This window comes from Pseudomonas serbiensis (assembly GCF_030580745.1).
GTDB lineage: Bacteria > Pseudomonadota > Gammaproteobacteria > Pseudomonadales > Pseudomonadaceae > Aquipseudomonas > Aquipseudomonas serbiensis.
In genome coordinates this window covers 1-81,837 of the sequence record NZ_JAUQOO010000023.1, presented here as the reverse complement: position 1 = coordinate 81,837, position 81,837 = coordinate 1, and the positions used below count along the sequence as shown (strand labels likewise).

The window sequence follows — 81,837 nt, the reverse complement described above, 5'->3', positions numbered from 1 at the left end:
CCCCCCCCCCACCCCCCCCCCCCCCCCCCCCCCCCCCCCCCCCCCCCCCCCCCCCCCCCCCCCCCCCCCCCCCCCCCCCCCCCCCCCCCCCCCCCCCCCCCCCCCCCCCCCCCCCGCATGGTTTTGAAGTAGCGGCTGTCTATCAGTGCCCCATATCCTGGCGCGCAAACATCTTGACCGCATCGACCGCATTGCTGGTGCCTTCGCTGATCTGGACGATCACCGAGCCTGCCTGATCTGCCAGGTCGACACCCTTGACGGCGTTGTTGCGGGTGTTGTCCATGCTGTCAATGGCCTGGCGGGTTTCGTTCTGGATCACGCCGATCATCTCCGAGATTTCGGCTGTGGAGCGGCTGGTGCGTCCTGCCAGTTGGCGAACCTCATCGGCCACCACCGCAAAACCACGACCCTGATCGCCCGCACGAGCCGCTTCGATTGCAGCGTTCAGTGCCAGCAGATTGGTCTGTTCGGCAATGCTGCGGATGGTGTTGACGATGGTGGTGATCTGCTCTGAGCGTTCGCCCAGTTGCGTGATGATGCGCGACGAGTCCTCGATGTTCACCGAGATCTGGCGCATTTCGGTAGCGGCCTGCTGAATCACCTGGGTTCCCTGCTCGGTGACTTTCTGGGTCTGTACCGATATGTGATAGGCCTGTGCCGCGCTGTTGGCATCGCGTTCATGCTGCTCGACCCGTGAGGTGATGTCCGAGGCGAACTTGATGATCTTCCAGAGCTTCCCGTCGGTGTCGTAAACCGGGTTGTAACTGGCCTCCAGCCAAAGAACATGACCGTGGCGGTTGACGCGCTTGAATTGTCCGCTGAAAAACTCGCCTTTGTTAAGGCGCTTCCAGAAGTCGACATATTCGCTGCTGCTACTGATTTCCTGAGGGCACAACAGGCGGTGATTCTTGCCGATCAGTTCTTTCTCGCTGTAGCCCATCAGGTTGGTCAGGTTGCTGTTGGCGCACAGAATCCGGCCTTCCAGATCGAATTCGATCACGGCCATGGCGCGATCAAGGGCCTGAAGCTTGTTTTTCGCCTCGCTGTCCGCCTGGACCTTGGCCGTGATATCCATCGCGTACTTGACGATTTTCACTGTCTTGCCTGACTCGTCCTTGACAGGGTTATAACTGGCTTCCAGCCATACGGTCTGACCATTACCTGCTACCCGACGGAAAGTTGCGGATACAAATTCTCCGGCGCGCAGGCGTGACCACAACTGACTGTATTCCGCACTGCGCGCGTATTCGGGCAGGCAGAATATCCGGTGCTCTTTACCTACGACATCTTCGCGTCGGTAATGCATGGTTTTCAGGAAGTTGTCATTGGCACTGAGCACGATGCCATTCAGGTCGAATTCGATGGTTGCCATAGAGCGATCAATTGCTTTTAACAGCCAGGCTTGTTGCTCAATAGTCTGTTGGAGGGAGATCAGTTCTTTTTTGTTTGAGTTAAATAGCATGGTGGCTTGGCTCAGGAGGAAGTTGCAATGAAGTTTCCTGTCCTTCGGCCTTTGGTGCGTAGGGCACTCGTGCGTATCCTTCTGCGATGATGGCACTATAGGTGGCACTTCGGGGGTTTGTACAACGGATTATGAAAAAAACGTCCAGATGATAATGATGTTCAACTTTGTAGCTAATACGAGCATTGTTTTGTGTTGGATCACTGAAAAGTTTTATTCAAATGAATGTATTCATGTTTTTGACGCCAATCAAATAACTGGCAGCCTCTCTAATAAAGGCTGCGCCCTGAAATATTGCCTCAGTCCTCGAAACCTGCCTGTTCATGAATTTCGTCCACCTTCAATTCCAGGCGATAGGCCACGGCGATGAACAGCGCCTGACACAGGCAGAGTGTGGCGCTCAACGAGCGGAAGGCGAACGAGCTGCCTTCATTGACCAACAGCACCGAATTGGCCCGCTTGGCCAAAGGCGAGAGGTTGCTGTCAGTGATGATCAGCGTCTTGGCCTGATTGTGCTGGGCGATACGCAGGCAATGCTGGGTTTCCTTGCCGTAGGGCGTGAAGCTGATGGCGATGACCAGATCATTGGCGCGCACGCTGCGCATCTGTTCCCGGTAACTGCCGCCCAGCCCCGAGATCAGGTGAATGCGCTTGTTGGTGTGTTGCAGGTTGTAGACCAGATAATCGGCCACGGCGAACGAGCGTCGCACGCCCACCACGTAGATATTGTCGGCGTTGACCACCAGATCCACGGCCTTCTCGAATTCGTCGTCGTCCAGGTCCGCGCCCAGGCGCTCCAGGCCCGACAGGGTGGCATTCACACATTCACGGGCCAGATCGCCGCCGCGGGCTTTCTGCGACTTGTTGGCAATCATGTTGCGAATGCGTTGCTGGTAATTTTGTACCGGCGTGGTCTTGTGGGTGTAAGCCTCGCGGAACAGCGCCTGCATTTCGCTGAAGCCGCTGAAGCCGAAGCGCTGCGAGAAGCGCACGATGGCTGAAGGATGAACCTCACATTCACGGGCGATATCGCTGATGCGATCGACCATGATCCTGTCGCTCTGCTGGCTCATGTAGCTGGCAATACGTTTGAGCTGACGTGGCAGGCTGTCATATTCATTGGTGATCAGCCGCAGCAGACCTTCGGCACTGGTCGGTGGCGTATCGAGGCCTGTGTCGGGCAGGGAAGGCTGCTCGGTGCTGTTCATATTTCAATCCTTTTTGCTTGTTCTTTAGGGCGCCAGGCGTTGTACGAAAATTGCCGAGTGTCGTTGATTGCGCATTGATCTGGCTGCTTTCGTACAGAGCCTTGAACTATATCTCACCTGCTTGCCAAGTGTGCCAGCACTCCATGCATCCCGTCTTGGAAAAAATATTCCACTTTAAAAAATTATAGAATAATTATTGATTGATGCTGCCGGACGTTTTACGCTCTGTCTCACCAAAGGCATTTCACGCACCGGCTGCGTGACATGCAGGCTGATAAAAATAACAGGAGCCACCATGGGCCAGACTCGCTTTGTCAGTGGGCGTCAGTTGGATCTGATCTGCCTCGGACGCCTTGGCGTCGATCTCTACGCGCAGCAGGTTGGAGCGCGGCTGGAAGATGTCTCAAGCTTTGCCAAGTACCTGGGTGGTTCGTCGGCGAACATCGCCTTCGGCACGGCCCGTCTGGGTCTGAAGTCGGCCATGCTAAGCCGCGTTGGCGATGATCACATGGGGCGTTTTCTCGTTGAAGCACTGGCTCGTGAAGGTTGTGATGTCAGCGCGATCAAGCGTGATCCCGAGCGCCTGACGGCCATGGTGCTGCTGGGCCTGAAAGATCGTGAAACATTTCCGTTGGTGTTCTATCGCGAAAACTGCGCCGACATGGCCCTTCGCGCCGAGGATATCGACGAAGCACAGATTGCCTCCAGCAAGGCTCTGCTGATTACAGGCACGCATTTCTCGACTGAACAAGTCTTCAAGGCTAGCAGCCAGGCGCTGGATTACGCTGAAAAGCACAACGTCAAACGAGTTCTGGATATCGACTACCGGCCTGTCTTGTGGGGGTTGGCTGGCAAGGCCGATGGCGAAACCCGTTTTGTTGCCAACCAGCACGTCAGCCAGCATGTGCAGCGCATCCTGCCGCGTTTTGACCTGATCGTCGGCACGGAAGAAGAGTTTCTTATCGCGGGCGGAACCCAGGACCTGCTCGGTGCATTGCGGGTGGTGCGTGAGCTGACCGCTGCAACCCTGGTGGTCAAGCTCGGGCCGCAAGGCTGCACCGTGATTCACGGTGCTATCCCGGCCCGGCTCGAAGACGGCGCCATTTACCCTGGCGTTCGGGTCGAAGTGCTCAATGTGCTGGGGGCTGGAGACGCCTTCATGTCCGGCTACCTCAGTGGCTGGCTCAAGGACGCCAGCGACGAGCGTTGCTGCCAGTTGGCCAATGCCTGTGGCGGACTGGTGGTTTCGCGTCATGCCTGCGCTCCGGCCATGCCGACACCGGCGGAGCTGGATTACCTGTTCAACAGCCCGGTGCCGATCACCCGGCCGGATCGCGACGTTGCTCTGCAACGCCTGCATCAGGTCAGTGTGCCGCGCAAACAATGGAAGCAGCTCTTCATCTTTGCCTTCGATCATCGCGGGCAACTGGTGGAGCTTGCCCAGCAGGCCGGCCGCGATCCCGGCAGCATCAGTCAGCTCAAACAGCTCTTTATAACCGCTGTCGATCGTGTCGAAGCCGACCTGCGCAAGCGTGGTATCGACGCTGATGTCGGCCTGCTTGCCGACCAGCGATTCGGTCAGGACTCCCTCAATGCTGCCACCGGTCGCGACTGGTGGGTTGCCCGACCAGTGGAGGTGCAGGGTTCCAGGCCGTTGGCGTTCGAGCATGGCCGTTCCATTGGCAGCAATCTGCTGAGCTGGCCTCAGGAGCAGATCATCAAGTGTCTGGTTCAGTATCACCCTGACGATGAGCCGCTTCTGCGCCTGGAGCAGGAAGCCCAGATCAAGGGGCTGTACGAAGCGTCGCAAGTCAGTGGTCATGAGTTGCTGCTGGAAATCATCCCGCCCAAGGACCACCCGTCGACTCATCCGGATGTGATGTACCGCGCCCTGAAGCGTTTGTACAACCTGGGCATCTATCCTGCGTGGTGGAAGATCGAAGCGCAGAGTGCCGAAGTCTGGCAGCAACTGGATGCCTTGATTCAGGAACGTGACCCGTATTGCCGTGGCGTGGTGCTGCTGGGGCTCAATGCTCCGGTCGAACAGCTTGCCGTCGGTTTTGCCCAGGCGCGTCGCAGCACGACCTGCAAGGGATTTGCCGTTGGCCGGACGATTTTCAGAGAGCCGAGTCGTGCCTGGATGAACGGTGAAATCGACGACGCGACCCTGATAAATCAGGTGCAGGGTACGTTTATCTGGTTGATCGAGTCCTGGCGCGAAGCCCGCGCCTGACCCCATCGTCATTGACGCAGTGATAACAACAAGAAAAGGTGCAGCCATGTCTGTTTCCGCATCCAATATCCGCATCGGCATCAATCCGATTTCCTGGAGCAACGACGATTTGCCGGCGCTGGGCGGCGAAACGCCGTTGAGCACGGCCTTGAGCGAGGGCAAGGAGATCGGCTACGAAGGTTTCGAACTCAACGGCAAGTTTCCCAAGGACGCCAAGGGCGTGGGCGATGTGTTGCGCCCTTACGGTCTGGCGCTGGTGTCAGGCTGGTATTCCAGTCGTCTGGCGCGGCGCTCGGTGGCCGAGGAAATCGAAGCCATTACCTCCCATGTACAACTGCTGTCGCAAAACGGTGCTTCGGTGCTGGTGTATGGTGAAGTTGCCGATTCCATTCAGGGGCAGCGTATTCCCCTTGTCGAACGCCCTCGCTTTCACACTGATGCGGCCTGGCGCGAGTATGCCGACAAACTCACGGAGCTGGCGCGCTTCACGCTTTCCCAGGGTGTGCGTCTGGCTTATCACCATCACATGGGCGCCTACGTCGAGTCGCCTCAGGACATTGATCGCCTGATGGCATTGACCGGCCCTGAAGTTGGCCTGCTGTTCGATTCGGGCCATTGCTACATGGGCGGCGGCGAGCCTTTGCAGGTGCTGAGCAAACATATCGACCGCGTCTGTCATGTTCACTTCAAGGATGTACGCAAGCCGGTTGTGCAACTGGCGCGCAACAATCTCTGGAGTTTCCCGGACTGCATCGTCAACGGCACCTTTACGGTGCCTGGCGATGGCGACATCGATTTCTCGGCGCTGCTCAAGGTATTGCTGCAAGCCGATTACAACGGCTGGTTGGTCGTTGAAGCCGAGCAGGACCCTGCTGTTGCCCCCAGTTATGTCTACGCCAAAAAAGGCTATGACACGCTGCGCCAACTGTTGGTGGATGCTCGATAACGGAGGATTGGACAATGAATCTGTTGACTAAAAGCAAGGCCCAAGGACGCGACATCGTCGAATTGCAGGACGGTGCGCTGGAGTATGTAGGCTTCGCCGCTTACCGTCTGGAAACCGGTGAGCGCCTGTCCCTCAATGCCGAAGACAATGAGCTGTGTGTGGTGTTGCTCACCGGGCACGCAAGTGTGAGCGGTGAGGCATTGGGGCAGGGCGCTTTCAGTTGGGAAAACATTGGCGACCGGCACTCGGTCTTTGAAGAGAAGTCGCCTTTCGCCGTGTACCTGCCACCCCACAGTCAGGCACATTTCACCGCACTGGGGCCTGCGCAACTGGCGGTCTGCAAGGCGCCCGGTGACAGCTCCAGGCGAAGCTCGGCGCGCCTTATCACGCCGGACAGCATGAAACGCAGCGTTCGCGGCAAGGGTGCCAATACCCGTTATGTCTGCGACATCCTGCCGGATAATGAACAGGCCCATTCGCTTCTGGTGGTTGAAGTGCGCACGCCGTCCGGGCACTCCTCCAGCTATCCGCCTCACAAGCACGACATGGATAACCTGCCCCACGAGAGCTATCTCGAAGAAACCTATTACCACCTGGTCAACCCGCCTCAGGGTTTCGTCTTCCAGCGGGTGTACACCGACGATCGCAGCATCGATCAGGCCATGGCCGTGGAAAACAACGATCTGGTGACCGTGCCCAAAGGCTATCACCCGGTCAGCGTGCCGTACGGTTACGAGTCGTATTACCTGAACGTGATGGCAGGCCCGACGCGCGCCTGGCATTTCAATAACGACCCGCAGCACAGCTGGTTGCTGGATCTTTAAACCACTTTCGATTTGGAGTCAGTCAGATGAGCGAGTCCCCGGTTATCGGCCATTATATCAACGGCCAGTTGAATAACGGTGATGGCGAGCGTTACAGCGATGTGTTCAATCCGGTCAGCGGCAAGGTTCAGGCGCGGGTTGCCCTGGCCAGCCTCAAGACCATCGACGAAGCGGTCGCCTCGGCCCAGGCTGCTTTCCCCGCCTGGGCGGACCAGTCGTCCCTGCGCCGTGCGCGGGTGATGTTCAAGTTCAAGGAACTGCTGGATAAACATCACGAAGAGCTGGCGCAGATCATTTGTCGCGAGCACGGCAAGGTGCTGTCCGATGCCCGTGGCGAAGTCGTTCGCGGCATTGAAATCGTCGAGTTCGCCTGCGGTGCGCCGAGCCTGCTGAAAAGCGATTTCAGCGACAACATCGGCGGCGGTATCGACAACTGGAACCTGCGTCAGCCACTGGGCGTCTGTGCCGGTGTCACGCCGTTCAACTTTCCGGTGATGGTGCCACTGTGGATGATTCCTCTGGCCTTGGTCACGGGTAACTGTTTCATCCTCAAGCCTTCGGAACGTGACCCTTCGGCGAGCCTGCTGATGGCGCGTCTGCTGAAGGAAGCCGGTTTGCCGGACGGCGTATTCAGCGTCGTGCAGGGCGACAAGGTAGCTGTGGATGGCCTGCTGCAACATCCGGGCATCGAGGCCATTTCCTTTGTGGGGTCGACGCCGATTGCCGAGTACATCCACCAGCAAGGCACTGCCCACGGCAAGCGTGTTCAGGCATTGGGCGGGGCCAAGAACCATATGATCGTGATGCCCGATGCCGATCTGGATCAGGCCGCTGACGCTCTGATCGGCGCGGCCTATGGTTCGGCCGGTGAGCGCTGCATGGCGATCTCCATTGCCGTGGTGGTGGGCGATGTCGGCCAGCAATTGATCGAAAAACTGCTGCCGCGCATCGACCAGCTCAAGGTCGGTGATGGCATGCAGGCCGATTCTGACATGGGGCCGCTGGTCACTGCCGTACATAAAGCCAAGGTCGAGGGCTATATCGATCAGGGCGTCAAGGAAGGAGCGAAGCTGATTGTCGACGGTCGCAACTTCAAGGTGCCAGGTGCCGAGCAAGGGTTCTTCGTCGGTGCAACGTTGTTCGATAACGTCACGCCCCAGATGCAGATCTACAAGGAAGAAATCTTCGGTCCGGTGCTGGGTATCGTCCACGTACCGGATTTCGCCAGCGCCGTGGCGCTGATCAATGCCCATGAGTTCGGCAATGGTGTGTCGTGCTTCACCAGCGACGGCGGCGTGGCCCGTGCCTTTGCCCGCTCCATCAAGGTCGGTATGGTCGGCATCAACGTGCCGATTCCGGTGCCGATGGCCTGGCACTCTTTCGGTGGCTGGAAGCGTTCGCTGTTCGGCGATCACCATGCCTATGGCGAAGAAGGCCTGCGCTTCTACAGCCGCTACAAGAGTGTCATGCAACGCTGGCCGGACAGCATCGCCAAAGGCCCGGAATTCAGCATGCCAACCGCCAAGTAACCTTCAGACAATGGATTGTGGAGAACAATAACAATGAGCCACCCTCTGCGTTTTGCCCTGAATCGTATGGTCGCCCCACGCTTGTCACTGCCGGATTTCGTCGATCTGGCAGTGAAGCTGGGGGCCGATGCAATCGAGATCCGCAACGATCTCAAAGGCATCGAGATCGAAGACGGTACGTCGCCGCAGACCGTCCGCGAACTGTGCGCCTCCAGAGGCGTGCGTGTTTTGTCGATCAATGCCTTGTATCCGTTCGATGTGTGGAATGACGAACGCCGCGCCCAGGCCACGAAGCTGGCGCAATATGCCCGCGATTGTGGCGCCGAAGCCTTGGTGATGTGCCCGCTCAACGACCGCACCGATACGCGCAATGCCGTACAGCGTGCGACAGGCCTGCGCACGGCCTTGAGCGAGCTGGCGCCGATCCTGCGCGAACACGGGATCCTCGGTTTCGTCGAGCCTCTGGGCTTTGAGGAATGTGCGCTGCGCTTCAAGCGTCAGGCGGTGGATGCGATCAGGGCGATTGGCGGGCTGGATGTGTTCCGTCTGGTACATGACACCTTCCATCATCATCTGGCGGGTGAAGTGGAGCTGTTTCCCGAAATGACCGGCCTGGTGCATATCTCGGGTGTCGAAGATGCTCAGGCCCCCCTCAACAGCATTCGCGATGGCCATCGGGTTCTGGTGGGCGATGCGGACATCCTGGGCAACGCCGGGCAGATCGAGCGGCTATTGGCCGGTGGTTACAAGGGGCATCTGTCCTTCGAGCCGTTTGCCGAAAGTGTTCATGCCCTGGACAACATTCCCCAGGCAATCCAACAGAGCATGAGCCATCTGTCCCAATGCTGCCTTCGCGGATAAATCCGCTCCCACACAACCTGTAGGAGCGAATTCATTCGCGAAGAGACAACCACAAGAACAAAGGTGCGAGCATGAGTACAACCCGATTGACCATGGCCCAGGCCCTGGTGAAGTTTCTGGATAACCAGTACGTCGAAGTCGATGGCGTACAGAGCAAGTTCGTCGCCGGGGTTTTCACGATCTTCGGCCATGGCAACGTGCTGGGGATCGGACAGGCGCTGGAGCAGGACAGCGGTGATCTGGTTGTTCATCAAGGCCGTAACGAGCAGGGCATGTGCCATGCCGCCATCGGTTTTGCCAAACAGCATCTACGGCGCAAGATTTACGCCTGCACTTCTTCGGTCGGTCCGGGCGCTGCCAATATGCTGACCGCCGCCGCAACCGCTTCGGCCAACCGTATTCCTTTGCTGTTACTGCCGGGCGATGTCTATGCCAGTCGTCAGCCTGACCCGGTGCTGCAACAGATCGAACAATTCCACGACCTGAGCATTAGCACCAACGATGCCTTCAAGGCTGTCAGCAAATACTGGGATCGCATCAATCGCCCTGAGCAATTGATGAGTGCTGCGCTCAGCGCCATGCGGGTACTGACCGATCCGGCCGAGACCGGCGCCGTGACCCTGGCCTTGCCTCAGGATGTACAGGCCGAAGCCTACGATTACCCTGACAGCTTCCTGCAGAAACGTGTACACCGTATCGACCGCCGCCCGCCAAGCCGGGCCATGCTCGATGACGCGCTGGCATTGCTCAAGGGCAAGCGCAAGCCTTTGCTGATCTGTGGCGGCGGAGTGCGTTACTCCGGTGCTGCCCAGGCTTTGCAGGCATTTGCCGAACGTTTTGCAATTCCTTTTGCAGAAACCCAGGCAGGCAAGAGCGCGATTATTTCGGCGCACCCGCTGAACATGGGTGGCATCGGTGAAACCGGAACCCTGGCCGCCAACCAGTTGGCCAAGGAAGCGGATCTGATCATTGGCGTCGGCACGCGCTACAGCGACTTCACCACCGCGTCGAAATGGCTGTTCCAGAATCCGGACGTACAGTTTCTCAACCTCAATGTCGGTGCCTTCGACGTGCAGAAACTGGACGGTGTGCAGGTGCTGGCAGATGCCAGGGAAGCCTTGCAGGCCCTGCATCAGGATTTGCAGGCCAGCGACTACCACGCAGCCTGGGGCGACGCCCCCAAACGTGCCAGGGCCGAGCTGGATGCTGAAGTCGACCGCATTTATGCCGCCGAATACCAGACCCAGGATTTCACTCCTGAAATCAATGATCACATGGACCCGGCCGTACTGCGCGAATTCATCGAATTGACCGGTTCCTGCCTGACCCAGAGCGCTGTGCTGGGCGTGCTCAATCACAGCCTGCCCGAAGACGCGATCATCGTTGCAGCCGCAGGCAGCCTGCCGGGCGACTTGCAGCGGGCCTGGCGCAGTACCGGAGTCGATACCTATCACGTCGAGTACGGCTATTCCTGCATGGGCTACGAGGTCAATGCGGCACTGGGCGTCAAACTGGCCGCGCCGCAGCGGGAAGTCTTCGCACTGGTGGGAGACGGCTCCTACATGATGTTGCACTCGGAACTGGCGACCTCGGTTCAGGAGCGGCGCAAGATCAATATCGTGCTGCTGGACAACATGACCTTCGGTTGCATCAACAACCTGCAGATGGGCAACGGCATGAACAGCTTCGGCACCGAGTTCCGTTTCCGTAACCCGGAAACCGGTCTGCTCGATGGTGGCTTCGTGCCGGTGGACTTTGCCATGAGCGCAGCAGCCTATGGTTGCAAGACCTACAAGGTCAGCACCCTTGAGCAACTGCGCGAGGCCCTGGCGGATGCGCAACGGCAGACGGTTTCGACCCTGATCGATATCAAGGTTCTGCCCAAGACCATGATCCATAACTACCTGTCCTGGTGGCGAGTAGGCGTGGCCGAGGTATCCACTACCGGCACCACTGCGCAAGTGTACGAAAAGCTCAACAAGGAACTGGCCAAGGCCCGTCAATATTGATTGCGGTTATTCATTCGGAACACATTCAACAGGAGCACTGCAATGGCTTTGAAATTAGGCGTAATCGGTACTGGCGCAATCGGTCGTGATCACATCCGGCGTTGCAGCAAGACCCTGCTGGGCAGTCAGGTGGTGGCTGTCACCGATATCAATCTCGAACAGGCGGCAAATGTGGTTCGTGAACTGGATATCACAGCCGAGGTCTATGCCGACGGTCATGCGCTGATCGCTGCGCCCGATGTCGAGGCCATTCTGGTGACCTCATGGGGGCCGACCCATGAGGAATTCGTGCTGGCGGCGATTGCCGCAGGCAAGCCAGTGTTCTGCGAAAAGCCCCTTGCGGTTACCGCAGAAGGCTGCCGTCGTATCGTCGATGCTGAAATCGCGTTCGGTAAACGTCTGGTGCAAGTGGGCTTCATGCGTCCTTATGACGAAGGCTACCGTGCCCTGAAGTCGGTGATCGACAGCGGCCGGATCGGCGAGCCATTGATGTTGCACTGTGCCCACCGTAACCCGACCGTGGGCGAGAACTACAAGACCGACATGGCAATCACCGACACCCTGATCCACGAGATCGACGTGCTGCGCTGGTTGCTCGACGATGATTACGTTTCAGTGCAAGTGGTATTCCCGCGCAAGTCCTCCAAGGCGCTGGCGCACCTGAAGGACCCGCAGATCGTGCTGCTGGAAACCGCCAGGGGAACCCGCATCGACGTCGAGGTCTTCGTCAACTGCCAGTACGGTTATGACATCCAGTGTGAAGTGGTGGGCGAGAGAGGCATTGCCAGGCTGCCGGAGCCTTCGCAAGTGCAGTTGCGCAGCGAAGCCAAGCTGTCGAATGCCATCCTGATGGATTGGAAGGATCGTTTTATCGCGGCCTATGATGTCGAATTGCAGGCTTTCATCGATGGTGTAAATGCCGGTAAAGTCGGTGGGCCTTCAGCCTGGGATGGCTATGCCGCTGCCGTGACCGCCGACGCCTGCGTCGAGGCGCAGCGCAGTGGGGCAATCGTGCCGGTGACCCTGGCCGCTCGTCCCGAGTTCTACGGCTGAAAAAGTGTTGTTAGAGATAACAACAATAAAAGGAGAACTTCATGCGAATAGGATTGGTGGGCTACGGAAAGGGCGGGCGTTATTTTCATGCAACGCTGCTCTCGAGTTTGCCCGGTGCAACATTTGTGGGGGTCGTTACCCGCTCACCCGAGCGGCGGCAGGAAGTGACCAACGATCATCCCGATGTCGCGACCTTCGATACTCTGGCCGATCTGGTCGCAGCCGGTGTCGATGCTGTGGTGATATCCACGCCGCTGGCTTCCCGACGCGCCCTGATACTGGAAGCCATCGAGTTGGGCGTGAATGTCGTCAGTGACAAACCCTTTTCCGATGACGCTGCCCAGGCCCGTGAGTTTGTAGACGCGGCAAAGCGGCGGGGCGTGCAGCTCAGTGTCTATCAGAACCGGCGCTGGGACTCGGACTTTCTGACAGTGCGCAAGCTGATCGATAACGACGTGCTCGGCTCCATCAGTCTTTTTGAGTCCAGCATCGAACGCTATTCACCACGGTCCGTGGGCAAGACCAGCGGTGGTGGTCTGTTGCGTGACCTTGGCAGTCATCTGGTAGATCAGGCACTGGTGCTGTTCGGCCCGGCCAGCCGGGTATATGCCGAATTGCAGTTTTCCGCACCCGATGCACCGGACCACGCCTTTTTCATTTCCCTGATCCATGCCAGCGGTGTCGTTTCGCACCTGACCGGCAGTTGCCTGCAAAACACTCCGCGGCCGCGCTTCAGGGTCAGCGGTACGCAGGGTTGCTACAGCGTCGAAGGCCTGGACGGCCAGGAGGAGGCCGCGCTGGCGGGCCTGACGCCAAGTTCCGAAGGCGAGCGCTGGGGCGTCGAGGAGCATCGACGCTGGGGCTGGTTCGAGCAGGGTGATCACCGCGAGCGGGTTCCTTCGGAGCAGGGGTGCTGGCTTGAATTCTATCGACAGTTGCAGGATTCCATTGACGCAAACGGTCGCAATCCTGTGGATGCTGACGATGCAGTCGCTACGGCCGTTGTGCTGGACGCAGCACGCTTGAGTGCGAAGGAAGGGCGAGTGATTGCCTTGTAAGTAACCTGTTTTTGCGTGAACACATACAAGCCCTGGTTCTCTCTGGAGAGAGCCGGGGCTTGCTGCAATCGACATTTGGAGAGGTTGAAATAAAAAATAGAATAAAATTCTAAAATGAGTTGAATTGGAAAATATTTTCCAATAAAGTCGTTTTCAGGTTGCCGACTATCGAATCACCTGTGTTGTCAGATCCGTCTGAAGGTCACAGGGAACAAGCAAACAAAAACAAGACAAAGATAGGTACCGTCGATGAAAACCCCTACCCGAGGCCTAAAGGCCAAGCGTTCTGCCCCCTCGTCATTCTGGATCTCTGTCATGGAGCGATTTCTTACGCTCGTCGCACGCGGCATGTGCGTCCAGCACAAGGATGCGCAACTGTTCTGCATACCCGGTGCTACGGGTGTTCGTCTGCCGAAATAAACCGCTCTTCGCTACGTCGTTACCAAGTCTGAACAACAACAAGAATTTGGAGACAGACCTTTATGAAGACCAAGATTCGTTTCACTTCGCTGGCTTTGGCCTTGATGCTGGGCAGTGGCACTGCACTGGCCGATATCAAGATCGGCGTTGCCATGTCGCAGTTCGATGACACCTGGCTGACCTATCTGCGTGAAGACATGGGCGCCCACGCCAAGACCCTGCCTGATGATGTAAAGCTGCAGTTCGTCGATGCCCGTGCAGACGTAAACAAGCAGATCGATCAGGTTCAGGAGCTCATCGGCAAGAAAGTCGACGCTCTGATCGTAAACCCCGTGGATACGGCAGCTACCGCCCGCATCACAAAATCTGCCACGGCGGCCGGCATTCCACTGGTGTACGTCAATCGCCGTCCTGATGATCCCAAGTTGCCCGAAGGCGTCGCTACCGTGACCTCCGATGACATCGAGGCGGGCCGGATGCAAATGCAATACATCGCCGAAAAACTGGGCGGCAAGGGCAACGTCATGATCCTGCTGGGGGACCTGGCCAACAACTCGACCCAGAATCGCACCAAAGGCATCAAAGAGGTGCTGAGCAAGTATCCCGACATCAAGATCGATCAGGAGCAGACCGGCATCTGGTTGCGTCAGAAAGGTATGGACCTGACCAACGACTGGATCACCCAGGGAAGGGCATTCAACGCGGTGCTGGCCAATAACGACGAAATGGCGATTGGTGCCGCCATGGCCCTGAAACAGGCTGGCGTCAAATCAGGCAGTGTACTTGTCGCCGGTGTGGACGGTACGCCCGATGGCCTGAATGCCGTGAAACGGGGCGATCTGGCGGTATCTGTCTTTCAGGATGCCAAGGAGCAGGCCATTGGCGCGATCAATGCCTCTGTGAAGCTGGCCAAAAAGGAAAAGGTCGAGCCGCAGGCCATTTTGATTCCGTATCGCCTCATCACGCCTGAAAACGTCGATACCTTCAAATCAAAATAGTGAACATGCCAGGGAGGGCTTGCAGCGTACCCCTCCCACAGCTTGTTGCTTGAGGAGTTTGTGATCATGTTCGGTTCCGCTACTGCTACCCGCCATGTCCAGCGCGATACGCCGTCCGCTGCCCGTGTCGATGATCGTGTCGCCACTGACGTTCCATCCCCTTATCTGTTGGAAATCAGCAATATCAGCAAGGGCTTTCCGGGCGTCATCGCTCTCAATGATGTGCAGTTACGGGTACGTCCCGGCACTGTGCTGGCCTTGATGGGCGAGAATGGTGCCGGCAAGTCGACCCTGATGAAAATCATTGCCGGGATCTATCAGCCCGACGCCGGCGAGATACGCCTGCGGGGCAATCCTATCCGCTTCGATACACCTCTGGCCGCCTTGCAGGCGGGTATCGCGATGATCCATCAGGAATTGAACCTGATGCCATTCATGAGCATTGCCGAGAATATCTGGATCGGCCGCGAACAACTCAACAGCCTGCACATGGTCGATCACCGGGAAATGTACCGCTGCACCGCCGATCTGCTGGAGCGCTTGCGCATCAAGCTCGACCCGCAGGAGCTGGTCGGCAACCTGAGCATTGCCGAGCGGCAGATGGTGGAGATTGCCAAGGCGGTTTCCTATGACTCCGACATCCTCATCATGGACGAGCCGACGTCTGCCATTACCGAGACGGAAGTCGCCCACCTGTTTTCGATCATTGCCGACTTGCGGGCCCAGGGCAAAGGCATCATTTACATCACCCACAAGATGAGTGAGGTGTTTGAAATTGCCGATGAAGTGGCGGTGTTCCGGGACGGTGCCTATATCGGCCTGCAACGCGCCGAAAGCATGGACGGCGACAGCCTGATCTCGATGATGGTCGGGCGCGAACTGACCCAGCTCTTTCCCGAGCGTGAAAAGCCGATTGGCGACCTGCTGCTGTCGGTACGTGACCTGAGTCTGGACGGTGTATTCCAGGGCGTGTCCTTTGACCTGCATGCCGGCGAAATTCTCGGCATCGCCGGGCTGATGGGCTCCGGCAGGACCAATGTGGCCGAAACCCTGTTCGGTATCTCACCCAGCCAGGGCGGCGAAATACAGCTTGATGGTGTTCCGGTGCGTATTACCGATCCGCATCAGGCCATTGAAAAAGGCTTCGCGTTACTGACCGAGGATCGCAAGCTTACTGGTCTGTTTCCCTGCCTGTCGGTCATGGAAAACATGGAAATGGCCGTTCTGGCCAACTACGCCGGCAATGGTTTCGTCCAGCAGAAGGCTCTGCGAGCGCTGTGTGAAGACATGTGCAAGAAGCTGCGCGTCAAGACGCCTTCTCTGGAACAGTGCATCGATACGCTTTCAGGCGGCAATCAGCAGAAGGCATTGCTGGCGCGCTGGCTGATGACCAACCCCAGAATCCTGATTCTCGATGAGCCGACCCGTGGCATCGATGTGGGGGCCAAGGCAGAAATCTATCGCCTGATTTCTTTCCTGGCTGGCGAAGGCATGGCTGTCATCATGATTTCCTCCGAGTTGCCCGAAGTGCTGGGTATGAGTGACCGGGTCATGGTCATGCATGAAGGCGAAATGATGGGCATCCTCGACCGAAGTGAGGCTACCCAGGAAAAAGTCATGCATCTGGCTTCCGGCCATTTGGTTCACTGAGTTCGCCTGGCCGGGCTCGCGCAGAAGAAGAACAAGAGGGTAATCAAAATGAGCAACGCGATCTTGCAAAACAAACCGGCCCTGGCGCCGACCAAGAGCAAACGGCGGCTGCCTACCGAACTGAGTATTTTCCTGGTGCTGATCGGCATCGGGCTGATCTTCGAGTTGTTTGGCTGGATCGTTCGTGACCAGAGCTTCCTGCTCAACTCCCAGCGACTGGTCCTGATGATTCTGCAAGTCTCCATCATCGGTCTGCTGGCCATCGGCGTCACTCAGGTCATCATCACCACCGGTATCGATCTTTCGTCCGGCTCGGTGCTGGCCTTGTCGGCGATGATTGCTGCCAGTCTGGCGCAGACATCGGATTTTTCCCGCGCAGTCTTTCCCTCGCTCACTGACCTGCCGGTCTGGATACCGGTGGTCGTTGGGCTGGGTGTCGGATTGCTGGCCGGGGCGATCAACGGCAGCATCATTGCCATCACCGGGATCCCGCCCTTCATTGCCACGCTGGGCATGATGGTGTCTGCCCGCGGGCTGGCGCGTTTCTACACCGAAGGCCAGCCGGTCAGCATGCTTTCGGATTCCTATACCGCCATTGGCCAGGGAGCGATGCCGGTTATTATCTTCCTCGTCGTCGCGGTGATCTTTCACATAGCCTTGCGCTACACCAAGTACGGCAAGTACACCTATGCCATCGGCGGCAACATGCAGGCGGCACGCACCTCGGGTATCAACGTCAAGCGTCATCTGGTCATCGTCTACAGCATTGCCGGCCTGCTGGCGGGGCTTGCCGGTGTCGTGGCTTCGGCACGGGCGGCGACAGGGCAGGCGGGGATGGGCATGTCCTATGAACTGGATGCCATTGCCGCAGCCGTGATCGGCGGTACCAGCCTGGCCGGTGGCGTCGGGCGCATTACCGGCACCGTCATCGGTGCGCTGATCCTGGGCGTCATGGCCAGCGGGTTCACCTTTGTCGGCGTGGATGCCTATGTCCAGGACATCATCAAGGGCCTGATCATTGTGGTTGCGGTGGTAATCGATCAATATCGCAACAAGCGTAAAGCCAAGCGCTGATAGTGGATGTGTAGCGCAAAGGGCCTGTTGAGGCCCTTTTGTGCTTGAACTGAATCCTGAAAGCAGAGTCAGAGGCTCTCAGGCGGGTTTCAAGGCCGGATTTCAGGGGCAATCCATGCAGTTGTGGTACAAAAACCCTTCATTTGTATTGCCGACGGGCCAAGCCGGCCTTAGACTGCCGCCCCTCGTAAATTGAGTGCCTGGTGGCGCTTGGAGATCATGGCGCTTTTACGGCAACGTTGAGCCGCTCCTCAATGCACGTTTTTTTATAGAGAAATAAATGACAAAGGAAAAGTTGCTGGCCATGCCGGCCGATGACTACATGAATGCTGAACAGCATGCTTTCTTCGTCGAGCTGTTGCAGGCCATGAAGGTTGAAATCCATGAGCGTATCGAGCAAAGCCGCATTGCTATCGAGAGCCTGGACACCCCGGCCGACCCTGCCGATGCTGCTTCGGTAGAAGAAGAGCGTCATTGGCTGGTCAATGTCATCGACCGCGATCAGCGTATGCTGCCCCAGCTGGAAATGGCCTTGTCGCGCATTGCCGATGACACCTTTGGCTGGTGCGACGACAGCGGCGAGCCTATTGGCCTCAAGCGCCTGCTGATCAGCCCGACGACCAAATATTGCATCGAGGCGCAAGAGCGCCACGAGCAGATCGACAAGCACCAGCGCCAGGCCTGATTCACAGGCTGGAGTGAGGTGTCACCAGACCGGGAGGCTATTTTAGCCTCCCGGTTTTCTTGCGCCTGTAATTTATGAGGATCACGAAAGAGAGTTGATCAGTGGTTTAAAACTTCTATGTTTATTTTGTAGATTTTGTTTTTCTTGTTTGTTGCGGTATTTATTTATTGTTTATTTAGAGTAGTACTGATCCAGTTTGTAGGATCGCTCTGTAAATCTCTCCGTTGCTTGACTGTTTCGTGTTGCTGAGCAAGCTATTTAATCAATTGTATTGAAAATCATTAAATGGCAGTCATACGAAATGGTTGTTTTCTACGGATGGATGGAAGATGAAAAATACATGGACGGTTAATAAGGGGGCTGCGGTTTCTGACACGGCAGTGCTACGTGTTACGGTGCGTGCAGGCCTTTTCTTCGATGGTACAGGCAATAATCGCGTCAATAGCCAGATAGGGGCTGACTGTCGGGCCATGATGGAGGTCAATGCCCATAAACACATTGTCGAATGTTCGGGCAGGCACACCGACCCCAATAGCAGTTATAGCAACGATCTGAGTAATATCGCCCGCCTGGTTGCACTTTATCGCCATCAATATGTGGCCAGGAACGATGGGCAGGGGTTGAAAGCTTATTGGCCCGTTTATATCAGTGGCGCGGGAACAACTTCCGGAGCCGGTGATTCTCTTTGGCCGGGGCAAAGTTTTGGCCGTGGTACGACAGGCGTTACCGCCAAGGCCGAGCATGCAATCAAAAAGCTTGGTTCCCGTCTCAAGGCGTTTACGCTCGATAATCCCGGTTGTGTCATTGAAGCCCTTGAACTGGATATCTTCGGTTTCAGTCGCGGCGCGGCCTCGGCCCGGCATTTCATCAACGAGGTCCTGAAGCAGGCTCAGGGGGCGCTTGAGCCGGTCCTGGCAAGTCGCAAGGTCCCCTTGAGTGCGGATTTCGGCTGGGAGAGTGGCAGTGTGAGGCTCAAGGTTATCGGCCTGTTCGATACAGTGGCCGCCATTGGCAGCTTCCGGGATTTCTACAATGCCCGCGACTCTGCCAGCAACCGGGTCAATCTGTATTTGCCACCGGGCTGTGCCCAGCAGGTACTGCATCTGGTCGCGCGTGATGAGTCACGACGCAACTTTGCGCTCAACAGCATCGTCCCTGACTGGAGCCGGGAGATCGTGCTGCCGGGAGCCCATGCCGATATTGGCGGTGGTTATCATCCACAGATGGAAGAAAAACTGCTGTTGACCCGGCCTCGCATGAGCATGCTCTGCCAGGACACCTCCTGTGAGTCGAGCACTGCCTGGTTACAGGCGCAGCAAGACTTGCAGGCGCTGGATGCCGGACAGTGGATCGACCCTCTGGACCGCCAGGCCTCGTTGCAGGTGGAGTGTTGCGAAACCTATGGTCGTGCGCATACTGCCGCTTTCGGGCTCAAGACGGTGGTGGCTGCTGCCTGTTTACGTCGCCAGGTGTTCGGGCATTTGTCGCGGGTTTATCTGCGGGTCATGCATGCGCTGGCCTGCGACGAAGGCGTGCCGTTCGAGCCGGTTCCCGACACCGCAGAGTTGCGACTCGCTCCTGAACTCGAAGGTGTCTGCCGCAAGTTGATCAGCTATGCCCGCGGCGGTGCCTATACCCTGGACGAGCAGGAAGAGCGCCTGCTGCGCTGGCGCTACATTCATCACTCGGCTCACTGGAATGCGATCATAGGCCGGGTCGGCAGCTTCAGTGATGCCGTATTCGTGCATGCGCCAGAGCCGGGAGGGCGTGTCCGGTATCCCAATACGAATCAGGCTGGATACCGGCATTGACGTGCAGGTGTCATGGGCTCTTGTGCAGCAACACATTCAGTTCGTCGACCACAGGAGCCCAGTCGGCATCTTCGCGAAGCTCTTCCTTCAGGAATCGGGCCTGTTGGGGTGTCCAGAATTCGGCGTCGATCAGTTTCACGTTGTCAGGCAGCGAGTGGTTGGCAATGAAGTTCTGGATGCTATCCTCATCCGAGTCGAGGCCCAGTTGGGAGAACAGGTTGGGCAGCGAGTGGGTTGGCAGTTCCATGTCATCTCCTTGGCTACAGAGGGGGCTTTGTCCTTCATCGGAGTGCCGAGGATGGACAAGAGTTCGACGAACCTTTTATTGATCCTGCGACAGATGCTAATGTTCTGTCTCGCGTGCCCAATGGCGCCACTTTTCCTGCCCCTGATATCTCTCTGTACAAAAGGTATATATGCCGCTGGCGTTGTCTGTCGGTAGAATCCGCCTCCAGCCTGCCCGGCAGGGTGGCGACCATGGAATCATCGCTCGCAGTTTCAGTGCGTGTCAGCAGGTATTTCAGCCGCTCCAGCGGCTTGTATGGATGCTTATTTTTTGACTGTCCTGGCTTTGTCAGGCAGCTTTATTTTCATGTTCGAGGATTTGTACATTGGCTGTAAGTAACCTGGATACCCATTCTCTGTTTGTGCTCGGTGATCTACGTGCGCAGTTGGTCAAGCAGTTCCAGTCACGTTTTGTCTATGTCACCGAGCAGTCGCCCGATGGCATCTACATGTCTGAAATCGATACCGAAACAGCGCTGGTAGTCGATGACAAGCCGCGCCTTGAACTCAAGGTGGGCGACCATTTTCGCGCCTCGGTCCTGCCCAGTCGTGAGGGTGGAAAGTTCGAATTGAAGTTCCGTGATATCAAATTCACCGTCTACGGGCTGGGCGATTACGCCTATGTCGATATTCCCGAAGGCCACGGGATTGTCTTCAAGGAAGGTCATGGCGTGTTCATGGTCTTTGCGGCCAATGAACAATTGCAGGGTGGTTTGAGCAAGCCCCTGAAAGCGGCCATCGGCAAGGCTGCCAAGTGGCGCAAGGGTGAGCTGACCTTCAAGGCCAGCGAGTGACGAAAGCCTGGGTGTGAGTCTTCGCGAGCAGGGCCGCCCGCGAAGTGATCAATGACGTTTCAGTTTTCCACTGAGTCTCGTGCGGGACGATCGCCACTGACTTCCGGCGGAACATCGTTATCCCCCGCCATGCGCTTGCGGAACAGTCCGGTACGGGCCAGCAGCAGCGTGGTGACCGGCACGGTGATCGACAACAGGACTGGAATCAGCCAGGCGTGAATCACCGGTCCTGATTTCAGTGCCGAGAAATAAATGATCGAAGCCAGTGCAACGAGCCAGGCTCCCAGCGTGGAGGCCAGGGCCGGTGGGTGCATACGCTGAAAAAAGGTCTTCAGGCGCAACAGGCCCAAGGCGCCGGTCAAGGCGAACACACTGCTGGTAACCAGCAGTAACGAGGTAATGACCTGCACCCAGAAGGGAAGGGTCTGTAGCGAATTCATTCGATCACCTCTCCGCGCAACAGGAATTTGGCCAGGGCAAAGGAGCCGACGAAACCGAACAGGGCGATCAGCAGGGCTGCCTCGAAATAGGTGTCGCTGGCATAGCGTATGCCCAGCACCAGCATCATCAGCATGGCAATGACGTACAGGTAATCCAGAGCCAGTACGCGATCCTGTGCCGACGGCCCCCTGAACAGACGAATCAGGGTAATCACCATCGCCAGGGCAAAGATGAGCAGGCTGAGCAGAATGGCATTGTCGAGCAGTGCAGTCATTCGAAAATCTCCATCAAGGGACGCTCATAAGCTGTCTTGAAGTGCTCGATGAATTGAGCTTCATCTTCCAGATCGAACACATGCATCAGCAGAATGCTGCGGTCCAGCGCCAGTTCAGACCAGACGGTGCCGGGCACCACAGTCGTGACCATCGCCAGTGCGGCAAGGCCGCTGGGGTCGCGCAGGTCCAATGGCACCTTGACGAACGCCGAGCGTGGCGGGCGGCGTTTCAGGTTCCAGACCGACATGAATATCTGCAGGTTCGAGATTACTGTGTCGTAGCCCACCCGCAGGAAAAACTTCAGGATCGTGCCGGGTTTGCGAATGCGTACCGGAGTCGGTCGCAGAGGCGCCATGAGCAGCGGAGCCAGGAACCCGAATACGGCCCCCAGCAGCACGGTGCCGGGGCTGATCGACAGATTCAGCACCAGCCACAGCACCCAGAGCGCCAGGGAAAACCACGGGGCGGGGAAAAAGTACTTTGTCATGGTTGCACCTGCGAGACGGCTTGTGTGCTGACCGGGCCTGGCACCGGACGTGTCGCCATGACCGATTGCACATACTGCGTGGGATTATGCAGGGCCGCTGCTGTGTCCTGTGTATAGCGCAGCAGTGGTTCAGCCTTGATCGTCAACGCAATGCACAGGCCCAGCAGAATCACGATGGGCAGGCATTCATTGCGGCGCAGCAAGGGCGAAGGCGTTTCCAGCGGAGTCCAGAAACGCTGGATGCCTAGGCGGGAAAAGGCAATCAGCGAAGCCAGGCCCGAGAAGATCAGCAAGCTGATGAATATCCAGCTTTGAGTGGATATCGCCTCGTCCTTTGCCACATCCAGCCCCAATGGATTGAGCAGGGCGCTGAGCAGGGTCAGCTTGCCGATGAACCCCGAAAGTGGCGGCATGCCGATAATCAGCAGAGCGCAGGCCACGAAGCTCAGGCCCAGAAAGGCCATGGTCATGGGGATGACCTGGCCGACCACGGCTTTCTGTTCGTCATCCAGATTGGTGCCCCGTGGCGGGTTCAGCGATTCCATATTGCGTGGCAACTGGTCTGCATCATCCTCAAGCGCGATTTCATTGGATGAACGCGAGCGCTCGATCAGCTCACCCAGCAGGAACATCGCACTCAGCGCCAGGGTCGAGCTGACCAGATAGAACAGCGCGCCAGCCGTCAGGCTGGGCTGGGCGAAGCCGATGGCAGCGAGCAGGATGCCGGCCGAAACCAGAATGCTCAGGCTGGCCATACGCTCCAGGCGTTGGGCGGCGATGATTGCCACTGCTGCGGTGACGATGGTTGCAATGCCGCCGTAGATCAGCCAGTCACCGCCGAAGAATGCCGAAGGCCCGGCCTGTTCGGAAAACAGCAGCGTCCACAGGCGCAGCAGGGTGTAGATGCCGACCTTGGTCATGATTGCGAACATGGCCGCAACCGGCGCACTGGCCGCCGAGTAGGCAGGCACCAGCCAGAAGTTCAGTGGCCACATGCCGGCCTTGGCCAGGAAGGCGGTGGCCAGGATTGCCGCGCCTGCATGCAGCAGGCCAAGGTCGGATTCCGGCACCTGCGGGATCTTGATCGCCAGATCCGCCAGATTCAGGGTGCCGGTCACGCCGTAGATCAGTGCGGCGCCAATCAGGAACAGCGACGAGGCCAGCAGGTTGATCGAGATGTAATGCAGGCCCGCCGACACCCGGGCGCGCCCGGAACCGTGCAGCATCAAGCCATAGGACGCCGCCAGCAGCACCTCGAAGAACACGAACAGGTTGAACAGATCCGCCGTCAGGAAGGCGCCATACAGGCCCATCAACTGAATCTGGAACAAGGCGTGGAAACTGGCTCCTGCCCGGTCCCAGCGTGCCAGCGCGAACAGCAAGGCACACACGGCAATGATGCCGGTCAGCACCAGCATCATTGCCGACAGGTGATCCACCACCAGCACGATACCGAACGGCACCTCCCAGTTGCCCGGCAGGTAAACCCCGATCGAACCCATGGTGCCGCTTTGCTGGACCCACAACAGCAAGGTGATGGAAATCCCCAGCCCCAGCATGCTCGACAGCAGGTTGATACGGCCCTTGAGTGGCCGGTGCTTTTCGCCCAGCCAGAGCATCAGCCCGGCGGTCATCAGTGGCAGCAGGATGGGGGCAACGATCAGTTGGTTCATCCAGTTCATGCCTTGGGCTCCCTGCCATCCACATGGTCAGTCCCGGTCAGCCCGCGGGACGCCAGCAGCACGACCAGAAACAGCGCGGTCATGGCAAAGCTGATGACGATTGCGGTCAGTACCAGTGCCTGAGGCAAGGGGTCGGTGTAATTGAGCAGATCCTGAGGAATGCCGTCCTTGATGATGGGCTCCTTGCCGATGAACAGGCTGCCCATGCTGAAAATGAACAGGTTCACGCCATAGGACAGCAGGCACAACCCCATCACCACCTGGAAGGTACGCGGGCGCAGGATCAGCCAGACACCGGATGCAGCGAGAACGCCAATGGCGACTGCGATGACTTCTTCCATCAGACGGCTCCTTGTGTAGTCGCGGATTCGCCAGCAGGGCTGGCAATCGGTTTCGGCAATTGAGTCGGCCGATGGCTGCGCACCGACTGGTGAGCCAGAGCGGTGAGGATCAGCAGGGTCGAACCCACTACGACGGCATAGACGCCTACATCGAAGAACAAGGCGCTGGCGAAATGGATATCACCCAGTATCGGCAAGTCCAGGTGGGCGGTATGGGTGGTCATGAACGGATAACCCAACGCCATGGAAACCAGCCCGGTAGTGATGGCGCACAGCAGGCCTGTGCCCATCCAGCGCAGAGGGCGCAGACTCATCTGAGCCTCGACCCACTGGGTTCCGGCAACCATGTATTGCAGGATGAACGCCACCGACATCACCAGACCGGCGACGAATCCGCCGCCCGGCTGGTTGTGACCGCGCATGAACAAGTACATCGAGACCATGAACGCGACAGGCAGCAACAGACGCACCAGCACCGCAGGCACCATCATGAAACCCAGGGCTGTATCGCTCGCGCTGCGCGGGTTGATCAGATCCGTGACCACATCGCGGGCCAGCAGACGCTGCTGGGCGGGCAGGGCGATACTTTCCTTCGGCGGACGGAAGCGACGCAGCAAGGCGAATACCGTCAGGGCCACGGCAGCCAGAACCGTGATCTCGCCGAAGGTGTCGAAGCCCCGGAAGTCCACCAGCATCACGTTGACCACGTTGGTGCCGCCACCTTCGGGCAAGGCCCGGCTGAGGTAGAACGAAGAAATCGTGTTGGGCGTCTGGCGGGTCAGCATGGCATAGGACAGCAAGGCCATGCCGACACCCACCAGCGCGGACAGCGTCAAGTCACGAATGCGCCGGGTGCGGGCGCTGAGGCGCGTGCTGACGGGTGGAGCAACATCTTCGTTACGTCGTGGCAGCCAGCGCAGACCCAGCAGGATCAGCACGGTGGTGACCACTTCGACCACAAGCTGGGTCAGCGCCAGATCCGGGGCCGAGAACCAGACAAAGGTGATACAGGTCATCAGGCCGCACACGCTGACCATGATCAAGGCGGCCAGACGGTGATACTTGCCTTGCCATGCGGCCCCGAGGGCGCAGGCAATCGCGATCAGCCATAACGTGACAAACACTCCAGAGCCCGGAATCTTAGGCCGGTCGCCCCAGGTCAGGCCGCTGAAATACATCGGGATAAAGCCAAACACGGCCGCCGTCAGGACCAGCAGGAACAATTGGGGCTGCAAGCGACGGGTGCTTACCTGACGCTCAAAACGGCGAGCCCAATGCATCAGAATCACCTGGCAGCGCTCGAAAAACAGCTTGCCGTTGAGGCGCGATACCAGTGGCGGGCCGACAAAGCGTTCCTGGCGGAACGACTTGCGCAGCAGCAGATACAGGATAATCCCTCCGGCCATGGCGATCAGGCTCATGATCATTGGTGCGTTCCAGCCGTGCCAGATCGCCAGGCTGTACTCGGGCAGCGTACCGCCCACCACCGGTTGAGCGGCAGCAGCCAGCAGAGGCGCAACCGATTGGGCCGGGAAAATACCGACCACCAGACAGGTCATCACCAGCAGTTCCACCGGTGCGCGCATCCAGCGAGGCGGTTCGTGGGGCAGCAGGGGAAGGTCTTTTGCCGCCGGGCCGAAAAACACATCTACCGTAAAGCGCAGGGAATAGGCGACGCTGAAGGTCCCGGCAAGCGTGGCGACGATTGGCAGCGCCATTTCCACCCAGGCTGTGGCGGAAATGAACACGGTTTCGGCAAAGAACATTTCCTTGGACAGGAAGCCGTTGAGCAGCGGCACTCCAGCCATGGAGGCACTGGCCACCATGGCCAGGGTCGCGGTGTAGGGAATCAGCTTGATCAGCCCGCTGAGGCGCCGGATATCCCGTGTCCCGCTTTCATGGTCGATGATCCCCGCGGCCATGAACAATGAGGCCTTGAAGGTGGCGTGGTTGAGGATGTGGAACACCGCCGCGACAGCCGCCAGCGGGCTATTGAGGCCCAGCAGCAAGGTGATCAGGCCCAGATGGCTGATGGTCGAGTAGGCCAGCAGACCTTTCAGGTCATTCTGGAAAATCGCCGCGTAGGCCCCGAGGACCAGAGTGCAGGCCCCGGCCCCGCTGACGATCCAGAACCACTGTTCGGTGCCGGACAACGAAGGCCACAGGCGGGCAAGCAGAAACACCCCGGCCTTGACCATGGTTGCCGAGTGCAGATAAGCCGAGACCGGCGTCGGTGCCGCCATGGCGTGGGGCAGCCAGAAATGGAACGGAAACTGCGCGCTTTTGCTCAGCGCGCCGATCAGGATCAGGGTCAATAGCACCGGGTACAGCGCATGAGCACGGATCGCGTCTCCGGAGGCCAGCACGCGGTCCAGATCATAACTGCCCACCACATGGCCCAGCATCAGGACACCGACCAGCAACGCCAGCCCGCCGGCACCCGTGACCATCAGCGCCATATAGGCCCCGCGCCGGGCGTCGGTGCGGTGGTGCCAGTAGCCGATCAGCAAGAAGGAAAAGACGCTGGTCAGTTCCCAGAAAAACACGATCTGGATCAGGTTGCCGGAGATCACCAGCCCGAGCATCGCCCCCATGAAGGCCAGGAAAAACGCAAAAAAGCGCGGAACAGGATCGTCCGGTGACATGTAATAGCGCGCATACAAAGACACCAGCGTGCCAATGCCCAGCACCATCATTGAAAACATCCAGGCAAACCCGTCCATGCGCAGGACGACATTCAGTCCCAGGCTGGGCAGCCAGAAATATTCTTCACGAATCACACCGCCGTCGGCGATCTGCGGGAACCACAACGCAACCTGCACGGCACCGATCAGGGCGATCACGCCAGCGAGCAGGGATTCAGCGTTGCGTGCGTTGTGCGGCAAAAAAGCCGCCAGACAGCTGCCGATGAAAGGCAGAAGCAGTAGAACTATCAGAGACATAGGCTTCTAATCTGCAGGGAAATGTCAAGCATCATACGTGCCAGACGTCGCATCTCCAAACCCATGGTTACGGGAATTTCCTACAAGAAGTGTCTGTTTTAAACCTGAGAGCCTGACAGGGCGTGGAATCGGAGGTTATTGATCCAGCTTCCGTACGCCTTCTTCCTGATCCACTTCCTGCTCCTGAACCTTGGCCCGCGCTTTCATTTCACTGACGATCACGCCAGCCACGATCAGTGCCGCGCCCAGCAGTGCGATACCCGGCAAACGTTCGCCCGCCAACCGTCCGGCAATGCCGGCCCAGACCGGTTCGCCGGCGTAGATCACGGTGGCGCGGGTCGGGGAGACGCTTTTCTGTGCCCAGTTCATGGCAACCTGAATGATTGCGCTCATCGCACCCAGGCCTACGGCGCTGATGACCAGTAGCCAGGAGAAGCCCGGCAGGCTTTCGCCGGTAGGGACGATCATCAGGAATGCCAGTATCGAGGCGGTTGCCAGTTGCACGACGGTGACCCGTCGCACATCGACCTTGCCGGCATAGGCACCGATCAGGATGATCTCGGCAGAAATCGCCACAGCGCTGATGATGGTCGCAATCTCGCCGGGACTGAATTGCAGCGATGCGCCTTCCGGCCCTGACAGCAAGATCAGCCCGGTAAAGGCCAGGGCAATTCCCAGGCTGGGCATCAGGCCGGGGCGGCGTCCGAGTATCAGCCATTGCAGTAACGGCACGCAGGGGACATACAATGCGGTGATGAATGCCGACTGGCTGCTGGGAATGGTCTGCAGGCCGATGGTCTGTAACCCGTAGCCGAGCATGATCGATGTGCCGATGAACACGCCTGCCTTGAGTTCAAGCAAGGTCAGGTCGCGCATTATTTTCATGGAGAACAGCGCTACGATGGCGGCCGCCGCAGCAAAGCGCAGCCCCACGAAAAACATCGGGCCGCTGACGGTGAGCGCATGCTGGACCATCAGGAATGTGCCGCCCCACAGGACAGTAATCAGGATCAATACCGCTTCTGCTTTGCTGACGCGCGGTATGCGGCTAATGGTGTTCATGACGGTTTCCAGGCCTTGAGGCCTTGCATGCTATGGGGTACGCGACACACAATGCGTCGCAAAAAGATGGGCAGTATAATGCGCAAAGGGTCCGAATGAGCAATATCGTGCACAAAGAAAACTCCCAACGTGCGCCCGTGCTGCAGCATGTCAGCCACAATGTTCGCCGCCTGCGAAATACGGCAGGGCTGAGTCAGAGCGCTCTGGCGGAAAAGTCCGGCGTCAGTCGCCGCATGCTGGTGGCTATAGAGGCGGGTGAGAAAAACGTCAGCCTTGCGACTCTGGACCGTGTGGCCGAGGCATTGGAGGTCGCGTTCAGTGACTTGATCCAGGCTCCCGAGCTGGCGGATCACAGCCGTATCAACGAACTGGCCTGGGCCGGAACCCTGCCCGGCAGCAAGGCGGTGTTATTGGCCAAGGCGCTTGCCCGGCGTGAGGTCGAGCTATGGGAGTTCAGCCTGGCACCCGGCGATATCTACGCATCGGAGGCTGACCCTGAAGGTTGGAGCGAGCAGGTCTATGTCGTGGAAGGGCATCTGACCATTGGCTTTGCCGAGCCTGACAGGCAGCATCAGGTGGGGCCCGGTGAGTTCTTCATGTTCCCCAGCAATCAGCCCCACAGTTATCGTAACGAGGGTGAAGTCACCCTGCGTTTTGTTCGCAATGTAGTGTTGTAAATCCAGACCTCATACAACCAGCCCGAGGCAATGTTCGATGCGCGATGACAAGACCCAGCCTGCAATAGCCGATGTCCTGATTATCGGTGGAGGCTTGAGTGGCAGCATGCTGGCGGTCCAGTTGCTGCGTCAGCCCGGCATGCGGCGGATCCTGATCGTCGAGCCTCGAACCGAACTGGGCAGGGGAGAGGCCTACAGCGCCACCGAGCCCGGGCATACCCTCAATGGCAACGCTGCCCGCATGAGTGCCGACCCCGATAACCCCGACGATCTGACTCACTGGCTGACTCGCTACCTGGCCGATGGCGGCTGGCCTGAGGCGCAGCAGCAGTCGGTTCCGGTGCCGGTGCTGTTTCCGCCGCGAGGTGTGTTCGGGTTGTATGTGCAGCAGCGTTTGCGTGAGGCTCAGGCGGTGGGGCAAGCCTACGGCTCCAGTGTCGAGCATGTTCACACAGAAGTGGTCGACCTGCTTTCGGATGAGTCCGGCGTGACCGTCACCCTGGCCGATGGCGCAGAATTGCAGGCTCGTTTTGCGGTGTTGGCCACGGGCATGTACGCCGCTGCGCGCACGCCACAACGCCAGTCCAGTGGTTTGAATGCTGCAGGGCTTGATCCATGGAATGTCGAGACCATGCGCCAGCTCGATCCTCAGGCCACGGTGTTGATCATCGGTTCCGGGCTCACCATGGTCGATGCGCTGGTGTCCTTGCAGCAGGCCGGGCATCGCGGCCCGATCAAGGTGTTTTCCCGCCACGGCCTGTTGCCCCATGTGCGTCGCCAGCCACCGGAGTGGCCAGACTTTCTCGGTCAGGATCACAGCATTCGCAGTACCCGGCAGTTGCTGCGCAAGGTGCGTGAGCAGTGTGAGCTGGCCATCGAAAGCGGTATTGACTGGCAGGCACCGCTGGATACGGTACGCGCCAATATCGGCAGATTGTGGAATCAGGCCACCGACCGCCAGCGTCGGCAGTTCGTCAGGCATGTGCGGCCATGGTGGGAAAGCCATCACCATCGCTCGCCACCGCCGAGCGCAGCCTTGTTGGCTGAATTGGTGCATCAGGGACGATTGATCATTGAGGCCGCTTCGTTGCAAGGCGTGCAGACCCAGCCTTCGGGTCAGGTACAGATTCAGGTCCGGCACCGAGGCCAGAGCCAGTCATCGCTGGTGTCGGGAGATGCCCTGATCAACTCCACCGGGATCGAATACGACTGGCGTCGGGTCGACCGTCCCTTGCCACGGCAATTGCTGGCCCGTGGCTTGATTCAGCCGGGGCCGCTGGCGTTGGGGATTGCTGCCGATACCGATGGCGCGGTGTGTGATGCCCAAGGGCATTTTTCACCGCGTCTGTTTGCCATGGGCCCGCCGTTGCGGGGCATGTGGTGGGAAAGTACTGCGGTCACTGACGTGGCGATCCAGGCCAAGGCACTGGCCTTGCGTTTGACCGCCCAGGCTTCAGACCGATAGGTGCAGCATCTGCTCGCCTTGCAGGTTTTCACCGGGGCGGCGCTTGTTGACGGCCAGTTCGCCGATGCGGATCAAGTGCGCCCGTGTGACATTGCGGGTCAGGCCCAGCAGGTTGGCGGTATGCACCTGATTGTGATGGCAGAAGCGGTAGGCCGCTCTTAGCAGCGCATCTTCGACTTTTTCGTGCAGGGCGCCGGCCTGTTCTTCAAACAGCTTTTGAAAAGCGCGCATGAGCAGTTCTTCAGTCGATTCCTCGCTCCTTGACGTCTCTTCCTGACGCTCGATCCTCAGGTTCGACAGGCGCAGGTCTTCGTGCTGGATAATGCCGTTACGGCAGACCAGCAAGGTGTGATGGATAACGTTTTCCAGCTCACGAATATTGCCCGGCCAACTGTAGCTCTTGAGCTTCAGCTCGGCTTCGGGGCTGATGCGCACCGGGCCGTAGTTCAAGCGCTGGCTATAGATATCGATGAAGTGCCGGGCCAGCGGCAGAATATCGCCCGGCCGCTCGCGCAACGGGCTCAACTCCAGATTGACCACGTCCAGCCGGTAATACAGATCCTCCCGGAAATGCCCGGCATTGATGGCTTTCTCCAGTTGTACGTTGGTAGCGGCCAACACTCGCACATTGATGGGAATGCTCTTGCGCGAACCCAGGCGCACCACTTCACGTTCCTGCAGCACGCGCAGCAACTTGACCTGAAGCGGCATGGACAGATCGCCGATTTCATCCAGAAACAGCGTGCCGCCATCGGCCTCTTCAAACCATCCGGACTTGGCGCTCAAGGCACCGGTAAAAGCACCTTTCTCATGGCCGAACAGCTCGGCCTCGATCAAGGACTCGGAGAAGGCTCCGCAGTTGACCGCCACGAAAGGTTTGTCGCGACGGTTACTGAGTTCGTGAAGATGCCGCGCAACCAGTTCCTTGCCGGTACCGGTTTCCCCGATGATCAGCACACTGGCATCGCTGGGCGCCACTTGCTGCACGTGTGCCAGCAAGTCCCGGGATTTCGGGTCCTCGAAAACCTGAGCCGTGGCCCGGATCGAGGTCGCCAGAGCCGGCGAGGGCGGCAAGGTCAGCAGTTGCACAGACATCACTTGGCCTGCGGTGGCAGATCATTGGCGATCATTTCGCCAAAGGGGCCGGTAAGGTTGGTAATGCCGCGTCCCGCCAGGCTGGCGTAAGGCTCGGGCAGCAGCGGGAAAACCAGCTCGGCAAAACGATAGGCTTCTTCCAGATGCGGGTAGCCGGAGAAGATAAAGCTCTCGATGCCCAGGTCCGCGTATTCCTTGATGCGCTCCGCGACTTCCTGCGGGTTGCCCACCAGTGCCGTACCGGCACCGCCACGCACCAGGCCGACACCGGCCCACAGGTTAGGCGCGATTTCCAGATTGTCCCGGCGTCCGTCATGCAGGGCAGCCATGCGGCGTTGTCCTTCGGAGTCGAAACGGGAAAACGATTTCTGTGCGGCGGCGATGGTTTCGTCGCTGATATGTTCGATCAGGGTGCTGGCGGCTTTCCAGGCTTCTTCGCTGGTTTCGCGCACGATCACATGCAGGCGGATGCCGAACTTGACGGTGCGGCCCTTGCGTGCAGCTCGTTCGCGGACATCGGCCAGTTTTTCAGCCACGGCGGCCGGCGGTTCGCCCCAGGTCAGATAGACATCCACCTGATCGGCGGCCAGATCATGGGCGGCGTCGGAAGAACCACCGAAGTACAGCGGCGGGTAAGGTTGCTGGATCGGCGGGTACAGCGCCTTGGCGTTCTGCACGCGCAGATGCTTGCCCTCGAAATCCACGGATTCGCCTTGCAGCACACGACGCCAGATTTGCAGGAACTCATCGCTGACTTCATAGCGTTCGCTGTGATCGAGGAAGCTGCCATCGCCACGGTTTTCATCCGGATCGCCACCGGTGACCACGTTGATCAGCAGGCGGCCACCAGAGAGTCGGTCCAGCGTCGCGGCCATACGCGCCGAAACCGTCGGAGAAATGATTCCCGGACGAATCGCCACCAGAAATCTCAGACGCTCCGTCAGCGGCACCAGCGCCGAAGCGATGACCCAGGAGTCTTCGCAGGAGCGGCCGGTAGGAATCAACACACCGTAGTAGCCCAGGTCATCGGCGGCCTGGGCCACCTGCTTCAGATAGTTGAGCGTGACCGGGCGCGCGCCTTTGGTCGTACCCAGAAAATGACCATCGCCGTGGGTGGGAAGAAACCAGAAAACGTTCATGACAATTCCTTGGGAAGATCAGGCAGTGTTGATAGCTGAACAGCACCTACTGTTGCCTCGCAGACAGTTGGCTCACAGCATGGGAGTGGTGCCAGTTATAAAGGCTGCGATTTATTCCGTAAAAGAACGGAAAACAATATTTTTATAATCAGAATGAATATAGGTGTTGATTTCGTGCATCGGCAGCGGCAGACACTCTGTTTTCCCGGACTTGCAACGCCCGTCACTGAGTCGAAACTTTTGCCTGCGCAGCCCTGTCACTTTTAACGACAAGCAACGGGAGACAGGCAATGGCAAGAGCACCGGCTACCCAAGGCAATTTCCGGTTGCCAGACAAAACGGCCAGGCAGCGACGACCTGAAAAGCCTGCGAAGCTTCCTGAGTGGTCTGGAGATAACTGATCATGGCCAAGCCTGTCAGCGAGTACACCCGCAAGCGCAACTTTGAAATCACCTCCGAGCCTGCGCAGGATTTGCAGAAGAAAGGCAAGGCGCGCACCCGGGCGTTGAGTTTCGTGATCCAGAAACATGATGCGCGCAACCTGCATTACGATTTCCGTCTGGAACTTGATGGCACTCTCAAAAGCTGGGCTGTCCCCAAAGGGCCTAGCCTGGATCCGACGCAAAAACGTCTGGCAGTTCATGTGGAGGATCACCCGCTGGGCTACGCCAGCTTCGAGGGCACTATTCCCAAGGGACAATATGGTGGTGGGGACGTGATTGTCTGGGATCGTGGCATCTGGCAACCCCATGGCGATCCGCAAGAGGCCTACCGGCAAGGCAAGCTCAAGTTCACCCTGACAGGGGAAAAGCTGACAGGAGACTGGGCTCTGGTCCGCATGCGCTTCAAAGGCAGTGGTGACAAGGAGCAATGGCTGCTGATCAAGGAAAAGGACGCCATTGCCCGACCGATTGCCGAGTACGACATCACTCGCGAGCAACCGTACAGCGTTATCAGTGGCGCGCAAGTGGGCAAGGAACGTCATTGATAGCTAAAACAGGCAGCGCATCACGCAGAAGATGTGGATGCACCAGGAGAACGCCATGAACTCATCGACCGGATTCACTCGCAGACGGCTGCTCACTCTGGCTGCCGGTACCGCAGCAGCGATGGCGTTCGATACCGCCGCCGCGGGCGATAAGCCGCCGACCATTCCCTCTCCGTCTTCACCCTCGAAGCTGACCCAGGAAGGCAAGACTATGCTGACCCGAACGATTCCCTCCAGTAACGAACCCATTCCCGTGGTCGGGTTGGGCACTTATCGTGGTTTCGATGTTGCGACCTCAAGCCCTGCCTACAAGCAACTGCGTGCCGTGCTCGATGCACTGTTTACGGCGGGAGGCAGCGTCATCGATAGCTCGCCCATGTATGGCCGTGCCGAGCAGACGACGGGCGAGCTGTTGTCCATTCACGAACCGCGCTCGCCAGCTTTTCTGGCGACCAAGGTCTGGACTCGCGGACGCAAGGAAGGCATTGCTCAGATGGAGGAGTCTTTCAGGTTGTTGCAGACCGGACGCATCGACCTGATGCAGATCCACAATCTGGTGGACTGGAGAACGCATCTGCCGACCTTGCGAGAATGGAAGGAGCAAGGGCGTATTCGTTACATAGGGATCAGCCATTACACCTCGTCGGCTTATGACGAAGTGGAGGCTGTACTCAAGGCCGAGCCGCTGGATTTTCTGCAGATCAACTATGCGCTGGATGATCGTGCTGCCGAGAAGCGATTGCTACCGCTGTGCCGGGAACGTGGAGTGGCGGTGATCTGCAACCGACCGTTCGGTGGCGGCGGTCTGCTCTCGCGGCTCAAGGAAAAGCCTTTGCCTGCATGGGCCGCACAGGTGGAAGTGAACAGCTGGCCGCAACTGGCGCTCAAGTTCCTGCTGGCCAACCCCGCAGTGACCTGCGTGATTCCCGGCACCGGCAACCCGCGCTATATGGCCGAGAATGCCGGGGCGGGATTCGGCCCGATGCTGACCGATGCGCAGAGGCAGCAGTTGATTGCGTTGGTGGGCTGACGATTCGCGAATGAATTCGCTCCTACGAATTCTGTAGGAGATCACCCTCCGCCTTGGCACCGCGCTGTCGCGCAGTAAACAGAGGGCGATGTAGGAGCGGACTTGTCCGCGATCGAGTGCGCAGCGCTCGCAAAATCTACGACGGCTACGCAGCCGATCGTCGGAGTGCCGCCCAGGATAAGCACGCTCCTACAGAAAAGCGTTTTAATTCATGATGTTGCGTTTGTGTCTGTTGAGAGCGACTTCAGTCGTGAAAGCCGCTACTTACAGAATCCGGTACAGCAAACGCTCGATCCTGACCCGGCTGACCCTGCGCAGGAACTTGCTCACGCCTTCAGGGTAATGGGCCAAGGTATCCAGCTCGTCGTACTGGCCGACCCGCTGGGTATTTTGCATCAGCTGTTGAATCTCTTCTGCTCGCGCTTCGATCCATTGGCCTTTCGGGTCATCGATCAGCAGGCCGTTTTCCAGGTCCAGGTTGAAGGCGCGAGGGTTGAGGTTGTTGCCGGTCAGCAAGGTATAGCGATCATCCACCCATACACCCTTCAGGTGGAACGTGTTATCGCCATGCTTCCACAGATGCAGGTTCAACCGGTGCTGGGCGATGGCCTTCTTATGCTTCTGGGCAAAACGGCGCAGGCTGATTTCATACAGATAGGGCAGGGCTGAGATGACCTTGAAGGGTTCTTCTGGAGGGATGAAGAAGTCGTTGGCGGTCTTGTCGCCGATGATGATGTCGACTTTCACTCCACGCTTGAGAGCGCGATTGATTTCCCGGGTCACCGCCACCGGCATGTTGAAGTAAGGCGTGCAGATCGTCAGTTGTGTCTTGCTGGCGGCGATCAGGTCGCAAATGGCCCGGTTGAGCGGATTACGCGGGCCGACGCCCAGCAGAGGCATGATGCGCAGCTCGCCGTTTTCCTTGTCGCCTGCACTGGTTTCGTAGGCGGCACGTTTCAGGTTGCTGCGAAAAGCCCTGATTTCGCCACGCAAGCTGCGGGAGTCGGGAGGTGATTGCAGGTCCAGGCGGTGAACGGCAGGTGAAGGCAGGATTTCACGCTGCACCATGTCCACGAAGCTGTCGGCCAGTTGTTTGTTCTGGATCAGGTGATAACGATCCAGACGGTATTTGTCGAGTTTGTGCAGATAGACGTTATTGATGCTGGCGCCACTGTAGATGACGCAGTCGTCGATCACGCTGCCCTTGAGGTGTAACACACCGAACAGTTCACGGGTCTGCACCGGCACGCCATGGATCGGGACTTCCTCGTCGTATTCCAGATTCTGCGCCTGATACCAGGCCGAGTTTCCTGCCTGGCGACCCGCTCCGATCAGGCCCCGTTGTGCGCGAAACCAGTCGACCAGCACCACGACGTCCAGCTCGGGGCGTGCGGCCTTGGCGGCATACAGAGCGTCGAGGATTTCCTGGCCGGCTTCGTCCTGTTGCAGATACAGGGCGATGATGTAGATACGCCGGGTGGCAGAAGCGATCTTCTCCAGCAGGCAGCGTCGATAGTCAGCGGCAGAAGGAACGATGGTGATGGCATCGCCGGACAAGGCAAAACCGCGAAGCGCTGCCAGGGACGAGCGTCGGAAGTTGGACTGCATAAGCCTCTCGATGGGATAACCAGCAGCGCACGAGCTTACACCAGAGTCGACACAAGGTCGCCGTTGAAGTCTTTCTCAATGATGTCTGTTTGTAATGTTCAGACATCATTGAGTGGCGCAGTCTGTGATTCGATCAGTAGCCGTTACGCTTGAGAATCGCATCGATGCTGTCTTTGGCAGGACGGCCATAGAACTTCAGGAGTTCCGTGGTGCGGTTGGTAAAGAAGCCATCGGCCCCCGCAGCGCTGATCTGCTTGAAGTCCACCGCTTCATCCACGGTATAGGGATGAACCACCATGCCTTTGTCGTGGGTGACGTTGTTCATCCATGGCTTGACCAGATCCATGTAGCTCTGGTCGCCGCCATCGGTGAGCTGCGAGGATGGGCCCGTACCGATGGCACCATGGGCCTTGGCCCAGTCGATCCAGGCCACGAATTCTTCCTGGGATTTGATTTCCTGTGCGGCGTAATAGCTGGCCTTGTCCTTGAAGCCCGAGTCCTTGAAAGGCACGTTGGATTTGGGCTCTATCGAGCCTTCACCAATCCAGAGCAGCAGCACTTTGGGAACCTTGGGCATTTCCTTTTGCAGCAGTACCAGGCTGGATTTGTCGAAGGTCTGCAACACTACGCGCCCCGGTGTCTGGGCGACATTCACATGACCTGCCGCCGCTGCCGGACGCGGGCTGAGCCAGCCGCGCTTGGCCAGGGCTTTCTTCAGGTCGGCTTCGATGCCCGGAAACTGGGCAGGGACTTTGGTTTCGATATACAGGCCCGGTTTGTTCGCGCCACCTTCGGCGATATCGATCACTTCATCCAGGGTCAGGATTTGCAGGCCCGCGTAACTGTCGCGGGCGCGTGACGGATAGGCCTTGTTGAACCAGGTGCCGGCATCCAGTTCCTTGAGTTCAGCCAATGTGAAGCTGCTGACCGGGTCCTTGCTGCGTTTCGGATAGACCTGGGCGATATTGGTGGTGCGGTCGAGTGTGTCGTCATGCAGGGCAATCAATACCCCGTCCTTGGTGCGCTGAAGGTCCATTTCCAGATAGTCCGCGCCCAGATCCCGTGCCAGGGTGTAGGCCGGGATGGTTTCTTCCGGCGCATCGTACGACGCCCCGCGGTGCGCAATGACCGCAGGCCAGGGCAAACCGTTCTTCTCACTTATCACCTTGCCCGGAGCATCGGCTGCCGATGCCGTACCTGCCGACAGCATCACACCCGCCATAAGTGCGGTTGCCAACAAACGGTTCAAAGGTTTTTTGTGAGACGGGAATAGGGAAAATCCTTGCATGATCTGATTGTTCCTTATTTGCATGAAGGGTCATGACGAAGCCACAGCGTGAAGCATTAACAGCATTTACAGGAAATGGGATGACGATTCAAATCGCGTATGAGCCAACGCTGGCAACCTCAGATCTTTTCCTGCATGAATTGATTTTTAAGACTACACAGAGCATCTCCTCTGCCCAATCTTCCCAAGTCGCGTTACTGTCAGCCTTTTCATGACCCGTTAAGGAAAAGTGCATGACGACGGTACTGGTACTGGTCGAGAGCGTTAATGAATATTTGCCGATTCTGGAGAGCAGCGGTTTTCGCTTGATCCGTGCGCCCACGGCCGCTTTGCGTGCCGAGGCCATTGCTGAGCATGGCCATGAAATTTCCGCTGTAATGACCCGCGGTCCTCTGGGGCTGTTTGCCGAGGAAATGGACGCGCTGCCTCATTTGCGGATCATCTGTGTGTCGGGTGCCGGTTATGAGAAGGTCGACCTTGCGGCTGCCCAGGCACGCGGCATTACCGTGACCAATGGCGCCGGGGTCAATGCGCCGACCGTGGCTGACCATACGATGGCGCTGTTGCTGTCGATCGTGCGTGATATCCCTCAGAACGATGCATCTGTGCGGCGCAGTGAGTGGCGCAAGGTCACGTGCCCGTCATTTGCCGGCAAGCGCCTGGGGATTGTAGGGCTCGGAGCGGTCGGGCTGGCCATTGCCAGGCGGGCTCAGGCATTCGACATGTCTATCCAGTATCACAACCGTAACGCGCGCAATGATGTGGATTACCTGTGGTATGCGACTGTTCTCGAACTGGCGGCCGCTTCGGACTTCCTGATCATTTCGACACCGGGCGGCAATGGCACGCTGCATTTGATCGATGCTCAGGTTCTCGATGCGCTGGGGCCGCAGGGCTATCTCGTGAACATAGCCCGGGCCAGCGTCGTCGATACGCAAGCATTGGTCGAGGCCTTGCAACAGCGCCGGATCGCCGGTGCAGGCCTGGATGTTTTCGATGACGAGCCGCACGTGCCGGATGTCTTCAAGGCTCTGGATAACGTCGTGCTGACGCCCCATGTCGGCGGTTTGTCCCCCGAGGCATCGAAGGATATGGTCTTGATGGTCAACAAGAACCTGCTGGCGTTTTTCTCGGGGCAGCCGGTTCTGACGCCTGTTCATGCCTGAGGAGTTGAATATGCACTCAGGCAATGAATACTTGCCTGAGTGCCAATTCTGATTGCGCTCAGGCACGCCTATAGTCCCCCCAACATTACATGGGGGGAGATGGACATGCTGGACGGGAAAGGCAAGACGCTACGAATCGGTCTGGTGGGGGATTTCGATGCAGAAGTGCCAGCGCATCAGGCAATTCCTTTGGCGCTGAACATGGTGGCCGAGGTTGTCAGTGTTCAGGTGCAACATCAATGGCTGCCGACACCGGGGATCGGTGAGGGCGAAATCCTCGCCGGTTTCGACGGTATCTGGTGCGTACCCGCCAGTCCTTATCGGGATATGCAGGGCGCGTTGAATGCTATCCGTTTTGCGCGTGAGCGGCAGATACCTTTTCTGGGCACCTGTGGCGGATTTCAGCATGCCTTGATCGAATATGCACGCAATCACCTGGGCTGGCAGGATGCCGAGCATGGCGAAACCTCACCGGATTCACCTCACGCCATCATTACGCCTTTGAGTTGTTCGTTGGTTGAGGCCACGGCTCCCATTCATCTCGTACCTGATTCGTTGATCGCCAAGGCTTACGGTGTGTCTGAAATCGCTGAACGCTATCGATGCAGCTATGGCTTGCGCCCTGAACTGGCAACCTCAATGTTTGGCGATACGCTGAAGGTCAGTGGCCGCGGACCTGAAGGGGATATCCGCAGTATCGAGCTGCAAGGCCATCCGTTTTTTGTCGCCACGCTGTTCCAGCCGGAGCGGGCTGCCTTGCAGGGCGTGGTTCCCGCGCTGGTTACAACTTTCGTTCGAGCCTGTGCCCATCGCGTAGAAGGAGCATGCCCATGATCGCCGCCCGCTTTCCAACACCTTATTACGCGGTGATCTTCACGTCGCTGCGCACGCTGCAAGGAGCCCATGAGTATGAAGTGGCCGCCCACAGGATGGTCGAGCTGGCCAGGGAGCAACCGGGTTTTCTGGGGGTGGAGTCGACACGCGGCGAAGACGGCTTGGGTATTACCGTTTCCTACTGGACCGATGAGCAAGCGATCCTGGCGTGGAAGCAGCACATCGAACATGCACAGGTGCGAGAGCTGGGACGCGCTCACTGGTATCAGGCCTGTACCACCAGAGTTTGCAAGGTCGAGCGGGACTATGCTTTCGAGGCATAGATAAACTGAAACAATGATTCAGCCCTCTGGCTCTGTCTGAATCTGCGGGGATATGCCAGCATTGCGTTCTTTCAGCCACAAAGCCGCTTTTGTGTGGAGCCCTCATGAACGAGAAAACGGTCCAGCCTGCCGTGTTGCGTATCCCCGAAGGCTTGCAGATCCCGGCTCAGGTGATCTGTCATGCCACCAGCCTGCGCCGGGCGAGTCGGCGTATCTGCCAGTTGTATGACGCGATCATGGCGCCTTGCGGCCTGCGTTCGACGCAACGCTCGATCCTGATGCAGATCGCCCGTAATCAGGCCCTGAGCATGACTGAACTGGCCATGTTGTTGGTGTTGGACCGTTCGGCCCTGGCCCAGAATCTCAAGCCACTGGAGCGTGAAGGGTTTGTCGCCGTTGAGGTGGACCCCGACGACAGGCGCAGCCGCCGGGTGCGCCTGACCCAGAGCGGCGTGGATAAACTGCTTGAGTCCCAGGCCTTGTGGGAAGAGGCCCAGCGTTGCTATGAGACGGCTCTGGGGACAGAGCGCGCTCATGAGTTGCGCCAGTTGCTGGGCCTGGTTCCGGTGGCCGATTATGGTGACGGCATCATCGGCGGGATATAGGTCAGCGTTGTGCCGAGCGCCCACAGCAAGACCAGCACCAGCGGCGTATGCACCAGTAATTGCACGAACGAGAAGCCTATCAGGTCGCGAGCTTTCAACCCCAGCACACCCAGCAGTGGCAGCATGTAGAACGGGTTGATCAGGTTGGGGAGGGCTTCGGCCGCATTGTAGATCTGCACGGCCCAGCCAAGGTGATACTGCAGTTCATTGGCGACCTGCATCACATAGGGTGCCTCGATGATCCACTTGCCGCCCCCCGACGGAATGAAGAATCCCAGCACCGCTGAGTAGATGCCCATCAGTACGGCATAGGTGTCGTGGGTGGCAATGCTGGTGAAAAAGGTCGAGATATAGTGCGCCAGGGTCTGGGCATCGCTGCCTTTGACGGTGGTCAGCAATGCGGCGATCGAGCCATAGAGCGGGAACTGGATCAGCACGCCCGTGGTGGTTGGCACTGCGCGGGTTACGGCATCCAGAAAGCTGCGCGGGCGCCAGTGCAGGAGTGCGCCGAGCATGATGAACAGGAAATTGTAGGTGTTCAGCCCTGAAATCGCGGTAATTGCAGGCTTGGTCGAGAACTCGTTGAACAGCCAGCCTGCACCCAGCAAAACCATCAGTATGATCAGCAGCGGGCTGTATTCCAGCCATTCGCCGGGCCGTGAGCGTGGTGGCAAGGGCGGCAGATTGAAGGCCGGGTCAACGCCACAGGCCTTGGCATCCTTGGCGGTATTCGGGCCGGGCGCCGTGGCATAGGCGACGATCAGTGAAATGACCACCAGTGCTGCGAGCATGACGCCTGACTGCCAGAGGAAAATAGTCTCGGTGAAGGGGATCACGCCAGTGATCGCCAGAATCGACGGCGGCAGGCTGCCAGGGTTGGCCTGCAACTGTGCCGCCGATGACGAGAGGCCAAGTGCCCAGACTGCGCCGAGCCCGAGATAAGCCGCAGCGCCAGCGGCGCGATAGTCCATGCGCAGGTCGGTGCGACGGGCGAGGGCACGCACCAGCAACCCGCCGAACACCAGCGAAAGTCCCCAGTTCAGCAACGAAGCCAGCATGGAAATCAGTGCCACCCAGGCCACGGCGGAGCGGCCGTTTTTCGGGATACGTGCAAGCCGGTCTATCAGACGTACCGCAGGCGGTGAACTGGCGACCACATAGCCACCAATGACCACGAAAGCCATCTGCATGGTGAAGGGAATCAGGCTCCAGAAACCGTCACCGAACGCCTTGGCCGCTTCGGCCGGCCTGGCGCCGATGGCCAGTGTCGCAAGAGTGACGATGGCTACCGCCAGTGCGGCAAAGACCCAGGAGTCGGGGAACCAGCGCTCGGCCCAGGCGGCACAGCGCAGGGCAAAGCGGGCGGAGCGGCTTTCTTCTATATGAGTGGCCACGTGGAGAGTACCTCTGATTATTGTTATGGGAGGAGGGCTCTCTGATTTGTCGTACGGGCATCCAGGCCAGTCGGATCGCCAGCGAGCCTCCACGCTCAAGGCTAGCAAATCCTGTCATGGACAAGGCCTTGCCGACCTTGCCCGTTTTTCTACCTGAAACCCTCGGCGGGAATTCATTGGCTCTGCATGCGTTAAGTGTTGCAAGCCAGTCAGAGGGCCGTGGGAGGCAGCTTGCTGGCGACTGGACCCGCTTGGGTGTTCAACGTATCCCGGCTGCCATGCGGTGTGTGAACACGCGACAACACTGTGTAAATGGATGGCAGCACGAACAGCGTGAACAGGGTGCCCACCAGCATGCCGACAACGATCACCAGACCGAGGCCAAAGCGGCTGTTGGCGCCCGCTCCGCTGGCGAACAACAAAGGGATCAGACCCACGACCATCGCCGCCGTGGTCATCAGGATCGGCCTTAGGCGAATGCGCGATGCCTGCACGATCGCTGTAGCCGCCGTGCAACTTCTGAGCACCCGCAACTCATTGGCGAACTCCACCATCAGAATCCCGTGTTTGCTGATCAACCCCACCAGGGTGACCAGGCCGATCTGGGTATAGATGTTTACGCTTGCCAGCCCCATGGCCAGTGGAATCAGTGCTCCGCAGATCGACAGCGGCACGGTGATCAGGATGATCAGCGGATCGATCAGGCTTTCGTATTGAGCGGCCAGCACCATGAAAATCACCACAAGGGCAAACAGGAAGGCGATCAGCAATGAGTTGCCTTCATGAATGAATTGCCTGGCATCGGCCTGCCAGTCCTGACTGAAACCGGCCGGCAGGCTTTCGCCTTGTGCCTGCAGAAACGCCACAGCCTGTCCCAGGCTGACGCCCGGTGCCGGAATGGCCTGGAAGGTCGCAGCGTTCTGCTGATTGAACTGCTTGAGTGCATTGGGCTGAATGTCACGTTCCAGGGTGACCACACTGGAAAGCGGTATCTGACGGTCCTGATCGGTACTGACGTAGATATTGTTGAGGGCCTGAGGTGTCAGGCGCTGGCCTGCCGAGCTCTGGGGGATGACGTCATAGGAACGCCCTTGCAGCCCGAAACGATTCGTGTAGTTCTCGCCCATCAGCACCATCAGGGTGTTACCGATGTCCTGCATGCGAATGCCCAGACTATTGGCCTTGCTGCGGTCGATGCGCACCCGGACTACCGGATTATTGAACGCAAGGTCACTGTCGACCACCGCGAACAGCCCGCTGTCACGCGCCCGCTGTTTAAGATCCTCCATTGTCTCGTGCAGTACGCGATAGTCCTGGGTCGTGCGAATGACCCACTGCACGGGCAGACCTCCGCTTGATGCCGGCAAGGCTGGCAACTGGAATACAAAGACGGCATTGCCTTCGGCAGCATCCACCGCATGCTGCAACTCGCTCTGGATCTGTACGGCGCTGCGTGTGCGCTCATCCCACGAAGCGAAGTTGACGCCGGCGAAACTGGCTGCCACCCCATCGGTACCGTTGATGATCCAGGTGCTGGATGTTTCGTCCAGCTGGCTCATGATGTCGCTCAACTGGTAGGCATAGCGCTCCACATAATCGAGGCTGGCGTTTTGCGGTGACTTGATCGCCAGCAGCAGATTGCCCTGATCCTCGTTGGGGGCCAGCTCTTTGGCGGCCATGCCATACAGCCAGGGCAGGCTGACCAGGACCAGCGCTGCAAAGGCCAGAACGATGCCACGCAGGCGAAGCGAGGTGATCAGTGCCCGTTGGTAACGTCGGGACAGATGCCTGAAAAAAGCCTCGGCGCGCTGACTCATGCGCGTTTCGTTCTGTCCGGATGGCAATAGCCGGGTGCAAAGGACGGGAGTCAGGGTCAGCGCAATGACTCCGGACACCAGCACCGAGCCGGCAAGCGTCAAGGCGAACTCCTTGAACAGTGCGCCTGTGAGGCCCGCCATCAACCCGATCGGCATGTAGACGGCCGCCAGGGTAATGGTCATGGCAATGACTGCAGAGGCGATTTCCCGTGCGCCCACCAGCGCAGCCTCCCAGGGCGTGCGGCCTTCGCGGATGTGGCGGTGAATGTTTTCCATGACCACAATGGCGTCGTCCACTACCAGCCCGATTGCCAGCACCATGGCAAGCAGGGTCAGCAGGTTGATACTGAACCCGAACAGCGCCATGAGTCCCAGCGCACCGAGCATTGACAGCGGGATGCTGATAATGGGGATCAGTACGCTGCGTACCGACCCAAGGCACAGATAAATGATCAGCACCACGATCAGCGTGGCCTCGATAAGTGTTTCGATCACTTCGACGATAGAGGCGTGGATGAAATTTGCGGTTTCAAAGGCCAGGGCTACCTGCACTCCCGGTGGCAAAGTCTTTTCGATTTCGGGCAGCAGTTGCCTGATGGCTGCAACTATCGACAGCGGGTTCCCGTCCGGTGTCGCATAAAGGCCAAGATGCACGGCGGGTTTGCCGTCCATCAGAGCGCTGGTTTCGTAGGCTGCCGACCCCAGCTCTACGCTGCCCACATCGCGCAGGCGCAATAAACGGTCTGCATGATTGCTGATGACCATGTCGCGAAAGTCTTTCAGGCTGCTCAGGTCAGTGTTGACCTGAATCGAGCTGACAACGTACTGGCCTTTTATCTGGCCTGGCGCTGCCTGGAAGTTATTGGCCTTGATCGCCCGCTCGACATCTTCGGCGCTGATGCCGTGGCCAGCCAGTCGTACGGGGTCCAGCCAGAGCCGCATGGCCAGGCGCTGGCCGCCGAATGTCTGGACTTTGGCCACGCCGTCAATGCCGGAAAACAGTGGCTGAACAACCCGGTCAAGGTAATCGCTCAACGCGGGCACGCTCATGCGGTCGCTTGAAAAGCCTACGTAGGCCACGGCTGTGGCATCCCCGGCGGAACGTTCGATGACCGGGTCATAGGCTTGTTCGGGCAAGCGATACTTGACCTGATTGACCTTGGCGATCACCTCGCTCAAGGTCTTGCCTGAGTCCTGGTTCAGCCCCAGACGCAAGGTGATGAGGCTGCGTCCCTGCACCGATGACGAACTGACGTAGTCAACGCCCTGGACCGAGGCCAGGGACTGGTTCAGAGGCTGGGTCACGAACCCCTGCATCAGTTCGGCCGGTGCGCCGGGGTACTCGGTGCTCACGCTGATGGTCGAGCTTTCCAGAAGCGGATACTGACGAACCGTCAAGTCCTGATAGGCCTTGAGCCCGGCCAGTACGATCAACAGGCTGACCACCAGTGCAAGCACTGGGCGTTTGACAAAGACATCCGTGAACTTCACAGCTCAGCTCCCTTGAAGGTGTCATGCCGGTGCGAGGCCGAAGTGTCGAGCACGCTCTTGCCCACCGGTTCGATCACGGCACCGTCACTGAGCTTCAACTGCCCCGAAACCACCACGCGGTCATCGCGCAGCACACCCTGCTCGATGATGACCCGACCATCGCGGCGTTCGCCGGTCTTCACTGCTACCCGACGTACTTTGGGGACCTGCGGGGCATCCGGTCCCGATTCAAGCACATAGATCTCTTCGCCATAGGCGTTATAGGTGATTGCCGTTTCCGGTACGGTCAACACATCTCTGGTCTGCGCCTGGGGCACTTTCACACGCGCGAACATGCGCGGCAGTGCCGTCTCGGGCGGCTGTTGCAGGCGTGCCTGAACGTTGATCATGCGCGAGGGGTCAAGAATGGGGTCCAGTGTCGTGACCATGCCCGTTATCGGTTGGTCCGGCAGGGCGTCGAGTATGACCTCCAGCGGCCGGCCGGGCTGGATGTGGGGCAGGGCATGTTCCGGCACGCTGAAGTTGACGTAGAAACCCTCGTTGCCCACCAGATTGATCAGGGTTTGTCCTGGCGTGACATATTGGCCCAGATGCACCTGGCGAATTCCCAGAGTGCCGGCAAAGGGCGCCTTGATGGTGAGCTGATCGATTTCGGCTTCGAGTGCCTGCAAGGCCCCCTTTGCAGCCAGATATTCGCTTTGTGCATCACCTTCTTCCTGTCGAGACATCGCATCGAGGGAGGTGAGCTGGCGTGCGCGTTGCAGACGTGCCTGACTGTTTTTCATCTTGCCTTGCAGGCGCACCAGATCTGCACGCTGGCGTGCATCGTTCAGACGCACCAGCACCTGACCGCGCTCGACCTGTTGCCCTGAGCGGATGGGCAGGTCGACGATACGTCCACCAACCTCGGCAGGTACGCTGACTTCCTGGAAAGCCTCCAGCTCGCCGATGGCTTCCAGATAGTCGGTGAACGGTGCGCTGTCGACCTGGGCAACCGCTACCTTCACAGGCTTCACTGCAGCAGTGTCCACTGGCTGGGCCGTGCTCGTGCGAAACGTCCAGAGGCCGCCCAGAATGATCAGCCCCGAGAACAGCAGGAGAATGAGAGGGTGGCGCCTCGCTGCACCGACATCAATCATTGGGATTTTCCTTGAATGGCTTTTAGTAGATCGGCCAGCAACCCGGCGTGAGGAGTTCCACAAGATGGTCGTCCGGGTCTCGGAAATAGATGCTCGACCCGCCTTTTGGCCATTGGGTCCGGCCTTCTATGGGAATGCCTGCCTGGGTGAGTCGCTCGGTCCAGGGAGCCATATCCGCAGAGTCGATGGCAAAGCAGACATGGATTCGGCCCTGAGCATCATGAGGCGGGATTTCTCCGCCACTCAGGTGCTTGGTCTCCAGTGAGGCGCCTTGCTTGAACAGCAGCAGGGCGTTCGCCCCGCCAACGTTCAGTGCAACCAGTACGTTGCTTTCCACCATCACTTCGAGCCCAAGGGTCTTGTAGTAAAAATTCTTGGCTTCTGTAAGATCTTTCACATAAAGCGCGGTCTCAATGATCCTGTTGAGTCGCGGCATATCTCGCTCTCCTTATGGAATCAAGGAAGCACCCTCTCTCCCGAAGTTGGAAGGCTAAGGATGGCTACTGTTTTATTGCGTAATATCGACTTGAATCTGTTGGTGATTCTCGATGCCCTTCTGACAGAAAAGCATGTCACTCGCACGGGCGAACGATTGCATCTGAGTCAGCCGGCCATCAGTCACTCCTTGAGCAAGTTGCGCAGTCTGCTTGATGATCCGATCCTGATCAGGAAGGGCAATGAGGTCTTCCTGAGTGCTCTGGCAATCAGCCTCCAGGCGCCTCTCAAGAATCTGTTGAGTCAGATCGAAGCCTTGTTTGGCAGCTCGATTGCCTTTGAGCCCGCCACGTCCCGGCGCACGTTCAATCTGGCCATGTCGGATTACGGCGCGGCAATTGTCTTGCCCAAATTGCTGGTCCGTTTTCGCCGGGAAGCGCCCAATACAACGCTGCTCGTCACTCAGAGCAGCCGTCACGGAATGCTTGAGCAAGTCGCTCAAGGCAAGATCGATCTGGCGCTGGGCGTATTTCCCAACCTGCCGACCGACATCGCCCAGGCCACGCTTTTCGAGGAAACCTTTTCGTGCCTGCTCGACCGCAACACCTTGCCGCCGGGTGGAACGCTCGATCTCGAAAACTACCTGTTGCGTCCGCATATATCCGTTTCCATGGATGGGAGCGTGGGTGAGGTGGACACGCTGTTGCGTGCTCAGGGCCTGCACCGACGCATCGCCGTCAGTGTGCCGCACTGGCGTACGGCGCCAGGCATGATCAGCAATACCGACCTGATCCTCACCGTGGCCACACGTACGCTGGATGAGGCACTTCTTGACGATTCGCTCATACAACTCACACCTCCATTGACCATTCCGCCGTTTCCGTTCGTACAGATCTGGCATCACCGGTTCAACGAAGACCCTGCGCATCAATGGCTACGTGAGCAGGTCGCACAGGCGGCCGCTCATCGCACTGTCTCGTTCTGATCCGGGCGCAGTCGCAAGCGCAGGTCCGGTCCGATGCTGGTCACTTCGTACAGACTGAAATTCAGACTGTCATGAAGGCTGGTCAACTCCGGTAGATGGACCATCGGCCGGGCGATATCACCCAGCAGACGTGGTGCGATGTAGACCAGCAGTTCGTCCACCAGGCCGGCCTTGAGCAGCGCACCGGCCAGAGTGGGGCCGGCCTCCACGAATACATCGTGCAGGCCGCGCTCGCTGAGCACTTGCATCAACTGCGCAAGATCCACTCCGTTCTCGTCACTTTGCAAACGCAACACTTCGTTGCCCGTGGTTGTGGACTCAGCCGGTGAAGCGTCCAGTCCGACCACATGCAGGCTGGGCGCCAGGCTGTTGAATACTCGTGCGTTGCCGGGCACCCGGGCCTTGCTGTCGAGCACGACCCGGACCGGAGGCAAGGCTGCCGGTGAAGACAGATGGCGTACGGTCAGCAGCGGGTCATCAGCCAGTACAGTGCCACTGCCGGTCACGATAGCTGCACTGGACGCCCTCCAGAGTTGTACATCGCTGCGTGCCTGATGACTGGAAATCCATTGCGAGCGACCGTTGCTCAGCGCCGTGCGACCATCCAGGCTCATGCCCAGCTTGAGCTGCACCCAGGGTCTTCGTCGTTCGACACTGGACAGAAAACCACGATTGAGTTCCCGTGCCGCTGTCCTGAACAACCCCACCTTGACCTCGATACCGGCTTCACGGAGTTGCGCGATTCCGCGCCCGTTGACCTTCTCGAAAGGGTCTTCATGGGCAACGACAACCGTGGCAATTCCACTGTCGATCAAGGCCTGGTGGCAGGCGCCGGTTCGTCCTACGTGACTGCAGGGCTCCAGCGTCACATAGGCCGTGGCACCTTTTGCCAGTGCCCCGGCCTGGCGCAACGCGAAGACTTCGGCATGCGGCCCGCCAGCGCAGCGATGCCAGCCTTCGCCAACCACTTGGTTTCCGTGGGCAATCACACAGCCCACCCGAGGGTTGGGCCATGTGGAGTGACTGCCACGTGCGGCCAGCGATAATGCATGCTGCATGTGCTGGAAGTCGCATTCAGTGAAGTGGTTCATACCTGCGCCTGTGCTCCGGCGTGGACGTTGATCGGGTAAATACGCCCGTCATAGGCGCTGGCCAGAAAGCCTGTGCCGTCGATGTTGTGGGAAATGCAGGAGATACCGCTGGCCGTCGGTTTCTCTACAGCCACCCAGCGACGTTTGGCGACATCGAAAATGGCCACTGTTCCGCCGTAACTGCCTGTTGCGATCTGCGTGTGATCAGGGGAAATGGCGATGCACTTGATCGAGTGCTGGTGAGGCGTGTCGTAGACCTCATCCTGACCGTTGCGCCACAGGCGCAGCTTGAGGTCCCTGCCGATGCTGGCAAAACCATCTTCAATACGGGTGCAGCCGTTGGAAATACGGGCGTGAGCCTTGTCCAGGTAGCGCTCCAGGCCGAAGTCGCTGATCCGGTGAAAAGCCGCCGCGGCAGTGGCGCATACGCTGAACAGAAACGTCTCGTCGGCAGCGATACCCTTGATGGCATTCTCATGCAGTTGTATCGAGGTGACGAAGCGGGGCTGGCCGGCTTCCAGCGCAAAAACAAGCGCTTCGCCGGTGTACGTCCCGATAGCCGCATGCAACTGGCCGTTTTTCTCGAACGTAGTGCCGCAGTTGAGTGGAGAGCGATGCTGATAGAGCGTGTCCCCGGTACGGGCGTCGAAGACGGTGCCCATCTGCCCGCCTGTCAGAACGCTTTCGCCGAAGGGCAGCAGGAAGTTGCAGAGGCTGCCGGCGTGAGTGCTGGCCTGACCATTGATGTGCAGGATGCCGGCATCGCCAATGCTGTAGATGTCATCGTTGACGACAGCCACGGCATTCAGGCTGATCGCAGGCTCGATACCGTCCAGGTCCCAGACCTGTGTCTTGAAGTTCCAGGTTGCGTACCGTGAGCCAAAGGTCACGAAGGCGATGCGGTCGGTTCCCAGCAACGTACAACTGCGCGGCCAGATGATGCTGGGCAGGGACGTCTGTGCAGTCTTGACCAGATGGTTGTGCTCATCCAGATGCCAGAGTATGACGCAGCGGTCGTAGCTCAGGCTGACCAGCAGACGCTGCTCGTCATCCCAGATGATGCGTTTGATTCCGGCAGCATGGGCCGGGTGCAGGTGAGTGCCGCTTGCATCGATGAGGGAAACCTTGCCCTCATCGTCACCCGCGAAGATGATCCCGTCCCGTGACAGGGCAACAGTGTCGGTTTCCACACCGCCCAGATCGATGAGTTCAAGCTGGGCACCGCTCTGTGCGCACCAGCGGCGAATCGAGCCATCGTCACTGCTTGAAACCAGTGTACGGCCGTCGGCTGACCAACTGACCGAAATCACATCGGCACTATGGCCTTTGAGGATGTGTCTGGTCTGCCCTTGCAGATCGAACAGACGCAGCGTGTGATCGCGTGAACTGGTCGCGATGGTTTGGCCATCCGGCGAGAACGCGGCCATCTCGATGTCATCTTCATGCCCGATCAACACGGCCTTGAGGCGCAGGCCTGGCACTTCCCAGACGCGCGCCGTGTAGTCGCTGCTGGCACTGACCAGTAACGTACCGTCGGCATTGAATGCGCATTGATTGGCCAGGTGGTCATGCAGCACACGCTGGATGGGGGTTTTGGTTCTGGCATCCCACAAGATGACCTGATTGTCGTAACCCGCGGTGGCTACATAACGATCTTTGAAAGCGTTGATACCGCTGATAGGTCCGAAATGGCGCATGATCTATATCCTTTAGATAAGTAGGAAACTCGAATTTCAGTCAGCCGCTGTCGGCCTGTGTATAAGGCAGACGGTAAGAAAGAGTCAGTCAGTTGCTAATGGCGATACGGTGTTGTTTCTTGTCGATCTTGGCTTGTAGATAGTTTCGGTTATGTTCGGTGATGAATACGCCGGTCGGAATGACGTCTGAAACATGTATGCCGTTTGATTCCAGAGCCGACACTTTTTCGGGGTTGTTGGTGATAATACGGCAATCAGTAATACCCACGGCTTTCAACATGCTGGCTGCCAGAGAAAAGTCCCGATCATCTTCCGGGAAACTGAGGTGCGTATTGGCTTCAAATGTATCCAGGCCCGTGTCTTGAAGTCGATAGGCTTCAAGTTTGGCATACAAGCCGATGCCGCGGCCTTCCTGACGCAAGTAAATAAGATAGCCGCCTTCTTTATGCATGCGATTGATGGACTCGGTCAATTGAGGCCCGCAATCGCAGCGCTGGGAACTGAAGACATCCCCCGTCAGGCATTCGGAGTGGATACGTACCAGTGGACTTTCCGGTCGATCGGGCCCCAGCTTTATCAAAATATGTTCATGTTTGGGGTCAAGGCCGCTAAAGGTGAAAAACGTGCCAGGGCATTGACCTTCATTGAGAGGAATATCAACTTTATTACGCACTTTGACAGTTTTCATGATTAACCTTCTTACTGAGTGATGAGGCTATTTGTTTTTATAGGAGGACACTGGGGCAATGATTCACACCGAGGGTGTTTCTGCAAGGCGAAACCCCATGACATAGATGGCTCGAGGGTATTTGCCGTGGCGTCGGCAATTGCGTGCCAGATCTCTGAAGCGGGTGAAGCTCCCGCCCCGGGCGACGCGATGGGTACCCACAACGGTAACCAGATCGTCTTCGATTGCCTGACCGCCAGGGTAGGGGGCGTAATCGTCGGCGACGTATTCCTCGACATTACCCGCCATGTCCATGCAGCCGAATGCGGAGGCACCCCGGCTGAATGCGCCGATGGGGGATGTAGTGAACAGCCCCAGCTCTGCCGTATTGCAATGGTCGGGCAGGAAGCTGTTGCCCCACGGAAAGACCAGATTCCCGGGGCCGGCCGCGGCGTATTCCCATTCCGCTTCCAGTGGCAGGCGGAATTGACGCCCGGTACGGCTGTTGAGCCAGTCGATGTAGGCCTCGACATCCTCGACGGTCAAGCCGAATACCGGATGATTGGCCCGATCCGTTGGAAACTGCCCGAAAGGCCAGTTATCCGGGATCCTGGGTTGCATCGAGTCTTCCAGAAACGCCCGGTATTCCAGATTGGTGACCGGAAACTTTGCGATACGGTAAGGCTGGAGTGTCACCGCGTGACGGGGCACTTCCTTTTCGATCCAGGAACGATCAAGCCCAAGCCCGCTCATTTCCTTCATGACCGAATCGACCTCATCGGCTGCCAGCCCTGTCGACACCTTACCGCCCCTGATATCAATCATCTGCGGGTCGAATACGTTGATGCGCGTGTCCACGGTCTGCGCGAGCAACTTGCCAGCTGCCAGTCGGACCTGCAGCGTGGCTTCGGGATCCTCAAGGCGCTCGATCAGCCGCTCCGTGGGCTCCTGAGCCAGTAGTTTCCAGGTCGCCAAAGGCAGCGACAGGTTCCGGGGCTGCTGAAAGTGCTCGGGCAGCCCCATCAGATACCTGTCGGTCATCTGAGGGGTAAGCGGCCCTTCAAAGACTGGCCAGTGGGTGAATGAATGATTTGTCGCCATTTGAGACGTGCCTCCTGCGGGAATCACGGAGTATCGCCAGCCCCGTCTGAGGGGCTGCGAGTCGGATCGCTAGCGTGTACAGACCAGACCGGTCTGCAGGCAGTTGCGCTCGAAGTCATCCCAGTAACCGGCGGGGAATTTGTCACGATTGGCTTTTGAGATGATCGGCTTCTGCCACTCGAAGGTGGAAAAACCGGCCTTGGACAGTGCGGTTTCGTAAGCTTCGCGGCTCCAGCGGTAGAAGGTGAATGCGCTGGGTGGCTGGGTTACGAACTCTGCGTCACAACGGAAGCCGCCCTTGTGAGGCTGCTCGTTGAGCACATGGACGCCGTATTTGGTGAAGTTCCCCTGTGCCAGTTGAAAGCCAGGATCAACGGTATAGGCAATCAGCCTGCCACCGGGCTTGAGGTTCTTTGCCACCACCGCAAACATTTTTTCCAGTTCGTCGACCGATTGCGCATAGTTGAACAGCCAGGCCGCGCTCACCCGGTCAAAGGGGGCTTGTGGCAATGTCCCCATGTCCGCAACATTGGAAACCATGTATTCGATGGCCTCATTGTTACGTTCGGATTCCTTGCGGGCCAGTTCGATCATCGAGGAGGAAATATCGACTCCCACTACCTTGCTGGCTCCCTGGCGATACAGCTCCCGGCCAAAAAAGCCGAAGCCACAGGCCAGATCCAGTACGGACTTGCCTTTCACATCACCCATCATGTGAAAGAACGTCTGGGTCTCGACGGAACGCTGTGATGCGCTGTCTGTAAACGCTTCGAAGCGTTCGCCAATTGAATCGTATGCTGCGGATTGACCGGCCATTGTTAACTTCCTTTTATGTGGTGAAAATCCTGGGCCTCGGATTAACTGCGTGTGGTAATCAAGAAGCCGATAATGACAATGAAAACACCGAACAACTTCTGAATGTTGACCGGTCTGCGGGGGAGGCCGACCAGACCGAAGTAATCAATCAATAACGAAATCACAAGCTGCCCGATAATAACCGCCATCATGAAGTTTAAAGTTCCCAGTCGAGGTGCCATCAGCAGTGCGATGGTGATGTAGAAAACACCGGCCACGCCACCTAACCAGGCCCACCAGGGAGCACTTTGTAAAGCCGTAGTGCTCGGCTTTTCAACTTTGAATATCAACAGGGCGGCGAAGACCGCAATCAAGCTGACCAAAAGCGAAACAGTCGTAGCCCATAAGGGGTGTCCCAGTAATGTGCCCAACCTGGCATTGGTGCCCGCCTGCAAGGGAACTGCAAAACCAGCGGCCAGACTCAGAGCAATAGCGGTTAATACATTCATCAAGTGGGTTCCTCTTCTGGTCAGTTTTACTTTTATGGATGGGGATAAGCCAATTCTTGTTTGTAATGGGCTGTATTCGTGAGACCGATGACAGTCTTTACCGGTCTGGTATTCAAACTCAACAAACAGGGCCGGCAACAATGTTTTTCGGTGAGCTTGCGATGTAGCAGAGGAGCAGGAGATACAAGTCCGTTGTTCTGAAAGCCGACATGGTCAGGCCTCTGGCGATGTTTTCGCGCTCCGGTCATGACACTTTAGACAAGTATTTTCAATGAGGGGATAGAAATGACATCAGTAGCAATGTGCTACTAACTAAGTTGCATGTATTGCCAGGCAATAATGCAGCAGGCCGCTGTAAGAGAGCGGCCTGCGGTATAAGGAGTCGGGTCTGTTTGTCGTGGTCGTGTGGCGTGAACCAAGGCTTTCAGAATGTCATTTCGATCACATCATCCGGCACTATCAGCTTGCCGGCCGTCTTGGCAACGATCTCTTCCACGCTGACTCCTGGCGCACGTTCGCGCAGGATGAAGGCACCGTTCTCGATTTCCAGATACGCAAGGTCGGTCAGCACCCGCCGGATACAACCGGCACCGGTCAGTGGCAGGCTGCAACGCGGCAGCAGCTTGGATTCGCCGTCCTTGGAGGCATGGGTCATGGTGACGATGATGTTCTCGGCGCCCGCCACCAGATCCATCGCGCCACCCATGCCCTTGACCAGCTTGCCGGGGATCATCCATGAAGCGATGTTGCCTTCGACATCCACTTCAAAAGCGCCCAGCACCGTCAGGTCCACATGACCGCCACGGATCATGGCGAAGGATTCGGCCGAGGAGAAAATCGAAGCGCCGATGCGCGCTGTCACTGTTTGCTTGCCTGCGTTGATCATGTCGGCATCGATGGTTTCTTCAGTGGGAAACTCGCCCATGCCCAGCAGGCCGTTTTCCGATTGCAGCATCACATCGATATCGTTCGGGACGTAGTTGGCGACCAGCGTCGGAATGCCGATGCCCAGATTGACGTAGTAACCGTCTTTCAGTTCACGGGCGACACGTTGAGCCATTTGTTCGCGGGAAAGTGCCATGGTCTGAAATCTCTTTTTGTTGTACGCCGCTTCCTGCCTGAGGAAACGCCCGGGAATACGATTTGCTCAGGACTTCCTGACGGTGCGCTGTTCGATGCGTTTCTCGAAGGTGCCCTGAATCACGCGGTCGACATAAATGCCGGGCGTGTGGATCTGTGTGGGTAGCAGCACGCCCGGCTCGACGATTTCCTCGACTTCGACCACGGTGATCCGGCCTGCCGTGGCAACCACCGGATTGAAGTTCTGCGCGGTATGGCGATAGATCACGTTGCCGAAGTGGTCGGCTTTCCAGCCCCTGACAAGGGCGAAGTCGCCGGTGATGGCTTCTTCCAGAATCACATTGCGCCCGTTGAACTGGCGGGTTTCCTTGCCTTCGGCAACGGGCGTGCCGTAACCGGTGGCGGTGTAGAAGGCCGGGATGCCAGCGCCGCCTGCACGGAGTTTTTCTGCCAGGGTGCCTTGGGGAGTGAGTTCGACTTCCAGCTCACCGCTGAGCAACTGCCGCTCGAAGAGCGCGTTTTCACCGACATAGGAGGAGATCATTTTGCGGATCTGGTGATCCTCCAGCAGGATGCCGAGGCCGAAACCATCGACACCGCAGTTGTTGGAAACCACCGTCAGGCCTTTGATGCCCATGCGCTTGATCTGCGCAATGAGGTTTTCAGGGATACCGCACAGGCCGAAGCCGCCGCACAGCACCGTCATGTTATCGGTCAGGCCGGCAAGGGCCTCTTCGTAGGTCGCGACACGTTTATCGAGTCCAGCCATGATGATCCGCCTTTTTATTGTTCATCGACAGGGGGCCGTTGTGAGTGCATCTTCTCTCCCGGTCAGTGATTTGTTAATTTTGTTTTTCTGATCAATTGATAATAAAAGCAAATATATGAACGTCAAACAGCTTCGGGCGTTTCTGGCAGTTGCCCAATGCCTGAGCTTTGCCCAGGCCGGAGAGCGACTGCATCTGTCGCAGCCGGCCTTGAGCCTGACCATCAAGAGCCTGGAAGATGATCTGGGCGGGCAACTGCTCACGCGCACCACGCGCACGGTCAGCCTGACCCCGGAAGGCGAAACCCTGCTGCCACTGGCGCGTCAGTTGCTGGCTGACTGGGACAACACCGAAGAGCTGCTGCGTCAGCGTTTCACGTTGCAGATGGGCAAAGTGTCGGTGGCGGCGATGCCAGCGTTCGCGGGCAATCTGTTGCCGGGCGCGTTGAAGGTGTTTCGCGGGCGCTATCCGCGGGTCAACGTGGCAGTGCATGACGTGATCAACGAGCAGGTGGTGGAAATGGTGCGCCATCGTCGGGTCGAGCTGGGCATCGGTTTCGAGCCCGAGTCGAGCAATTCGCTGGTATTCACGCCGTTCTATATGGATCGTTTTGTCGCCGTGGTTGCAGCCGATTCGCCGCTGGCCGAGCGCAAGCAATTGACCTGGCGCGAGCTGCTGCGCGAGGACTTCATCGCCCTGCAACGACCTTCGGCCGTGCGCCTGCTGCTGGAGCAGGCGATTGCTGCGCAGCACGGCAAGCTTTCGGTCGCTTTCGAGAGCCATCAGTTGTCCACCATCGGGCGAATGGTCGCCAATGGGCTGGGCGTCAGTGCGGTGCCCGCGTTGTGCATCGAGCAGATGCAGGAACTGGGCGCTCGCTGCATTGCTCTGGTCGAGCCGCGTATCGAGCGGCGCATCGGTCTGATGATGCTGGCCGATCACAAGCTGTCAGCGGCCGCCCATGCGTTGCGTGAGGTCTTGATTCAGCATTCCGCAAAAGTCGATAGCTACTATCACGACGGATGATTTTTGCCTGAGGGAGCCGGGGATTAACCTTTGTTCATTCCCGAAAACGAGTCAGTCTGGAGGCTCCCATGAATCATTTCTTTGCTCTTGGTCTTGTCGTGTTCTTCAGTGCTGTGCTGTTGGGCGGCTGTTCCACTCATCACTCCGTCGAGTTGCGTCCTTACACCGTCGAAGAAACTCATCAACTGGCACTTGAAGACTTGAACCGCCGTGGTCTGTCGTTCGACGAATACCAGGCCCGTAAAGCGCAACTGATGGCTGATCCCGCCATTCAGCAGGTCCGTCAGTTCGATAAAGAAGGTGAAGTGAGCGTTGAGCGTGGTGCCTTGCTGGATGGCCGTCGCGGCTGAAGGTGGAATGACAATTTTTCGATAACCGAATTTTATTGAAACTGTACCGATAAAAGTTTCACCCACTGTCCGTTTGTTTGCAGATGATGCTCCGTTAGGGTGATCGCTTGATTTCACCACTCCCCGGACAGCTTGATGCTTCTCTCTTTCGATCTTCTGCTGGCTTTCGCACTGTTTGCGTTTGTCTCCTCTGTGACACCCGGCCCAAACAACATGATGCTGATGGCTTCAGGCGTGAACTTCGGTTTCAAGCGCACTCTGCCGCATATGGTGGGGATCAGTATCGGCTTTTTCGTGCTGATAGTGGCGGTGGGTTTTGGTCTGGGCAGCCTGTTCAAGACCTGGCCTGTTCTCTACACCATCCTGCGTTATGTGGGTGCGGCCTATCTGCTTTATCTGGCGTGGAAAATCGCGACCTCGGGGCCAGCCTCCGATTCCACTGAACAGCGTGGCGAACCCTTGAGTTTTCTGGGCGCGGCGTTATTCCAGTGGGTCAATCCCAAGGCCTGGGTCATGGCCATTGGTGCGATCAGTACCTATACGCCGATGGAAGGCTATTTCATCAACGTGTTGGTCATCGCGTCGGTATTTGCACTGATCGGTCTGCCTTGCGTCGGCATCTGGGCGGGGTTCGGCAGTTTGCTGCGCAACGTTCTGCGCAACCCGCTGGGCCTGCGGATCTTCAATGGCGTGATGGCGGCGTTGCTGGTGCTGTCGCTGTATCCGTTGGTGCTTGAACATTAGTTCGCGACCAGGTGGGACCGGATTTATCCGGGAAGGGGTCTGTACACCCGCCGCATCTTTACCTGAAGAAAAAATGCTTCCCGAATAAATTCGGTCCCACACAGTCTGTACACAGAACCGTTTTACAACGCCAGTTGCAAATGCCCGCCTTGCTGTTTTCTGCGGGCCTGGAGCCGATGCTGCAAGCCAAGCAGGAAATGCTCCAGCCCTTCGCGCAGGCGTTCGGTAAGAATCTCATCCAGCTCACCGCCCAGCTCGTTATCGCTGTAACTGATCTGGCTATCGATGGCGAAGATGCCGTGCAGCACTTCCTGTGATTTCAGCGCGGAAAGCACCGGCTTGAGGGCGTAATCCACGGCCAGCATATGGGCGATGCTGCCGCCGGTAGCCAATGGCAGAACCACTTTGCCGAGCAGAGCACGCTCGGGCAGCAGGTCCAGCAGTGTCTTGAGGGCGCCGGAGAACGAGGCCTTGTAGACCGGCGTACCGATCAGCAGGCCGTCGGCCTGGCGGACGGCTTCAATGAAATCCTGGACTTGCGGGCTGTCGAACTGGGCGAAGAGCAGGTCTTCAGCCTTGAAGTCACGGATGCGAAGCGTCGTGACATTGACGCCCTGATTTTCCAGCCAACGACCGGCATGGGCCAGGACGACGCCGGAGCGGGATTTGGGGGAGGGGCTGCCTGAAAGCGAAACGACCAACATGCTGAATTCCTTGCGATAAGCGTATACCTGCAAAGCAGCATGTGTGCCAGCCTTGTATTTTTATCAAGCTGTTGAAAATAAAGGATTTATTTTTATATCGATGACAAAGGTACAGCCCTTTGATGCTGAATCAGCAGGCAAGTGCTGATCCACTGTTGCTGTACAGACAGTTTCTTCGGGCAAAAAAAATCCCCGCACGGGTCGGTGCAGGGACGTCTTCTGGCCGGGTTTCAGTTCCTGAAGGCTGCGCCTGTCTGTACCACACTGGCCGAGCCAAGCAGTTGGCTGATGAAGCGGTTCCATCGCGTGATATTGGCAGGCCCGACAAACACCACATCCTGAGCCTGGAGTTCAAACTGGCGAGCCAGCAGGTAGGCAGTGGGTTTTTCAGCTTTCAGGTGATAGACCGTGGACACCGCATTGGCCTGGTTCTCGACGCCGCGAATCACGTAGACCGCGTCGCCATTGGCGGTTTCCGGGCTCAGGCCGCCGGAGCTGCCCAGGGCTTCAAGCAGTGTCACGCTGGTGGTGCCGAAAGAAATGACCTGCGGGTTACGCACTTCTCCCAGCACATAGATCTTGTTTTTGGAGTTGCTGTTGAGGTGCAGGTAGTCGCCATCCTTGAGGAATATCTTGCTCAGTTGCGAGCCCTGGCGGTTGAGCGAGTCGATATCGATCAAGTAGTCCCGGCCATCGCGCCTGAGGGTCAACCCGGCAAGGTTGGCGTCGGTCAGGTCGATACCGGCGGTGCTGACTGCTTGCACCAGGCTCAAGGGAATATTGGTGATCGATTGCGGGCCGGGAGTCTTGAACGAGCCCGAGAGCAGTACGCGCTGGCTGTTATAGCGCAGCACTTTCACATCGACCTTGACCTCGGTGTATTGCGGCGCAAGCCCCATGCGCAGTTGTTCGCGAATCTGGCTGACAGTCTTGCCACCGGCCCTGATCTTGCCGACATAGGGAAAGAACAGCGTGCCGTCGCTCAGCACTTCTCGCGTGTTGGCGTCGAGCTGGTCCTGTGAACCTGGAGCGGTCAGTTCCGGGTGCTCGAAAACCGTCACCAGCAAGGTATCGCCCGGACCGACCGCATATTCCGGGGTTTTATAGTTCAGCAGCTCGGCGGGTAACGTCACGCTATTGGACGCTATGCGTTGCTGCTGTTGTTGCAGGCTTTTGGGGGTGATATCGACCAATTGAGCCTTGGGGCCATTCGGGTCATCCGCCGTGATATCGCCCGGGGTCATGTGTTGGCCGGGGGCAAACACGCATCCCTGCAAGATCAGACTGGAGAGCAGCACAACAACCAGGTTTCGATTCATATGAGTGTTCCTTGCTGACGGTGCGTCTGGCACCACGATGATTTCATTGCATCCCTGTTCAACATTTCTCTGCGGGTTCATGTCTTGTGCGCGCACATACCTCCCTCCGGGTATGGGCGCCCGGAATCCTTTCGTTTCGTTTGGGGTAAGGTCTGTCGAACCGGTCAGAAGGCGTTCTTGTTGAGAAAGCCTTTGAACAGGGTCAACAGGATGATTTTGAGATCCAGCCAGACCGACCAGTGCTCGATGTATTCCAGGTCGAATTCGACACGTTTCTGCATCTTGTCCAGCGTGTCGGTTTCGCCGCGCCAGCCATTGATCTGTGCCCAGCCGGTAATGCCCGGCTTGACCTTGTGCCGCAGCATGTAGCCGCTGACCTGCTTGCGGTATTGCTCGTTATGCGCGACGGCATGGGGGCGGGGGCCGACAATGGACATGTCGCCGCGCAGCACATTCAGAAACTGCGGCAGTTCATCGAGGGATGTCCGGCGCAGAAAAGCCCCCAGCGGTGTGATGCGCGCATCGTTGCGTGTGGCCTGACGCACGACTGCCCCGTTTTCCTGAACACTCATGCTGCGAAATTTCCAGACCATGATCGGTCGCCCGTCCAGGCCGTAGCGCCGCTGGCGAAACAGGATCGGGCCAGGTGACGTCAGCTTGATCGCAATGGCAATCAGCAACATGGGCAGGGCAATCAACAGCAGAATCAGGATCGACAGCAGAATATCCTCGGCCCGTTTGACCAGGCTCCAGGCGCCATCCATGGGCGAGTCGAAAATGCTGATGCTGGCCAGGCCATTGATACTTTCGCTGCGCGCGTGCAGCAGCTCGAACATGAAGACATCCGGGATCAGGTACACCGAGGCGGTGGTGTCGCTCAAACCTGTGATCAGCTCACGCAGGTGTGGCTCACCGCTGAATGCCAGAGTGATGTAAACCTTGTCGATCCTGCCTTCTCGGGCGTCGTCGACCAGTTGTTCGAGATTGCCCAGCACCGGTACATGATGATCGTTGTTGTTGAGTTCCATCTGGCGGGGTTGCGAGTCGTAGAAGCCCAGCAGATTCAGGCCCATCCACGGCGCGCTGGAAATGGACTGTGCCAGACGGGCTCCGACCTGGCCGGTGCCTACAATCGCTACGCGCCGGGTATTGAAACCGTGACGCCGCAAACCGTGCAGGACCCTGCGAATCAGCAGCCTGTAACCGCACAAGGCTGCCAATACCAGCGCGAACCAGGTCATGTGGCTGTTATCGGGCATCCGGAAACTGCTGAGCAGCAAATAGTCTACGGACAGCAGAATAACGAACGTCAGTGCCCAGTAATTGAAGACCTTGGCCAGCTCCCGCAGGATGCGTTCGCCGCGCCATGATCCATAGAGTTGGTGAAACTCGCTCAGCCAATGGAAAACCAGCACGGCCAGGATGATCTGGAACCAGACTTCGGCGCTGCTGGCGGCCGGTTGTTGCTGACTCTGCCAATAGCCGATCAGCACAATGATTGTCAGATCCAGCAGACGATGAGCCACTGACAAGGCTGATTGGTGGGCATGCAGGATGCCGCGGACTGGGGTGCGCATTTAGTGGGCTCGCTCAAACGGATTCGGCTGGAACGACTCGGGGCGACACTTCGCTGTTGATCAGGCTCGCACTGTTCGGATTCAGCCAGTGCCGGGTCGGCAGTTGGGTCAACTGCGTGGCGCTCAGGCGGCTCTCGACGAACGACAGCATTTCCTGTTCAAAACGCCGGACCGAGAAGCGCTCGGCGTTGGCACGGCAGGCCTGGGCACTGATGAGCGATTGCGCGGACTCGAATTCGGCCACGGCGGCGATCAGCGATGCCACGTTCTGCTGCCGATAGAGCACGCCGGTGGGGTGAGGTTGGTCCAGCCCGTGGACGGTTTCCAGCACGCCGCCCTTGCCGAAGGCAATCACCGGTGTGCCGCAGGCCTGAGCCTCCACCGGGCTGATGCCGAAATCCTCTTCGGCCGCGAACACGAAAGCCTTTGCAGCGCGCATGTGTTCAAGCAGTACGGCCGCTGGCTGGAAACCCAGCAGCCGGACGTTGGGTGCCTTGCTGGCGATGGCCTGGGCCTTGGCCATGTCCGGGCCATCGCCCACCACCACCAGTTGCTTGTCCGGCATGGCGGCAAAGGCTTCGATGATCATCGGCAAACGCTTGTAGGGCACCATGCGTGAGGCGGTGAAGTAATAGTTCTGTCGAGTACCTTCCTGAAAGGTGAAATTCTGTGTGTCCACTGGCGGGTAGATCACGGTGGATTCACGGCGGTACGCCTTGCGGATCCTGGCGCCAATGAAGCGGGAGTTGGCGATGAAATCATCGACGCCGGTTGAAGTGCGTTGATCCCACATACGTATGTAGTGCAGCACCAGGCGCGCCAGTTTGCCCTTGAGGCCCTTGTTCAGGCCCGATTCGCGCAGGTATTGATGCTGCAGGTCCCAGGCATAGCGAATCGGCGAGTGGATATAGCTGACGTGCAACTGGTCCGGTCCGGTGAGCACACCCTTGGCCACGGCATGGCTGCTGCTGATGATCAAGTCATACTCCGACAGATCCAGTTGCTCGATGGCCAGCGGCATCAATGGCAGATAGCGCTGATATCGGGTTCTGGCTCCTGGCAGATTCTGGATAAAGGTGGTCCTGGCGACCTTGCCGCCCAGATGGGCGCGGTCTTCGTCGCTGAGAAAGTCGATGACCGCAAACAGGTCGGCTTCTGGCCAGATGTTTATCAGTGAAGCCAGCACGCGCTCGGCACCGGCATAAGTCACCAGCCAGTCGTGGACGATAGCAATTCTCATGGAGATTCCTTGCTCTGTAGCTCGCTCTACTTCAGGCGCAGGCTGATCGCGTCTTGGCGTGGCAGTTTTATTGAGATTCAGCTTTTTCCCGAAGGGGATTCCGACACGGAGCGGGTATTGGCGGCGTGTTGAGGGCATGAGCCCAGCAGGGCATCGATGCGTTGTGACAGACGCTTGGCCGAGCTTTCCCACGAAAAGCGCGTCACGTTGTGCAAGCCTTGGGTACGCAATGCCTTGCGCAGCGGTTCATCGATCAGCACACGCTGCATGGCGGCAGCCATGTGGCTGACATCCAGAGGGTCGAAATACAGGGCACTGGCTTGCAGCACTTCAGGAATCGATGCGGCATTGGCTGCCAACACCGGGCAACCGCAGGCTTGCGCTTCCAGCGGTGGAATCCCGAAGCCTTCGTACAGTGACGGGAACACGAAGGCGGTTGCGCCCTGATATTGACTGATCAGTTCGGCATCGCTGAGCCGTCCCAGAAAGCGGATACGCGGGTCCCGGCAGGCCAGGCGTTGCAGGTCCGGGTCTGCAAATACACCATGGGCACCGCCGACGATGTGCAGCTGGACATCTTCATGGCCGCGCAGGCTCATGAAGGCCTGGATCATGCGATGGAAGTTCTTGTGCGCACTGGGGGAGGAGACTGCCAGCAGGTATTTACCGACGTCTTCAGTGGGCGGCTGAGGTGTGAACGACTCGCTGACTGCTGCGGGCAGGACCAGGATTTTCTTTTCCGGGAAGCCGTAGAACCTGGAAATCTCGCCCTTGGAAAAACTGCTGCTGGTCACCAGGGTCTTGATTCGCGAAAGCATGATCGGGGTGATGATCCGGTAGACGGTCCTGAAGATTCGCGTGTAGCTGTGCGGGAAGCGTGCATAGGTGATGTCGTGGTGCGTTGCAATCTGATTGCTGTACAACATCGGCCCGGTGCTGCAGGTCGAGAGCAACAGCGGGCTGCCTTGGCGGCGCAGGTACAGCGGCAGGTCGAACTGCTCCCACAGATGGCCGCTATTGCGCCCGATGCAACGCACTTCCAGCGCCTTGGCGCTTTCATGGCGCTTGATTCCGTGCGGAGAGACAAAAACCACATCGTTGCGTATTTCCTTGAGTGCCAGGCATAACTGCTCTGCGAAGCGCTGAACCCCGCCTATTTCCTGGGTAAGAAATCGGGCATTGATAAAAATCATTAAGTGCATCCTGCAAGGTAGTGGGTGGTGTGTGTTCGCTTGACGTACTGATGCTGATCAGTTGAGGCACAAACAAAACCTGTGGGAGGCAGCTTGCTGGCGAAAAAGGCCTGAAAACCGGCAGATAATCTGCGTCTGAAGTCGCCAGCAAGCTGCCTCCCACAAAGTGATTTATCCCTTCAGTGTGCGTCGTGAGCGAATAGCGCTGGTCTTGTGCCCAGACTGATTATTTTTGGAAACTCATCGATGGGAACCTGGGCCGAACAGCGCGAGTCATTGCAGTTCCAGGGGATATCGGTGTCGAACTGGCCCTTTTCGGGCTGGCCACTGTCGATCATTCGCACGGTGCCGTGCTGCATGCTGCTGGCTTCCACGTGGGTCAGCCTCGGTACGCCGGTGGTCCAGGCCACCAGTATCTGTTCTGCACCCTTGGCGAATCTCAGTAGATAGGTGCTGTCCAGTTCGCGGCTTTTGTCGGCGTCATAGCGGTATTCGAGAATCGTGCTGCTGATGGCCTTGAGGGTCAGGTAGGCCGGTTTGAGGCTCAGGTCATACTTGAGCAGGCCGAAGTTCTGCTGCGGGTCATTGCCGTCCCGGCCGCTGTCGATCAGGCCGTACCACCAAAGCCCCTTGATGTCCGGCACGGTCTGGGCCAGGAAAAAACTTCGGGCCAGAAAGGCCGCCTGGGTCTGTTCGCTGATGCCGCATTTGCCGGTATTGGTGGGCCAGCCCATTTCCGTCAGGTACAACGGCACGGGGCGCGCTGCCAGGGTTCTGAGATCGGCATCGATCCAGCGCAGCCAGGCGATCCAGCGTTCGGGCGTGTGGCGTTCTTCGTGGCGGCAATGCACGTAAGGATGCAACGACAGCCCGTCGACCTGATTCAGCAGGCCGTTCTGGATCAGCCTGTCGGCGAACCCGAGGTCCATGCCCAGGCTGGTCACCGCACCGGCCAGTATCGTCACCGGCTGTTTCTGTTTACGGATGCGTGTGACGGTTTCTTCGATCAGATTGTTGTAGTCCTTGGTGGCCCAGGCATCGACCGGGTTGTCCCGGTCCCACTCATTCCAGATTTCGTAGAGATCGACGCTGTCGGCCAGCTCCCGGCTGACAAAGCTGACGTAGTTGCCGAATGCCAGGCTGACGGGCGGCTGGCGAGGCTTGGCATAGTTTTCGTAAAACGGGTTTCCGTAACCCAGCACCAGCAAGGGTCTCAGGTGGTGTTCCTGAGTCTTGCTCAAGTACTCTCGCCAGGCCGGATCGATCCGCATAAAGCCGCGCCGGGGTTCGACCGTGGTCCAGTAGGCGTCGTCCCTGACCGAATTGACCCCTGCTTCCTCCAGCAGTCTCAAGACCTTGGCCGAAGAGCCGTTGTCATTCATCAACTGGGTGTCGACACCAATGATGAAAGTCTCTTCTCCCTGTGCAATACGGATCGACAGCAGCCACGGCAGGAAAACCATCAACAGTTTTCGCCAACAGGATGCAGGTGTTTTTGACATGGGTTGTCTCAATGAAGAGGCACGGTCCGGAGCACTTGCTCAGTGGGGCACGGGCCGATGGATGTCACTACGCGGTATCGGGCAAGGAGTGCAGCCGGGGCAATGTGATCCGGTCCTGCAGGGTCTGGATCAGGATGCTTTCATACTGGTCCAGCATCAGTTCCAGGCTCAGAAAACCGGCGACACTGCTACGTGCCTGAGCGCCAAGGCGTGCCAGCAGCCTGGGCTGCTGATGCAGTTTGAGCATGGCCAGCCCCAGCGAGTCCGGGTCATCGGGGCTGCATAGCAGGCCGTTGAACTGATCCTTGATGATCTCGGTCAGACCGCCCATACGGCTGGCGATGACCGGGCGGGAATGGGCACAGGCTTCCACGGCGACCATGCCGAACGGCTCGTTCCACAGGGACGGCACGATGGCGACATCGATCTGGCTGTAGAACGCCTCGGGGTTCTGGTAACCGACAAAACTGATGTTCGGGGATGTAGCCATCGCCTTGAAACGTTGCTCGTCATTGATCTGCCCGCGCCCGGCGATCTGCAAGGTGGCGTTGAACGGCAGGTGCTGGAATTGATCGATCAGCCAGCCGACGCCTTTGGGGTCCGACAAGGTGCCGATATAACCGAAGCGCAGCGGGGCATCGGGCTCAGTTGTACGGGCTTGCGGATCATTGAGCGGGCAAGGGCTGGCGTTATAGACAACATGGCTTTTAGCGCCCTTGAAATATCCCTTTTCCTGCATGCTGTTGAGCAGGAAGCGACTGACGCCGACCACCGCGTCCACTTGCGAGGAGCGTTCGTCGTGGCCTGTGCGAAACCGCGTGCAGAGCCCGCACTGTTTTTGGCAACTATGGCCTTTCTTGAACATGGTGCTGCTTGGGCAAAGCAAGTACATGTCATGCAAGACCTGCACGACCGGAAGACCAGCCAGGCTGATTTCATCCCAGGCCGAGACTGACCAGCCCGTAAGGTTGTGACACATCACCAGATCGGGCTGCTCCAGTTCCAGTACGCGCTTTACATGGTCGCGCATGCCGGGGTTGTAGCGATCACGCAGGTGCCAGCCAAGTCGGGCCAGGCGTCCTGGCCGTTGTGCCGTGAAATGCCAGTAGGTGTTGTGCAGGCCTGCGCGATAAATCTTGATCTGGTTGAGCGCATCCATGTGCAGCCCGGCCTTGGCGGTCGTACACAGCACTGTCACGCCATGGCCGCGTTGCTGCAGGCCTTCGACCATGCGTTGCAGGATGATCTCGGCGCCACCGCCGATATCCGGGGCATAAAGGCTGCTGATGAACAGGATCTTCATAGTGGATACGTCCTGTTCAGGCCCAGCACGCCGGCTTCTCCGTCACGTATGGCTTTTTCGATCAGGTTCAGGCGTTTTTCGGCATCGCAGCGGCGGGCAATCAGCCTCAGCAGGCAGAAGAATATCCAGCGATTGAGCCGATAGAGCAGCGATGAGGAAGCCCAGATATTCTTGTCGAACCAGGCCTGATTGCGCGCACCGTAATACGCCCGCAGGTCCGAGCCGCCCAGCAGGTAGTTTTCATAGATATTGCTGCTGCGGGCCTTGATGTTCCAGGAGTCTTCCAGGTCATCGAGCAAGGCTTCGGGCACCAGGAAAATCCGCCCGCCACCTGCCGTGATGCGCCAGGTGTATTCGCTGTCGTCGGCATACAGCTTCAAGGCATCCAGCGGCAGCCCGATCTTCTGGTACAGGCTGCGATGGGCCAGCAAACCGCCGTAGGTTGCAAAGGGCAGTTGCACCATGAGTGGTGTGCCTTGCAGGGCTTGAGGCCGGCCCCAGGGCAAGCGCCGCCAGATCTTGTAGGGCAGTTGCGCGATATGAAAACCGAAAAAGCTCGAGCGCCGCTGGATGGCGAAACGCTGCGGCACCCCAGAGGCAATGTCGGCCTGGTGGGTCGGACGAAATCCCAGCACCGCAGCCTTGTCCTTGCCATCGATCTGTTCACGCTGATGCAGGTACTTATGCAGGATCGAAATGGCATGGATGGTCGGAGCATTGTCATCGTCCATCAGCCAGATGTACTCGGCCCCGGCATCCAGCGCAGCTTTTATTCCCACTGCATAACCATTGGCCGAGCCGGTGTTGTCGGGCAGATAGATCACCTGTACCTGGCCGGGCCATTTGTTGCTCAAGGACTCCAGAGGTGCCACTGAAGCATTGCTGACGATAATGACACGCTCTATCTGCGGGCTTTCCAGCGAGCGACTGACCAGCGTGTGCAGGTATTTGAAACGGTCACCATAGGTGAGCGTCACCAGTGTGGTTCGGTTGATCATGGTGAGGTTCCGGGGTTGGTCGGGGGTGTATGGCGGCCGATGCCGTTTTGCCCTGTCGCGGGGGGGGGGCGCCCCCCCCCCCCCCCCCGGGGGGGGGGGGGGGGGGGGGGGGGGGGGGGGGGGGGGGGGGGGGGGGGGGGGGGGCGGGCGGGGGGGGGGGGGGGCGCGGGCCCGGCCCCCCCCCCCAAGTTGTGGGGGGGGGGGCCGGGCCCCCCCCCCCCGACGGCGGTTGGATTCAGGCCCTGGCCTGCATCGGCGACAGGCTGCTGAGGGGGATCACCACTTTCTGCTGGCGTTGCAGCAGGTTGAGCAGGATCACTGCACGCTCGGTCCCGTCGGCGGCCAGGAAAATCGCTTCGACATCGCAGAAACCGCCAGTGGTCACCAACACATGGTCACCCTGGGCATACATCGCTCTGGGCTTGGGGATCAGCAGGCGCTGGCGAATCTGTTCGATCAGATGATCCTGAACCGGCACCGGATGACCTCCGAAAGTCACGATGCGCGCCACTCCGCGGGTTGAGCGAATCGGGTACCAGTTGTCATGCACCTGATGCATGCGAATGAACAGATAGCCCGGAAACAACTCTTCTTCGGCCTTGCCGATGCGCTTTCTGTTGTCGCTGGCGGTCAGCGGTCGATAGCACTCGAAATTCTGGCGTTGCAAGTGCTCCTGCGCCCGGCCTTCCTGCCGGGGTTTGGTCTGGATCAGGTACCAGCGTGCGGGGCTTTGGGATGTAGGCATGATGTCACTCCACTGCATGTTGTGGAGACAGGGTCGATACCGCTTCCGTCCCGATCTGGATGTAAGGGTCGTTCGCGGCCACGATTTCGTTGTCGCTGTAACGTCTCAGCAACTCCTGAATGCGCTCCAGGCTATTGAACATCAGCACATCGATGATCGACAGATTGGCCACGAAAGGGTGGGCAGACTGCGAATAGACGATCGGGTCCATCTTGAAAAAACGCAGCAGCAAGCCGTTGTGTGCGAAGTGATCGCGGTCGTACAGCTCCATGCCGCCAATGGGGTTGAGGACGGTGGTTGCCGAGAAGGTGTGCGCGATATTGATGACCCGGTCCTGCTTGTCTGTGCATGACACGAGCTTCAGATCGGAGCCGCGCAGGATCGGCGTGATGATCTGCAGGTACGCGCACAATTCGCGGATGGAGTGTTCGGCATACAGGGCAAGGTTCTGCTGCGGGAAGCGGATCAGGCGCTCGATCAATGGCATCACCTCTGCAAAGTAGGGTGCCTTGCGATAGCTCTGGGTAATCAGGCTGATGATGCGGTTGGCTTCGTCGCTGAAGTTATCGACCAGATGACGCTTCATGATCGGCAGCGCGAAGTTGTCCTTTTTCAGCGGGAAGGTAATCAGTCTGGCTTCGCCGTTGCTCAGGATCCGGTTTCGATTGACCCAGCCTGCCCGGATATATTGCAGATCGTCGCCCAGGACGAAGACATCTGCGGCTGCGATGAGCTGAAAGTAACCCAGATAGGGGAACAGGTATGGCTGCATCATTGCTATGGTCCTGGCCATGTGTAACTCCTTTAGGTGGATGGCGTGAGTGATGGGGCTGCTTGGGTTATTTCATTTTTGAACCGGGTTGTAGCTGTAGCCGTAAGCGGCGCAGTCGTAATCGGAACTCGATGCCTTGCGCACCACGGCATTGAAAATGGCACCTTTGATCAGAATGCCGTTCTGACCCAGCCTGCGTTTGCAGGCCTCGATCTCCTTGATCGTGGTCAGGCCGAAACGCGCGACCAGCAGGCAGGTGCCAGCCTGGCGACCCACCAGGGTTGCATCGGTTACCGCAAGGATGGGTGGGGTATCGACCAGGATCAGGTCATACAGCGGTGAAAGCTCGTTGAGCATTTTGCTGAAGTTGTCATGCATCAAGAGTTCCGAAGGGTTGGGGGCTGCGAACCCGCATGAAATGAAATCCAGATGACGAATCTGGGTATGGTTGATCACTTCGGTGCAGTGCAGGCGCGCAGCCAGGGTGTCGGACAGGCCGTGCTTGGGTTGCAGGCCCAATACCCGGTGCAGATAACCCTTGCGCATGTCGGCATCGATCAGCAGCACTCGCTTGCCGGTCTGGGCGATGATCGCTGCCAGGTTGCTTGAGACAAACGACTTGCCTGCGCCGGGAGACGGGCTGGAGATCATCAGCACGTTGTTGCGGGCTTCGAGCATGGCGAAGTGCAGGCTGGTACGCAGGCTGCGCAGAGACTCTATGGCCAGTTCGGTCGGTGCGGCGATGCTCAGCAGCTTCGATTCCTTGCTGGTGGAGCGGCTTTGCAGGTTTTTCTCCAGGCGTTCCTGCTGGCGGGAGTAGGGGAGCGAGGCGTAGACCGGCATGCCGATGTTTTCGATGAACTCTGCGCTTTCCACGCCGCGATAGAACGCCTGGCGAACAAATATGATGGTGATGGCCACCAGTGCCCCGAGCAGCGTAGCGATGAGCACGATCAGCTTTTTCATCGGCTTGACCGGCTTTTCGACGTTGGTGTCGGCGTTGTCGATCACTCGCACGTTACCGATGCTGCCAGCACGCAGAATGTCCTGCTCCTGGCTCTTGTTGAGCATCAGGGTGTAGGTCTGGCTGGTGACCTGCATGTCACGGGTCAGACGCAGCAGTTCCTGTTGGGTAAGGGGTAACGCTTCGATCTTTTTAAGCAGCCCTTGTTTCTGTTGCTCCAGTTGGGTCATCTGGCTCATCAGGCTGCGATAGGTCGGATGTTCACGGGTATAGAGCCGTTCCAGCTCTACACGCTTGAGCTTGAGTTCCGACATCATCGAGTCGAGCTTGACCACTTGATCGAGCACACCTTTGGTTTCGATGCTCAGGTCCACCGACTTGGCGCTGGTCTGGAAGTTGTTCAAGGCCACTTCCGACTCTTCCAGTTGCTTGCGTACCATCGGCAACTGCGAGCGCAGGAACTCCAGGCGCTGTGCGGCTTCGGCCGAACTGCGCTCGACGTTCTGCCGGACGTACAGGCGGCTGACTTCGTTGAGGATTTCATTAGCCTGTTTGGCGTCCTCGTCCTCGATGGACAGGTAAATGATCCCCGAGTCCTTGCCGGCTTCGGTGATCTTCAGGCGATTCTGGTAAATCAGTGCCGCACTCAAAGTCCGCAGCCGTGAGACGGTGAACTCCGTGCCTGGACGCGCCAGCAGATTCGCGACCTGAATCTTTACGCCGTGGCCTTCGACGGTCCGATTGGTGGCACCGTTGAGTAACAGGTTGTGGTCTTTGTCATAGAGAGAGAAGGTGCCGGGCTTGCCTGCCACCAGCGTCAGGTCCTCGCCCAGCAGGTCTTCGGGGACCTCCAGTTGAAAGATGTCGATCTTCTCGCCGCCCCAGGCGCATTGATCCAGCCCCAGCAGAGGTTCTGCCAGAGCACCTTCGTATTCCGGTTTGAAGGTGCGATACAGGTAAGGACCAAATACCGGGAGAACCTTGGGCTTCTGGATCAGATTGAGTTTCAAGTCGTCGACGACCTTGCCCAGCAATGCCCGTGACTTGATCAGCTCGATTTCAGTCATGGCCTGGGAAACCGACATGGGTTTGTTGCTGACCTCCGGTGTGCCTTCGATCCCGACTTTCTTGGGTTCGATCTGGATCATGGCGTTGGCCTGGTAAATCGGTGTGGCAAGAATCGCGTAGGCCAGGCCGACCATGAAGAACAGGCTGACGATCCAGATGATCAGTCCCTTGTGGTCGAACAGCATGCGCAAGATAGTTGCCAAATCGACCCGGGTGTCCTGGTAGTAATCCAGGGAAGAACGGTTCATGACGGTCATTTATCTTGTTTCTCCTGACTGAAGATAAGGAAGCCAGTCGTCGACGCATCGCGAGAGATGCTCATAGGTCTTTTCAAAGGCTGACTGGGGCCCCCGGTAGGGGTCGGCTATTTCTTGCTTTTGTTGCCACTTGCCGATCAGAAACGTCTTGCCACGTACTTCCGGCGCCAGTTTCAGAATGTTGAGAATGTGTGGCTGCTCCATCAGCAGGATCAGATCTGCCTGACGCAGCAGTTGCCGACTCACCTGACGGGCTTCATGGCGGCGTGTCGGGACGCCATGAGCCTGCAATACGGTTTTTGCCAGTGGATCGATGGACGAGCCCGGCATCGTGCCGATCCCCGCCGAATGGATCAGTACGCCGGGTGAAGAGAGGCGGTGGCGGAACAGGGCTTCGGCCATGGGGCTGCGGCAGATGTTGCCGACGCAGACCACCAGCACATTACTGAACATGGTGTTTGCCGCTTGAAGGCATCAGCCTCTTGCCCAGATTGACGATGAAGTTGCGTGCCACCATCAGCAGCGCCTGAAACTTGTTGCGAGGCACCAGAGCCGACAGCGAAAGGCTGACCACTTGCATCAGAAAGTGCTCATACAACTGCTGATTGCCCAGACGGTTGTAGTAGTTGGCCAGGCTTGAACAGGTCAGCAGGCTCATGTGGATCTTTCGCTTGTTGGTACGCATGGAAAAGATCCCGCCGGGGTGCAGCCGGTAAGCGGCGGGTTTGATCTCGGCGATGAACTTGCCTTTGCCGAAAGCGCCCAGCAACGACCACCAGCACAGGTCGTTGAGGGGGGCAATCGGCGGTTTGAGTTCGGGCGGCATGCTGGAGAACACATTGCGAAAGCAGACCGTCAACGTGGAGATCCGCCGCGCCATCTGTAACTCTAGGGCCGTGGCGTCGGCCCGCAGACTGCCTTGCAACTGGATGCCATATTGGCCGTGCTCATCGAAGGCGATGGCGTCGTGATAGGTGATGACGTAATCGGGATGGCTTTCGAGAAAGTCCACCTGCAATTGCAGCTTGCGCGGATCGGTCCAGTAATCATCGGCTTCGCAATAGGCGATATAGCGGCCGCGAGCCTTGGCGAACAGTTCCGGGACACAGGGTTTGCCCTGGCGGTACTGATTCTCCTCCTGATAAAACGGGCGAATGATCGTCGGGTAGCGCTTGGCGTATTGCGCAATGATCTGCGCGGTACCGTCGGTGGAGGCGTCGTCATTGATCAGGATTTCATAGCTGAAGCTCGTCTGCTGAGACAGGAAGCCATCCAGCGTCTGGGTGATGAACGCTTCCTGGTTGTAAGCCGGGCAGATGATGCTCAATAACGGTTCGGCGTTGGCAGGGCGCGTATTTTTTACAGTGGCATCCATGGCTCATGTACTCGGTTTGCTGAACAAGATGTAGATCCTCATCGCCAGCGGTTTGTAGCTTGCCGCTACCAGCGTCAGGGTGATGAAGCCACTGGCGGCGAGCCCCAGAAGCACGGTTGTGCGGCTTTGCTCAGCGATCATGCGAAACACCGGCTCGCTGCAGATCAGCCCGATGGCGGTCATCGCACTGATTCGCAGGATGTCGCGCAGCCATTGCCCATGAATGCCTGGGGCCAGATGCTGGTGAACGATCATTGGCCAGATCGCGAACGACACGACCCGCAGGGAAAAGAAGGCCAGCGCTGCGCCGTAGGCTCCCTGGTAATGAATCGCGACAAACATGACGGGCACCGTGATCACGGCGGAAATGACGCTGTACCAGATGTGCAACCTCATCTGCCCATAGGCGTATTGCAGATAGAACTGGAAAGCGCTGGCTGCCATGATTGCGCTGCCCAGTGCGTACCAGCACAGAACCGAACGCCCCCATTGAGCGGCGGCCTGATCGCCGGTCCAGGCATAGATCAGCGGTTCTGCATGCACTGCGACAATGGCGGCCAACGGAAACAGAAACGTGCAGACAAAACGGTTGGCCGCCAGAAACAAGGCATGCATGTCCTGATGACGATCTTCGGCCACCAGTACCGTCAGGCGCGGCAGCAAAGCCTGCACCAGCGGGTTGGTCAGCATCATGATGCCGGTCGTAATCAGCGCCACCAGCGAGAAATACCCGTATTGATCCAGGGGCAGTATTTCCGAGAGCAGCACCTTGTCGATCTGGGTCAGCACGATCCACAGCACGCTGCTCAGGGAGATGCTGGCGGCGAATGGAATGATCGGTTTGACCAGTTGCCAGTCGATGCCGGTAAGCCAGTGTGCAACCGGCATCTGACGCCAGGCTCTGGTAGCGAATATCAGGGTTTCGAGTGCGGCGACAACGACCTGAAACTCAAAGAAATCCTGCGGGTCCTGAGAGAAGCTGCTCACCAGCAACAGCCCGCCGAAGTAACGCAGGGTCGCGATGATGATGTTTACGGCATTGAGCCAGGCATGTTGCTCAAGCCCCTGGATTCCACTCTTGTACAGCGTCGAATACAGACGCAGGGCGATGACCACGCCCATCAGGCCGATGCAGTTGATGAGCGTCTGGGGCTGCAACTCTTGGGCATTGAGCCAGTGCATTGCAATCCAGGGGCTGGCGGCGTAGACAGCCAGGGCACTCAGGAGCGCCAGCGGCAGAAACATGATCTCGAACGAGCGCAGTATCCGCCCTTGATGCCTTTCGCTGGCTGGCGCTCCCTGATGCTGGGCTACGGCACGCACAAGGCTGGGTGACAGACCGGCATCGAGCAATTGCAGCCAGGCCTGCATGACGGTGAAAAAACCGATCAGGCCATACGCCTCGGCGCCAAGATGGCCGAGGTAGAACGGCATGATCAGAATTCCCACCAGCATCACATAAGCCTGCCCGGCGTAATTCAGCGCGGTATTACCGATGACGGAGCGTTTGCTGAACATGGGCATCAGATGACCTGAGCAATGGCGGGGCTTTGGTAGCTCACGTTGCCCAGGCTGCATTCTTCGATCAGGGTATGAATGACCCTGTCCTGATCGTCACGCGGCAGGCCTGGGTAAATGGGCAGGCACAGCACTCGCTCGCTCAAGGCCCGTGATACGGGTTGCCCTGGTTGTGGCTGAAGGTATTCAAGGGTGTCCAGAGACGGGTAAAAATAGCGACGCGGGTTGATACTGCGGGCGTTGAGCGCAGTACGCACCTTGAGCAGGTGCTGTTCGTCCTGCAGGGCTACCGGGAAGTAGCTGTGGTTCAACTCGCTATCGGCTTCGGGCTGCTGAAGATCCAGATAGCTTTCCAGGCGCGAGCTGTAGCGATGGGCGATTTCGGCGCGTTCTTCGAGGATGTTCTCGATATTGTCCAGAATGCACAGCCCCATGGCTGCCGAGAACTCATTCAGCTTGGCGTTGATACCAATGCCGTCGATCTTGTCGACATCGGCGATACCGAAGTTGCACAGCAGGTAGGCGCGTCTGGCCAGTTCGTCATCGTTGGTGATGATCGCGCCGCCTTCGATGGTATGAAACAGCTTGGTCGCATGGAAGCTCAGGGTGCTGATGTCGCCCCGGTTGAGCACGGACTGACCGGCATGGCGCACCGCGAATGCATGGGCGCCGTCATAGACCACCTTGAGCCGGTGCTTGCGGGCTATCTGCTCGATTGCATCGACTGCGCAAGGGTTGCCGAACACATGGGTGCCGACAATCGCGCTGGTGTCGTCGGTGATGCAGCTTTCGATGTGCCGGGCCGAGATGTTCCAGGTATGGGGGTCGATATCCGCGAAGATCGGCCGGATACCTTCCCATTGCAGAGAGCTGGTGGTCGCGACAAAGCTGAAAGGCGTGGTCACGGCGCTGCCGCTCAGGCCAAGGGCGCGATAGGCGACTTGCAACGCCAGGGTGCCATTGTTGGTCAGGATGATGTGCTTGACCCCCAGGTAGTCTTTGAGCCGGCTCTCCAGCTCGCCTACCAGTGGCCCGTGATTGGTCAGCCAGCCTCGTGCGTAGATACCCTCGACATACGCCTTGAACTTGTCGATATCACCCAGGTAAGTCTTGGTTACGTTAATCATCGAAACCTCCATGTCTGTTCGTCGAATCGTGATGTTGCGGACATGAGCGCCAGCCATCAGGGCTGGCGGGCGGTCGTTTCTGGAGGGGAGACGCTGGTCTGGGCGCTGACACGTGCCGCCCGACCCTGGTTGATACCCAGGATCAGGCGGGTGGCTGTGCTGCCGCTGTGGGGATCGCCGAAATGCAGGATGGCTGTGGCTCGTTTCAACCCTGGACTGCATGGCTGGTTGGCGTGCAAGGAGCGATAGCCCCAGAACAGATAGATATTGCCGGGTTCCAGTTTCAACACTTTCGGAGCGAGCCAGCCCCGATTGATGGCGATGCAGGTCATCCAGCGACTGAAGCGGTTCTGCAACAGTGCTTTCTCGACGACATTACGCGCGACGTTACTGCGCAGTTTGCGCGCGTTGGCGAACAGCATCAGGTCGCCGCATTCTTCACCGTCGACCGGGATGTAGATCGGAATCAATGCGGTGACCAGGCTGGCGTCGAAGTGAAAACAGTTGGACTCGCGTATTCCCTGAGAGCCCTGGATGCAGCGCAATACAGGGAATATCTGCTCGCTTGGGCTTTCCTGCCGGGCAGCATGCCGGTAGAGGCCGGCCATCAGCTGTTTGAATTCAGGGTCTGACCAGAGGCTGGCCAGCAAGCTTTCGCCCAGTGCAGTTTCACCGTGATAGGCGAAGTACTCGCCCGGGTGTTTCGCGGCCCGGCTGTCGGTAAAGTCCCGCAGTTGCTCAAGGTCGGTGCTGCTTAATATGTTTTTGAGGGTAGTAAATCCATTTGCATCTATATCGTTGGCCAACTGTTGAACGTGCTGTGCATCGAATGCGGGTAGAAGTGGCATTTCAGTTACACCTTTGTTCAGGTGGTGGCGAAAAACCAAAAGCGAAACTGCTGGCCTGGTTTGTAGAGTTACTTGATGTCTGGGCACGCTACCGCCCGAATCTGTGGATTCGAGCTGGAGTACTGATGCAAATGACACCCACGCTGGCCTGATTGAACGAATCTGTTCCAGTGAAACGATTGCTTCAGACAAAGCTACCGCCACACCGAACACGTTCAGTAAATTCAAGGAGGGCATGAGTCAACAGACATCCAGCGGGGCCAGAACAAGGCTCCGTGGAAACAACTAACGTCGTGTGGGCAGAACAGATGTTACGGCTTGACCCGATCCTGCGTTTTGCTCTGTGGCATTTACGTAAAGTCCAGGATGGGTCTGACAGTCCTATATATTGGTAGCGTCAGCCATTCTGTCAAATTATTTCGTCAGCTTTCTGTTAAATAGTTGATAAACAGTTTCATGAAATAATTAAGTTGTTGATTTAAAACAGGGTCAAAAAAACAGCACGTGCCTCATAAGGGGGCGGTGTCATTTTTTAGGCGTGTTTACAGAACAGAGGGTGTAAAGTTTTTACAGAGCTGACCGAAGCGCTGAGCATAGGTCGTCTCGGACAATCTGCATCTGGAAGGCTATACCTTTTTATTCTTAAAAAGAATATATAAATAATAATTTATAATTTTTGGTTCTATATGCTTTCATGCATCATGGACCCCGTGATCTGTAACGTAGCGGGCTTTGAGAATGGCATCTCAGGGTTTGGACCGGATCGAAGGGATATGTCGATCATGTAAGCAGTTCGGGATGCCGGGCTGGGCAATTCAGAGGGCTGTACATGCAAAATTCTGCGCTGTATTTCGATTACGCTGCCACCACACCTGTGGACGAGCGCGTGATTCAGGTGATGGTCAAGTGTCTGGGGCTAACGGGCAATTTCGGTAATCCTGCTTCCAGTTCTCATTCATATGGCCAACAGGCGCGCCTGACAGTCGAATACGCTCGCGAGCAGGTGGCTGGGCTGGTAGGGGCGCAGGCCGGGCAGATTATCTGGACGTCCGGTGCGACCGAGTCCAATAACCTGGCGCTCAAGGGCGTTGCCCAGGAGCATGCGTTGCGCACGGCAAGATCCGGCGGGCATATCATTACCAGCCAGATCGAACATAAAGCCATTCTCGATACCGCCCAGCAACTGGAGGCCGGCGGTTACGAAGTCACCTACCTTGCGCCCGACGCCGATGGCCTGATCACCCCTGAGGCTGTCAGTGCGGCACTGCGCGACAATACCTTCCTGGTGTCCTTGATGCTGGTCAACAACGAGCTGGGGACCGTCAACGACATCGCCGAGATTGGCAAACGGGTTCGCGAGCACGGAGCTTTGTTTCATGTCGATGCCGCTCAAGGCGCTGGCAAGCTGGCGATCAACCTTGCCGGGCTTGCAGTGGACCTGATGTCGTTTTCGGCGCACAAGATCTATGGCCCCAAAGGTATTGGCGCACTGTATGTCGGCCCACGTGCCGAGCAGCGTGTCCTGGCCCAGATCCATGGCGGTGGCCATGAATACGGCCTGCGTTCGGGAACCCTTGCGACCCACCAGATTGCCGGAATGGGCGCAGCCTTCGCGCTGGCGGCTGACTCTCTCGAGGACGAAATCGCCCATATCGAGCGCTTGAGCCTGCGTCTGCGTGAGCATCTGGCTGATATTGCGGGTGTACGAATCAATGGCAGCCCGACTCAACGTATCCCGCACACCTTGAGCCTGACCTTCGGCAAGAACGATCTCAATATTGCTGCCCTCGGCAACGGCCTGGCTTTTTCTTCCACGTCGGCCTGCAACTCCGCGAAGAACACACCTTCGCACGTGCTGCTGGCGCTTGGGCATAGCGCACAGGCGGCGGGCCAGACCATTCGCTTGAGCCTGGGGCGTTTCACCAGCGAGCAGGATATCGACCGCGCTGCCGAGCTGATTCGTGCTTCATTGATCCAGCCTGCATTCTGGGCGGTTGCTCAGTCTTGATTGGTGCTCCATTATCTGACCCGATATAGCGATTAAATCGGGTCAGGAGAGTCAATGAGCACGCAATCCACAGGAGTGGCAGAACGTTTGGCGCAGACACGCGCCTTGATGAGTCGGGAACAGATCGATGCCTATCTGGTGCCATCGGCCGATCCCCATCTCTCCGAATATCTGCCCGGCTACTGGCAAGGAAGGCAATGGCTTTCCGGTTTCCATGGCTCCGTGGGGACGTTGATCATCACTCAGGACTTTGCCGGTGTCTGGGCTGACAGTCGTTACTGGGAACAGGCGACCAAGGAGTTGGCGGGCAGCGGTATAGAACTGGTCAAGCTGCTTCCCGGTCAGCAAGGCCCTCTGGAATGGCTCGCCGAACAGGCTGGCGCTGAAAGTGTCGTTGCAGTCGATGGTGCCGTGCTGGCTGTTGCTTCTTCCCGCAGCCTGGCCAGCAAGTTGTATGCGCGTGGAGCCAGGTTGCGCACGGACATGGACCTGCTCAATGAGCTATGGAAAGACCGTCCGGCCTTGCCTGCGAATCCCGTGTTTGAGCATCTGCCTCCGCATGCCTCGATTCCCCGTGGCGAAAAGCTGGCCCGACTGCGCCAGGCCATGGTTGAGCGTGGCGCCGACTGGCATTTCATTGCGACCCTGGATGACATCGCCTGGCTGTTCAACCTGCGTGGCACAGACGTTTCCTATAACCCTGTCTTCATCTCTTTTGCACTGATCGGGCCGCAGAGCGTCACCTTGTTCGTGTCCTCGGACAAGGTGGGCGATGATGTGCGCCTCAGCCTTGTGCGTGATGGCATCAACCTGCTGGAGTACACGCAGATCGGTGCCGCATTGCGTGAGGTTCCCAAGGATGCGCGGCTGCTGGTGGACCCGGCGCGTGTGACCTGTGGCCTGCTCGATTACCTGGACAGTGAAGTGACGCTGGTTGAAGGGCTGAATCCGAGCACCTTGTTCAAATCACAGAAAACCGAAGCCGACACCCAGCATATCCGCCATGTCATGGAGCAGGACGGCGCCGCGCTGTGCGAGTTTTTTGCCTGGCTTGAAGCAGCCTCCGGCCGTGAGCCCATCAGTGAGCTGACCATCGACGAAAAACTCACCGAAGCTCGTCAGCGACGTCCAGGCTATGTGTCGCCCAGCTTCGCTACCATCGCCGGATTCAACGGTAACGGGGCGATGCCGCATTATCGTGCCACTAAAGAAGAGTATGCGCAGATCGAGGGAGACGGTCTGTTGCTGATTGATTCTGGTGGGCAATACCTGGGCGGTACTACCGACATTACGCGCATGGTGCCGGTAGGGACGCCAAGTGCCGAGCAGAAGCAGGATTGCACGCGAGTGCTCAAGGGCGTGATTGCTTTGTCACGCGCGCACTTTCCGAAGGGCATCCTGTCGCCGTTGCTGGACTCCATTGCCCGGGCTCCGATATGGGCCGACGAAGTCAACTACGGCCATGGTACCGGGCACGGTGTCGGTTATTTTCTGAATGTGCATGAAGGGCCGCAGGTTATTGCCTATCAGGCAACCGCCACGCCACAGACAGCAATGCTGCCGGGAATGATCACGTCAATCGAGCCGGGTACATACCGGCCGGGGCGTTGGGGAGTGCGGATCGAGAATCTGGTCATCAACCAGGAAGCGGGCAAGACCGAGTTCGGTGAGTTCCTCAGGTTCGAGACACTGACCCTGTGCCCGATCGATACTCGCTGCCTGGAAATCTCACTGCTGAGTGTGGATGAGCGCAAGTGGCTCAACGATTACCATGCCCACGTCAATGAACGCCTGAGCCCGCTGTTGCAGGGGGCTTCGCTTCAGTGGCTACAGGTGCGTACGGCAGCGGTCTGATATCTGTGTTGATGTGTCGAAGCCTTTAAGGCTTCGACGCGGACTCGCCTATTGGCGAGCTTTTCCTGCAGACGATGATCATGCTGCGGCTGGTGTAGCCTGCCGGATTCAGACCGAACGGATAATCGCCCGGATCTTCTACCGCATCGCCGGATTTGGCGATAACCCTGTAGTTTTTGGACTCACAGGCGTTGGTCGCCAATTCGTAGCATTTTTCCCAGGATGAAGACAGGCCCGAGCAATTGATGTGGATACCGCGCTTGCCTTGCTTGACAGGGGAGGATGTTGTAGCGCATCCGGCCACGGCGAGTAACGCTAGTACGATAAAGATGTATTTCATGCCCTTCCTTAACTGGTCATTATTCAAAGCCAGCGTCTGGCCTGAGTTCTTGTGATCACATAATGACTTCGTAACGTGATGTCCCGATGGCAGTATCTGCGAAACGGGAAACCACAAAGGCGTAAACATGGCTCATGCGCGTGACAAATGCTAGTGCTCTGTCGCGCAAATTAATGTCCATTTTCTTACAGGATCAATCAGCAGGCACTAATTGCGGGGTGTCGGGGGTTGATGTAAGTGTCGCGCCGATGGATGCCAGAATAATGGCCAAAATGGCCAGCCATTGAACCAGGGTCAGGTGCTCGCTGAGGAAAAGGATGCCTGACAAGGCGGCGAAGACCGGCTCAAGGCTTGCCAGCATTCCGAAAGTCCGTGCGGGCATGCGGGTCAGTGCAACCATTTCCAGGCTGTAAGGCAGTGCGGTAGAAAGAATCGCGACCCCCAGTGCGGCGGGTATGAGCGAAATGTCGAGCAGCGCCGAGCCAGCGTGTACCACTCCAATCGGAGCAATGAAGATTGCGGCAATGATGACCCCCAGTGCGGCGGTCTGAATCCCGTTGTCTGCTCCGGCTCTCTGGCCGAACAGAATATAAAGAGCCCAACACACTCCGGCCCCCAGCGCATAGGCCGCGCCGAGCAGGTCAATACTGGCGCTCGACTGGCCGACCGGGATGAGCAACAGCAGACCGATGACGGCCAGCACAACCCAGAGGAAGTCGATGGCTTTTCGCGAAGAGAGCAGGGCAACAGCCAGTGGCCCGGTAAACTCAAGGGCTACGGCAATGCCCAGCGGGATGGTTTGCAGTGACATATAGAAGAGGAAGTTCATCCCGCCCAGGGCTATGCCGTAAATGACCACTGTGCGTAGCGATCTTGCGGTGAGGCGTGCTCGCCAGGGGCGCAATATGACCAGAAGGATCAGGCTGGCAAAGACCAGTCGGAGCGTGGTCGTTCCCTGTGCCCCTACGGCTGGGAAAAGACTTTTGGCCAGTGAGGCGCCGCTTTGAATCGAAGCCATCGCAATCATCAGCAATCCCAAGGGAAAGATGATGGAAGCAAGGCGGGGCTTGTCGGTCATTTCAGTTGTGTATCCAGGGTGATCGGGGTGGTGAGGGCAGTATAATGCTCAACAAATGATAAGTGGGCAATATATTGCGCATCTGGAGCGCCTTTCTATATAGAAGAAGTGTTCGAGAGGGTTGTTTTTGCTGAAAACCAAATTAACGGTTGACGGGCGATTTAATGTCTCTATAATTCGCCCCACTTCCGGCGCAGACAGAACTGAAAAAGCCTTGTAGATCAATAGTTTGCAAGTGTTTATCAGGTTCTGGAGTGGCTTCGGAAGTGCTTCGGTCGCAGCCTGATCGATAGCGGTTCGAGAAAGAGTTTGACACTGCCTTCTGGTCATGTAGAATTCGCCTCCCGCTGAAGAGCAACCTAGTGTTGATCAAGGCGCAAGTGGTTGAAGTTGCAAAGGAAACTTTGAAACTTGTTGAAATAACCGCTTGACAGATACAGAGGGCGCTGTAGAATGCGCGCCTCGGTTGAGACGAAAGGCTCAGCCCACCGCTCTTTAACAACTGAATCAAGCAATTCGTGTGGGTGCTTGTGGTGTAAGACTGAAGTCAACAGATTATCAGCAACGCAAGTTACTCCGCGAGAAATCAAAGATGTAACCAACGATTGCTG

The 81,837-nt window shown here is 58.1% G+C and carries 71 protein-coding genes and 3 pseudogenes; 29 read left to right on the top strand and 45 right to left on the bottom strand.

All coding sequences use genetic code 11. The features are described 5' to 3' along the window. Window positions 1-142 precede the first annotated feature (142 nt). The 3 genes and pseudogenes from Q6A51_RS27655 to Q6A51_RS23760 all read right to left on the bottom strand — a co-directional run. A pseudogene (locus Q6A51_RS27655) lies at window positions 143-580 on the bottom strand (methyl-accepting chemotaxis protein); the annotation flags it as partial. Window positions 581-688: 108 nt separating this feature from the next. After that, window positions 689-1,462: pseudogene (locus Q6A51_RS27650) on the bottom strand (PAS domain-containing protein); the annotation flags it as partial. Window positions 1,463-1,761: 299 nt separating this feature from the next. Then, window positions 1,762-2,670: a MurR/RpiR family transcriptional regulator gene (locus Q6A51_RS23760; RefSeq protein WP_201006716.1), complete on the bottom strand. Its 909-nt coding sequence runs from the start codon at window positions 2,668-2,670 to the stop codon at window positions 1,762-1,764. 295 nt (window positions 2,671-2,965) lie between these two features. On the opposite strand from Q6A51_RS23760, the gene Q6A51_RS23755 reads away from it, so the two are divergent. From Q6A51_RS23755 to Q6A51_RS23695, 13 genes are all read left to right on the top strand, one after another. Then, window positions 2,966-4,903, top strand: coding sequence for a bifunctional 5-dehydro-2-deoxygluconokinase/5-dehydro-2-deoxyphosphogluconate aldolase (locus Q6A51_RS23755; RefSeq protein ID WP_201020492.1), 1,938 nt, complete (start codon window positions 2,966-2,968; stop codon window positions 4,901-4,903). 46 nt (window positions 4,904-4,949) lie between these two features. Continuing rightward, window positions 4,950-5,849, top strand: a complete 900-nt coding sequence (gene iolE / locus Q6A51_RS23750; RefSeq protein ID WP_201020491.1) for a myo-inosose-2 dehydratase — start codon at window positions 4,950-4,952, stop codon at window positions 5,847-5,849. Between the two features lie 14 nt (window positions 5,850-5,863). Further along, entirely contained in the window at window positions 5,864-6,673 is an 810-nt protein-coding gene (gene iolB / locus Q6A51_RS23745; RefSeq protein WP_304575868.1) for a 5-deoxy-glucuronate isomerase, read from the top strand. Between the two features lie 26 nt (window positions 6,674-6,699). Further along, on the top strand, window positions 6,700-8,202 hold the full coding sequence (locus Q6A51_RS23740) for a CoA-acylating methylmalonate-semialdehyde dehydrogenase (protein WP_201020489.1): 1,503 nt from the start codon (window positions 6,700-6,702) through the stop codon (window positions 8,200-8,202). Window positions 8,203-8,235: 33 nt separating this feature from the next. Then, window positions 8,236-9,063 (top strand): TIM barrel protein, encoded by an 828-nt coding sequence (locus Q6A51_RS23735; protein ID WP_304575867.1) that lies wholly within the window; start codon window positions 8,236-8,238, stop codon window positions 9,061-9,063. A gap of 71 nt (window positions 9,064-9,134) precedes the next feature. Then, complete coding sequence (gene iolD, locus Q6A51_RS23730) at window positions 9,135-11,072, top strand: 3D-(3,5/4)-trihydroxycyclohexane-1,2-dione acylhydrolase (decyclizing) (protein ID WP_304575866.1); 1,938 nt, start codon at window positions 9,135-9,137, stop codon at window positions 11,070-11,072. Between the two features lie 42 nt (window positions 11,073-11,114). Further along, on the top strand, window positions 11,115-12,125 hold the full coding sequence (locus tag Q6A51_RS23725) for a Gfo/Idh/MocA family protein (protein WP_304575865.1): 1,011 nt from the start codon (window positions 11,115-11,117) through the stop codon (window positions 12,123-12,125). Between the two features lie 41 nt (window positions 12,126-12,166). Continuing rightward, a complete protein-coding gene (locus tag Q6A51_RS23720) occupies window positions 12,167-13,183 on the top strand; it encodes a Gfo/Idh/MocA family protein (RefSeq protein ID WP_304575864.1) in 1,017 nt (338 codons plus the stop codon). 482 nt (window positions 13,184-13,665) lie between these two features. After that, entirely contained in the window at window positions 13,666-14,601 is a 936-nt protein-coding gene (locus tag Q6A51_RS23715; protein WP_201020484.1) for a sugar ABC transporter substrate-binding protein, read from the top strand. A gap of 66 nt (window positions 14,602-14,667) precedes the next feature. Further along, complete coding sequence (locus tag Q6A51_RS23710) at window positions 14,668-16,251, top strand: sugar ABC transporter ATP-binding protein (protein ID WP_304575863.1); 1,584 nt, start codon at window positions 14,668-14,670, stop codon at window positions 16,249-16,251. A gap of 48 nt (window positions 16,252-16,299) precedes the next feature. Further along, window positions 16,300-17,325 (top strand): ABC transporter permease, encoded by a 1,026-nt coding sequence (locus Q6A51_RS23705; RefSeq protein WP_201006697.1) that lies wholly within the window; start codon window positions 16,300-16,302, stop codon window positions 17,323-17,325. A 280-nt stretch (window positions 17,326-17,605) separates the two neighbouring features. Beyond that, window positions 17,606-18,010 carry a TraR/DksA family transcriptional regulator gene (locus tag Q6A51_RS23700; RefSeq protein ID WP_025259414.1) on the top strand — a complete coding sequence of 135 codons (405 nt, stop codon included), beginning with the start codon at window positions 17,606-17,608 and terminating at the stop codon, window positions 18,008-18,010. Window positions 18,011-18,339: 329 nt separating this feature from the next. Further along, on the top strand, window positions 18,340-19,821 hold the full coding sequence (locus Q6A51_RS23695; RefSeq protein ID WP_304575862.1) for a T6SS phospholipase effector Tle1-like catalytic domain-containing protein: 1,482 nt from the start codon (window positions 18,340-18,342) through the stop codon (window positions 19,819-19,821). Between the two features lie 10 nt (window positions 19,822-19,831). Here Q6A51_RS23695 and Q6A51_RS23690 read toward each other — a convergent pair whose 3' ends face one another. Then, window positions 19,832-20,068, bottom strand: a complete 237-nt coding sequence (locus Q6A51_RS23690) for a DUF2789 domain-containing protein (protein ID WP_201006693.1) — start codon at window positions 20,066-20,068, stop codon at window positions 19,832-19,834. A gap of 364 nt (window positions 20,069-20,432) precedes the next feature. Between Q6A51_RS23690 and Q6A51_RS23685 the strand changes: the two genes are divergently transcribed. Continuing rightward, window positions 20,433-20,900 carry a hypothetical protein gene (locus tag Q6A51_RS23685; RefSeq protein WP_201006691.1) on the top strand — a complete coding sequence of 156 codons (468 nt, stop codon included), beginning with the start codon at window positions 20,433-20,435 and terminating at the stop codon, window positions 20,898-20,900. A gap of 59 nt (window positions 20,901-20,959) precedes the next feature. Here the strand turns inward: Q6A51_RS23685 and Q6A51_RS23680 are convergent, their stop codons facing one another. From Q6A51_RS23680 to Q6A51_RS23650, 7 genes are all read right to left on the bottom strand, one after another. Then, window positions 20,960-21,340 (bottom strand): Na+/H+ antiporter subunit G, encoded by a 381-nt coding sequence (locus Q6A51_RS23680; protein ID WP_201006689.1) that lies wholly within the window; start codon window positions 21,338-21,340, stop codon window positions 20,960-20,962. Next, window positions 21,337-21,615 carry a K+/H+ antiporter subunit F gene (locus tag Q6A51_RS23675; protein ID WP_025259419.1) on the bottom strand — a complete coding sequence of 93 codons (279 nt, stop codon included), beginning with the start codon at window positions 21,613-21,615 and terminating at the stop codon, window positions 21,337-21,339. The genes Q6A51_RS23680 and Q6A51_RS23675 overlap by 4 nt, the downstream gene beginning before the upstream one ends. After that, window positions 21,612-22,103 carry a Na+/H+ antiporter subunit E gene (locus Q6A51_RS23670; RefSeq protein ID WP_201020481.1) on the bottom strand — a complete coding sequence of 164 codons (492 nt, stop codon included), beginning with the start codon at window positions 22,101-22,103 and terminating at the stop codon, window positions 21,612-21,614. Before Q6A51_RS23670 ends, Q6A51_RS23675 begins: the two co-directional genes overlap by 4 nt. Further along, complete coding sequence (locus Q6A51_RS23665; RefSeq protein ID WP_201006685.1) at window positions 22,100-23,785, bottom strand: monovalent cation/H+ antiporter subunit D; 1,686 nt, start codon at window positions 23,783-23,785, stop codon at window positions 22,100-22,102. The genes Q6A51_RS23670 and Q6A51_RS23665 overlap by 4 nt, the downstream gene beginning before the upstream one ends. Continuing rightward, complete coding sequence (locus tag Q6A51_RS23660; RefSeq protein WP_007251310.1) at window positions 23,782-24,126, bottom strand: Na+/H+ antiporter subunit C; 345 nt, start codon at window positions 24,124-24,126, stop codon at window positions 23,782-23,784. Before Q6A51_RS23660 ends, Q6A51_RS23665 begins: the two co-directional genes overlap by 4 nt. After that, entirely contained in the window at window positions 24,126-27,068 is a 2,943-nt protein-coding gene (locus Q6A51_RS23655) for a monovalent cation/H+ antiporter subunit A (RefSeq protein ID WP_304575861.1), read from the bottom strand. Before Q6A51_RS23655 ends, Q6A51_RS23660 begins: the two co-directional genes overlap by 1 nt. 135 nt (window positions 27,069-27,203) lie before the next feature. Beyond that, window positions 27,204-28,130, bottom strand: coding sequence for a DMT family transporter (locus tag Q6A51_RS23650; RefSeq protein WP_304575860.1), 927 nt, complete (start codon window positions 28,128-28,130; stop codon window positions 27,204-27,206). 107 nt (window positions 28,131-28,237) lie between these two features. On the opposite strand from Q6A51_RS23650, the gene Q6A51_RS23645 reads away from it, so the two are divergent. After that, the gene (locus tag Q6A51_RS23645) at window positions 28,238-28,807 is read left to right on the top strand and encodes a helix-turn-helix domain-containing protein (protein WP_304575859.1); all 570 of its coding nucleotides are present in this window, start codon (window positions 28,238-28,240) and stop codon (window positions 28,805-28,807) included. A 37-nt stretch (window positions 28,808-28,844) separates the two neighbouring features. Then, window positions 28,845-30,272 carry an FAD/NAD(P)-binding protein gene (locus Q6A51_RS23640; RefSeq protein WP_304575858.1) on the top strand — a complete coding sequence of 476 codons (1,428 nt, stop codon included), beginning with the start codon at window positions 28,845-28,847 and terminating at the stop codon, window positions 30,270-30,272. On the opposite strand, the gene Q6A51_RS23635 is transcribed toward Q6A51_RS23640, so the two are convergent. Both Q6A51_RS23635 and ssuD read right to left on the bottom strand, forming a co-directional pair. Then, window positions 30,261-31,367, bottom strand: a complete 1,107-nt coding sequence (locus tag Q6A51_RS23635) for a sigma-54 interaction domain-containing protein (protein WP_201020476.1) — start codon at window positions 31,365-31,367, stop codon at window positions 30,261-30,263. The two genes, Q6A51_RS23640 and Q6A51_RS23635, sit on opposite strands and share 12 nt — an antisense overlap. Next, entirely contained in the window at window positions 31,367-32,506 is a 1,140-nt protein-coding gene (gene ssuD / locus Q6A51_RS23630) for an FMNH2-dependent alkanesulfonate monooxygenase (protein WP_201020475.1), read from the bottom strand. The genes Q6A51_RS23635 and ssuD overlap by 1 nt, the downstream gene beginning before the upstream one ends. Before the next feature lie 403 nt (window positions 32,507-32,909). Here ssuD and Q6A51_RS23625 point away from each other — a divergent pair. Further along, a pseudogene (locus Q6A51_RS23625) lies at window positions 32,910-33,488 on the top strand (DNA polymerase ligase N-terminal domain-containing protein); the annotation flags it as partial. Window positions 33,489-33,549: 61 nt separating this feature from the next. Continuing rightward, complete coding sequence (locus Q6A51_RS23620) at window positions 33,550-34,524, top strand: aldo/keto reductase (RefSeq protein ID WP_304575857.1); 975 nt, start codon at window positions 33,550-33,552, stop codon at window positions 34,522-34,524. A 264-nt stretch (window positions 34,525-34,788) separates the two neighbouring features. On the opposite strand, the gene pssA is transcribed toward Q6A51_RS23620, so the two are convergent. Both pssA and Q6A51_RS23610 read right to left on the bottom strand, forming a co-directional pair. Beyond that, the gene (pssA, locus tag Q6A51_RS23615; protein WP_304575856.1) at window positions 34,789-36,132 is read right to left on the bottom strand and encodes a CDP-diacylglycerol--serine O-phosphatidyltransferase; all 1,344 of its coding nucleotides are present in this window, start codon (window positions 36,130-36,132) and stop codon (window positions 34,789-34,791) included. A 133-nt stretch (window positions 36,133-36,265) separates the two neighbouring features. Continuing rightward, on the bottom strand, window positions 36,266-37,420 hold the full coding sequence (locus Q6A51_RS23610; RefSeq protein ID WP_201020472.1) for a glycerophosphodiester phosphodiesterase: 1,155 nt from the start codon (window positions 37,418-37,420) through the stop codon (window positions 36,266-36,268). Between the two features lie 32 nt (window positions 37,421-37,452). Between Q6A51_RS23610 and Q6A51_RS23605 the strand changes: the two genes are divergently transcribed. From Q6A51_RS23605 to Q6A51_RS23585, 5 genes are all read left to right on the top strand, one after another. Further along, window positions 37,453-37,635 (top strand): hypothetical protein, encoded by a 183-nt coding sequence (locus Q6A51_RS23605; RefSeq protein WP_304575855.1) that lies wholly within the window; start codon window positions 37,453-37,455, stop codon window positions 37,633-37,635. 18 nt (window positions 37,636-37,653) lie between these two features. After that, a complete protein-coding gene (locus Q6A51_RS23600) occupies window positions 37,654-38,586 on the top strand; it encodes a 2-hydroxyacid dehydrogenase (protein ID WP_304575854.1) in 933 nt (310 codons plus the stop codon). Between the two features lie 99 nt (window positions 38,587-38,685). After that, the gene (locus Q6A51_RS23595; RefSeq protein WP_201020470.1) at window positions 38,686-39,420 is read left to right on the top strand and encodes a CTP synthase C-terminal region-related (seleno)protein; all 735 of its coding nucleotides are present in this window, start codon (window positions 38,686-38,688) and stop codon (window positions 39,418-39,420) included. Then, window positions 39,417-39,743, top strand: a complete 327-nt coding sequence (locus tag Q6A51_RS23590; protein WP_201020469.1) for an antibiotic biosynthesis monooxygenase family protein — start codon at window positions 39,417-39,419, stop codon at window positions 39,741-39,743. The genes Q6A51_RS23595 and Q6A51_RS23590 overlap by 4 nt, the downstream gene beginning before the upstream one ends. A gap of 104 nt (window positions 39,744-39,847) precedes the next feature. Then, on the top strand, window positions 39,848-40,348 hold the full coding sequence (locus Q6A51_RS23585; RefSeq protein ID WP_201020468.1) for a MarR family winged helix-turn-helix transcriptional regulator: 501 nt from the start codon (window positions 39,848-39,850) through the stop codon (window positions 40,346-40,348). On the opposite strand, the gene Q6A51_RS23580 is transcribed toward Q6A51_RS23585, so the two are convergent. From Q6A51_RS23580 to Q6A51_RS23565, 4 genes are all read right to left on the bottom strand, one after another. Continuing rightward, window positions 40,318-41,742 carry a short-chain fatty acid transporter gene (locus tag Q6A51_RS23580; RefSeq protein WP_201020467.1) on the bottom strand — a complete coding sequence of 475 codons (1,425 nt, stop codon included), beginning with the start codon at window positions 41,740-41,742 and terminating at the stop codon, window positions 40,318-40,320. The two genes, Q6A51_RS23585 and Q6A51_RS23580, sit on opposite strands and share 31 nt — an antisense overlap. 209 nt (window positions 41,743-41,951) lie before the next feature. Further along, complete coding sequence (locus Q6A51_RS23575; RefSeq protein ID WP_304575853.1) at window positions 41,952-45,050, bottom strand: MexW/MexI family multidrug efflux RND transporter permease subunit; 3,099 nt, start codon at window positions 45,048-45,050, stop codon at window positions 41,952-41,954. Further along, window positions 45,047-46,189 carry an efflux RND transporter periplasmic adaptor subunit gene (locus Q6A51_RS23570; protein ID WP_304575852.1) on the bottom strand — a complete coding sequence of 381 codons (1,143 nt, stop codon included), beginning with the start codon at window positions 46,187-46,189 and terminating at the stop codon, window positions 45,047-45,049. The genes Q6A51_RS23575 and Q6A51_RS23570 overlap by 4 nt, the downstream gene beginning before the upstream one ends. Before the next feature lie 22 nt (window positions 46,190-46,211). Next, window positions 46,212-46,625: a VOC family protein gene (locus tag Q6A51_RS23565; RefSeq protein ID WP_201020464.1), complete on the bottom strand. Its 414-nt coding sequence runs from the start codon at window positions 46,623-46,625 to the stop codon at window positions 46,212-46,214. Between the two features lie 60 nt (window positions 46,626-46,685). Here Q6A51_RS23565 and Q6A51_RS23560 point away from each other — a divergent pair, with 60 nt between their 5' ends. Continuing rightward, entirely contained in the window at window positions 46,686-47,609 is a 924-nt protein-coding gene (locus Q6A51_RS23560; protein ID WP_304575851.1) for a LysR family transcriptional regulator, read from the top strand. Here Q6A51_RS23560 and ribD read toward each other — a convergent pair. The 8 genes from ribD to Q6A51_RS23520 all read right to left on the bottom strand — a co-directional run bounded on the left by ribD (window position 47,588) and on the right by Q6A51_RS23520 (window position 55,318). Further along, on the bottom strand, window positions 47,588-48,700 hold the full coding sequence (gene ribD / locus Q6A51_RS23555) for a bifunctional diaminohydroxyphosphoribosylaminopyrimidine deaminase/5-amino-6-(5-phosphoribosylamino)uracil reductase RibD (RefSeq protein WP_201020462.1): 1,113 nt from the start codon (window positions 48,698-48,700) through the stop codon (window positions 47,588-47,590). The genes Q6A51_RS23560 and ribD overlap by 22 nt on opposite strands. After that, window positions 48,697-50,397: a WD40 repeat domain-containing protein gene (locus tag Q6A51_RS23550; RefSeq protein ID WP_304575850.1), complete on the bottom strand. Its 1,701-nt coding sequence runs from the start codon at window positions 50,395-50,397 to the stop codon at window positions 48,697-48,699. Before Q6A51_RS23550 ends, ribD begins: the two co-directional genes overlap by 4 nt. 88 nt (window positions 50,398-50,485) lie before the next feature. Next, window positions 50,486-51,085: a GTP cyclohydrolase II gene (locus Q6A51_RS23545; protein WP_201006655.1), complete on the bottom strand. Its 600-nt coding sequence runs from the start codon at window positions 51,083-51,085 to the stop codon at window positions 50,486-50,488. 63 nt (window positions 51,086-51,148) lie between these two features. Continuing rightward, the gene (locus Q6A51_RS23540) at window positions 51,149-52,165 is read right to left on the bottom strand and encodes a formylglycine-generating enzyme family protein (RefSeq protein WP_304575849.1); all 1,017 of its coding nucleotides are present in this window, start codon (window positions 52,163-52,165) and stop codon (window positions 51,149-51,151) included. A gap of 69 nt (window positions 52,166-52,234) precedes the next feature. Continuing rightward, window positions 52,235-52,981 (bottom strand): class I SAM-dependent methyltransferase, encoded by a 747-nt coding sequence (locus tag Q6A51_RS23535; RefSeq protein WP_304575848.1) that lies wholly within the window; start codon window positions 52,979-52,981, stop codon window positions 52,235-52,237. Window positions 52,982-53,022: 41 nt separating this feature from the next. Further along, a complete protein-coding gene (locus tag Q6A51_RS23530; RefSeq protein ID WP_201006650.1) occupies window positions 53,023-53,469 on the bottom strand; it encodes a DMT family transporter in 447 nt (148 codons plus the stop codon). Between the two features lie 424 nt (window positions 53,470-53,893). Then, complete coding sequence (locus tag Q6A51_RS23525) at window positions 53,894-54,550, bottom strand: CoA transferase subunit B (protein ID WP_304575847.1); 657 nt, start codon at window positions 54,548-54,550, stop codon at window positions 53,894-53,896. Between the two features lie 66 nt (window positions 54,551-54,616). Next, window positions 54,617-55,318, bottom strand: coding sequence for a CoA transferase subunit A (locus tag Q6A51_RS23520; RefSeq protein WP_201006648.1), 702 nt, complete (start codon window positions 55,316-55,318; stop codon window positions 54,617-54,619). Window positions 55,319-55,433: 115 nt separating this feature from the next. On the opposite strand from Q6A51_RS23520, the gene Q6A51_RS23515 reads away from it, so the two are divergent. The 3 genes from Q6A51_RS23515 (at window position 55,434) to Q6A51_RS23505 (ending at window position 57,436) form a co-directional block, all read left to right on the top strand. Then, window positions 55,434-56,342, top strand: coding sequence for a LysR family transcriptional regulator (locus Q6A51_RS23515; protein ID WP_201020458.1), 909 nt, complete (start codon window positions 55,434-55,436; stop codon window positions 56,340-56,342). 68 nt (window positions 56,343-56,410) lie between these two features. Further along, a complete protein-coding gene (locus tag Q6A51_RS23510) occupies window positions 56,411-56,692 on the top strand; it encodes a hypothetical protein (protein ID WP_201020457.1) in 282 nt (93 codons plus the stop codon). 135 nt (window positions 56,693-56,827) lie between these two features. After that, complete coding sequence (locus Q6A51_RS23505) at window positions 56,828-57,436, top strand: LysE family translocator (protein ID WP_201020456.1); 609 nt, start codon at window positions 56,828-56,830, stop codon at window positions 57,434-57,436. Window positions 57,437-57,558: 122 nt separating this feature from the next. Here Q6A51_RS23505 and ssuE read toward each other — a convergent pair whose 3' ends face one another. The 16 genes from ssuE to Q6A51_RS23425 all read right to left on the bottom strand — a co-directional run bounded on the left by ssuE (window position 57,559) and on the right by Q6A51_RS23425 (window position 75,946). Continuing rightward, window positions 57,559-58,140, bottom strand: a complete 582-nt coding sequence (gene ssuE / locus Q6A51_RS23500; RefSeq protein ID WP_025259442.1) for an NADPH-dependent FMN reductase — start codon at window positions 58,138-58,140, stop codon at window positions 57,559-57,561. 230 nt (window positions 58,141-58,370) lie between these two features. Beyond that, a complete protein-coding gene (locus Q6A51_RS23495; RefSeq protein WP_201006642.1) occupies window positions 58,371-59,459 on the bottom strand; it encodes a polysaccharide biosynthesis/export family protein in 1,089 nt (362 codons plus the stop codon). A 164-nt stretch (window positions 59,460-59,623) separates the two neighbouring features. Then, entirely contained in the window at window positions 59,624-61,036 is a 1,413-nt protein-coding gene (locus tag Q6A51_RS23490) for an undecaprenyl-phosphate glucose phosphotransferase (RefSeq protein ID WP_201020455.1), read from the bottom strand. A 13-nt stretch (window positions 61,037-61,049) separates the two neighbouring features. Further along, window positions 61,050-62,276, bottom strand: a complete 1,227-nt coding sequence (locus Q6A51_RS23485; RefSeq protein ID WP_304575846.1) for a glycosyltransferase family 4 protein — start codon at window positions 62,274-62,276, stop codon at window positions 61,050-61,052. A gap of 77 nt (window positions 62,277-62,353) precedes the next feature. Continuing rightward, window positions 62,354-63,469: a glycosyltransferase family 4 protein gene (locus Q6A51_RS23480; RefSeq protein WP_201020453.1), complete on the bottom strand. Its 1,116-nt coding sequence runs from the start codon at window positions 63,467-63,469 to the stop codon at window positions 62,354-62,356. 179 nt (window positions 63,470-63,648) lie between these two features. Beyond that, window positions 63,649-64,971 carry a hypothetical protein gene (locus Q6A51_RS23475; RefSeq protein ID WP_201020452.1) on the bottom strand — a complete coding sequence of 441 codons (1,323 nt, stop codon included), beginning with the start codon at window positions 64,969-64,971 and terminating at the stop codon, window positions 63,649-63,651. Window positions 64,972-65,038: 67 nt separating this feature from the next. Beyond that, on the bottom strand, window positions 65,039-66,274 hold the full coding sequence (locus tag Q6A51_RS23470; RefSeq protein ID WP_304575845.1) for a glycosyltransferase family 4 protein: 1,236 nt from the start codon (window positions 66,272-66,274) through the stop codon (window positions 65,039-65,041). Then, window positions 66,271-67,272: a glycosyltransferase gene (locus Q6A51_RS23465; RefSeq protein ID WP_201006630.1), complete on the bottom strand. Its 1,002-nt coding sequence runs from the start codon at window positions 67,270-67,272 to the stop codon at window positions 66,271-66,273. The genes Q6A51_RS23470 and Q6A51_RS23465 overlap by 4 nt, the downstream gene beginning before the upstream one ends. 235 nt (window positions 67,273-67,507) lie before the next feature. Continuing rightward, window positions 67,508-68,017: a transcription/translation regulatory transformer protein RfaH gene (gene rfaH / locus Q6A51_RS23460; protein WP_201006628.1), complete on the bottom strand. Its 510-nt coding sequence runs from the start codon at window positions 68,015-68,017 to the stop codon at window positions 67,508-67,510. 4 nt (window positions 68,018-68,021) lie between these two features. Beyond that, window positions 68,022-68,810 (bottom strand): WbqC family protein, encoded by a 789-nt coding sequence (locus tag Q6A51_RS23455; protein ID WP_201020450.1) that lies wholly within the window; start codon window positions 68,808-68,810, stop codon window positions 68,022-68,024. Window positions 68,811-68,861: 51 nt separating this feature from the next. Continuing rightward, window positions 68,862-71,078, bottom strand: a complete 2,217-nt coding sequence (locus Q6A51_RS23450) for a polysaccharide biosynthesis tyrosine autokinase (RefSeq protein WP_304575844.1) — start codon at window positions 71,076-71,078, stop codon at window positions 68,862-68,864. Next, a complete protein-coding gene (locus tag Q6A51_RS23445; RefSeq protein ID WP_201020448.1) occupies window positions 71,079-71,531 on the bottom strand; it encodes a low molecular weight protein-tyrosine-phosphatase in 453 nt (150 codons plus the stop codon). After that, on the bottom strand, window positions 71,521-72,453 hold the full coding sequence (locus tag Q6A51_RS23440; protein WP_201006621.1) for a glycosyltransferase family 2 protein: 933 nt from the start codon (window positions 72,451-72,453) through the stop codon (window positions 71,521-71,523). The genes Q6A51_RS23445 and Q6A51_RS23440 overlap by 11 nt, the downstream gene beginning before the upstream one ends. Before the next feature lie 3 nt (window positions 72,454-72,456). Then, a complete protein-coding gene (locus tag Q6A51_RS23435) occupies window positions 72,457-73,971 on the bottom strand; it encodes a lipopolysaccharide biosynthesis protein (protein ID WP_304575843.1) in 1,515 nt (504 codons plus the stop codon). Between the two features lie 5 nt (window positions 73,972-73,976). Then, a complete protein-coding gene (locus tag Q6A51_RS23430; RefSeq protein WP_201020446.1) occupies window positions 73,977-75,098 on the bottom strand; it encodes a DegT/DnrJ/EryC1/StrS family aminotransferase in 1,122 nt (373 codons plus the stop codon). A gap of 56 nt (window positions 75,099-75,154) precedes the next feature. Continuing rightward, complete coding sequence (locus Q6A51_RS23425) at window positions 75,155-75,946, bottom strand: hypothetical protein (RefSeq protein WP_201020445.1); 792 nt, start codon at window positions 75,944-75,946, stop codon at window positions 75,155-75,157. A gap of 829 nt (window positions 75,947-76,775) precedes the next feature. On the opposite strand from Q6A51_RS23425, the gene Q6A51_RS23420 reads away from it, so the two are divergent. Next, window positions 76,776-77,954, top strand: coding sequence for a cysteine desulfurase family protein (locus tag Q6A51_RS23420; RefSeq protein WP_304575842.1), 1,179 nt, complete (start codon window positions 76,776-76,778; stop codon window positions 77,952-77,954). 54 nt (window positions 77,955-78,008) lie between these two features. After that, the gene (locus tag Q6A51_RS23415) at window positions 78,009-79,808 is read left to right on the top strand and encodes an aminopeptidase P family protein (RefSeq protein WP_304575841.1); all 1,800 of its coding nucleotides are present in this window, start codon (window positions 78,009-78,011) and stop codon (window positions 79,806-79,808) included. Between the two features lie 25 nt (window positions 79,809-79,833). Here the strand turns inward: Q6A51_RS23415 and Q6A51_RS23410 are convergent, their stop codons facing one another. Together Q6A51_RS23410 and rhtA are read right to left on the bottom strand one after the other, a co-directional pair. Next, the gene (locus Q6A51_RS23410; RefSeq protein ID WP_201006614.1) at window positions 79,834-80,148 is read right to left on the bottom strand and encodes an outer membrane protein assembly factor BamD; all 315 of its coding nucleotides are present in this window, start codon (window positions 80,146-80,148) and stop codon (window positions 79,834-79,836) included. A 193-nt stretch (window positions 80,149-80,341) separates the two neighbouring features. Further along, window positions 80,342-81,226 (bottom strand): threonine/homoserine exporter RhtA, encoded by an 885-nt coding sequence (gene rhtA / locus Q6A51_RS23405; RefSeq protein WP_304575840.1) that lies wholly within the window; start codon window positions 81,224-81,226, stop codon window positions 80,342-80,344. Between the last annotated feature and the right edge of the window lie 611 nt (window positions 81,227-81,837).

Bases quoted from the DNA above. Each gene is read 5' to 3' on its own strand.
- Q6A51_RS23760 (WP_201006716.1), bottom strand. From the start codon at position 2,670: ATGAACAGCACCGAGCAGCCTTCCCTGCCCGACACAGGCCTCGATACG.
- Q6A51_RS23755 (WP_201020492.1), top strand. From the start codon at position 2,966: ATGGGCCAGACTCGCTTTGTCAGTGGGCGTCAGTTGGATCTGATCTGC.
- iolE (WP_201020491.1), top strand. From the start codon at position 4,950: ATGTCTGTTTCCGCATCCAATATCCGCATCGGCATCAATCCGATTTCC.
- iolB (WP_304575868.1), top strand. From the start codon at position 5,864: ATGAATCTGTTGACTAAAAGCAAGGCCCAAGGACGCGACATCGTCGAA.
- Q6A51_RS23740 (WP_201020489.1), top strand. From the start codon at position 6,700: ATGAGCGAGTCCCCGGTTATCGGCCATTATATCAACGGCCAGTTGAAT.
- Q6A51_RS23735 (WP_304575867.1), top strand. From the start codon at position 8,236: ATGAGCCACCCTCTGCGTTTTGCCCTGAATCGTATGGTCGCCCCACGC.
- iolD (WP_304575866.1), top strand. From the start codon at position 9,135: ATGAGTACAACCCGATTGACCATGGCCCAGGCCCTGGTGAAGTTTCTG.
- Q6A51_RS23725 (WP_304575865.1), top strand. From the start codon at position 11,115: ATGGCTTTGAAATTAGGCGTAATCGGTACTGGCGCAATCGGTCGTGAT.
- Q6A51_RS23720 (WP_304575864.1), top strand. From the start codon at position 12,167: ATGCGAATAGGATTGGTGGGCTACGGAAAGGGCGGGCGTTATTTTCAT.
- Q6A51_RS23715 (WP_201020484.1), top strand. From the start codon at position 13,666: ATGAAGACCAAGATTCGTTTCACTTCGCTGGCTTTGGCCTTGATGCTG.
- Q6A51_RS23710 (WP_304575863.1), top strand. From the start codon at position 14,668: ATGTTCGGTTCCGCTACTGCTACCCGCCATGTCCAGCGCGATACGCCG.
- Q6A51_RS23705 (WP_201006697.1), top strand. From the start codon at position 16,300: ATGAGCAACGCGATCTTGCAAAACAAACCGGCCCTGGCGCCGACCAAG.
- Q6A51_RS23700 (WP_025259414.1), top strand. From the start codon at position 17,606: ATGACAAAGGAAAAGTTGCTGGCCATGCCGGCCGATGACTACATGAAT.
- Q6A51_RS23695 (WP_304575862.1), top strand. From the start codon at position 18,340: ATGAAAAATACATGGACGGTTAATAAGGGGGCTGCGGTTTCTGACACG.
- Q6A51_RS23690 (WP_201006693.1), bottom strand. From the start codon at position 20,068: ATGGAACTGCCAACCCACTCGCTGCCCAACCTGTTCTCCCAACTGGGC.
- Q6A51_RS23680 (WP_201006689.1), bottom strand. From the start codon at position 21,340: ATGAATTCGCTACAGACCCTTCCCTTCTGGGTGCAGGTCATTACCTCG.
- Q6A51_RS23675 (WP_025259419.1), bottom strand. From the start codon at position 21,615: ATGACTGCACTGCTCGACAATGCCATTCTGCTCAGCCTGCTCATCTTT.
- Q6A51_RS23670 (WP_201020481.1), bottom strand. From the start codon at position 22,103: ATGACAAAGTACTTTTTCCCCGCCCCGTGGTTTTCCCTGGCGCTCTGG.
- Q6A51_RS23665 (WP_201006685.1), bottom strand. From the start codon at position 23,785: ATGAACTGGATGAACCAACTGATCGTTGCCCCCATCCTGCTGCCACTG.
- Q6A51_RS23660 (WP_007251310.1), bottom strand. From the start codon at position 24,126: ATGGAAGAAGTCATCGCAGTCGCCATTGGCGTTCTCGCTGCATCCGGT.
- Q6A51_RS23655 (WP_304575861.1), bottom strand. From the start codon at position 27,068: ATGTCTCTGATAGTTCTACTGCTTCTGCCTTTCATCGGCAGCTGTCTG.
- Q6A51_RS23650 (WP_304575860.1), bottom strand. From the start codon at position 28,130: ATGAACACCATTAGCCGCATACCGCGCGTCAGCAAAGCAGAAGCGGTA.
- Q6A51_RS23640 (WP_304575858.1), top strand. From the start codon at position 28,845: ATGCGCGATGACAAGACCCAGCCTGCAATAGCCGATGTCCTGATTATC.
- Q6A51_RS23635 (WP_201020476.1), bottom strand. From the start codon at position 31,367: ATGTCTGTGCAACTGCTGACCTTGCCGCCCTCGCCGGCTCTGGCGACC.
- ssuD (WP_201020475.1), bottom strand. From the start codon at position 32,506: ATGAACGTTTTCTGGTTTCTTCCCACCCACGGCGATGGTCATTTTCTG.
- Q6A51_RS23620 (WP_304575857.1), top strand. From the start codon at position 33,550: ATGAACTCATCGACCGGATTCACTCGCAGACGGCTGCTCACTCTGGCT.
- pssA (WP_304575856.1), bottom strand. From the start codon at position 36,132: ATGCAGTCCAACTTCCGACGCTCGTCCCTGGCAGCGCTTCGCGGTTTT.
- Q6A51_RS23610 (WP_201020472.1), bottom strand. From the start codon at position 37,420: ATGCAAGGATTTTCCCTATTCCCGTCTCACAAAAAACCTTTGAACCGT.
- Q6A51_RS23605 (WP_304575855.1), top strand. From the start codon at position 37,453: ATGACGAAGCCACAGCGTGAAGCATTAACAGCATTTACAGGAAATGGG.
- Q6A51_RS23600 (WP_304575854.1), top strand. From the start codon at position 37,654: ATGACGACGGTACTGGTACTGGTCGAGAGCGTTAATGAATATTTGCCG.
- Q6A51_RS23595 (WP_201020470.1), top strand. From the start codon at position 38,686: ATGGACATGCTGGACGGGAAAGGCAAGACGCTACGAATCGGTCTGGTG.
- Q6A51_RS23590 (WP_201020469.1), top strand. From the start codon at position 39,417: ATGATCGCCGCCCGCTTTCCAACACCTTATTACGCGGTGATCTTCACG.
- Q6A51_RS23585 (WP_201020468.1), top strand. From the start codon at position 39,848: ATGAACGAGAAAACGGTCCAGCCTGCCGTGTTGCGTATCCCCGAAGGC.
- Q6A51_RS23570 (WP_304575852.1), bottom strand. From the start codon at position 46,189: ATGATTGATGTCGGTGCAGCGAGGCGCCACCCTCTCATTCTCCTGCTG.
- Q6A51_RS23565 (WP_201020464.1), bottom strand. From the start codon at position 46,625: ATGCCGCGACTCAACAGGATCATTGAGACCGCGCTTTATGTGAAAGAT.
- Q6A51_RS23560 (WP_304575851.1), top strand. From the start codon at position 46,686: ATGGCTACTGTTTTATTGCGTAATATCGACTTGAATCTGTTGGTGATT.
- ribD (WP_201020462.1), bottom strand. From the start codon at position 48,700: ATGAACCACTTCACTGAATGCGACTTCCAGCACATGCAGCATGCATTA.
- Q6A51_RS23550 (WP_304575850.1), bottom strand. From the start codon at position 50,397: ATGCGCCATTTCGGACCTATCAGCGGTATCAACGCTTTCAAAGATCGT.
- Q6A51_RS23545 (WP_201006655.1), bottom strand. From the start codon at position 51,085: ATGAAAACTGTCAAAGTGCGTAATAAAGTTGATATTCCTCTCAATGAA.
- Q6A51_RS23540 (WP_304575849.1), bottom strand. From the start codon at position 52,165: ATGGCGACAAATCATTCATTCACCCACTGGCCAGTCTTTGAAGGGCCG.
- Q6A51_RS23535 (WP_304575848.1), bottom strand. From the start codon at position 52,981: ATGGCCGGTCAATCCGCAGCATACGATTCAATTGGCGAACGCTTCGAA.
- Q6A51_RS23530 (WP_201006650.1), bottom strand. From the start codon at position 53,469: ATGAATGTATTAACCGCTATTGCTCTGAGTCTGGCCGCTGGTTTTGCA.
- Q6A51_RS23525 (WP_304575847.1), bottom strand. From the start codon at position 54,550: ATGGCACTTTCCCGCGAACAAATGGCTCAACGTGTCGCCCGTGAACTG.
- Q6A51_RS23520 (WP_201006648.1), bottom strand. From the start codon at position 55,318: ATGGCTGGACTCGATAAACGTGTCGCGACCTACGAAGAGGCCCTTGCC.
- Q6A51_RS23515 (WP_201020458.1), top strand. From the start codon at position 55,434: ATGAACGTCAAACAGCTTCGGGCGTTTCTGGCAGTTGCCCAATGCCTG.
- Q6A51_RS23510 (WP_201020457.1), top strand. From the start codon at position 56,411: ATGAATCATTTCTTTGCTCTTGGTCTTGTCGTGTTCTTCAGTGCTGTG.
- Q6A51_RS23505 (WP_201020456.1), top strand. From the start codon at position 56,828: ATGCTTCTCTCTTTCGATCTTCTGCTGGCTTTCGCACTGTTTGCGTTT.
- ssuE (WP_025259442.1), bottom strand. From the start codon at position 58,140: ATGTTGGTCGTTTCGCTTTCAGGCAGCCCCTCCCCCAAATCCCGCTCC.
- Q6A51_RS23495 (WP_201006642.1), bottom strand. From the start codon at position 59,459: ATGAATCGAAACCTGGTTGTTGTGCTGCTCTCCAGTCTGATCTTGCAG.
- Q6A51_RS23490 (WP_201020455.1), bottom strand. From the start codon at position 61,036: ATGCGCACCCCAGTCCGCGGCATCCTGCATGCCCACCAATCAGCCTTG.
- Q6A51_RS23485 (WP_304575846.1), bottom strand. From the start codon at position 62,276: ATGAGAATTGCTATCGTCCACGACTGGCTGGTGACTTATGCCGGTGCC.
- Q6A51_RS23480 (WP_201020453.1), bottom strand. From the start codon at position 63,469: ATGATTTTTATCAATGCCCGATTTCTTACCCAGGAAATAGGCGGGGTT.
- Q6A51_RS23475 (WP_201020452.1), bottom strand. From the start codon at position 64,971: ATGTCAAAAACACCTGCATCCTGTTGGCGAAAACTGTTGATGGTTTTC.
- Q6A51_RS23470 (WP_304575845.1), bottom strand. From the start codon at position 66,274: ATGAAGATCCTGTTCATCAGCAGCCTTTATGCCCCGGATATCGGCGGT.
- Q6A51_RS23465 (WP_201006630.1), bottom strand. From the start codon at position 67,272: ATGATCAACCGAACCACACTGGTGACGCTCACCTATGGTGACCGTTTC.
- rfaH (WP_201006628.1), bottom strand. From the start codon at position 68,017: ATGCCTACATCCCAAAGCCCCGCACGCTGGTACCTGATCCAGACCAAA.
- Q6A51_RS23455 (WP_201020450.1), bottom strand. From the start codon at position 68,810: ATGGCCAGGACCATAGCAATGATGCAGCCATACCTGTTCCCCTATCTG.
- Q6A51_RS23450 (WP_304575844.1), bottom strand. From the start codon at position 71,078: ATGACCGTCATGAACCGTTCTTCCCTGGATTACTACCAGGACACCCGG.
- Q6A51_RS23445 (WP_201020448.1), bottom strand. From the start codon at position 71,531: ATGTTCAGTAATGTGCTGGTGGTCTGCGTCGGCAACATCTGCCGCAGC.
- Q6A51_RS23440 (WP_201006621.1), bottom strand. From the start codon at position 72,453: ATGGATGCCACTGTAAAAAATACGCGCCCTGCCAACGCCGAACCGTTA.
- Q6A51_RS23435 (WP_304575843.1), bottom strand. From the start codon at position 73,971: ATGTTCAGCAAACGCTCCGTCATCGGTAATACCGCGCTGAATTACGCC.
- Q6A51_RS23430 (WP_201020446.1), bottom strand. From the start codon at position 75,098: ATGATTAACGTAACCAAGACTTACCTGGGTGATATCGACAAGTTCAAG.
- Q6A51_RS23425 (WP_201020445.1), bottom strand. From the start codon at position 75,946: ATGCCACTTCTACCCGCATTCGATGCACAGCACGTTCAACAGTTGGCC.
- Q6A51_RS23420 (WP_304575842.1), top strand. From the start codon at position 76,776: ATGCAAAATTCTGCGCTGTATTTCGATTACGCTGCCACCACACCTGTG.
- Q6A51_RS23415 (WP_304575841.1), top strand. From the start codon at position 78,009: ATGAGCACGCAATCCACAGGAGTGGCAGAACGTTTGGCGCAGACACGC.
- Q6A51_RS23410 (WP_201006614.1), bottom strand. From the start codon at position 80,148: ATGAAATACATCTTTATCGTACTAGCGTTACTCGCCGTGGCCGGATGC.
- rhtA (WP_304575840.1), bottom strand. From the start codon at position 81,226: ATGACCGACAAGCCCCGCCTTGCTTCCATCATCTTTCCCTTGGGATTG.